Origin of the sequence: Paraglaciecola sp., assembly GCF_039943935.1 — a bacterium.
GTDB lineage: Bacteria > Pseudomonadota > Gammaproteobacteria > Enterobacterales > Alteromonadaceae > Paraglaciecola.
The window spans coordinates 173,015-288,357 of the sequence record NZ_JBDUZQ010000021.1 but is presented as its reverse complement, the minus strand read 5'-3'; the positions used below and the strand labels follow the sequence as shown (position 1 = coordinate 288,357).

108 protein-coding genes (2 of these 108 running past the window's edge) are annotated in these 115,343 nt (G+C 39.3%); 67 read left to right on the top strand and 41 right to left on the bottom strand.

Going from position 1 to position 115,343, the window contains the following annotated elements:
- The 3 genes from ABJD71_RS13350 to ABJD71_RS13340 form a co-directional block, all read left to right on the top strand.
- On the top strand, positions 1–174 hold the final stretch of the coding sequence (locus ABJD71_RS13350; RefSeq protein ID WP_348170154.1) for a GNAT family N-acetyltransferase. It extends 273 nt beyond the left edge of the window; 174 of the gene's 447 nt are visible here — the last part of the coding sequence; the start codon falls outside the window, past its left edge; its stop codon occupies positions 172–174.
- 281 nt (positions 175–455) lie between these two features.
- Positions 456–1,328, top strand: a complete 873-nt coding sequence (locus tag ABJD71_RS13345; protein ID WP_348170151.1) for an alpha/beta hydrolase — start codon at positions 456–458, stop codon at positions 1,326–1,328.
- Positions 1,329–1,533: 205 nt separating this feature from the next.
- Entirely contained in the window at positions 1,534–1,881 is a 348-nt protein-coding gene (locus ABJD71_RS13340) for a GFA family protein (protein WP_348170148.1), read from the top strand.
- Between the two features lie 219 nt (positions 1,882–2,100).
- On the opposite strand, the gene ABJD71_RS13335 is transcribed toward ABJD71_RS13340, so the two are convergent.
- From ABJD71_RS13335 to ABJD71_RS13325, 3 genes are read right to left on the bottom strand one after another with little or no spacing between them, the layout of a single operon-like run.
- Positions 2,101–3,252 (bottom strand): retropepsin-like aspartic protease, encoded by a 1,152-nt coding sequence (locus ABJD71_RS13335; RefSeq protein WP_348170145.1) that lies wholly within the window; start codon positions 3,250–3,252, stop codon positions 2,101–2,103.
- A complete protein-coding gene (locus tag ABJD71_RS13330) occupies positions 3,249–3,701 on the bottom strand; it encodes a thioesterase family protein (RefSeq protein ID WP_348170142.1) in 453 nt (150 codons plus the stop codon). Before ABJD71_RS13330 ends, ABJD71_RS13335 begins: the two co-directional genes overlap by 4 nt.
- A gap of 5 nt (positions 3,702–3,706) precedes the next feature.
- Positions 3,707–4,429, bottom strand: coding sequence for a sugar-binding protein (locus ABJD71_RS13325; RefSeq protein ID WP_348170139.1), 723 nt, complete (start codon positions 4,427–4,429; stop codon positions 3,707–3,709).
- Between the two features lie 165 nt (positions 4,430–4,594).
- Here ABJD71_RS13325 and ABJD71_RS13320 point away from each other — a divergent pair, with 165 nt between their 5' ends.
- The 3 genes from ABJD71_RS13320 to ABJD71_RS13310 are packed head-to-tail and all read left to right on the top strand — an operon-like array spanning position 4,595 to position 6,604.
- Complete coding sequence (locus ABJD71_RS13320) at positions 4,595–5,152, top strand: elongation factor P hydroxylase (RefSeq protein WP_348170497.1); 558 nt, start codon at positions 4,595–4,597, stop codon at positions 5,150–5,152.
- A complete protein-coding gene (locus ABJD71_RS13315; protein ID WP_348170136.1) occupies positions 5,142–6,314 on the top strand; it encodes an ATP-NAD kinase family protein in 1,173 nt (390 codons plus the stop codon). Before ABJD71_RS13320 ends, ABJD71_RS13315 begins: the two co-directional genes overlap by 11 nt.
- Positions 6,311–6,604: a YfcL family protein gene (locus tag ABJD71_RS13310; RefSeq protein WP_348144847.1), complete on the top strand. Its 294-nt coding sequence runs from the start codon at positions 6,311–6,313 to the stop codon at positions 6,602–6,604. Before ABJD71_RS13315 ends, ABJD71_RS13310 begins: the two co-directional genes overlap by 4 nt.
- 2 nt (positions 6,605–6,606) lie before the next feature.
- Here ABJD71_RS13310 and mnmC read toward each other — a convergent pair whose 3' ends face one another.
- A complete protein-coding gene (gene mnmC, locus ABJD71_RS13305) occupies positions 6,607–8,595 on the bottom strand; it encodes a bifunctional tRNA (5-methylaminomethyl-2-thiouridine)(34)-methyltransferase MnmD/FAD-dependent 5-carboxymethylaminomethyl-2-thiouridine(34) oxidoreductase MnmC (protein WP_348170133.1) in 1,989 nt (662 codons plus the stop codon).
- Between the two features lie 91 nt (positions 8,596–8,686).
- Positions 8,687–9,151, bottom strand: a complete 465-nt coding sequence (locus ABJD71_RS13300; protein WP_348170130.1) for an N-acetyltransferase — start codon at positions 9,149–9,151, stop codon at positions 8,687–8,689.
- A 224-nt stretch (positions 9,152–9,375) separates the two neighbouring features.
- Between ABJD71_RS13300 and fabB the strand changes: the two genes are divergently transcribed.
- Positions 9,376–10,590 carry a beta-ketoacyl-ACP synthase I gene (gene fabB / locus ABJD71_RS13295; protein ID WP_348170127.1) on the top strand — a complete coding sequence of 405 codons (1,215 nt, stop codon included), beginning with the start codon at positions 9,376–9,378 and terminating at the stop codon, positions 10,588–10,590.
- An 85-nt stretch (positions 10,591–10,675) separates the two neighbouring features.
- Positions 10,676–10,867, top strand: coding sequence for a DUF2970 domain-containing protein (locus ABJD71_RS13290; RefSeq protein ID WP_348170124.1), 192 nt, complete (start codon positions 10,676–10,678; stop codon positions 10,865–10,867).
- A 23-nt stretch (positions 10,868–10,890) separates the two neighbouring features.
- On the opposite strand, the gene ABJD71_RS13285 is transcribed toward ABJD71_RS13290, so the two are convergent.
- Positions 10,891–12,855 (bottom strand): methyl-accepting chemotaxis protein, encoded by a 1,965-nt coding sequence (locus ABJD71_RS13285; protein ID WP_348170121.1) that lies wholly within the window; start codon positions 12,853–12,855, stop codon positions 10,891–10,893.
- Between the two features lie 401 nt (positions 12,856–13,256).
- Here ABJD71_RS13285 and ABJD71_RS13280 point away from each other — a divergent pair, with 401 nt between their 5' ends.
- The 5 genes from ABJD71_RS13280 (at position 13,257) to ABJD71_RS13260 (ending at position 21,911) form a co-directional block, all read left to right on the top strand.
- Complete coding sequence (locus ABJD71_RS13280; RefSeq protein WP_348170119.1) at positions 13,257–14,384, top strand: 4-phosphoerythronate dehydrogenase; 1,128 nt, start codon at positions 13,257–13,259, stop codon at positions 14,382–14,384.
- Positions 14,385–14,441: 57 nt separating this feature from the next.
- Positions 14,442–15,458 carry an aspartate-semialdehyde dehydrogenase gene (locus ABJD71_RS13275; RefSeq protein ID WP_348170116.1) on the top strand — a complete coding sequence of 339 codons (1,017 nt, stop codon included), beginning with the start codon at positions 14,442–14,444 and terminating at the stop codon, positions 15,456–15,458.
- 423 nt (positions 15,459–15,881) lie between these two features.
- On the top strand, positions 15,882–19,865 hold the full coding sequence (locus ABJD71_RS13270; RefSeq protein ID WP_348170113.1) for a FimV/HubP family polar landmark protein: 3,984 nt from the start codon (positions 15,882–15,884) through the stop codon (positions 19,863–19,865).
- Positions 19,866–20,008: 143 nt separating this feature from the next.
- On the top strand, positions 20,009–20,650 hold the full coding sequence (locus ABJD71_RS13265; protein ID WP_348170111.1) for a methylamine utilization protein: 642 nt from the start codon (positions 20,009–20,011) through the stop codon (positions 20,648–20,650).
- A 76-nt stretch (positions 20,651–20,726) separates the two neighbouring features.
- Positions 20,727–21,911: a hypothetical protein gene (locus tag ABJD71_RS13260; RefSeq protein ID WP_348170108.1), complete on the top strand. Its 1,185-nt coding sequence runs from the start codon at positions 20,727–20,729 to the stop codon at positions 21,909–21,911.
- A gap of 24 nt (positions 21,912–21,935) precedes the next feature.
- Here the strand turns inward: ABJD71_RS13260 and ABJD71_RS13255 are convergent, their stop codons facing one another.
- The 4 genes from ABJD71_RS13255 to ABJD71_RS13240 are packed head-to-tail and all read right to left on the bottom strand — an operon-like array spanning position 21,936 to position 23,801.
- Positions 21,936–22,250, bottom strand: coding sequence for a cupin domain-containing protein (locus tag ABJD71_RS13255; protein WP_348170105.1), 315 nt, complete (start codon positions 22,248–22,250; stop codon positions 21,936–21,938).
- Positions 22,247–22,555, bottom strand: coding sequence for a DUF1272 domain-containing protein (locus ABJD71_RS13250; protein WP_348170102.1), 309 nt, complete (start codon positions 22,553–22,555; stop codon positions 22,247–22,249). The genes ABJD71_RS13255 and ABJD71_RS13250 overlap by 4 nt, the downstream gene beginning before the upstream one ends.
- On the bottom strand, positions 22,549–23,166 hold the full coding sequence (locus ABJD71_RS13245) for a DJ-1/PfpI family protein (RefSeq protein WP_348170099.1): 618 nt from the start codon (positions 23,164–23,166) through the stop codon (positions 22,549–22,551). Before ABJD71_RS13245 ends, ABJD71_RS13250 begins: the two co-directional genes overlap by 7 nt.
- Positions 23,166–23,801 (bottom strand): DJ-1/PfpI family protein, encoded by a 636-nt coding sequence (locus ABJD71_RS13240; RefSeq protein WP_348170096.1) that lies wholly within the window; start codon positions 23,799–23,801, stop codon positions 23,166–23,168. Before ABJD71_RS13240 ends, ABJD71_RS13245 begins: the two co-directional genes overlap by 1 nt.
- Positions 23,802–23,912: 111 nt before the next feature.
- On the opposite strand from ABJD71_RS13240, the gene ABJD71_RS13235 reads away from it, so the two are divergent.
- On the top strand, positions 23,913–24,899 hold the full coding sequence (locus ABJD71_RS13235; protein WP_348170093.1) for a DJ-1/PfpI family protein: 987 nt from the start codon (positions 23,913–23,915) through the stop codon (positions 24,897–24,899).
- Between the two features lie 52 nt (positions 24,900–24,951).
- Here the strand turns inward: ABJD71_RS13235 and ABJD71_RS13230 are convergent, their stop codons facing one another.
- The 3 genes from ABJD71_RS13230 to ABJD71_RS13220 form a co-directional block, all read right to left on the bottom strand.
- Positions 24,952–25,692, bottom strand: coding sequence for a DUF481 domain-containing protein (locus tag ABJD71_RS13230; RefSeq protein ID WP_348170090.1), 741 nt, complete (start codon positions 25,690–25,692; stop codon positions 24,952–24,954).
- Positions 25,693–25,790: 98 nt separating this feature from the next.
- Positions 25,791–26,510 (bottom strand): DUF481 domain-containing protein, encoded by a 720-nt coding sequence (locus ABJD71_RS13225; protein WP_348170087.1) that lies wholly within the window; start codon positions 26,508–26,510, stop codon positions 25,791–25,793.
- 195 nt (positions 26,511–26,705) lie between these two features.
- Positions 26,706–27,551, bottom strand: a complete 846-nt coding sequence (locus ABJD71_RS13220) for an HDOD domain-containing protein (protein ID WP_348170084.1) — start codon at positions 27,549–27,551, stop codon at positions 26,706–26,708.
- A gap of 301 nt (positions 27,552–27,852) precedes the next feature.
- Between ABJD71_RS13220 and ABJD71_RS13215 the strand changes: the two genes are divergently transcribed.
- Complete coding sequence (locus ABJD71_RS13215) at positions 27,853–28,758, top strand: alpha/beta hydrolase (protein ID WP_348170081.1); 906 nt, start codon at positions 27,853–27,855, stop codon at positions 28,756–28,758.
- A gap of 16 nt (positions 28,759–28,774) precedes the next feature.
- On the opposite strand, the gene ABJD71_RS13210 is transcribed toward ABJD71_RS13215, so the two are convergent.
- The 3 genes from ABJD71_RS13210 to ABJD71_RS13200 form a co-directional block, all read right to left on the bottom strand.
- Positions 28,775–29,038, bottom strand: coding sequence for a DUF1289 domain-containing protein (locus tag ABJD71_RS13210; RefSeq protein ID WP_348170078.1), 264 nt, complete (start codon positions 29,036–29,038; stop codon positions 28,775–28,777).
- A 21-nt stretch (positions 29,039–29,059) separates the two neighbouring features.
- Complete coding sequence (locus ABJD71_RS13205) at positions 29,060–29,758, bottom strand: hypothetical protein (RefSeq protein WP_348170075.1); 699 nt, start codon at positions 29,756–29,758, stop codon at positions 29,060–29,062.
- A gap of 67 nt (positions 29,759–29,825) precedes the next feature.
- Entirely contained in the window at positions 29,826–31,892 is a 2,067-nt protein-coding gene (locus tag ABJD71_RS13200; RefSeq protein WP_348170072.1) for a M13-type metalloendopeptidase, read from the bottom strand.
- Between the two features lie 720 nt (positions 31,893–32,612).
- On the opposite strand from ABJD71_RS13200, the gene ABJD71_RS13195 reads away from it, so the two are divergent.
- Complete coding sequence (locus tag ABJD71_RS13195; protein WP_348170069.1) at positions 32,613–33,209, top strand: hypothetical protein; 597 nt, start codon at positions 32,613–32,615, stop codon at positions 33,207–33,209.
- Between the two features lie 141 nt (positions 33,210–33,350).
- Here the strand turns inward: ABJD71_RS13195 and lpdA are convergent, their stop codons facing one another.
- The 6 genes from lpdA to ampD form a co-directional block, all read right to left on the bottom strand.
- Positions 33,351–34,781 carry a dihydrolipoyl dehydrogenase gene (gene lpdA / locus ABJD71_RS13190; RefSeq protein WP_348170066.1) on the bottom strand — a complete coding sequence of 477 codons (1,431 nt, stop codon included), beginning with the start codon at positions 34,779–34,781 and terminating at the stop codon, positions 33,351–33,353.
- Between the two features lie 160 nt (positions 34,782–34,941).
- Positions 34,942–36,891, bottom strand: a complete 1,950-nt coding sequence (gene aceF / locus ABJD71_RS13185; RefSeq protein ID WP_348170063.1) for a pyruvate dehydrogenase complex dihydrolipoyllysine-residue acetyltransferase — start codon at positions 36,889–36,891, stop codon at positions 34,942–34,944.
- A gap of 26 nt (positions 36,892–36,917) precedes the next feature.
- Positions 36,918–39,593 carry a pyruvate dehydrogenase (acetyl-transferring), homodimeric type gene (aceE, locus tag ABJD71_RS13180; RefSeq protein WP_348170060.1) on the bottom strand — a complete coding sequence of 892 codons (2,676 nt, stop codon included), beginning with the start codon at positions 39,591–39,593 and terminating at the stop codon, positions 36,918–36,920.
- 101 nt (positions 39,594–39,694) lie between these two features.
- A complete protein-coding gene (locus tag ABJD71_RS13175; protein ID WP_348170057.1) occupies positions 39,695–40,450 on the bottom strand; it encodes a GntR family transcriptional regulator in 756 nt (251 codons plus the stop codon).
- A gap of 189 nt (positions 40,451–40,639) precedes the next feature.
- Positions 40,640–41,464 (bottom strand): beta-lactamase regulator AmpE, encoded by an 825-nt coding sequence (ampE, locus tag ABJD71_RS13170; RefSeq protein ID WP_348170054.1) that lies wholly within the window; start codon positions 41,462–41,464, stop codon positions 40,640–40,642.
- 52 nt (positions 41,465–41,516) lie between these two features.
- A complete protein-coding gene (gene ampD, locus ABJD71_RS13165) occupies positions 41,517–42,062 on the bottom strand; it encodes a 1,6-anhydro-N-acetylmuramyl-L-alanine amidase AmpD (RefSeq protein WP_348170051.1) in 546 nt (181 codons plus the stop codon).
- Positions 42,063–42,180: 118 nt separating this feature from the next.
- Here ampD and ABJD71_RS13160 point away from each other — a divergent pair, with 118 nt between their 5' ends.
- The 13 genes from ABJD71_RS13160 (at position 42,181) to trxC (ending at position 52,634) form a co-directional block, all read left to right on the top strand.
- Positions 42,181–42,684 (top strand): TIGR02281 family clan AA aspartic protease, encoded by a 504-nt coding sequence (locus ABJD71_RS13160; RefSeq protein ID WP_348170048.1) that lies wholly within the window; start codon positions 42,181–42,183, stop codon positions 42,682–42,684.
- Positions 42,685–42,720: 36 nt separating this feature from the next.
- Positions 42,721–43,560, top strand: a complete 840-nt coding sequence (gene nadC, locus ABJD71_RS13155) for a carboxylating nicotinate-nucleotide diphosphorylase (RefSeq protein ID WP_348170045.1) — start codon at positions 42,721–42,723, stop codon at positions 43,558–43,560.
- A gap of 193 nt (positions 43,561–43,753) precedes the next feature.
- Positions 43,754–44,185, top strand: a complete 432-nt coding sequence (locus tag ABJD71_RS13150; protein ID WP_348170042.1) for a prepilin-type N-terminal cleavage/methylation domain-containing protein — start codon at positions 43,754–43,756, stop codon at positions 44,183–44,185.
- Between the two features lie 71 nt (positions 44,186–44,256).
- Positions 44,257–45,471 carry a type II secretion system F family protein gene (locus ABJD71_RS13145; protein WP_348170039.1) on the top strand — a complete coding sequence of 405 codons (1,215 nt, stop codon included), beginning with the start codon at positions 44,257–44,259 and terminating at the stop codon, positions 45,469–45,471.
- Positions 45,472–45,576: 105 nt separating this feature from the next.
- A complete protein-coding gene (locus tag ABJD71_RS13140; RefSeq protein WP_348170036.1) occupies positions 45,577–46,491 on the top strand; it encodes an A24 family peptidase in 915 nt (304 codons plus the stop codon).
- Complete coding sequence (gene coaE / locus ABJD71_RS13135) at positions 46,488–47,102, top strand: dephospho-CoA kinase (RefSeq protein ID WP_348170033.1); 615 nt, start codon at positions 46,488–46,490, stop codon at positions 47,100–47,102. The genes ABJD71_RS13140 and coaE overlap by 4 nt, the downstream gene beginning before the upstream one ends.
- A 90-nt stretch (positions 47,103–47,192) precedes the next feature.
- Entirely contained in the window at positions 47,193–47,945 is a 753-nt protein-coding gene (zapD, locus tag ABJD71_RS13130) for a cell division protein ZapD (RefSeq protein WP_348170030.1), read from the top strand.
- A 24-nt stretch (positions 47,946–47,969) separates the two neighbouring features.
- Positions 47,970–48,206 carry a DNA gyrase inhibitor YacG gene (gene yacG, locus ABJD71_RS13125; protein WP_348170027.1) on the top strand — a complete coding sequence of 79 codons (237 nt, stop codon included), beginning with the start codon at positions 47,970–47,972 and terminating at the stop codon, positions 48,204–48,206.
- A 143-nt stretch (positions 48,207–48,349) separates the two neighbouring features.
- Positions 48,350–49,090 carry a glutathione peroxidase gene (locus tag ABJD71_RS13120; RefSeq protein ID WP_348170024.1) on the top strand — a complete coding sequence of 247 codons (741 nt, stop codon included), beginning with the start codon at positions 48,350–48,352 and terminating at the stop codon, positions 49,088–49,090.
- A gap of 285 nt (positions 49,091–49,375) precedes the next feature.
- Positions 49,376–50,398 carry an alpha/beta fold hydrolase gene (locus ABJD71_RS13115; protein WP_348170021.1) on the top strand — a complete coding sequence of 341 codons (1,023 nt, stop codon included), beginning with the start codon at positions 49,376–49,378 and terminating at the stop codon, positions 50,396–50,398.
- A complete protein-coding gene (locus tag ABJD71_RS13110) occupies positions 50,398–50,937 on the top strand; it encodes a DUF1697 domain-containing protein (protein WP_348170018.1) in 540 nt (179 codons plus the stop codon). The genes ABJD71_RS13115 and ABJD71_RS13110 overlap by 1 nt, the downstream gene beginning before the upstream one ends.
- 140 nt (positions 50,938–51,077) lie before the next feature.
- The gene (locus ABJD71_RS13105) at positions 51,078–52,202 is read left to right on the top strand and encodes a glutathione S-transferase (RefSeq protein ID WP_348170015.1); all 1,125 of its coding nucleotides are present in this window, start codon (positions 51,078–51,080) and stop codon (positions 52,200–52,202) included.
- Complete coding sequence (gene trxC / locus ABJD71_RS13100; protein ID WP_348170012.1) at positions 52,203–52,634, top strand: thioredoxin TrxC; 432 nt, start codon at positions 52,203–52,205, stop codon at positions 52,632–52,634.
- 100 nt (positions 52,635–52,734) lie between these two features.
- Here the strand turns inward: trxC and ABJD71_RS13095 are convergent, their stop codons facing one another.
- Entirely contained in the window at positions 52,735–53,655 is a 921-nt protein-coding gene (locus tag ABJD71_RS13095) for a DUF480 domain-containing protein (RefSeq protein ID WP_348170495.1), read from the bottom strand.
- Positions 53,656–53,879: 224 nt separating this feature from the next.
- On the opposite strand from ABJD71_RS13095, the gene ABJD71_RS13090 reads away from it, so the two are divergent.
- Positions 53,880–54,764 (top strand): WYL domain-containing protein, encoded by an 885-nt coding sequence (locus ABJD71_RS13090; RefSeq protein ID WP_348170009.1) that lies wholly within the window; start codon positions 53,880–53,882, stop codon positions 54,762–54,764.
- 215 nt (positions 54,765–54,979) lie between these two features.
- Positions 54,980–56,209, top strand: a complete 1,230-nt coding sequence (gene serA / locus ABJD71_RS13085; RefSeq protein ID WP_348170006.1) for a phosphoglycerate dehydrogenase — start codon at positions 54,980–54,982, stop codon at positions 56,207–56,209.
- 94 nt (positions 56,210–56,303) lie between these two features.
- On the opposite strand, the gene ABJD71_RS13080 is transcribed toward serA, so the two are convergent.
- Positions 56,304–57,032, bottom strand: coding sequence for a 16S rRNA (uracil(1498)-N(3))-methyltransferase (locus tag ABJD71_RS13080; protein ID WP_348170003.1), 729 nt, complete (start codon positions 57,030–57,032; stop codon positions 56,304–56,306).
- Positions 57,033–57,597: 565 nt separating this feature from the next.
- Between ABJD71_RS13080 and ABJD71_RS13075 the strand changes: the two genes are divergently transcribed.
- Complete coding sequence (locus ABJD71_RS13075) at positions 57,598–58,422, top strand: mechanosensitive ion channel domain-containing protein (protein WP_348170000.1); 825 nt, start codon at positions 57,598–57,600, stop codon at positions 58,420–58,422.
- 68 nt (positions 58,423–58,490) lie between these two features.
- Here ABJD71_RS13075 and ABJD71_RS13070 read toward each other — a convergent pair whose 3' ends face one another.
- Both ABJD71_RS13070 and metK read right to left on the bottom strand, forming a co-directional pair.
- Positions 58,491–59,288 carry a M48 family metallopeptidase gene (locus ABJD71_RS13070; RefSeq protein ID WP_348169997.1) on the bottom strand — a complete coding sequence of 266 codons (798 nt, stop codon included), beginning with the start codon at positions 59,286–59,288 and terminating at the stop codon, positions 58,491–58,493.
- Positions 59,289–59,515: 227 nt separating this feature from the next.
- On the bottom strand, positions 59,516–60,661 hold the full coding sequence (gene metK, locus ABJD71_RS13065; protein ID WP_348169994.1) for a methionine adenosyltransferase: 1,146 nt from the start codon (positions 60,659–60,661) through the stop codon (positions 59,516–59,518).
- A gap of 273 nt (positions 60,662–60,934) precedes the next feature.
- Here metK and tkt point away from each other — a divergent pair, with 273 nt between their 5' ends.
- From tkt to ABJD71_RS13030, 7 genes are all read left to right on the top strand, one after another.
- Positions 60,935–62,926: a transketolase gene (tkt, locus tag ABJD71_RS13060; RefSeq protein ID WP_348169991.1), complete on the top strand. Its 1,992-nt coding sequence runs from the start codon at positions 60,935–60,937 to the stop codon at positions 62,924–62,926.
- A 92-nt stretch (positions 62,927–63,018) separates the two neighbouring features.
- The gene (epd, locus tag ABJD71_RS13055; protein WP_348169989.1) at positions 63,019–64,029 is read left to right on the top strand and encodes an erythrose-4-phosphate dehydrogenase; all 1,011 of its coding nucleotides are present in this window, start codon (positions 63,019–63,021) and stop codon (positions 64,027–64,029) included.
- 45 nt (positions 64,030–64,074) lie between these two features.
- Positions 64,075–65,235: a phosphoglycerate kinase gene (locus tag ABJD71_RS13050; RefSeq protein ID WP_348169986.1), complete on the top strand. Its 1,161-nt coding sequence runs from the start codon at positions 64,075–64,077 to the stop codon at positions 65,233–65,235.
- Positions 65,236–65,364: 129 nt separating this feature from the next.
- The gene (locus ABJD71_RS13045; RefSeq protein ID WP_348169983.1) at positions 65,365–66,264 is read left to right on the top strand and encodes a fructose bisphosphate aldolase; all 900 of its coding nucleotides are present in this window, start codon (positions 65,365–65,367) and stop codon (positions 66,262–66,264) included.
- Between the two features lie 109 nt (positions 66,265–66,373).
- Positions 66,374–66,712, top strand: coding sequence for a hypothetical protein (locus tag ABJD71_RS13040; protein ID WP_348169980.1), 339 nt, complete (start codon positions 66,374–66,376; stop codon positions 66,710–66,712).
- A gap of 196 nt (positions 66,713–66,908) precedes the next feature.
- On the top strand, positions 66,909–68,381 hold the full coding sequence (locus ABJD71_RS13035) for an ATP-binding protein (RefSeq protein ID WP_348169978.1): 1,473 nt from the start codon (positions 66,909–66,911) through the stop codon (positions 68,379–68,381).
- Between the two features lie 8 nt (positions 68,382–68,389).
- Positions 68,390–69,067, top strand: coding sequence for a response regulator (locus ABJD71_RS13030; protein WP_348169974.1), 678 nt, complete (start codon positions 68,390–68,392; stop codon positions 69,065–69,067).
- Between the two features lie 161 nt (positions 69,068–69,228).
- Here ABJD71_RS13030 and ppx read toward each other — a convergent pair whose 3' ends face one another.
- The 3 genes from ppx to ABJD71_RS13015 form a co-directional block, all read right to left on the bottom strand.
- Positions 69,229–70,758, bottom strand: a complete 1,530-nt coding sequence (gene ppx, locus ABJD71_RS13025) for an exopolyphosphatase (RefSeq protein ID WP_348169971.1) — start codon at positions 70,756–70,758, stop codon at positions 69,229–69,231.
- Positions 70,751–72,832: a polyphosphate kinase 1 gene (gene ppk1, locus ABJD71_RS13020; protein WP_348169968.1), complete on the bottom strand. Its 2,082-nt coding sequence runs from the start codon at positions 72,830–72,832 to the stop codon at positions 70,751–70,753. The genes ppx and ppk1 overlap by 8 nt, the downstream gene beginning before the upstream one ends.
- Positions 72,833–72,910: 78 nt before the next feature.
- Positions 72,911–73,414: an ACT domain-containing protein gene (locus ABJD71_RS13015; protein ID WP_348169965.1), complete on the bottom strand. Its 504-nt coding sequence runs from the start codon at positions 73,412–73,414 to the stop codon at positions 72,911–72,913.
- A gap of 263 nt (positions 73,415–73,677) precedes the next feature.
- Here ABJD71_RS13015 and ABJD71_RS13010 point away from each other — a divergent pair, with 263 nt between their 5' ends.
- The 5 genes from ABJD71_RS13010 to ABJD71_RS12990 all read left to right on the top strand — a co-directional run bounded on the left by ABJD71_RS13010 (position 73,678) and on the right by ABJD71_RS12990 (position 81,748).
- Positions 73,678–74,355, top strand: a complete 678-nt coding sequence (locus ABJD71_RS13010) for a TIGR00153 family protein (protein WP_348169962.1) — start codon at positions 73,678–73,680, stop codon at positions 74,353–74,355.
- A 12-nt stretch (positions 74,356–74,367) separates the two neighbouring features.
- Positions 74,368–75,636 carry an inorganic phosphate transporter gene (locus tag ABJD71_RS13005; protein ID WP_348169959.1) on the top strand — a complete coding sequence of 423 codons (1,269 nt, stop codon included), beginning with the start codon at positions 74,368–74,370 and terminating at the stop codon, positions 75,634–75,636.
- 214 nt (positions 75,637–75,850) lie between these two features.
- Positions 75,851–76,903: a porin gene (locus ABJD71_RS13000; RefSeq protein WP_348169956.1), complete on the top strand. Its 1,053-nt coding sequence runs from the start codon at positions 75,851–75,853 to the stop codon at positions 76,901–76,903.
- Between the two features lie 210 nt (positions 76,904–77,113).
- Complete coding sequence (locus tag ABJD71_RS12995) at positions 77,114–78,883, top strand: hypothetical protein (protein ID WP_348169953.1); 1,770 nt, start codon at positions 77,114–77,116, stop codon at positions 78,881–78,883.
- A 102-nt stretch (positions 78,884–78,985) separates the two neighbouring features.
- Positions 78,986–81,748 (top strand): TonB-dependent receptor, encoded by a 2,763-nt coding sequence (locus tag ABJD71_RS12990; RefSeq protein ID WP_348169950.1) that lies wholly within the window; start codon positions 78,986–78,988, stop codon positions 81,746–81,748.
- Positions 81,749–81,831: 83 nt separating this feature from the next.
- On the opposite strand, the gene ABJD71_RS12985 is transcribed toward ABJD71_RS12990, so the two are convergent.
- Positions 81,832–82,239 carry an energy transducer TonB gene (locus tag ABJD71_RS12985; RefSeq protein WP_348169947.1) on the bottom strand — a complete coding sequence of 136 codons (408 nt, stop codon included), beginning with the start codon at positions 82,237–82,239 and terminating at the stop codon, positions 81,832–81,834.
- A 231-nt stretch (positions 82,240–82,470) separates the two neighbouring features.
- Here ABJD71_RS12985 and ABJD71_RS12980 point away from each other — a divergent pair, with 231 nt between their 5' ends.
- Entirely contained in the window at positions 82,471–82,662 is a 192-nt protein-coding gene (locus ABJD71_RS12980; protein WP_348169944.1) for a hypothetical protein, read from the top strand.
- A gap of 186 nt (positions 82,663–82,848) precedes the next feature.
- Here ABJD71_RS12980 and ABJD71_RS12975 read toward each other — a convergent pair whose 3' ends face one another.
- Together ABJD71_RS12975 and ABJD71_RS12970 are read right to left on the bottom strand one after the other, a co-directional pair.
- Complete coding sequence (locus ABJD71_RS12975; protein WP_348169941.1) at positions 82,849–84,021, bottom strand: flagellar assembly protein T N-terminal domain-containing protein; 1,173 nt, start codon at positions 84,019–84,021, stop codon at positions 82,849–82,851.
- Between the two features lie 13 nt (positions 84,022–84,034).
- Positions 84,035–84,778, bottom strand: coding sequence for a flagellar basal body L-ring protein FlgH (locus tag ABJD71_RS12970; RefSeq protein ID WP_348169938.1), 744 nt, complete (start codon positions 84,776–84,778; stop codon positions 84,035–84,037).
- 267 nt (positions 84,779–85,045) lie between these two features.
- On the opposite strand from ABJD71_RS12970, the gene ABJD71_RS12965 reads away from it, so the two are divergent.
- From ABJD71_RS12965 to ABJD71_RS12920, 10 genes are all read left to right on the top strand, one after another.
- Positions 85,046–85,840, top strand: a complete 795-nt coding sequence (locus ABJD71_RS12965; protein WP_348169935.1) for a hypothetical protein — start codon at positions 85,046–85,048, stop codon at positions 85,838–85,840.
- 222 nt (positions 85,841–86,062) lie between these two features.
- Complete coding sequence (locus ABJD71_RS12960) at positions 86,063–86,395, top strand: sigma-70 family RNA polymerase sigma factor (protein ID WP_348169932.1); 333 nt, start codon at positions 86,063–86,065, stop codon at positions 86,393–86,395.
- Between the two features lie 222 nt (positions 86,396–86,617).
- On the top strand, positions 86,618–87,742 hold the full coding sequence (locus tag ABJD71_RS12955; protein WP_348169929.1) for a beta-ketoacyl-ACP synthase III: 1,125 nt from the start codon (positions 86,618–86,620) through the stop codon (positions 87,740–87,742).
- Between the two features lie 66 nt (positions 87,743–87,808).
- On the top strand, positions 87,809–89,827 hold the full coding sequence (gene prsK, locus ABJD71_RS12950; protein WP_348169926.1) for an XrtA/PEP-CTERM system histidine kinase PrsK: 2,019 nt from the start codon (positions 87,809–87,811) through the stop codon (positions 89,825–89,827).
- Positions 89,828–89,847: 20 nt separating this feature from the next.
- The gene (gene prsR, locus ABJD71_RS12945; RefSeq protein ID WP_348169923.1) at positions 89,848–91,209 is read left to right on the top strand and encodes a PEP-CTERM-box response regulator transcription factor; all 1,362 of its coding nucleotides are present in this window, start codon (positions 89,848–89,850) and stop codon (positions 91,207–91,209) included.
- Positions 91,210–91,228: 19 nt separating this feature from the next.
- The gene (locus tag ABJD71_RS12940; protein ID WP_348169920.1) at positions 91,229–91,636 is read left to right on the top strand and encodes a CidA/LrgA family protein; all 408 of its coding nucleotides are present in this window, start codon (positions 91,229–91,231) and stop codon (positions 91,634–91,636) included.
- A complete protein-coding gene (locus tag ABJD71_RS12935; protein WP_348169917.1) occupies positions 91,602–92,339 on the top strand; it encodes an LrgB family protein in 738 nt (245 codons plus the stop codon). Before ABJD71_RS12940 ends, ABJD71_RS12935 begins: the two co-directional genes overlap by 35 nt.
- Before the next feature lie 36 nt (positions 92,340–92,375).
- The gene (locus ABJD71_RS12930; RefSeq protein ID WP_348169914.1) at positions 92,376–94,136 is read left to right on the top strand and encodes a DUF1566 domain-containing protein; all 1,761 of its coding nucleotides are present in this window, start codon (positions 92,376–92,378) and stop codon (positions 94,134–94,136) included.
- A 1-nt stretch (position 94,137) separates the two neighbouring features.
- Positions 94,138–94,638: a DUF1566 domain-containing protein gene (locus ABJD71_RS12925; RefSeq protein ID WP_348169911.1), complete on the top strand. Its 501-nt coding sequence runs from the start codon at positions 94,138–94,140 to the stop codon at positions 94,636–94,638.
- 89 nt (positions 94,639–94,727) lie between these two features.
- On the top strand, positions 94,728–95,510 hold the full coding sequence (locus ABJD71_RS12920; protein WP_348169908.1) for a YggN family protein: 783 nt from the start codon (positions 94,728–94,730) through the stop codon (positions 95,508–95,510).
- A gap of 381 nt (positions 95,511–95,891) precedes the next feature.
- On the opposite strand, the gene ABJD71_RS12915 is transcribed toward ABJD71_RS12920, so the two are convergent.
- The 4 genes from ABJD71_RS12915 to srmB all read right to left on the bottom strand — a co-directional run bounded on the left by ABJD71_RS12915 (position 95,892) and on the right by srmB (position 100,004).
- The gene (locus ABJD71_RS12915) at positions 95,892–96,827 is read right to left on the bottom strand and encodes a hypothetical protein (RefSeq protein WP_348169905.1); all 936 of its coding nucleotides are present in this window, start codon (positions 96,825–96,827) and stop codon (positions 95,892–95,894) included.
- A gap of 133 nt (positions 96,828–96,960) precedes the next feature.
- A complete protein-coding gene (gene hemW / locus ABJD71_RS12910) occupies positions 96,961–98,121 on the bottom strand; it encodes a radical SAM family heme chaperone HemW (RefSeq protein WP_348169902.1) in 1,161 nt (386 codons plus the stop codon).
- Positions 98,122–98,125: 4 nt separating this feature from the next.
- A complete protein-coding gene (locus tag ABJD71_RS12905; protein WP_348169899.1) occupies positions 98,126–98,740 on the bottom strand; it encodes an XTP/dITP diphosphatase in 615 nt (204 codons plus the stop codon).
- A 4-nt stretch (positions 98,741–98,744) separates the two neighbouring features.
- Positions 98,745–100,004: an ATP-dependent RNA helicase SrmB gene (gene srmB, locus ABJD71_RS12900; RefSeq protein ID WP_348169896.1), complete on the bottom strand. Its 1,260-nt coding sequence runs from the start codon at positions 100,002–100,004 to the stop codon at positions 98,745–98,747.
- A 200-nt stretch (positions 100,005–100,204) separates the two neighbouring features.
- On the opposite strand from srmB, the gene ABJD71_RS12895 reads away from it, so the two are divergent.
- Both ABJD71_RS12895 and recA read left to right on the top strand, forming a co-directional pair.
- Positions 100,205–100,690: a nicotinamide-nucleotide amidohydrolase family protein gene (locus ABJD71_RS12895; RefSeq protein ID WP_348169893.1), complete on the top strand. Its 486-nt coding sequence runs from the start codon at positions 100,205–100,207 to the stop codon at positions 100,688–100,690.
- Positions 100,691–100,845: 155 nt separating this feature from the next.
- Positions 100,846–101,862, top strand: a complete 1,017-nt coding sequence (recA, locus tag ABJD71_RS12890) for a recombinase RecA (protein WP_348169890.1) — start codon at positions 100,846–100,848, stop codon at positions 101,860–101,862.
- Positions 101,863–101,943: 81 nt separating this feature from the next.
- Here recA and ABJD71_RS12885 read toward each other — a convergent pair whose 3' ends face one another.
- Both ABJD71_RS12885 and ABJD71_RS12880 read right to left on the bottom strand, forming a co-directional pair.
- The gene (locus ABJD71_RS12885; RefSeq protein ID WP_348169887.1) at positions 101,944–102,273 is read right to left on the bottom strand and encodes an EscU/YscU/HrcU family type III secretion system export apparatus switch protein; all 330 of its coding nucleotides are present in this window, start codon (positions 102,271–102,273) and stop codon (positions 101,944–101,946) included.
- Positions 102,274–102,286: 13 nt separating this feature from the next.
- Positions 102,287–104,644, bottom strand: a complete 2,358-nt coding sequence (locus ABJD71_RS12880) for a flagellar hook-length control protein FliK (protein ID WP_348169884.1) — start codon at positions 104,642–104,644, stop codon at positions 102,287–102,289.
- A gap of 194 nt (positions 104,645–104,838) precedes the next feature.
- Here ABJD71_RS12880 and ccmA point away from each other — a divergent pair, with 194 nt between their 5' ends.
- The 10 genes from ccmA to ABJD71_RS12830 are packed head-to-tail and all read left to right on the top strand — an operon-like array spanning position 104,839 to position 112,605.
- Positions 104,839–105,468 carry a cytochrome c biogenesis heme-transporting ATPase CcmA gene (gene ccmA / locus ABJD71_RS12875; protein ID WP_348169881.1) on the top strand — a complete coding sequence of 210 codons (630 nt, stop codon included), beginning with the start codon at positions 104,839–104,841 and terminating at the stop codon, positions 105,466–105,468.
- Positions 105,468–106,133, top strand: coding sequence for a heme exporter protein CcmB (gene ccmB, locus ABJD71_RS12870; protein ID WP_348169878.1), 666 nt, complete (start codon positions 105,468–105,470; stop codon positions 106,131–106,133). Before ccmA ends, ccmB begins: the two co-directional genes overlap by 1 nt.
- Entirely contained in the window at positions 106,133–106,891 is a 759-nt protein-coding gene (locus ABJD71_RS12865) for a heme ABC transporter permease (RefSeq protein WP_348169875.1), read from the top strand. The genes ccmB and ABJD71_RS12865 overlap by 1 nt, the downstream gene beginning before the upstream one ends.
- Entirely contained in the window at positions 106,891–107,109 is a 219-nt protein-coding gene (gene ccmD, locus ABJD71_RS12860) for a heme exporter protein CcmD (protein ID WP_348169872.1), read from the top strand. Before ABJD71_RS12865 ends, ccmD begins: the two co-directional genes overlap by 1 nt.
- Positions 107,106–107,588, top strand: coding sequence for a cytochrome c maturation protein CcmE (gene ccmE, locus ABJD71_RS12855; protein ID WP_348169869.1), 483 nt, complete (start codon positions 107,106–107,108; stop codon positions 107,586–107,588). Before ccmD ends, ccmE begins: the two co-directional genes overlap by 4 nt.
- Positions 107,589–107,593: 5 nt before the next feature.
- On the top strand, positions 107,594–109,600 hold the full coding sequence (locus ABJD71_RS12850; protein WP_348169866.1) for a heme lyase CcmF/NrfE family subunit: 2,007 nt from the start codon (positions 107,594–107,596) through the stop codon (positions 109,598–109,600).
- Positions 109,597–110,169: a DsbE family thiol:disulfide interchange protein gene (locus tag ABJD71_RS12845; RefSeq protein WP_348169864.1), complete on the top strand. Its 573-nt coding sequence runs from the start codon at positions 109,597–109,599 to the stop codon at positions 110,167–110,169. Before ABJD71_RS12850 ends, ABJD71_RS12845 begins: the two co-directional genes overlap by 4 nt.
- The gene (locus ABJD71_RS12840) at positions 110,169–110,618 is read left to right on the top strand and encodes a cytochrome c-type biogenesis protein (protein ID WP_348169861.1); all 450 of its coding nucleotides are present in this window, start codon (positions 110,169–110,171) and stop codon (positions 110,616–110,618) included. Before ABJD71_RS12845 ends, ABJD71_RS12840 begins: the two co-directional genes overlap by 1 nt.
- Positions 110,615–111,841 (top strand): c-type cytochrome biogenesis protein CcmI, encoded by a 1,227-nt coding sequence (gene ccmI, locus ABJD71_RS12835; RefSeq protein WP_348169858.1) that lies wholly within the window; start codon positions 110,615–110,617, stop codon positions 111,839–111,841. The genes ABJD71_RS12840 and ccmI overlap by 4 nt, the downstream gene beginning before the upstream one ends.
- Positions 111,838–112,605 carry a VacJ family lipoprotein gene (locus ABJD71_RS12830; RefSeq protein WP_348169855.1) on the top strand — a complete coding sequence of 256 codons (768 nt, stop codon included), beginning with the start codon at positions 111,838–111,840 and terminating at the stop codon, positions 112,603–112,605. The genes ccmI and ABJD71_RS12830 overlap by 4 nt, the downstream gene beginning before the upstream one ends.
- 73 nt (positions 112,606–112,678) lie before the next feature.
- Here the strand turns inward: ABJD71_RS12830 and galE are convergent, their stop codons facing one another.
- The 3 genes from galE to ABJD71_RS12815 all read right to left on the bottom strand — a co-directional run.
- Positions 112,679–113,692, bottom strand: a complete 1,014-nt coding sequence (gene galE, locus ABJD71_RS12825; RefSeq protein ID WP_348169852.1) for a UDP-glucose 4-epimerase GalE — start codon at positions 113,690–113,692, stop codon at positions 112,679–112,681.
- A gap of 1 nt (position 113,693) precedes the next feature.
- On the bottom strand, positions 113,694–113,993 hold the full coding sequence (locus ABJD71_RS12820) for a DUF6170 family protein (protein WP_348169849.1): 300 nt from the start codon (positions 113,991–113,993) through the stop codon (positions 113,694–113,696).
- Between the two features lie 96 nt (positions 113,994–114,089).
- On the bottom strand, positions 114,090–115,343 hold the 3' portion of the coding sequence (locus ABJD71_RS12815; protein WP_348169846.1) for a peptide MFS transporter. The gene runs 255 nt beyond the window's last position; the window shows 1,254 of its 1,509 coding nt (coding positions 256–1,509); its start codon lies off the right edge, out of view; its stop codon occupies positions 114,090–114,092.

The window sequence follows — 115,343 nt, the reverse complement described above, 5'->3', positions numbered from 1 at the left end:
GGTTTAAGTAAGTTGCTTATGCAAGTCATTGTTGCTCATCCAGACTTACAAGGTATTCGACGTATGGCACTTGCTACAAGTGATGCACATGGCCTTTACGAGCAATTTGGTTTTAAAGCTTTAAGCTCTCCAGAATCTTTTATGGAATTGCATCAACCAGATGTGTACAAATAAGTAGTAAAAAAAATTACATTTTTAAAGTTAGCTAAACCTTAGTTTTATTCCAATCCTCAAGGCATTCAAACACCCAAGGATTGTGTGTTGTGCCTCAGTCTCCTAAAGCCAAATTAGTCTTGTAGATACTCCTTATTAAGTTGTTATTTAGGGTGTCTATGTAATTATATTGAGGCTTGAGCTTGTCAGTTTTCATTAGATTAATGTCAGCTCAATTGCAACGGGGTTAGCCCTATATCTGCTCATAACTATTCAAACCTACAAAGGCAATTTCAAACCATATGAAAAAAATTTACGTAGCACTGATTGCCTTACCCTTTTTGGCCTTGGGCATTAGCTTGGTGCATGATTCAGCTGCGACTTGGCTTAGAATAATCAATAGCAGTATTGCGATTACTCGCTCATATGATGTAGAGCGGGATATATCTTACGGTATTAAACCATGGCAAAAATTGGATATATATAAGGCAACCAACGGGGACCAAAATGCACCTGTTATAGTGTTCTTTTTTGGCGGCGGTTGGAGCTGGGGAGACAAAGTATATTTTGAGTTTGTTGCCGATAGCTTTGTGCGAAAAGGCTACACGGTAGTCATTCCAAATTATGTGCTATTTCCAGAAGGAAGGTTTCCCGAATTTGTGCATGATGGCGCATCAACCATTAAATGGGTTGCAGACAACATACGTCAGCATGGTGGTGATGCTGAGCAAATTCATTTAGTCGGCCACTCTGCTGGAGCCTATATCAGTGTCATGTTGGCCACAGATGACCAATACCTAAATCAACTAGGGCTAACAACCGATGTTATCAAAGGCGTGGGCGGTGTGGCTGGGCCGTATAACTTCACCCCCAAAGAACAAGAGTATATTGATATTTTTGGTCCAGAAAACTTCGATACTATGCGTATTGCTAACCATGTAAATGGCAATGAGCCACCTATGATTATGCTATATGGCGCGGGCGACACAACTGTTGGTTTGTTTAATCTTGAAATAATGGCGCAAGGCTTAAAGCAATTTAATATTAAGCACAAAACTGTACTCTACGACCAAGCGATTAATCACACTAATATTTTGCTCAAGCTGCATCCTTGGTTTGCAGGAGACGTATCTGTTGCCGATGATATAGATAAATACTTTAAACAAAATAGTTAGATACACCATGAGTAGCAATTGGGGGCAGAGACATTGATTTTCTGATTTAGCCATCTACTCCTGCTTCAAGGTTGAAGTGCACTACCTTTGCTATGTTATTATTTGGGGGGTATGTAAGTTCTTCAAATTAGGCTAATTATTGATAATAAATTTCAAGGTGAGGGCTGTTTTACACCCTTGCTATGAGTAGTAAAATGGGGAGCAAATGAAAACATATAAAGGATCTTGTCACTGCAATGCCGTCCAATTCGAAATTGATAGTGACTTTCCCGAATTAACTACATGTGACTGTTCAATCTGCGTAAAGAAAAATGCGCTTATGGTTAAAGTTCATGAAAATTTCATGAGAATTATTTCTGGTGAAGAAAACCTAAGCACTTATCAGTTTCATACAAATACAGCTGAACACTATTTTTGTAAAACGTGCGGCATTTATCCATTTCACAGAAAACGAGTTACACCTGACTATTATGGTGTAAATGTGTTCTGCCTTGAAGGTTTTAACTCTGAAGGTATTCCGGTTCGGGCTACTGTTGGTACAGCGATGAAGTAATGAGCATAAAAACTCATAACAATCTAATTAATCCGACCTTAAATCGCTACAATTTTTTCGTCGGGTTTGCTGAAACGTATCATTTTTCACTAAGTCTAACGTTAAACTTGTTAAGTTATTTAGTCCGCTTTTGGGGGGAGATGAGGTTACAATTTAAGACCCGCAATGACCATTATTGGTACATCTAAGCCTGCTTGATACTGCTCTATTTGATTAGCGTTACTCAATAAACATTAGTGCATTTTTTTGATCAATTTTAAAATCAAACTCCCGCAGAAAATTCATTCCTAGTAAGCCGTCTGCATTGCTGATCCCTTCCATTGGCAATACTACTACGGGTAGGTTTTTGACTGTGACATGTTGTAGTGTCAATTCTCGAAATTCATAGATGCTTGCCATCACACTGCCCCCTGCGGTGCCAATGGTAAAACGCCCTAGATGATTGATTTTAATGCGATTACTTAGCTTGTCAAAGTACTGCTCAGAAATAGCCGTGATAGATGCTCCTGTGTCTATTAACAGGTTCACTGGGTTACCACTTAATGCGCCACTAACTAGGTATTGGTCTCTGACTTGTTTAAGGGGAATTGAAGGGGCAATTACTTCATTTTGTGGGGGTTGTGTTTGCTCTTCTGGTGTTGTCGCTTGCTCTGCAGGCAGCTGTGCTAATACTATTTGTCTGACTTTTTGTGCGTCTGGGTCGTAATAGTCTAATGCCCCTAAGACGTTTTCCATTAACCCGGCTTGTAGTTGCTGGGCATAGGCTGTGGCTAAAGACAAAATATATAATCTGCTGGTGGGTTCTAGTTGTAATAAAGGCTCAACAAACATGGCCAAAATATCCCAAGAGTAGTTGCGCTCTAACTGGGTGATGGTGGTTTGGGTGAGTTTAGTAATTTGTTGTTGTACTTCGGTTTGCTGTGCCGCCGTCATGGGGCTGCGTAGTAGGTCGTAATAGTGACTAATGGCGTCGCTGAGTAATTCGGTTTCTACTTTCATTTTGGCTTCAATCAGCAAAAACGCCATATCTTGAGGGTGGGCCTTTAAGTAATTCTGCAGAAAAGGAATAAGCGGCGCAAACTCTTTATTCTGTAGCCATTCATTGGCTTGCTCTAGTAATTGTTCTCTGTCTGTAATGTGGTCAGAGGTGGCCTGGTCATTTGCTTGGTTTTTAAAACGTTTAATAGAATGGCTTTGGTCTGCATCTGACTGCCTAACGATTGGCTGAGTGATGGGTTGCTGCTCGGTGTTTTCTGTTAGGCTGAGGGTAGAGCTTAAGGTTTTTTCAGTAAAAATAGAAAAGAATAGGTATACGTTTAAGCTAATGGATAGGGTTAGCAACAACACTAGTATGGTGTGCCACCGGTTCACTTCTTGAGCTCCGGCGCAGCAGAGATACAAGCAGGGCCATAAACAGATGAAAACGCTTTAGGCATTCTTTTGGGCAAGCCTGTAGATAATTCAATGCATACAAAGTCGGTTTGGGCTGTGAGTAAGGTAGCGTTGTCGCGACGTCTCATAAATTGAAATTGCCTCGACAACTTTATTTTACTATCACAAGACACTATCCAAGTTGCGCAGTCTATGACATCACCTTCATGGGCGGCCGCCAAATAGTTTATCTCGTGCCGACTTATGGCCATGCCTCTATCAATTTCTTGATATTGTTCTATGGTCAGGCCTAGTTGATTTGAATGTGACCATGAAGTGACCTCTAGCTGCTTTACATAGGCCACATTATTGACATGATGATAGTGATCAATGTGCTCTGGGCCAATTGCCCAGGTGTGCAAAAATGGATTAGGGTGCAGCCAATTCATCGGAGTTATTGGTTTTTGAGCGTATATTGGCCAAATACCCCAGCGTCTATCCAACCTCGGTTTTTGTCACCATTTACGGGTTTAATCCCGTGTGAACCCACAAAGTGCTCCCTGATATCGCTACCATCATTGTCACAATAGGCCAACATAAAGCCTATTTTTTGCCCGGCAACCAAAGGTATGGCTGGTAGTGGCTTGGCATCGGTAAAGTCATTGGGGTAAAGCCTAATCGCTACTTCCCAAATAATATGGTTAGGCTCGGTGCTACTGCGTTTCCATTGACTAATAAGGTGATCATTAAAATCTCGCGGGCTTTTGTCTTCAGCAATATCAATGGCTTGGTTGTCTAGGGCAATATGATAGGCCATGGCAGTATGGTTAAATTGGTGGTTTCCACCTGATGCGTCACTATCTATAAAAATTTCTAGGGCATCGTCATCCCAGTAACGGTCTAATGGATCGGCTATTTTATCTATTAGTACATCATCTACTAGCTCAGCTTGTAGGTATAAGTATTGGTTATCCCATAACACTTTGTAGCGGCCCGAAAAATCGTCACTAGTCGGTTTTTCGCCTTGAATTAGGTGTGACATGTTATGCCACTTGGCTTGATCCCAGGTTGACTCTGCTATGCCGTCTATTTCAATTTTAGTTGACGTAAAGGCGATCTCATTCGCGGCAAGGGGAGTACATATTAAACTGGTTAACAATAGATATTTACTAAGCAAGTTGGGCTCTCTAATTTTGGGGTATTTTTGCAATAGCTTGGCGTAAACCGCAAACGAAAACAATAGTAAAGTTGTACCGGCCCATTACACTTTGTTGGTATTTACGGGTAAAATGCCGGCCCTATGATGCAGAAAGCCCCCACACAGAAATATACACCTCAAACTATGCCTGATTTTAAGGATGGTCAAGCTAGGTGCCATCGTTACCAAGACTTGATTGAGCTTTTCCATAAGACTTTTTCTGAAAGTGAAAGAACCCTGTTAGTTAAAGGGGAAGACGAACCTATTTATATCCCAGCTAAAACCGCAGACAATAAGCATCAAATTGTTTTTGCCCATGGTTATTTTGCAAGTGCACTTCATGAAATCGCCCATTGGTGCATAGCTGGCAAGGCTAGGCGGTTATTAGAAGATTATGGATATTGGTATTGCCCAGATGGCCGTGATGCAGAGCAACAAGCTGAGTTTGAAAAGGTAGAAGTTAAACCTCAAGCCATTGAATGGGCATTTTCGCTGGCAGCGGGTAAGTCATTTAGAGTCAGTACAGACAATTTGAATGGTGCCCCAGTTAACGCTGAGAAATTTCAGGCTGCGGTAAAGCAACAATTGACACAATATATAGACCTTGGGTTTCCACCTCGAGCACAACAGTTTATCGAGGTGTTACAAACATTTTATGGTACGACTGATATTAAGCGCTTGGAGGTAGTGAATGCCATCTAGTCATATTGACAGTAATTTTAAGCTAGGACTTTTAATCAATCCTTTTGCGGGGATTGGTGGGGCTGTTGCTTTAAAAGGCAGTGATGGTAAAGATGTGCGCGATAAAGCACTCGCGCTAGGCGCTGAAAAAAAAGCCATGTATAAAACAAGCTTAGCTCTTGAATGTTTACTGCCACTAAAAGATAAGGTGACCTTATATGTTGCCGGTGGCGAAATGGGTGAGCAAGTCGTTAAGCAAATGGGGTTTCAATACATAGTCGTTTATGAACCCAAGCAAGCGCAAACAGAAGGCCAAGATACAGAAGCGGCAGCGGCGGTGCTGGTAGCAAACAAAGTGGATTTAATTTTGTTTGCTGGTGGTGATGGTACAGCACGTAATTTGTGCGCTGTGATTGGTAATAGGGTGCCTGTGCTTGGTGTGCCTGCTGGGTGCAAAATTCACTCGGCCGTATATGCAGTTACCCCACAAGCAGCAGGTAGAGTATTAAAGCAAGTGGTTGCTGGTGACCTAGTAAGTGTAAGTGACTCAGAAGTGATGGACATTGACGAAGAGCTCTTTCGAAAAGGCAGGGTAAACGCCCGTCAATATGGCGAGATGTTAGTACCCACTGAATTGCGCTATATTCAAGCCGTTAAAATGGGCGGTAAAGAGTCTGATGAGTTAGTGCTTGCTGATATTGGTGCACATTTAATTGAAGTAATGGATGACCACCCAGAACATCTTTTTGTGATGGGTTCTGGGTCGACCGTGAATGCTATTATGGAAGAACTGAATTTAGACAATACTCTGTTAGGGGTTGACCTTGTGCAAAATCAAAAGCTGCTTGCAAAAGATCTGACCGCACAACAGTTGTTAAGTCTGACCGCAAACAAACCCTGTAAATTGGTGATTACGTTAATTGGTGGCCAAGGACATATTATTGGGCGGGGTAATCAGCAACTCAGTGCAGATTTTTTACAAGCCTTAGGCAAAGAAAATATAATTTTAGTGGCAAGTAAAAGTAAATTGAATAACCTGTCGGGTCGTCCATTAATTGTGGATTCGGGTGAGCCTAGTTTAGATGAACAACTGGCAGGGTTAATACCCATAGTGACTGGGTATCATGACCAAGTGTTATATCCTGTGGCTAATTTTAAAGATGAAAATGAGGAACACGTGTGAGCCAAGTGACAACAAATTTTAGTTCGGATTTAGCAGAATTTACCCAGCAAGTTGAACATTATCTAGATAATGTTGTGCAGCATGGCACTGACGAGCAGCTTTTTACTGCCAGCTATCTGCAAGGACACTTTGCTGTTGTTGCGGGCCAAAGCTCACTAGAGGGGTTTGAAACCATAATGCAATTTAAAGAATTGATGGAGCAAAGCTTAAATAAAGCGTTTGCTGCCAATGAGCTAGAAGCGGATGACCAAAAGCAAGTGTGGTCACTTTGGAATACTTTTTTGCAATAAAGTTAATTTTGCCTACGTATTAAACTTCTGATTAAAAAGCGGTTTGGGTTAAGGGCATCTAATAAGTGATTGGCTAAAGGCAAAGGCTCTCCCAAAACTTGGCTGACCAGTATTTCCGCACATAAAGGCGCTGTGCTTAAACCTCTGGAGCCTAACCCACACAATATAAAACAATTGGGTTGCTCTGTTGCTACTGGGTAACGATTAACGGGTAAGGCTTTGTACAAATCTTGGTACTGCTCGCTTTGAGCCGCAATATTGGGAACCGCACCTACCATAGGTAAATGGTCGGGGGTACTGCAACGAACACCTGCTCTACCGTTTTGAGTTGCTGAAATTGAGTTTATCCAGTCACACTTTTGTAATGCTTTTTGTTGAGTATCAATGTTTTGTTGTTGTTCTGATAAGCGATGCTCACAGCTGGTATCTTCTTTTACATAGGTTGAGCCTATTGTGTTCATATTATCGAAGCTTGGGGTTAAGTAACCCTTATGGCATAACACAGTCGTTAACTCTGCTAGTTCATTTTCACTATTTAGATTTTCAACTTGGCCTCTAACTAACCTAAAAGGTAGTGGCTTTAATGGGTCTAGGTTTGGGCTGTCACTTCCAATGGCAAAAATAATAATATCAGCTTCGCTGTGAGTGCCATCTTGCCAATTAAGTTGCCATGTATCACCTTTTAGCTCGGTAGAAACTAGCTGATGATTCACTTTTACATCGGCTTTAGACTGCATTACAAGGGCTGCAATTAGTTCAGGTAAATGTAACCAACCACCTTGTTCAATGAAAAGTCCAGGGTAGGGGAGTGGCACGTTTGCTAAGTTGCTGGCGTCTTGTGAGTCTACCCAACGGATAAGTGACTCAGGCCACGTTTTGTTATGGACCAATTTTTGATAACGCTGGGTAACTTTGTCGTTAAATGCCACTTGTAAGGTACCGCACCATTGGTGAGTAAAGTTAGCTCCTGATCTTAGCAACTCTCTATACATACGACTGGCATAGGTAAAGGCTGTAGCATGTATTTGACTGGCATTGCCTGCATCTGCATTTAACTGAGGGTAAAAACCTCCCTGGATATTGCCTGATGCCCCTTGAGCGATACCTGCATCTTTACAATATAAGCTTGCGGTTATGCCTCTTTTACTTAAGGCATAAGCACAATTTGCCCCTGCTAAACCGCCACCAATAATTGCTACTCTAGGCGCAGGCGCAGTAGCTTTGGCTCTCTTAAAGTAAGGGATACGCAAAGGCTCATCAGCAGGGCGACTATAAATTCCTGCCAACATATCCCGCTTTCTACCATGACCGGGGCGTTTTTGTACGTCAAATCCAGCTTCTCGAAGGCCTCTTTTTACAAACCCTGCTGCCGTAAAGGTAGAAAAACTACATTCATTTTTAGCGAGCATCGCCATATGCTCAAATAGAAATTGGTCCCACATGTCTGGGTTTTTACTTGGCGCAAAGCCATCTAGATACCAAGCATCGATTAAGCCGGTTTGTGGCACTTCAATTTGTGGCAACACCTGTTTCACATCGCCAAACCATAAATCTAAGGTGGCCGCTCCATTTAAAAAAGACAACCTATGACAGCCTGCTATCAACAATGGATATTGTGCTAGTAACGCTTCTGAATACTGACTTAGTTGCGGATACAGAGATAAGGCTTGGGTTAAATCTTTAATATTGATGGGGTATTTTTCAATAGAGGTAAAGTTTAATTGAAACTGCTGGGCTGTTGATCTTTTTTGGAAAAGATCAAAATGCATTAAGGTCACTAAAAAATTCAGCCCCGTACCAAATCCTGTTTCAGCAATAACAAAATTTTGCTCCTGCCAACACTCCCAACGTTCTAATATTTGATTATTCTTTAAAAAAACATGCTCAGTTTCACCTAGACCTTTTGCATCAGAGAAATACAAATCATCAAATTGTTTGGCGTAAGGTGTGCCATTCTCATTAAAGTGAATATCGGCATGGTTAATGGTCAAAGTGATGAATGTCCTAAAGCTGCTACAAGGAAAATAAAGAAGTAGTTTAAGGTACTCGCATTAAAGCAACAATCATTGATATAGAATCTTTCTAAACGTTACAAGATAAAGGATTAATCGACATAGCTACTTTAGGAATACCATGTGATGGCGTCCATCGCTTGAATTCAATAAAGCCATGTTTCTTATAAAGATTTATCGCGGGCTGGTTTACTTCTGCCGTTTCGACTGTTGCAGTATTTATATCGAATAATTTTAAAACAAAACTAATCAACTTGTCTGCGATGCCTTTTCTAAAAAATGTTGGGTCTACCGTAAGACTATGAATGTCTAATTGTTTTTCTTTTATATCTATCTCAAGGATTGCTGCTAAAAAATGATTGTCAATAAAACCATAAAAATCTGTTGGTGCATTGACTATCTGCTTAATACTTCGTGCTAAAGGTGGAAAGTCACAAACACCGATTAGTTCAGCTTCAATTTTATATGAACGTTGAAAAACACGGCGGATTTGATTAGCAACTTCTTCATTTGAATTTTCAAGTTTTGTGATCATTTTATTAGTCATCTTGGTTTATAAATTGACTATACGTGATTGCTTCGACAATCAAAAATAAACAGAAATCGAATCTAAATGTAGTCATTTCTAGTGTCACAGGTTGATGGTTTGGCTAGCTAATTGAGTGATTTTTATTTAAGCTAACACTTGTACGCTGAAAGCAGACCACTTTGTTAGTGAAAATCATTAACATATACAAAAATTTCCTTGAAGGGTTAATCATGAGAAGAGCGGTAATTACTGGGCTTGGTATAGTCTCTAGTATTGGTAATAATGCAGAAGAAGTCACTGACTCACTTAGAGAAGGACGTTCGGGCATTACATTTTCAGAAGAATTTGAACAAGCGGGCATGCGTAGCCAAGTTTGGGGCAAAGTTGATTTAGACATAAAAGATCATATTGATCGTAAAACTTTGCGTTTCATGGGCGAGGCAGCAGGTTATGCTTACATCGCTATGGAACAAGCCATCACAGACTCTGGGCTAACAGAGGATATGGTGTCTAACTTAAGAACGGGTATTATTGCTGGTTCTGGTGGAGCATCGTCTAAAAACCAAGTTGAAGCAATAGATATTCTGCGTACTAAAGGTGTGAAGCGTATTGGCCCGTATATGGTTACTCGTTGTATGGGAAGTACAGTGTCAGCTTGTTTGGCAACCCCTTTTAAAATTAAAGGTGTGAATTATTCAATTAGTTCAGCATGTTCAACTAGTGCACACTGTATTGGCAATGCGTTAGAGCAAATTCAGCTAGGTAAGCAAGATATTATTTTTGCTGGTGGTGGTGAAGAGCTTCATTACACTTTGTCTGCTGAATTTGATGCTATGGGTGCTATGTCTACTAAATATAACGATGACCCCACTAAAGCGTCTCGCACTTATGATGCTGACCGTGATGGTTTTGTAGGTGCTGGTGGCGGTGGCATGGTTGTAGTTGAAGAGCTAGAACATGCTTTGGCTCGTGGCGCTAAAATCTATGCTGAAATTGTAGGTTATGGTGCGACATCAGATGGTGCCGATATGGTTGCTCCATCGGGTGAAGGGGCGGCGCGTTGTATGCAACAAGCTATGCAAGGTTTAGATAAGCCAATTGACTACATCAATACTCATGGTACTTCTACTCCGGTTGGTGATGTGAAAGAATTATGGGCAATCCGCGAAGTGTTCGGTGATACAACCCCACCATTGAGTGCAACTAAAGCGATGACAGGTCACGCTTTGGGTGCGGCGGGCGTCAACGAAGCCATCTATAGTATTTTAATGATGGAAAACGACTTTATCGCTCCGTCTATCAATGTAGAAAACTTAGATGAAAAAGCTGAAGGCATGGATGTTGTTACTGAGACCCGTGAAGGTGCTTTAACTACTGTAATGTCTAACAGTTTTGGTTTTGGTGGCACTAATGCCACATTAGTCATGCAAAAATACCAAAAATAATCGTTTATCAAACGTGCAAAATGACAAAAGCCAGCTTATGCTGGCTTTTTTATTGTTTGGGTTTTGTACTTTTAGGAATGGATAAATGTCTAAAAACAAAAGTAATTTATGGCAAGTATTTAAAGGTGTTGCAGCGAGTATGTTAGGGGTGCAAAGCCACTCCAACTATGAAAGTGACTTTGAACAACCATCTTTTATACCCTTTGCAATAGTGGGAATTTTATTTGTTTTAGGCTTGATAGCGACTTTGATCTTATTAGTAAATGTTATTACCTAACGAACCAAATTCAAAATAGGTCTTTACACTTTATACACCTCAATTCTTCTGCTCATATCTTGAGCTACAGAAGATAATTGTAAACTTGAAGCTGATAACTGTTCAGCGCCTACCACGTTTTCTCTGGCTTGAGTCTCAATACTAGAGATATTTTTATTAATACTCTGTATGACTATATTTTGCTCTTTTGTTGAAACGGAAATGGTCTGTGTAACTTTGTCCACCGATTGACAGTTTTCAACTATTTTTGCTAATACCGAAGATATTTGGTTAGCATTAGAGACTGCTTCCTTGGCTTGTTTATTACCACTCTCAATACTAGAAAATGCTTTTTCTGAACTTTGTTTAAGCACATCAACAACATCTGATATTTCTTGTGTGGATTGTTGGGTGCGTTTGGCTAAAGAGCGAACTTCGTCTGCGACTACAGCAAAGCCTCGGCCTTGCTCTCCAGCTCGAGCTGCCTCAATTGCAGCATTAAGGGCGAGTAAATTGGTTTGATCTGCTACTGATTTAATGACATCTACCATACCTAAAATATCATTTACTCGATTGTTGAGCTCTGTAATTGTTTCGCCAACGTTGGCAACTTCTTTAGCCGTGACTGTGATCCCACTTATGGATGTTTCTACTGCTTTTTCACCGTTGACTGTTTCTTTTGCTGCGTTTTCTGCACCCGTAGACGCAACGTGCATATTTTCCATTACTGACTTAACGCTGTCGCTCATTTCTTCAGTTGAGTTGGCAATGTCAGAGATCTCTCGTTGCAGCTGAGTCAAGTTGGTTTGGCTTTGATTGGTCGCTGCTGCGGCTTCATTTGTGGCTGATGTTATTTGATTAGCTGCTTCTTGAAAACTCATTAAATCTTGTTTTATTTCTAAAAAGGTTTGATTAATCAACGAGGCTATTGCTCCTAGTTCATCTTCAGAGATAACTTGTATTGAATCAGTTAAGTCTTTCTGACTATGAACTTTATTCATGATTCTATTGATTTCGTTTGACTGGGAGGCTCGCAGCTTTATAGTGCTAAATACTGCATAAGTTACTAAAAGCATTAATAATAGAATGACTAATTCAGCAATGATAAAAAAGCGCTCTCCTGCAATTTTTGATTTTGAATAGCTTGAAATTTCATCAAGTAATACCTGTTCAGAATTTCTCAAGGTGTTTAACCTAACAGTTGCGGTACTAAACCACTCTGTTGGATTTACACCAAAATTGTTTTGATTTTTTCTTGCAATTTCTCGATAGCGCTCAACATCTTTATTGGCTTTAGCATTGATAAACTGCTCTATTTCAATTTTAAAATCCGCAGTTGAAACTGCGTATGCTGATTGGATGTAGACGTCTTGTTTGCTTATAAGCTCTGCAAACTTTAAGAATAGTTGTGGTGTAAACGCGTCCTGCGAGAATACGTTACTAAGAACGGCACGTTCAATACCGGCTTGTTCTTTTGCATACGCGAGGTTATATAAGGTTAGAAAACGTTCTGCAGATTTAGTCTCTTCTAATTCAGCTGCCAAAATTCCATTTAGATCTAGAATTAGCTTATTATTGTTAGTATAAAAAGCTAGAGCATCAGGTAAAGATATAGTTAGCGAATTGATTTTGCTCCGAGTGTTTAGTAATTGGCTTAAATTGGTAATTAATTGACTAATGGTTTGGTTAGTTGATGTGTGGTAGTTGCCTTCTTGGTAAAAATTTTTCAAAGCTTGTAAGCTTTTGTCAGTCAATTGCCTTTGTTGCTGAAGCTCGGATTTAAAGTTACTTCCTTTAGAACCGATGTAACCCGCAGACATCCCCCTCTCTTTTTGTAATTCATGCACTAACTGACTTGTAAATTTGGTTAACTCGGCATCTGCTACGTTATCTTGTGCTTGCTCAAACTGGTGGTATTCTCTCGTTAATTCTAAGCTCATAAAAATGACCAGAACAAGTGATGGGATGAGTGTTAATTTTGATAAGTGTTTAGATAGCCAACGTTTCATGCCAAATTAGTCCTACAGTTAAAAGTGGTTGAGAAGTTATTTTTATAAGTGGGTCATTAAAGCTAAGTACTTAAAGTAAACTAACCCTGAATAGTGGATTGGAATGCTAGGTATATGCTGAAAATTCTTGCGATACTAGATACTAATAAACGCCCCTAATACCTTATCTTATATATTGCCCTAATACTTGAGGTTATTTTTCTAAATACTTTTTTTACCAATAAAAAAGGGTTAATCCAGGTTACGAACAATAATCGCCATACACGGGTTATTTAGCAAACTTGCATTAAATTACAGAGCCATAATTATAACTAATGCTCTCTTGGCTTTTTGAACGAAGGCCAGCCATGACATAATGCGTGTTTAGACGTTAACCTATTTTGATAAGAGTTAAATAAAACATGAAAATCTATTATGAAGACAGTATGCCTTATGCTAATGAGTTTTTTGCTGAGCTTGGCGAGTGTCAGGTGTTTTCTCATAAAACTGTTAATGCTGAAACCTTAAGTGACGCAGATGTTTTACTCACTCGCTCAACCACTAAGGTTAACCATGTCTTACTGGAAAAAAATGATCGGTTGAAGTTTGTCGGCACCGCTACTGCGGGAACTGATCATGTTGATAAAGCATACTTAACCGCAAAAGGTATTCCTTTTACTTCCGCTGGTGGTTGCAATGCTGTGGCGGTAGCTGAGTATGTGCTTAGCGCAATGTTTGTGATGGCGGAGCGCCTAGATTGGCAAGTTGCAGATAAAACGGTTGGTATTGTGGGGGCGGGTCATGTGGGCACTGTGCTTTCAAACGTTTTAGCTGTTTTGGGGATTAAACATATGTTGTGCGACCCGCCTCTTAAAGATGGCGGAGATAGCCGTGAAATGGTCGATATGAATGAGATTATGGGGTGTGATGTCATTACTTTACATGTACCTTTTGTTGCTGACGGACCTTACGCAACGCTGGATTTGTTTGGCACTACTCGATTGTCACAACTAAACGAAAATCAGTTGTTGATTAACGCGTGTCGCGGTGAAGTTGTAAATAATAAAGAAGCACTAACTTTGTTTAAACAGGGCAAACAGTTAAATTTAGTCTTAGATGTTTGGGACAATGAGCCAAATATCGAGTTAGAACTGGTTTCTTTTACGGCGCTGGCAACGGCCCATATTGCAGGACATACCATTGAAGGGAAAGCTCGTGGTACCGAAATGCTATATTTTGCATTGTGTAAGCAACTTGGCGTGAAGCCTACTAAAAAGTTGTCAGACTATTTACCTACTGCTGCAGATAGTCAAAAACCATTGCCAAAATCAGAAGGTTTTTGGGAAGTGATCAAAGATTTAGTGTTGGACGTGTATGATATATCTGTTGATGATAAGCAATTTAAACAGAAACATGATGGGGCTGAATCATTTAGATATATCCGAAAGCACTATCCTATAAGAAGAGAGTTTTCTGCAATGACCGTAAATGCTGGAAATTCTGTTCATTCAAAGGCAATCTACGGCCTTGGATTTTTAGCGCCACAATAAGTGCTAGAAAAACTGTATATAAACTATTTATTTTAATTTTTTAGGAGTATTAGAACCATGTCTCGGGCCTTTGATGTCGCAGTGTTGGGCGCTACTGGATTAGTAGGACAACATATGATCGAAATTCTTGAACAGAGAAACTTTCCGATCAACAAACTTTATCCATTAGCCAGCGCACGTTCAGCTGGTGGAAAGGTGACCTTCAAGGGAAAAGAGATTACCGTTCTAAATGCTGATGAGTTTGATTGGAGCCAAGTACAACTTGGGTTCTTTTCTGCTGGTGGTAGTGTTTCTGAAAAATTTGCACCGATAGCAGCAGAAGCTGGTTGTGTGGTGATTGATAATACCTCTCAATACCGTTATGAAGCTGATATTCCTTTAGTTGTGCCTGAGGTTAACGCCCATGCATTAGCTGATTTCCGTAATCGTAACATCATAGCTAACCCTAACTGTTCTACTATTCAAATGATGGTAGCACTTAAGCCAATTCATGATGCTGTTGGTATTGAGCGTATTAATGTGTCAACTTATCAATCTGTATCTGGCGGCGGTAAAGCAGCTATTGATGAGCTTGCTCATCAAACTGCAGCTTTATTAAGTGGTAAAGAAGCTAAGCCAGAAGCGTTTAGCCGTCAAATCGCTTTTAACGTTATTCCTCAGATTGATGTGTTTATGGATAATGACTACACCAAAGAAGAAATGAAAATGGTGTGGGAAACTAAAAAAATCATGGGTGACGATACTATTTTAGTAAACCCAACGGCTGTACGTGTACCGGTATTCTATGGTCATGGTGAAGCTATCCATATTGAAACGCGCTCTCCAATTGATGCAGAAGAAGTAAAGGATTTACTAGAAAATGCGCCTGGTATTGTTCTTCACAGAGAAAGAGAAGCGTTTCCTACTCAAGTAAGCAGTGCTAGTGGTAATGATGATACGCATGTGGGCCGTGTTAGAAATGACATTTCACATCCAAATGGAATTAATTTATGGGTTGTATCTGATAATGTGCGTAAAGGTGCTGCTACCAATAGTGTTCAGATTGCTGAGGCTTTAATTAAAGACTACATGTAGTTTTTTAAGTTAATAATTGTTTGTATTGAGGGCTAAACCTGTTCTGGTTGTTCTGGCCCTCATGATCCCTGAATTTTTGCCGATGTCTAATAAACCATAGCTTTTTTTAGAGGGGTGTAGTGTTTTATCTCGGATAATCAAAAGCTTGGCAATCTAGATCATATAGAGCATCTAGTTTATAGTTGTATAATATTTATGTTTATATTTCGAACTTGGAATATGAATTGCTAATCCCTGCTGTTATGCCTACTTAAAGCCAGTAAAATGACGCCGGGCGATACAATGTAAATTGTAAAACAATCAACGGTAGAACCTTAATTTAAAGGTTTTTAACAAACTAATTCGAGTTGTAAACATTGAGCGTTAATTTGTAGTGCAACATCTGATTAATAAAATAAATATCATTAAGCAAGAAGGAACCATATGAATTTGCGACTGAGTGCATTGCCACTTTTGATATTGCTGAACTTCATAACGGCTGTTTATGCTGCAGACTTCGAACAAGTAAAGCTCAGAGGCCCTAAGGACTCTACTGCACACCTTTCTGGTGTTGTTTATGGACCAATTGAATCAACCGATACCTTATGGCAAATCGCTACCCGTTCTAGAACTAATTCTGCGAATAGCATTTATCAAATCATGTTAGCTATATATGAGCTAAATGAAGGGGCCTTTGAAAACGAAAATATTAACCTAATGATGGACGGGGCAATGCTACAACTCCCGTCGCAACGATATATTTCAAGGATTGATAAGGAGCAAGCAAAGCAACGAGCAGAGTTGGACGCGAATAGATTACGAGAGCCATCTGAGTCAGAAGATCTTTCTACGAAACAAGAAACCCTTAGTGCTGAAGCTTTAGATGAAACAAAACAGTTATTAGAGAAAAAACTTGGCGCAATTGACGAGGAACAAACTCGCCAGTTTATGGCGATTAGGAAACAATTTGCCGAGTCAATCAGTAACGTTCAGAGCATATTGGATGAAAACCAAAAGCTATTTGAGCGTCTCGAAAAAGTTAACAGTGATATTGATGAGATAAAAAGTAAAGAAGAGCAAAAAGCCCAACAAATGGAAACTATGGGTGAGAGTATTGAAGAGCTATTAGCTAAAGCCCGTCAAGAAGAAGCTGAACGAGATGCTCAAATGAAGGCATCTAATACGTCATGGTTTGATGAACCTATCAACCTAATATTAAGCTCAGTGCTGTTTGTATTTATGTTGCTTGTAGGCGTTGCTGTTTGGCTGATTAAACGTAAGGGAAGCGAGCCTAAACCTGATGCAGAGGATGAACTAGAAAATCTTCCTTTAGATTTGCATGCTGCAGAAATGGATGATTTATCTGATGCTCTTAGTGCTGAATTGGAAGGTGATTCAGATGATGAGTTAGATGATGATAACTTGTTTGGCGATGATGATATTTTAGACGATGTTCTGGCTGAAGAGTTAGAAGAGTCTCTCGATGACTCCATAGATGAGCTTGGTGACGATACCTTAATTGATGATAGTTCAGATGTATTTGACGACTTAGGTGATGAAGTTTTAGATGATGATTTTGAGATTGGTTCTGACACCCTTGAACAAGAAGATTTAGATAGTTTATTTGATTCAGATGAAGATTTGTTAACTGAGGTTAGTGATGATGGCATTGGTGGAGATGACTTACTAGGTGAAATTGGTAGTACTGAAGAAACTGAAAGTTCAACCGATGTAGCTGAAAATACTAGTTCAAAAGATGAAATAGAAGATTTACTTGAAGACGAATTACTTTCCGATATTGAGGACGATTTGGGGGAAACTCCTTCAATTGAGCCTGTAGATGACGAAAATGAACAACCTGAGATAAGTATTGACGACTTATTGAACGAACCTTCAGCGGTAGATGAAGGGGGTTCTTTATTGGATGAGTCCGAAGAAATTAACGAAGATATCTTAGACAATTTAGATAAAGAAATTAATAGTCAAAATGAAGAGCTGGATGCAGTTACTAGTAGCTTGATGGACGACTTAGAGCAAGTCGAGCAGATGGATGATGCGTCAGGGGAAGATGGTCTTGATGGGAGCGAAGAAACACAACTTGGAATTAAGACCCTAGATGAGTTAGCTGTGAGCCTTGACGATGATATGTTGCTTGATTCTGATGATACAGAAATAGATATCGATGATATTTTAGATCAAAGCTCTAATCCTGAACCTGAACCTGAACTAGAGCCAGAACTTGAAGCTGAACTCGAACCAGAAGTTGAAGCTGAACTCGAACCAGAAGTTGAAGCTGAATTAGAGCCAGAAGTTGAGACTGAATTAGAGCCAGAACTTGAAGCTGAATTAGAGCCAGAGCTTGAAGCTGAACTAGAGCCAGAACTTGAAGCAGAATTAGAGCCAGAACTTGAAGCTGAACTAGAACCAGAAGTTGAAGCAGAATTAGAGCCAGAGCTTGAAGCTGAACTAGAGCCAGAACTTGAAGCTGAACTCGAACCAGAAGCTGAATTAGAGCCAGAAGTTGAGACTGAATTAGAGCCAGAAGTTGAGACTGAATTAGAGCCAGAAGTTGAAGCTGAATTAGAGCCAGAAGTTGAAGCTGAATTAGAGCCAGAGCTTGAATCTGAACTAGAGCCAGAAGCTGAAGCTGAACTAGAACCAGAAGTTGAACTTGAGCCAGAAGTTGAATCTGAACTAGAGCCAGAACTTGAAGCAGAATTAGAGCCAGAACTTGAAGCTGAACTAGAACCAGAAGTTGAAGCTGAACTAGAGCCAGAACTTGAAGCAGAATTAGAGCCAGAACTTGAAGCTGAACTAGAACCAGACGTTGAAGCTGAACTCGAACCAGAACTTGAAGCTGAACTAGAACCAGAAGTTGAAGCTGAATTTGAGCCAGAACTTGAAGCTGAATTAGAGCCAGAAGTTGAAGCTGAATTAGAACCAGAAGTTGAGACTGAACTCGAACCAGAACTTGAAGCAGAATTAGAGCCAGAAGTTGAAGCTGAACTCGAACCAGAAGTTGAAGCTGAACTCGAACCAGAAGTTGAAGCTGAATTAGAGCCAGAAGCTGAAGCTGAACTAGAACCAGACGTTGAACTTGAGCCAGAAGTTAAATCTGAACTAGAGCCAGAACTTGAAGCAGAACTAGAGCCAGAAGTTGAGACTGAATTAGAACCAGAAGTTGAAGCTGAATTAGAGCAAGAAGTTCAAGCTGAACTAGAGCAAGAAGTTGAGACTGAATTAGAGCCAGAACTTGAAGCTGAACTAGAGCCAGAAGTTGAATCTGAACTTGAACCAGAGCTTGAAGCTGAATTAGAGCAAGAAGTTGAAGCTGAACTAGAACCAGAGCTTGAAGCTGAACTAGAGCCAGAACTTGAAGCAGAATTAGAGCCAGAACTTGAAGCAGAATTAGAGCCAGAAGTTGAATCTGAACTAGAACCAGAGCTTGAAGCTGAATTAGAGCCAGAACTTGAAGCTGAATTAGAACCAGAACCAGAACTTGAGGCTGAATTAGAGCCTGATCTGGATACGGACTTGGAGTTCGATTCCACATTCGAACAAGAACTTGGCGACCACAATACCTTAAATGAGGACCAGCTTGAAAAGGCGTTAGAAGATTTTGAGAATGAAGAGCTAGATGAGGTTTTAGAAGATCTGACATCCAATGAAAACTCTTCAATCAGTTCTCTTGATGACCTAGAGTTTTCCATGGCTTCTGATGACTTTTTAGGTGGTGATGAAAAGTCTATTGATAAAGTATTGCAAGATTCTCTTAATGAATTACCTGACTTGAATGATATTGCGTCAAATCCGGACTTTGATGATTCGATACTTGAAGACGCGTTAGAAGATGATGCTCAATTGTCTCCTGTTGAGGATAATAGCGAACTTGAAGATATGCCTGGTTTAGGTGATTGGTTAACAGAGGATGAACAGCCTCAGGCAGATAATAAAGATGGTACTCAAGCTATTGACGAGCTTGAAGAATCAAGTTTTGATGAGATGCTTGAAGCTATTGATTTAGATAAAGATGATGATTTAGGGTTCGATATCCCTGCTTTGTTAGATGAAAATACAAGTGACAGTAAAGCAGAAGAGTCTATAACTCTGTTAGACGAAGAAAATGATGATGACTTTTTAGATGTTGAGTCGTTACTAAGTGATAGTGTAAATGCTGAGGCTGACGAGCTTACTGAAAATGATTTTGATCTCGATGTAGATCTTGAGCCATTTGTTTCTGAACAAGATAGTTTAGAAATGATCGACGTTGATGCTGATGATGGTTTAGGTGCTAAGTTAGATTTGGTGCAAGCATATATTGAGATTGGAGAGAATGACTCTGCCAAAGAATTGATAGATGATGTTGTTGCTAACGGAACACCAAAACAAGTTGCCGAAGCTAAAAAATTACTAGAAGACCTAGATTAAAGTTCTTTTAAGCTGAAATTAGTACTGATTGAATGAATTTTGGTATTTTATCTGTCTCTTTAATTCATAGGAACGAATGTCAACTAGACTTCTATCAAGTTAGAGTTGATTACCATTAATGTTTAGTCAAATTGGATGCTTAAGTGAAATTTTATTATATTGTTTTTAGTGTGCTTTTGAGTGGTAGTGTTTTTTCTGCAGAAACGTCTATTTCAGTCGTAAGTAATAATAACGAGGCCATATCGAATGTAGTCGTTACGCTTACGTCTAAAGAGATTAAAACATATGAGGCTCCAAAAGTCCTAGCGGTTATGGATCAAGTTGATACTCAATTTCTCCCTCATGTTTTGATTGTTCAGCAAGATAGTAAGGTAATTTTTCCTAATTCAGATTCTATTAAACATCATGTGTACTCTTTTTCATCAGCTAAAACATTTGAATTACAACTCTACAAAGACCTAGAAGCAGAACCTTTACTGTTCTCTAATCCTGGTATCGTTGAGTTAGGTTGTAATATTCATGACTGGATGTTGGGGTATATCTTTGTTGCTGATACACCTTATTTTGCAAAAACCGGAATTCAAGGAAAGGTTAACCTAGATGTACCGGAAGGCGATTACCTTGTTAGAGTCTGGAATCCAAGGTTTCAAGAAGAAGAAGACGTTTTATCTTTCCAATTATCGATTCCCAGTCAGAACTCTCTTACCGTTAAATTGGTGAATTCTTTATTACCGGATTTGAGTGACTATGAAGAAGGTAACGACGAATTTTCTGAATATGAATAGATCAAGGTTAAAACAGATTCAAGTTTTAATCTTGGTTAAAAGTCTGTTCTATTCTTGTAAGGGCCTTTGTCTATTAATGCTTTTAGTGTGTTCTTCGAAGGCTTTAGCTTTAGAAGTTAAGGGTGTCATTCAGGCCAATTTTGTTGTTGCTGATGGTCATGCTTCTTGGTTTGAACATGGTACTGGTATTTTGGCGTACTCTGAGAACGGTTTTAATATACAACAAGCGCTGGTTAAGGTTTCTGATAGTTACTCAAACGGATTCGGTTTTGATTTAGTCGCAAATTATTACCAATTAGGATCTCAAAACCTAGGTATATCTCAAGCACAACTCGCATATAAACCGTTAAGTAACAGTAAACTTAGATGGCGAGCAAGAGCTGGTTTTTTCTATCCTAAGATGTCTCTGGAAAATGTAGATACTGGATGGTTATCACCATTTACCTATACCCAATCAGCAATCAATAGTTGGATTGGTGAAGAGTTAAGAGTAGCTGGAGCTGAATTCACGTTATTTAGCCCAGGTCGTAGTAGAAAAAGCCCATTGTCTTGGGAGTTGCATGGGGCTGTATTTAAAGGGAATGATCCATTAGGGACTGCAATCAGTTGGAGAGGCTTTACTCTTCATGATAGACAAAGTCTGAATAACGATAAGGTTCCTTTTGCGGCCTATCCATCGGTCGTTCAGGAAGATCGGATATTCCACCCCAATTACGTTGAGCCTTACCACGAACTAGATGGTAGGTTGGGGTTTTACTTAGGTGCTCATCTGGATTATTTTAAACAATCAAGTTTGCGGTACTATTTTTATGATAATCAAGCCGATCCATTGGTTGTTAACTCTCAGAGACTATACGCTTGGCGTACTAAGTTCCATTCTTTGTCAATACAACATAAATTTACGTCCAATACACGAGTAATCGCTCAATGGATGTCTGGAAGCTCGAACATGGGGCAAAGATTTGTTTATATTAACTTTGATGCTTGGTATATCATGTTTAGCCATAAACTAAAGAAACATAGATTCACAGCTAGGTTAGATGATTTTCAGGTTAGGGAAGATGATATTTTTCTATGGGATCCTAACAATAGCGATGGTAAGGCTATTACACTAGCGTGGCGTTATGATTTAAACAAGCATTGGCAAGTGGGAATTGAACAGCACTTTAATGAAAACTCTTCTGACATAAGGGCTACAGTTGGTCAAGATGTAAGTATTGATCAACAACAGAGCTTAGCCGTGATTCAGTATCGTTGGTGAGCCACAGTTAATATTGGAATAGAGTCAAATACTTCCTTGCTTTTCGATTACTAATATTCTGGCTTCACCCTTTGGGACGGCACTATGTTTGGTTCCTTTAGCTCCATAAAATATGTCACCTGGTGTTAAAAGTGCTGACGTTTTCACTTCGGCTTTTTCATAATGCATAGTCACTTCGCCATCTAGAACTACAAACACCTCTTGACCATCATTCACGTGCCATTGATAAGCCTTTTCAGTCCAATGCAAACGTGTGGTGATGCCATTCATATTAGCAATCGTTTTTGCTGCCCATGATTTTTCTGCCGTAAAGGACTTTCCTCTAATGATTTCATTCATCTTTTTTCCGGTGCTATATCTTTGATGTTCAGGCTAAAGTCACATAATTCAGTTCTCGAATATTCGGTATGGACACGCTGAGTTGATGCTGGGTGATGTTGTAAACTAACTCCCGGTCTGTAAGCAGTCGATGGGCGTATGGGCCTTGGTGTAAAACCACCCCCACAATTTGGGCAAACATTTTCAAGTAGGGTGCTGACACAGTCGAGACAGAAGGTACATTCGTAAGAGCAAATATATGCTTGTTCTGAGTGAGCTGGTAAATCACAATCACAGCACTCGCAATTAGGTTTAATATCTAACATTTTGTTTCTCTTTTATTACACCAGTGATATTCCATTTGCGTGGCTGTTTTTAGTACAAGGGAAGCGCCGAACAACTTTTCGACTATATGTAAACTCATATCTATACCAGCAGAAATACCGGCGGAGGTGATAACTTGAACGTGATCAACCCAAGGTACATTCTCAATAATGGGACTATTTGGAAAAGCATCTTTAAATTCATCTATATTCTCCCAGTGTGTAGTGCATGTAAGGCCTTGCAAAACTCCAGCTTTCGCTAGTAGAAATGCACCTGTACACACAGAAGCAATAATAGTGACTGTTTTTGCCTGCCGGGAGATCCATTCTATGACATGTGGCTTAGTTAATTCATTGGCGTGAATACCGCCAGATATAATCAGTACATTGAGCTGAGGATGATTATGAATAGTAAATTTAGGTAAAACCTTAAATCCTGCTCTAGCGTTAATACATCTTACTGTTTCACCTATCAGAAAAACGTTGCTAATTTCTGATTGCGTTTGCAAATGAGCGGCCGTAGAGAAAACTTCAAAAGGCCCTGAAAAGTCTAATACTTCGGCATTATCGTAAAGATAAATTCCTATATTTATTGAGCGGCTTGATAACTGCATTATATTATTTCTGCTTTTGAGAATATCTTTAATACTTGCTCTGTTAGCTTTGCTCCTGCTAGTTCTGGTGAGCCTGATGTAAAAGGCGGAGCTGGATTGTACTCTAGCCCTAATTGAATCATTTTCGCTAGGTTCTCGCCAAAGAGCTGTGCCACCACCGTTAGTCCAAAATCAAGACCAGCGGTTGCTCCTCCTCCCGTTATACGATTACCGTCAATGACGACTCTTTTCTTAGTAGGTGTTACATTGAACCTCTTTAATATGCTCAAGGTTGCCCAGTGGCTCGTCGCCTTAAATCCATCAAGCAGCCCAGCTTTAGCAAGAATGAGTGAGCCTGAGCAGACTGATGTTACATAACTTGCATGGTTACCTTGTCGCGAAATAAAGCTCATGAAGACTGGGTCATCAGATACTACTTTTTGTCCAAGGCCGCCAGGTATACATAGCAGGTCCATTTGTGGCGCGTCTTGAATGGTGCAAGTTGGGTTTACTGAAAAACCTGCATCGGTTTTTACGGCATCATAAGTTGCACCAATTAAGTGAACTTCAGCGTTAGGAAGCTGGCTGAATACCTGAGCTGGAGCAGTAAAATCAATTGCTGTGACCTGTCCATAGACGATAAAACCAAATTTCATGGATTGCCCTTATGAGTAATAATGCAGGTAAGATTAACCATTAAGTTAATTGACATAAATGACATAAAAATATATTTTTATGCCATTATTGTGTTTGTGATAGAGAAAATAATGAAAAGTAACACTCTCGAAACTGTAAGTCGTCGGGTGCTATTTGTGATATTTGAGCAATTCGAACTATTAGACTTATCAGGTCCATCTTCAGTATTTAATGGCGCTCAAGGATTGTTGAAAAGCCCTTCATATAAAGTGTTACCCGTATCTTCATCTGGTGGGCTTATAAAGTCTCGCTCTGGTATTGAAGTGAATAGTCAAAAGTTAGCATCTATTACAGTTAGTGATCATGACACTGTTATAGTGGTGGGAGGGAGCCGTGATGCTATCAAAAAAGTAATATCTGATACCTTGTTACAAGATTGGCTAATAAATAATAAGCCCAAGGCTGAACGTATCGGTTCAATTTGCTCTGGAGCACTAGTGTTAGCGGCATTTGGCTTTTTAGATAATAAAAGAGCAACCACCCATTGGGCTGATGTCGCTCAAATGGCTGATGAGTTTCCCGCTGTTAATGTTGAGCCAGATGCTTTGTATTGTATCGATCATAATATTTGGACTTCAGCTGGAGTAACAACAGGAATTGACATGGCCTTGGCAATGGTGGGCCAAGATCATCATCATAAAATAATGCACGAGATTGCCAAATGGTTGGTGGTTTATGTGCACCGTCCTGGACATCAATCGCAATTTAGTGAGTTACTTGCAGTGCAAAATAACCATAAATTTTCTGATGTTTTATTATGGTTAGAAGATAACTTATCTAAGCCTATAAAAGTCTACGATATGGCTGCAAAAGCGTGCTTGACAGAGAGAACTTTCTATCGGAAATTTACTGATGAGATAGGGACTAGTCCTTCTAAATTTTTAGAGAAAAGGCGTTTAAATAGAGCTAAGTTGTTATTGGAGCAAGGGGAGGTTGTAAAAGTCATTCATCAAAAAGTGGGTTATCAATCTGAGTTGGGTTTTCGGAAGAGTTTTGTTGCAATGTTTGGCGTGTCACCTGCTATGTATAAAAAAATGCATTGCAAGTCGTGTAGCTAAAAGAGTAAGCATGCTAGCAGGCATAAGTATTATGCCTGCTAGCAGCTTGTATTTAGAAGAAGCTATAAACTAATGTAAGTGAAGTTTGTGTATCTAGCTTTTCGGTTCCTTCAGTCACGTCAGTGTTGTGGTCCATAATCAAAGATACTTTCATAGACAGTGCACCGCTAACTTGTGCTGAAACTGAAGTCTCTGACTTCGATTTAGTGTTATCACTACCAACTTCCGTACTAAATATTTGCTTGAATGTAGAGGTATCAGAAATTTTCCATTGGTAATCAAAAGCCCCCCTAACGATCAAGCTATTTTGTTCAACATCTTCAATCGTTTCATTAAATGAGTAACCAGGACCAATACTGTAATTGAATTGGCTGCTGTCATTTTCCCATACTTTTTGAGACCAACCAGCTGCTAACGTTGATTGATAGTTATAACTACTGAACCTATTGTCTGAATATGAAGCAAAGGCAAACAATCTGTGGTCAGGGTTTTCTAGTTTGTAATTCCCTTGTCCTGATAAGAAAAACTGCTGTGCGGTGGTTTCAGAAGGTTGAAGTACTCCCTCTTCGTCTTCTAATTTGTCTTTCTTATATAAAGCCTCAAGTACAAAGTCGTTGCTCCACATTGTTAGCTCTTGGTGTGCAGATAGCTTACCTTTAATTGTGCTAGTTTCGGTGTTTCCAGTAGTAGCGATATAACCAAATTCACCATCCATAGTAAATGGCTTAACTTCATCCGCTGCGTAGGCATTACCCGCTGCACTAAGTGCTAATAAAAAAAGATGTTTTTTCATTGTTATGTCCTGTTGTATATATCGGTATTAGTAAAGCCTGTATTTTCATAACTTTACGGGCCCAACAAAACTTGTTGAACTGGTTAATACCATTGATTTTAAAGAAATTGGTAAACTAAGGTGACGGCAGCTTCAGTATCGAGCTCTTCATCCTGATCGTTAATCCCAGAGTCATGATTGAGTATTATACTGAGTTTCATCGCTAACGCACCTGAAAGGCGTGCAGATAAAGAACTTTCTGATTTAGTTTTAGTATATTCAGCATCAGCTTCGGTACTGAGAAATTGTCTAAAGGTTGCTTGAGGAGATATTTTACATTTATATTCCATTGCCGCTCTTACTATAAAACCATTTTGGTTTTCAGTAATAGTGTCTGGTATTTCGTCAGAAATACTGTAGCCAGGTCCTATGCTATATCTTAGTTCGCTTTGTTCGTTGTTCCATAACCTAGAGGACCAGCCTGCAGCTATAGCAGCTTGATAGTTGTAATCATTAAAACGATCTTTTTCAAAATCACCATAAACAAAAAAACGGTTATTAGGATCTGTTAACTTGTAATCGAATTGACTTGATAAAAATAGCTTTTGAGCACTTGCGACATCTTTGGTTTTTCCATCCACTTTAGATTCACTCTGGGTATATAAAAAGTCCCCCACGAGTTGATAACTCCAAGCTTTTAGTTCTTGGCTAATATTTAATTTGGCTATAGTGGTTGAGGTATTGGTATTGCCATTGATGAGTAAAAAACCGAGTTCACTGACGACTGATAACTCTTCTTCATTAAGATTTGGTCTTTCAGTCAAGTACATTGACTTCATGATATCTGGCCTAGCGTAACTGCATTGAGAAGCTAGTAATAATAAAAAAATTAAAAACTGTCGCATTGATTAATTGGGTATTGTGTTTAATGTAAATAGTTTGTGAAAAGTATATCGAAAAGAAAGGCTTAAGTAGATAGTCAGTATTATAATAAACTATAACTATTTTTATCAAGCACTCACTTTATTTTCACCCTAGGACAGTGATGGTTTCATAATGTTCAATATATTTTCAGATTCCATAAGGGCAAATTTGATTGCATCTTCTAAATCTTCTGTATCGACATTTAAATAATTGAGTATTTCTGGGGTGACTAAATCGCTTGTAGAGTAATAGTCGTCATTTGTCATAGCTACAGCAGCTCTAGCTGATGTGTAGATAACAGCTACATCTATATCTTCTAAAGCTTTATCTTCATTATGGGCATGCATCACTGGCAAATAAAGTTGAGGAGGTATCTGCCATAACTCCAGTAGGTTAGAACTACAGTTTGCATAATTAAATCCCAATATTTTTTGTTGTAAATTCCAAGGGGAAGTTTGCTTATCATAACTACCGCACTGAATTGCTAGGTTAGGCGCGTGCATGGCAACTAACAGTTCTCCAATGTTATGAAGTAATCCTAATAAGAAGAAGCGTTCACTTCCTCTAATTTTTACTATTTTTGCTAGATGTTTAGCAACTAATGCAGCATAAATGCTTTGTAACCAAAACCTTTTTAAATCAATGACATCACTGCTAAAGTGTTTAAATGCGGAGCTGGCTGTTTCAGCCATCACCAGGTTGTACAAAGCTTCACCACCAATCACATTAATTGCTTTTGATAAAGAGTCGATTTGAGATTCAAACCTAAACAATGGGCTATTTGCAAGCTTGAGTAATTTTGATGAGAGCAGGGGGTCTAATGCTATTAAGCTTCCTAGGTCATTTAATGAGGATTGCTTGTCATCTAACATGGCCCTTAGTCGCAAACAAACATCCGGCAGCGCAAATGATTGACTCGCTACTTTCGCAATATCGGTTGGTTGAATGGGGGGCATGTTTTATCCTTCTGCATTTAATATGAATCTATATTAAACCAGTGCTTGAGAAATCAGCGTCTCTTCTTAGCGTAATAGGTATGAGTAAAGATATATAAAACGTAAATATCGTGGCAATGTGATGAATCTCATAAAAATCATAATCTAGCGTCTAAAAACGTGTCTGCAAACATAGTGATAGAAGGTTGTTTCAGCATTTTTGTATTGTGATTTTGATAGAAATTAAGAATTTAATTGAAAATAATAGCTCACTAACTTTATAGTCAGTTGCCTTAACTCTTTAGAAATTAGAATTTACGTAATGACGCCCAAACACATACCTGAATGCCTTATCAATACAAATGGAATTAATGTGAACTTTGATAGTTTTGGTAATGAGGACGCGCCTGTAATAATATTAATAATGGGGCTAGCCACACAAATGATTTTTTGGGAAACCAAGTTTTGTGAACTTTTGGCCTCAAAAGGATTTCGCGTGATTCGATTTGATAATCGAGATGTGGGTAAAAGCACCTGGTGTGATGATCTGAATGTTCCTTCTCATTTAGCGTTGTTGGCAAATATTTTATTAAAACGAACGTTAAAAGCGCCTTACAGTTTAAATGATATGGCTAAAGACACGTTAGGCTTAATGGATGGACTTCAGATAGATCAAGCTCATGTAGTTGGGGCTTCAATGGGAGGAATGATCGCTCAAGCTTTAGCGATACGGTCACCAGAGAGAGTTAAATCTTTAACGTCTATTATGTCTACCACAGGAAATAGACAACTTCCTAAACCTAAGATTACTTTTCTTTCTAATTTGTTTAAACGGCCCCCTAAACAAGCTGATCAATTTGTGGCATTTGGGTTGTCTTTATGGAAAGCCTTGCATGGCAACACTTATGGATTTCAAAAAGAAAAGGTGTCAGAGTTACTTAGGTTGTCGGTACATCGAGGGCTTAACCCTAAAAGTAATGTTCGTCAGCTTGCTGCCATATTAAGCTCAAAGGATAGAACGGAGGCATTAAAAGCAGTCAAAATCCCAAGCTTAATTCTACATGGAGATAGCGACCCGCTGATACCTGTCGCGTGTGGACATGCCACAGCCCAGGCTATTCCCCATTCAAAAATAAAGGTTTACTCGGGAATGGGGCATACATTGCCCGATGAGTTACTGCCAGAGATAGCGAACGATATTCTGGAACTAATAGGGGGTACTAGTTAATAAGATCAATAACAACTTATATATCTTCTGACGCATCACCTAGTAAGTTTAGTTGTGGTGAAGGGGTTTCCCCTGATTTTTTACGCCTTGTGTTTTGTCGAGCGCGTTTTTTTCGAATGCCACAGGCTTTGACGATTTTACTTTGCACGTCTTGTTCTAGTTTTGTCCAGTGTAAACGTTCGTCTCTGGAGCGATAGCAACCTAAACAAAATCCCTTTGGCCCTGATTGGCAAACGCCAATACATGGGCTAGTAATTTCAAAGATTTCAATCTGCTTCACGATGGCCTCAGGTGTTATCGGTCAAAAACGTTTACGGTATTTGAGTCTAGCATACCAAGGTTTTAAGACTGAAAAATACACAAGTATTAAACCAGTAAAGGTAAACAGCAGAGATAAGCCTGCTGCTCCAATCAACAAGGGATGATTAAAGTCTTCACGGTCTTGGTAATCCATAATGTGTAACATCCAGAAAAAATCATACAGGCGCCATATGTCACTGCGTACCGAGGCTATTTTTCCTGATTGTGGGTTGATATAAAAACTTGTGTGTATCCAGTCATCAAAATTGACTTGATACATTGGCAGATTTAAATGTCTAACCTCAAAAGGAATGGTTTCTAGGTTCTCAACCGTTAGAGCATTAGCTCTGTTGGCATGGCGGTATTCAGCTAACTTTAGAGTGGCTGAGGGCGTTAAAAGCTTGACCTCTGCCCCTGTTGAAGGGTGTAACCAGTAGGTTTGCTGGTGAGAATTTTGAGCTTTAATTAACCAGTCTGTTCCTCTTTGAACCCAACTTAGTTGCTGCCAGTTTGTAAGGGTAATATCGTTTGATAGTGAAGGCTTTATAATTTGGTCTATCTTGGGAGGCAATACAAGGTGCTTACCTCGTACTTTTTCTATGGGAAATGCGCTCATCACCAGTCCGCCACTTATCCATAATAAAATCTGTATAGCGACTAAATAGGCTATCCATTTATGTACTTTGCGCCAAAATTTCATTTGTTTCCTAGAAAGAAAAGGCTGCACTATGCAGCCTTTATTATTTACAAAAAATACAGGAGTTAAATTACCAAATTTTCACTCTGTCTTCTGACTTAATGTACATAGCGTCACCTTCTTTGACATCAAAAGCCCTATAAAAAGCATCAACATTGCTGGCGATGCCGTTTACACGATATTCGCCAGGTGAGTGGGGGTCACTCAACAATCTTGCTCTTAATGCATCTTCGCGGTATTTGCTACGCCATACTTGGGCATAACCCATGAAGAAACGCTGGTCACCGGTTAATCCGTCGATAACAGGCGCCTCTTGGTTCTGAAGCGACATCTGATAGGCTTTGTATCCTATAGTAACACCTGATAAATCGCCTATGTTTTCACCTAATGTTAGCGAGCCATTTACGTGCTGTCCTTCGATTGGCTCAAACTTGTCAAACTGGGCTACTAGGTTTTTACCTAATGCATCAAAAGCTTCTCTGTCTTGGTCTGTCCACCAACTACGTAGATTACCGTCGCCATCATATTTTGAGCCTTGGTCATCAAAACCATGCCCCATTTCATGACCAATTACGGCACCAATGGCACCATAATTAACGGCATCATCGGCGTCCATGTTAAAGAAGGGCGGTTGTAAAATACCGGCTGGGAATACAATTTCATTCCGTATTGGGTGATAATAAGCATTAATGGTTTGGGGCGTCATGCCCCATTCTGATGTATCAACAGCTTTGCCAATTTTGTTTACTTCATGAAAGTGATCAAAGCGTGAGTAGCGTAAATAGTTGCCTACTAAGTCATCTGCGCGTATTTCTAGTTCAGAATAATCGCGCCATTTGTCTGGGTAGCCAATTTTAGGAGTAAAGGCTTCTAATTTTTGCAGCGCCGCTTTTTTTGTTTCTGCGGTCATCCAATCTAGTTGTTGAATGCTTTCTCCATATGCTTTCGTTAGGTTAGTAACTAACGCATCCATTTTGGCTTTTGCCTCAGGCGTGAAATGCTTGTCTACATATTGTTGCCCTAATACTTCACCAAGTACACTACTAGTAGAGGCTACTGCACGTTTCCAGCGAGGTTGTTGTTCTGGAATGCCATTTAGAGTGGTGGAGTGAAAAGCAAAATGTAAATCCACAAAATCTTGACTTAAACGAGGGGCGTAAGTATCCACTAAATTGTAGGTTAGGTAGTCTTTCCAGGTTTGTAGACTATGAGAAGCAAAGATATTGGCTACTTTTTCGAAATAAGGCATGTTTCTGACAATTACGTCTTGTACTTGCCCTATACCACCGACCTCTGCGTATGCGTTCCAATCAAAGCTGCCAAGTAAAGCATTAACTTGAGTCGCAGTTTGCTTGTTGTAATTTTTTTCTGCGTCACGGCGTTCAACACTAGAAATATGGCTGGCTGCTATGTCTTTTTCTAACGCCATTAGTTGACTGGCTGCATCAGTAGCAGACGAGAGCCCTGTTTTTGCTAATAAGTCAGCCATGTAGGTTTGTGTTGCCGCTCGGAAATTAACAAACTTTTCATCTTCTTTACTGTAATAGTCTCTATCAGGCAGAGTTAAACCACTTTGATATAAATACAGTGCCTCGATAGTAGGATTTTTGGCGTCTGGGGTATTGTAGTAGCCAAATGGGCCAGCTACTCCTAAAACATAAAGCTCCCCAAAAATTTTAGATAACTGTTCCATGTTTTCTATAGCATTTATGTCATCTAATATCGGTTGCAATGGTGTTAGTCCCAAGATATTTGCCAACTCAACACCCATGTAGCTGTTGTACATGTCTCCTAATTTTTGAGGGTTTGAGCCTTTCTCTGCATTACTTTTTGCTGCGTTTTGGATCAGGGTTTTAAGATTTTCTTGTGTGTCGTCATAAAGAACATTGAAGACACCGTATCCTGATTTATCTGATGGGATCTCTGTTGTCTTTAGCCAGGTACCGTTTACATGTCTGAACAGATCATCTTGAATACGAACTGTGTTATCAATAGCCGTTAAATCAATACCTGAGGTGAGTGGCGTTTGCACTTCTGTTACGCTTGGTACTGACTCTTTTTTGGTTTCTGGGGGAGTGCATGCACTCAGTCCTAACGCGAAGCTGATACCTAACGCTAATATATTAAATTTATTCATTTACCTGCCTTATTTGAAACACACTGGAATGTGGAGCAATCTTCGCTGCTCTCATTTTTTATTTGAATAATCAGCTTCTTAGTCTACTAATAGTAATCACTAACTGCAAAGTAAGCAGAAGATTATGTGTGTGGAATTGTTTCTATACCATTTAAATGCCGATCAAGTGTTGTATTAGTTTCTGATTTTGCATTATCAGATACTAAAACATGGTGCTAGTTATTTGTGTTGGTACGACTGGCCTTTATTATCATTTTATTTGTTTTTTCAATTCATTCCATACTTTGTGGGCATGATAGATGCGATTGAAAACGTTAGAAGTATTTCCAGTAGTTACTACCGATAACGTTTGCTGTAATTGGTAAATCGTTTTTTGTAAAAATAAAAAAGGACCATAAGGTCCTTTTCAAAACAAGTAACTCAAAGGTTATTTCTTTTCATTAGCCACTCTATGCTTAGATCAATTTGAAGTTGAACCTTCATTGTTACTTAGTCATTAAGTTCAATCTTTACTTTAATATACTCTGACCTCCAAATGATTTTGGGATTAGGAACTGACTATGCGGCAGCCTCAGAGGGCACGATTCAGTGGCCGTACTGCCTCGGATGTTTTATTAATCTAATAATAATGACTGATTTAGTTAATCTAACTTAGAGTCTTTTATTTTTCGAAGTGCTGTGTTAGAAACAACCAACTTAATATAGCTAATAGGTATTCACATGGACCGTTCAATTTTACTTCCTTTGTTATTTGTTTTTGGACCCGTTTCGGCAACACCCTCAATTACAGAGGCTTCCCCGGCCATATTTATTATGCAAGTTACCAGCAATTTAAGCTGTGAAACCTTAGACATAGAACTTATTTCACGAGCCGATAATACCCACGAAAATATTAGATTTGAGTCTAGTGCTTATTCTGCCGTTGAGCTGCCTTCTGGAGCTTATGAGTTTGGCGATGTCATTTGCATGAATAAAGAAAATGCACAAACACTCGACTTGCTAAACGACAAGATTGCACCTATAAACTTGACGGCTGGACAAGCCTATTATGCTGGACGACTTATTTTTCAAGAGGTTGTTGAAGTAGAAGCTAATGGCTCTCCCAATGTCTTAAGCAATTGCCCTAGAATTATTAGCCGAGCTCGCGGTGAGAGCAGTAATGCATGCCACGATGGAATAGGTGTCGATACTTTAGCCCAAACCTCCAAGGCGGTTAATGTTTATCTCCCTGAAGTTAAAGATGAAGATATTGCACTAGTGCGTGAAGCGTTATTTGCCACAGAAAGTCAATTACTTTACTTACCATTAAAACTATAAGAAAAATCATTGAATTGTTTGGGCTTAGTTATTTTTGCAAAGTGAATGAATTCTACCTTTAGCTATGTCTGTTTAAGGCTATCAGTAAAAAACAAAAAAGGACCGCAAGGTCCTTTTTTAATTTTCAAAAACGGTAGGAAATTATTTCTTCTTTTTTACCGCTTTTGCATTCGGTAAGTCTGTAATTGACCCTTCATAAATCTCAGCCGCTAAGCCTATAGATTCATTAAGTGTTGGGTGAGCATGAATAGTTAAACCTACATCTTCTGCATCAGCGCCCATCTCTACTGCTAGGCAAACTTCACCTAACATTTCGCCAGCGTTGATACCCACAATAGCGCCACCTAACACTCGGCCAGTTTCTTTGTCGAAGATCATTTTGGTTTTACCTTCAGTACGCGCAGATGCAATTGCACGACCAGATGCAGCCCATGGGAAGTTAGCCACTTCAATTTTTAAACCTTGCTCTTTAGCTTCACGCTCTGTAACGCCTACCCAAGCCATTTCTGGATCAGTATAAGCGATAGATGGAATACAACGAGGGTCGAACACGTGTTTCTTACCAGAGATAACTTCAGCTGCACAATGTGCTTCGTGTACTGCTTTGTGAGCAAGCATAGGTTGACCTACAACATCACCGATAGCAAAGATATGATTAACGTTAGTACGTAACTCGTTAGTTACGTTGATGAAGCCACGCTCATCTACTGCAACGCCAGCTTTATCGGCATCAATAAGTTTACCATTTGGCTTACGACCAACAGCAACTAGGATTTTGTCGTAACGAACTTGTCCTTCAGGTGCATTTTTACCTTCAAAAGTAACGTATAAGCCGTCATCTTTAGCATCTACAGCCACAACTTTAGTAGACAACATAATGTTGAATTTTTTCTTGTTGTAGTTGGTGTACACTTTAACTATATCTGCATCAGCCGCAGGCACTAATTGGTCTGCAAATTCAACAACAGAAACATTAGAGCCAAGGGCGTTATATACTGTACCCATTTCTAGGCCGATAATACCGCCACCTAGTACTAACATTTGTTCTGGAACATCTTTAAGTTCTAAAGCGCCAGTAGAGTCGATAACGCGAGGGTCGTCAGTTGGGATAAATGGTAAGTCAACAACAGATGAACCTGCCGCAATAATAGCGTTGTCAAATGTAACTGTGGTCTCTTTACCGTCGTTACCTGCTACTACAATTGTTTTGTCAGAGGTAAATTTACCTAATCCATATACAGTAGTAACTTTACGGGCTTTTGCCATACCGCCTAAACCGCCAGTTAACTGACCGATTACGCTTTCTTTCCAACCACGAATTTTATCTAGGTCGATTTCTGGCTTACCAAATGTCACACCGTGAGAAGCCATAGCTTTTGCATCGTCAATGACTTTAGCTACATGTAACAAAGCTTTAGATGGGATACAGCCAACATTTAGACAAACACCACCTAGTGTTTCACGGCTTTCTATTAATACTACATCTAAACCTAAATCTGCTGCACGGAACGCTGCTGAATAACCACCAGGGCCTGCACCTAATACCACTACTTGAGTTTTAATTTCGCTCATTTGAACCTCAAATTATCCTGTTATGACAGTATGTCTGGTTACATTTATAAATTGTGTAAACCATACACTGTGAATAAATATTTTTAACCCCAATTTTGGGGTTAATTAAAAATCGATAACAATTTAATGCTATCGATTTATATTTTTTAACGCATCTAACTTAAAGTACTAGGCGGCGCAAGTCTGTTAGGTTGTTAGCAATCTCAGTAGAGAATGCAGCACCTTCAGCGCCATCAATTACTCTATGGTCGTAAGATAAACTTAACGGCACCATTAAGCGTGGAACAAACTCTTTACCGTTCCACTTAGGTTTCATATCTGACTTAGATACCCCTAATATACCCACTTCTGGTGCATTTACGATTGGTGTAAATGCTGTGCCACCAATGCCCCCTAAGCTAGATATAGTAAATGTACCACCTTGCATATCTGCAGCTTTAAGCTTGCCGTCACGTGCTTTGCCAGAAATAACGATGAGTTCTTTAGATAGCTCTTCGATGCCTTTTTTGTTCACGTCTTTAATAACTGGAACAACTAAGCCGCCAGGTGTTGCTACTGCAATACCTATGTTGACGAATTTCTTAAGGATTAAACTTGCACCGTCGTCAGACAATGTAGAGTTCATATTTGGGAACTTCTCTAACGCACGAGCTACTGCTTTCATAACGAACACAAGAGGCGTAATTTTTAAGCCAGTCTTTTTCTTTGCATGGTATGCATTTTGTTCTTTACGGAAGTCTTCGATATCGGTGATATCCGCTTCATCGAACTGAGTAACGTGTGGGATAGTTGCCCAGTTACGGTGTAAGAATGGACCAGAGATTTTCTGAATACGACCAAGAGCCACTTCTTCAATTTCACCAAACTTACTGTGATCCACAGGTTTAACAGGGACGATTTGTAATACATTGTCGCCTACTATGGCACTGCCGCCAGTAGCCGCTTTAGGTGCAGCAAGGGCTGCTTTTACATAGGCTTGAACGTCTTCTTTTAAGATACGTCCTTTACGGCCTGTACCTTTAACTAAGCTTAAATCAACACCAAATTCACGACCTAAACGACGAATAGCTGGAGAAGTATAAACAGAACCTGATGACTTGAAGTCACTTGGCGCAGCTGCAACAGGTGCTGGTTTTGCTTGAGGTGCCGGAGCTACTGGAGCAGCTGGAGCAGGTGCCGGAGCGGCCACAGGAGCTGGAGCTGCTGCACCGCCTTTAGTTTCAAGTTTAATTACAACTGAGCCTTGCTTAACTTTGTCACCGGTTTTGATAAATACTTCTTTCACTGTTCCTGCGTGAGTTGAAGGGACATCCATAGTCGCTTTATCAGTTTCTAAGGTGATTAAACCGTCTTCTTCTTCGATTTCATCGCCTACAGCAACGAGTACGTCAATAACATCAACTTCACCGTCTTCGCCAATATCTGGTACAGCTACTTCAAGTGTTTCACTTGCAGTTGGAGCCGCTGCCGGCGCTGCAGCTGTAACAGGAGCTGATTCAGCTGCTGGTGCTTCAGACGCTGACCCTGCCGTTTCTAGCGTAATCACAAGAGTACCTTGCTTTACTTTATCGCCGTTTTTGATAAATACTTCTTTAACTGTACCAGCATGCGTAGATGGCACATCCATAGTGGCTTTGTCAGTTTCTAGTGTGATTAGGCCATCTTCTTCTTCAATGACATCACCAACCGCGACAAGTACGTCGATTACATCAACTTCACCGTCTTCGCCAATATCTGGTACGACAACTTCAATGACTTCGCTTGCGCCTGATGTTGCAGGTGCCGGAGCTTCTGCTGGTGCAGGTGCCGCTTCTGGAGCAGGAGCTTCAGCTATCGGTGCTGCTGGCTCTTCAGCTGCTGGAGCATCTGCTCCGGCGGCTTTGATTTCGCCAATTACGTCACCTTCTTTAATTTTGTCACCAACGGCAACAGCTAGGCTCGCTAATTCACCTGCAAACGGTGCAGGGATATCCATTGAAGCTTTATCAGTTTCAACGGTAACTATACCTTCATCAGCTTCTAGCGCATCACCAACGGCAACACAAATTTCAATGATTTCAACTTCTTCGCCGCCTACATCAGGGACTAGAATTTTTTGAATATCAGACATATATAAGATTCCTTATCTAGTCGCTATTAAGCGTAAAGTGGATTAAGTTTATCTGTGTTGATATCGAAACGTTTAATGGCTTCGGTTACAACACTCTTTTCTACTTCGCCACGTTTAGATAGTTCGTACAACGAAGCGACTACTACGTAAGCTGCATTGACTTCAAAGTGAGTACGTAAGTTTTCACGGCTATCACTGCGTCCAAAACCGTCAGTACCTAAACAACGATAATCAGTTTCAATGAATGCACGAACTTGATCAGAATAACCTTTAACATAATCCGTTGCCGCAATTGCAGGGCCTGCTTCTTTCGTAATAACCTGACCAATGTGAGCGGTAAGAGGTTCTGCTTCTGGGTTAAGCATATTCCAGCGCACAACGTCTTGGCCTTCACGGGCTAATTCATTGAAAGAGGTTACTGAGTAAACATCAGAAGATACATTGTAATCAGCACTTAAGATTTGAGCTGCTTTACGTACTTCATTTAAGATAGTACCTGAGCCCATTAGCTGAACGTTAGATTTAGCTTTTTTCGCTTCAACACGCTCTAACTTATAAATACCTTTGATGATATCTGCCGCAACATCTTCACCTTCAGGCATCGCAGGATGCTGATAGTTTTCATTCATCAATGTTAGGTAATAGAAAACATTTTCGTTTTCACCGTACATGCGGCGTAAACCGTCTTGAACGATCACTGCTACTTCGTAGCCATAAGTTGGGTCGTAAGTTACGCAGTTAGGAATTAAGTTAGCTTGAACATGTGAATGTCCATCTTGGTGTTGTAAGCCTTCACCATTTAGAGTTGTACGGCCTGCCGTAGCACCTAGTAAGAAACCACGTGCTTGGCTATCTCCCGCTGCCCATGCTAAATCACCCACACGTTGGAATCCAAACATTGAGTAGTAAATATAGAATGGAATAGTCGTAGCATTACAGGTTGAGTAAGACGTACCAGAAGCAACCCAAGACGCCATTGCGCCTAGTTCATTAATACCTTCTTGTAAAACTTGACCTTTTTTATCTTCACGATAATAAGCAACTTGGTCAGCATCTTGAGGAACATATTTCTGTCCTTCGCTTGCATAGATACCAACTTGACGGAATAAGCCTTCCATACCAAAAGTACGGGCTTCGTCAGGAATGATAGGCACGATACGCTTACCGATTTTCTTGTCTTTCAATAGGCTGTTTAGTACACGAACGAATGTCATAGTTGATGACACTTGACGGTCACCAGAGCCTTTCAGTATCGCATCAAAAATGGATAGCTCTGGCATTTCAAGCTGTTCTTCAGCTTGCATACGACGTTGAGGTAAAGTGCCTCCTAGTGCTTCACGGCGCTCCTTCATGTATTTGTATTCAACGCTGTCTTCAGCAAACTTGAAGTAAGGTAAGTCTGGAATCGTTTCGTCAGCAACTGGAATGTTAAAGCGGTCACGGAATTGCTTAATTGAATCAACGTCCATTTTCTTAACGTTATGAGCAATGTTTAATGCTTCACCTGATGCACCTAAACCAAATCCTTTTACTGTTTTAGCAAGAATAACAGTAGGACGGCCTTTGGTATCCATTGCTTTTTGGTAAGCTGCAAATACCTTAACTGGATCATGTCCTCCACGATTTAACCGGAAAATATCTTCATCAGACATATTGGCAACAAGCGCTGCAGTTTCTGGGTACTTGTTGAAGAAGTTCTCGCGAGTGTATTTACCGCCTTTAGCTTTACAGTTTTGGTATTCACCATCAACCGTTTCGCTCATAAGTTGTAAAAGTTTACCTGATGTATCACGGGCGATTAATGCATCCCAGTAACTACCCCAGATAACTTTTACTACTTCCCAGCCAGCGCCACGGAATGTACCTTCAAGCTCTTGGATAATTTTACCGTTACCACGTACAGGACCATCTAAGCGCTGCAAGTTACAGTTAATCACAAACGTTAAGTTATCTAGGCCTTCGCGAGTCGCTAAACCAATTGCACCTAATGATTCTGGCTCATCACATTCACCGTCACCCATGTAGCAATATACACGTTGGCCTGAACAGTCTTTGATACCACGGTCAGTCAAATATTTTAAGAAACGAGCAGTATAAATAGCCTGTAATGGACCCAAGCCCATAGATACAGTAGGGAACTGCCAGTAGTCTTTCATCAAGTGTGGGTGAGGATAAGACGATAAGCCTTCGCCATCACATTCTTGACGGAAGTTATTTAATTGCTCTTCGGTTAACGCACCTTCAACGAAAGAGCGTGCATAAATACCTGGAGAAATATGACCTTGTGAGAAGATAAAGTCGCCGCTATCTTTTTCATTAGGCGCTTTAAAGAAGTGGTTAAAGCCCACATCGTACAACATTGCAGATGAAGCAAAACTACCTATATGTCCGCCTAGCTCTAAGTCTTTCTTAGAAGCTCGTAAAACAATCATTAAGGCGTTCCAACGAATTGCAGCACGTATACGGGCTTCAATCGTTTGGTCACCAGGCATTTTTGGCTCTTGTGATGGTGGAATAGTATTTACGTAAGCTGTTTTCGCATCAAATGGTAAGTGAGTACCACTGCGGCGAGCTTGATCTATTAACTTCTCTAAAAGGAAGTGAGCACGCTCTGGACCTTCATTTTCCAAAACGGCTTCCAATGATTCAAGCCATTCTTGCGTTTCAGCTGAATCTAAATCGATGTTAGGGAGCTCAGACATAGTATTTACTTAGTCTCCAATGTTGTAGGGTAAAAATAAATAAATGACTAAAATATAAAAATTAGCCAAGGTGTATTTTACTAATGCACAAGTTAAATTACTTATGCGTATCGTTGCATGCCACTTCTTGAACGCCTTATAGCGCTCTGTTCTTGTGTCTGTAACAATAATTCTTTTTCAACAAATGTTAAGTGGGTGTGACTTTCATTCCACGCCTTTTGTGGCTTACCACTCAATATCGCTGCTAATAATTTTTTATGATAATTACGCATTCTTTCAAACATATCAGGGCTTCGGGTAAGCATAATGATATGTCGCTCTAAGTTATCAGTGATGAGGCTCGCCATACTTCTAACTAAATGTAAAAAGATGCTATTTTGTGATGCCACGCAAATAGCAATAAAAAAATCAAATACGGCCTCTGCTTCTAAACGAGGGTCGTTTTCAATTTGTGCGAGCCCGATGCCTTCAAATTTGTTTTGTATTTTTTTCAAGTCGCTAGGGGTGCCGCGCATTGCAGCGTAATATGCAGCCATGCCTTCAACACCTAATCTGAATTCTAATAAGTCAAACTGTGTGCTTGGAGTTTTCGACATTAGGTCGAATAATGGGTCAGCTAACCCTTTCAATTGGTTGTCGCATACAAAAGTTCCTCCCCCTTGTTTTCGTGTTACAAGGCCTTTTGCTTCTAGTTTTTGTATCGCTTCTCGTACTGATGGTCGTGATACTTCAAACTGTTCTGTTAGTGTTCTTTCTGGAGGAAGTTTTTGGCCCGCTGCTAATCTACCATCGAGCATCATGGACTCTAATTGTTCCATAATGTCATCTGATATTTTTCTTGATTGCACTCGGCGCATTTAATATTTCCATTTAACCCAAAGCTTAAGTCTTTGGTAAATTGGTAAGACCATTTGGTGCAATAGCTTAGTAAACATTTGCGCTGGGGTAAATGTTAATTTTAATTTAACTAATACCAAGATGTGAGAAACGCCCTTAACACCATGTATATTAAGGGGTAGGAGGTATTGAGTATGTGGTCAGACCTGTTAGTTGATCCAACCGGAAATTGACAAAATTGCAATAACTACCAACAAAAACATCACATTTCGTTTGGCTAATTTAACTAACGTACAAGGCTCTTCAGTACAATCTTTTTGGTCAGCTTCTATTTCTTCCGCCTTTTTTGATACATTTAGCAGTAATGTTTTAGCTGAGATTGAGGGGTCTGGTAAATAGCTAAGCCATGTTGGTAGTGCACGAGAGAAATGCCCTACCACTAAAAAGCCTAATGCAGTAATTCTTACTGGTATCCAATCTAAAATGTTTAACAACCGGTTAGCTTGGGCCGCCGCTTGTTGATTATCAACTTCGAGTTTAGAAGCTAACTCTCTTATTAATATATATAAAACAGCGCCAGCTGCACCTAATGCCACAAACCATAAAATAACAGCAGCGTAGTGGCGGTAGTTTTGCCAAATTAAGGTTTGACCAATTGATAAATCATCGGTGGTATTGTTCTTTATTTGTTGTTCGTACATGCTACATGCTTGCATATCGCCTCTGCTTGCCGCTTGTAAAAAGCATTTATATGTTGCGCGAATAACTGGGCAGCCCACACACACCATAAGAATGGCTGTACTTAGTACGAGCTCTATTAACCCACCTGTGAATTGTTGTACTAATAAGTAGGTACATAATACAGGTAAACAAATAATGGTGGCTAACACCCAAGACTTTGATGAGGAATTTAACCAATCTTTTGATTTGATGACTTCTAGGTATTTATTAGAATAGAATTCGGCTTGCCAGTATTTAGATTGAGTCGTCACTCTTTCTATTAATAGAACCAGTAATAAACTGATTAGTGTCATGTCGATAGCCTTTTTTAATGGTTGGATAATAGCAGATAAATTATATCACTCTCTATTTGCAAATTAATAGTTGCCTGTATCGTGTCCAATCAAAAGAAATACCTGGATCGGTTTTTCTGCCGGGAGCAATATCATTATGACCCACAATCCGGGCTAAATTAATTGCTGGGTAATTTTCCTGCAATGCAAGGGTAAGTTGTTGCAAGCTTTTATATTGCAGATCGGTATAAGGGATATGATCAGCTCCCTCAAGTTCAACACCAATACTATAGTCATTACACCTATTTTGACCTTGAAAGCTAGATATACCTGCGTGCCATGCTCTTTTACTAAAAGGAACAAATTGCACTATATGCCCATCTCTTTGTATTAGGCAGTGTGCAGATACGCGCATTTGGTAAATACTAGTAAAATAGGGGTGCAATTCAGGGTTAAGCTGACCAGTAAAAAAGTACTTGATATAGTCGCCACCAAATTCATTTGGAGGCAATGAGATATTGTGAATGACCAGTAATGAAATATCAGCGTTTTCTGGCCGTTCGTCGCAGTGTGTACTTGGGTAATATTCAGCTTGTGTTAAAATTGCTTGTTTAATCAATGTATTGGCTGTTTTGATTGTTCTGTTGTTATTATCATAACAAAGTGAAAGGCCGCTATCGCATTATTTTAATGGCCAAAAATGTAGCTGTGCCGCTAATCAAAATCAAGAGGTTGTTATGCAGCAAAGTAAATTAGGCAAAGGTATGTTGATTGTCGCTTGGGTGATTGGCTTAGCTTTATTGACATTTATGTTTGAAGAACAACTTGAAAAGCAATTTAATCCAAATTCTGAGCCTATCTCGTCGACTCTAAACAATGGTACTGAGGTTAGGCTAAAACAAAACAGGTCAGGGCATTATGTGACTGGTGGTGCTATAAATGGTCAGCCAGTGGTATTTCTACTTGATACTGGAGCTACTCAAGTATCTATTCCTATGCATTTAGCTCAGCAACTAAGCTTACGAAAAGGCAGGGGAGCTAGGGTGCAAACTGCGAATGGTAGTGTACAAGTGGCGCAGACAAATATAGAGCGTTTGTCTATTGGTGATATTCAATTGTTAAATGTAGCTGCACATTTGAACCCTGCTGTTAGCTCTAACGAAATTTTGCTAGGTATGAGTGCCCTGAAGCAATTAGAATTTACTCAAAAAGGTGAATGGCTTACCTTGAAACACCTTTAAGCTGTTTACATTTTCTACTTAATATACAGAGACATTATGCATAATATTGATATTCCATTAGCCGTGAAATTGGCTCTATCAGAAGACTTAGATGGTCAAAATGCAGATTTAGGTGATATTACCGCAAACCTAATTCCTGCTGAGCAACAAATAACTGCAGAGGTTATAACCCGAGAGAGTTGTATTTTAGCCGGAGCTGCTTGGGTAACAGAAACCTTTGCACAATTAAATGTGGGTATAAAACTGCAATGGTATGCAAAAGACGGTGATCAGTTGGCTGCTAATCAAACCATTGTAAAGCTTACAGGTAATGCAAGGCATATATTAACGGGCGAACGTACAGCGTTAAACTTTTTACAAACGTTATCGGGTACCGCAACGGCTGTTGCTGATTGTGTGGCAGAGCTTGTTGGTACTAATACTAAATTATTAGATACCCGCAAAACGTTACCAGGAATGCGTTTGGCACAGAAGTACGCAGTGCGCTGTGGCGGCGGCATTAATCACCGTATTGGGTTGTATGATGCATACCTAATAAAAGAAAATCACATTTTAGCCTGTGGGTCGATAGAGAACGCAGTAAAACAAGCTCGTCAAGCTAATTCTCAGTTAAATGTAGAAGTAGAAGTAGAAAATATTGAAGAGTTAAATCAGGCTATTTTAGCTAAGGCTGATATTATAATGTTGGATAATTTTGACAACCAAATGATTCAACAAGCTGTCGCAATTAATGCTGGAAAGTGTAAGTTAGAAGTATCTGGAAATATCACTAAATCTAGGCTGAAAGCCCTTTCACAGTTAGGGGTAGACTATATTTCGTCTGGTGCCCTAACTAAAGATGTTAAGGCAATTGACCTTTCATTACGTGTAATTTGATAAGTTAGTTAAGGAGTTCGTTAAAAGTAAATAGTTAGAGTTATTTTGTAACCGTTTTAAAGCCAAGACTTAAGTATGTTTTTGGATACTTGCTAGAAAGGGATCCGGATCTATACTGAATAGGAATTCAAAAACAACGCTGTAAAACTTAAACAGAAAACAACTTACTTTACTTTTATATTGGAGATACACCATGAACATGACTCAAACTACTACTATGAAAAAACAAAACGGCTTCACACTTATCGAATTGATGATTGTTGTTGCTATTATCGGTATTTTGGCTGCTATCGCTTTGCCTGCTTATCAGTCTTATACAGAAAAAGCGCGTTTTACCGAAGTAACTAATGCAACATCAGCTGCTAAAACAGCTGTAGAAATATGTGTGCAAATGGGAACAGCTATTGCAAGTTGCACTGGTAACACTAATGGTATCCCAGCAGATATTACAGCTGCTGCTGGTGTTACTGGTGTAACAACAGCCGCTAGTGGTGTTATTACTGCTACCAAAGCGACTGATTCAGAAATCACTGGTGCAGGTACTTACACATTGACTCCAACTCAGAATGCAACGACTAAAGCTATATCATGGGCAGCGGTATGTGACCCAACTACTCTTTGCTAAGTTATTCATTTCATAAAGTGAGCCCGGAATATCCGGGCTTTTTTGATTTTACAACCTAGAGTTTAATAATTATGGCATCTACGACCCCAACGACTTTTACTTATCAAGGTAACAACAAAAATGGTCACGCTGTAAAAGGCGAAATTTCGGCCATGACTGTACTAGAGGCTAAAAATCAGCTTCGCAGGCAAGGCATTGCAGCTAAGCGAGTCAAAAAGCTAGCTAAGCCTTTATTTGGTAAGGGTGGTGAAAAAATTACACCAGCTGATATAGCCATGTTATCTCGTCAAATTGCTACTATGTTAACCGCTGGAGTGAGCTTAATTCAAACTCTAGAGATGATTGCCACAGGTCATGCCAACGTGAGCATGCGCAAGCTCTTGGTAGAAATTACTGCTGAGGTAAGTGCTGGTAATCCGTTATCGAGTACCTTACGTAAGCACCCTAAATATTTTGATGATTTGTATTGTGACTTAGTTGAAACCGGTGAACAATCTGGGGCTTTAGAGACCATTTACGACCGAATTGCGCTTTATAAAGAAAAGGCCGAAGCATTAAAGTCAAAAATTAAGAAAGCTATGTTTTACCCCATTGCAGTTATTGTTGTGGCAGTGATTGTAACTACTATATTACTCATTTTTGTAGTGCCACAATTTGAAGAGATATTCTCAAGTTTTGGCGCCGAGCTGCCGGCCTTTACCCAGTTTGTATTAGGTATATCTAGGTTTATGCAAGACTATGGTGTGTTTGTTGGTGCAGGGGTGTTTGCCGCAGGTTATTTGTTTAAAAAGGCCCATAGTAAATCGCGAAATTTGCGGGACTCGGTAGATAAGAAGATTTTAAAAATACCTGTTATTGGTGAAATACTTAAAAAAGCATCGGTGGCCCGCTTTACCCGAACCTTATCTACCACCTTTGCGGCAGGTGTACCCTTAATTGGTGCCTTAGACTCTGCAGCGGGGGCCGCTGGTAATGCGGTATTTAGAGATGCCATTTTATTTGTAAAAAAAGAAGTGGCGGGCGGGATTCAAATGAATGCAGCCATGCGCTCAACCGGTACCTTTCCTGAAATGGTGATACAAATGATTGCCATAGGTGAGGAGTCGGGTTCGGTGGATGAAATGTTAGGTAAAGTCGCAAACATTTATGAGGCAGAAGTAGATGATATGGTTGATGGCCTTACCAGTTTGCTAGAGCCTATGATTATGGCGGTATTAGGTGTAGTGATTGGTGGCTTAATTGTTGCCATGTATTTACCAATATTTGAAATGGGTAATGTTGTTTAAATATCCCTTAATCAATAAGCTATTTTATAAGATTTTTCTGTTCTGATAGCTTGCCTATTTAATTTCTGGCAAGCTATCCCATAACTCTACTTATTAAGTTTTTCTATGTACTCATCCTTACAACTTATGGCGGATTATCCTGCTGTTTTTATCTCTGTAGTTTTCGTTATTAGTTTACTGGTCGGAAGTTTTTTAAATGTGGTGATTTATCGCTTGCCAGTTATGATGGAAAAGGGTTGGAAAGCAGAAATTGATGAGTACCTTTTGTCTCAAAATGAGACTAATCAAGCTAATGCCTCTCAAGCAGTCGATGCTAACACAAGTACCCCAGAAACATTTAACTTAGTAAAGCCTGATTCTACTTGTCCTAAATGCCAACATAAAATTAGAGCGTGGGAAAACATCCCCGTTATTAGTTGGTTGGCTTTAGGTGGTAAATGTAGTCAATGTAAATCACCTATACCGATTCGTTATCCCTTAGTTGAACTAGCAACGGGTTTGTTATCTGCCCTTGTTGCTTGGCACTTTGGGTGTGGTTTAGCGGCTGTAGCTGCAGTCGTTGCTACTTGGTTGTTAGTGGCTATGACCTTTATTGACCTAGATACTATGTTGTTACCCGACCAATTAACTTTACCATTGCTTTGGATGGGATTACTGCTCAGTATTAATACAACGTTTGTGACGCCCGCTGATGCCATAATAGGAGGGGCTGTTGGTTATTTGAGTTTGTGGTCGATTTATTGGGCGTTTAAGTTGCTGACCGGTAAAGAAGGTATGGGATATGGTGATTTTAAATTATTAGCTGCCATTGGCGCTTGGGTGGGATGGCAACATCTACCTGTTGTTATTCTGTTATCTTCACTTGTGGGGGCATTAGTGGGGATAAGTTTATTGTCGTTACAAGGTAAAGACAAAAGCCAGCCTATTCCTTTTGGTCCTTATTTAGCGGCTGCTGGCTGGTTAACACTTATCTTTGGCGATGGATTAGTCGCACAGTATTGGGCTTGGATGTTGCCATGAGTCAATATGTAGTTGGCGTAAGTGGAGGGATTGGTAGTGGTAAAACTACAGTAACGGATTGTTTTAAACAATTTGATGTTGACGTGGTTGATGCTGACATTGTTGCCAGGCAGGTGGTTGAGCACGGTACTGAAGGGTTAAAGGCAATAGTTGAAAAGTTTGGGATTAATATCTTAGATGATAAAGGCAAGTTAAACAGAGGAAAATTAAGACAGTTAGTTTTTAATGAACCAGATAACAAAATATGGCTGAATCAATTACTACACCCAGTGATAAGAGCTGAAATGCACGCTCAGGTACAACAAACCAAGTCAGACTATTGTTTGTTGAGTGTGCCATTACTGGTAGAAAATAAATTGTTTGAGATGGTTGATCGAGTATTAATAGTTGATGTTAGCGAAACCAACCAGTTAAAGCGTACCTTACTTAGAGACAAAACTAATACTCAACAAATTCAAGCGATTATGGACTCTCAAGCCAGCAGAGAACAGCGTTTAGCGGTTGCAGATGACGTAATTGACAATAATGATAGCCCTGAAAAGCTGTTAATTCAGGTAGAATTACTCCATCAGACCTTTTTGCAGTTAGCCAAAAATAAAAAGAGGAGATAATTTTAGCCTATTGATTTGACTAAAAATTCTTTACAATGGTAAGTATTACTCAAAGTCGTGATTTACCGCGTAGCTAATTTAAAGGTCAAAATGTCTCAAGCAATTTATGAATTTCCACTCAATGAAAAGGTACGAATTTACCTCAGACTTGAGCAGTTATTTAAGCAGCTTGAACAGGGCAAAGACGCGGTTGAAGATTGGGAATATATTAACTTTCTAGACTGTTTGTTTACCTTACTAGACCTAACCGACCGCATAGATTTACGCAATGATGTACTCAAAGATATTGAGATACATGAGAAAAACTTAGTCATTTGGTCAAAACATCCCAATATTGACAATGATGCATTGCAGTTTGCACTCCAAAAAATATTACGTCTGCGTGAATCCTTAAGAACTAATAAAAAAATAGGTTCGGAGCTTAAGGAAGATCGTTTGTTGTCCTCTATCCGGCAGCGGTTTTCAATACCAGGTGGTACATGTAGTTTCGACCTACCAAATTTACACTACTGGTTACAACAGCCTATAGCCTTTAAGAAGCAACATGTTTCTGCTTGGTTGAATGAATTAATGCCTATTCAACAGTCAATGGAGGTGACTTTATCTTTTTTAAGAGAAAGAGGGCGGTTTACAAACGTTGAGGCAGAAAAAGGTTTTTACCAAGGAATAGCCGAAGATAAAAATGAATTAATACGAGTGTTGGCCTCTACCGATCAAGGGTATTACCCTATGTTATCGGGCAATAAATATCGATATGCCATTCGTTTTACTTTGTTTATATCTAATATGAATGGTAGTTCGGCTGTAGATTCTACAGTCAATTTTAAATTAGCTTGTTGTTAACGGCTTTTAAAGAGCAATATTATTATGTCTACAATTGTTAATTGCCCCCACTGTAAAGCTAAGGTCAAATGGACAACACTTAGTAAATTTCGTCCTTTTTGTAGTAAACAATGTCAATTAATTGATTTAGGTGAATGGGCTGATGAAGGAAAGTCGATCCCTTGTGGTGGTGGTAAAGATGCTGAAATTACAGAGCTTCCTGATATTGAGGATATCGAAGCTATGTTAAGCCAACAAGACAGGGGCTTTTTCAAAGACTAAATAGGTAATGAGCAATCTTTAATCTATTAAATTGATTATAACTATCTATTTTAATCATTTTTAATATGCACGTTATCTCGCTATTATAATTTCACTTTGAGGCAGTCACCCCATTCAAACTAAACATGTAAGGATAATATATTATGTCTAACCCAAATTTTGAAAACAAAGAAGGCCAAGCCGTTCCTAGTTGTACTTTTCCAGCTCGTGTTAATGATGAGTGGGTAAACTTAACGACTGATGAATTATTTAAAGGTAAAACCGTTGCTGTATTTTCTTTGCCTGGTGCATTTACACCAACATGCTCTTCTACTCATTTACCACGTTACAACGAATTAGCGAATGTATTTAAAGCTAATGGCGTAGATGAAATCGTATGTATGTCTGTAAATGACACATTTGTAATGAACGCATGGGCTGAAGATCAAGAGTCAGAAAACGTAACCCTTATTCCTGATGGTAACGGAGAGTTCACAGAAGGAATGGGCTTACTAGTAGATAAGGCTGACCTTGGTTTTGGAAAGCGTAGTTGGCGCTATTCAATGCTGGTTAAAGATGGCGTAGTAGACAAAATGTTTATTGAACCAGACTTACCAGGCGACCCGTTTGAAGTATCAGACGCTGACACTATGCTTGACTATGTTGCACCAAGTGCAGTTAAGCCTGAGCCAGTGGCTGTGTTAACTAAGCCAGGTTGCCCTTTTTGTGCAAAAGCTAAAAACTTACTAGACGAAAAAGGTTTGGCTTACGAAGAGTTTGTTATGGGACGAGACATTTCGTTTACTGGTCTGAAAGCGTTGTCGGGTAATGAGTCATGGCCTCAGGTATTTATTGGTGGCAAGCTGATTGGTGGTTCAGACGATTTAGAAGCTTACTTTTCATAGTCTTATGTAACGTAAAAAATGGCGCTTTAATAGCGCCATTTTTGTATCTGGAATTTATGGTACTTAAGGGCTAAATAACTACTCATTTTGGTTGGGAAATTACTATTACACCTTCACAACTATTCAAAGGGCGAGAGTTCACTCCTTTAACCGAAGTCTCATCTTCATGTCTGAGACCTTTGATTAATCACTTGAGAAAAAGCTAATTATATTCCTAGGTTAAGGTTGAATCTTTGTAGTGACAAGGATTAGTATGATCTCAATTTAAAACAAGAAATACTTGCAATGAAATCTTTTATTTTCGTGCTGTTTGTTACCACTACTTTTACTAACTTTGTTTTTGCGCAAGGTATTGAGCCGGTTTTGGATAGATTTGATGACATTTATCAGACCGAGCTTGGATCGACCCAAGGCTGCTTAAGTCCTGAGGTAAATGTATTTAGAGTTTGCTCGAGTGTATTAAGGAATGACAAAAATGCACCTTATATTTTGCATCATGGTGCTAAAACTGAAAAAGTGATGGTGTTGTTCCATGGGTTAAGTGACTCGCCTTTTTATTTTCGTTCTATTGCTAAATCTATCCACAAACAAGGCTTTAACGTAGTAGTGGCCTTGTTACCTGGGCATGGAAAAAAAGCTCCTGATGCTGATATGGAAGATTCTGCGCTTGCAGATAGGTGGCGAGCACATATTACTGACGTTACTAATGTGTCTGAAAAGTTGGGTGAAAAAATTTATTTGGGAGGCTTCTCTACGGGAGGGGCATTAGCTTCGGAGCATATTTTACAAAACCCAGAAAAGATTAGTGGGTTAGTGTTATTTTCAGGGGCTTTAGCATTAGATCCAAACGTGGAGTTTATGGCTAAAATATGGGGAATACAGTTATTTGCAAAATTCTTAGATGGTGATTATCAATCCGAAAATGCCAATCTATATAAATACCCCTATGTGGCCCGTTTTGCTGCGTTTGAGTTGGTTGAAGTGATTTTTTCGGTTAGAGAGTTAATAGAGCGGGGGGGAACAGTTGACTTACCTATTTTTGCGGCTCACTCTGTTGCCGATAGAACGACACCAATTGTTGGCGTTAAAAATTTGATAGAGCAGAATCAAGCTAATAGTGTTTTGTATGAGTTACCGAAAGAGCTAGATGTTTGTCATGCTGATGTGGTTATTAACTCACAACAAGTATCTGAAATCGATGTTGATGGCTCACTACTTGAAGAAGTTATGCCCTGTGATGTACCTCAAGCTAACCCTAAGCATACTGAAATGCTAGATAGTTTAATGGTCTTTTTGGCAACGAATTAATGAGCCACTTCGTCGTTTTATTAAGAGGTGTAAATGTTGGCGGCAACAACGTTTTGCCTATGAAGCAGTTATCAGAACTTCTAGTGTCGATGGGCTGTAGTGCTGTTAACACCTATATTCAAAGTGGCAATGTGTCGTTGTTTCATCCGAGTAAGTCTGCAGCTAAGCTGGCTGCAGATATTGCTACCAATATTATGTCAAAATTTGGCTTTACCATTTCTGTGATGGCTTTTACGTTTGAAACCTTTGAACAGCTGGTTAATGCCAACCCTTTTAAGCATTCTGAGCGTGAGCCAAAAACTCTGCATCTATACTTTCTAGAAAAAACTGCGTCTTCTCCAGATTTACAAAGTTTAGAAGCTGTAAAGGCTGAAAGTGAGTCCTTCGCGTTACTTGGAACTGTGCTGTATTTACATGCTCCTGATGGAATTGGCCGCTCTAAGCTTACTGCTAAAATTGAACGCTGCCTTGGGGTGGCTACCACCGCTCGAAATTGGAATACAGTAAGTAAACTATTAAGTTTTGTAGAGACCCAATAACCTTCTGTTTTTAGAAGCGCCTTTAGTCAGTAAGGTGATTTATTGTTATGTATTCGTAAAATAAATGGCGTTTGTTTGAAAGGTATTTAGGCTAAAGGCGGTTTAAGAAACTGTCCTTTAAGTAACGTTGAGCAAATATAATGTCTAATGAATACACCCTCTATGGTGCGCCTATGTCTTTATATACTGGTAAAGCCAGAGCATATTTAAATTATAAGCAGTTACCTTATCAAGAGGTTTTTTCATCTTTAAACGTTTATAAAAATATCATTGTACCCAATACTGGGGTGCGTTTTGTTCCTGTATTAAAAACCCCTTCAGACGAATATTTACAAGACACCGCTTACATTATCGATACACTTGAAAAGGCGCATCCCGGCCGTTCTGTGATCCCTGTTACGGCCCGGCAAAAACTTGTATCCTATTTGTTTGAAACCTGGGGGGATGAATGGTTAGTGATACCAGCTATGCATTATCGATGGAATAAAGAAAATTTCCCCTTCATCTACGAAGAGTTTGGTAAGGTGGTTTTACCTAATATGCCAAGCTTTATTCGCGCGTTTGTTGGTAAAAAAATAGGGGCTAAATTTAAAGGTTTTGTACCTATGTTGGGAATTACGGATAAAACTATTCCTGCTATCGAAGATTGGTATGAAAATCATGTACTGAAACTGCTAAATGAACATTTTGCTGAACATGATTATTTACTTGGGGGTAAGCCTTGCATTGGTGACTTTTCATTAATGGGGCCTTTTTATGCGCATTTATTCCGCGACCCAGCTTCGGGTAAAATTATGAAAGCTATAGCGCCCAATGTTGCTAAATGGGTGCTGAGAATGAACCAAAAAGATGTTTCAGAAGGAGCATATTTAAGTAATGATGAGATACCTACAACTTTAATCCCCTTATTAGAAAGAATGTTTAAAGAGCAATGGCCTGTGTTACAAAGCACAGTTGAACATCTTGAAAAGTGGGACCAGGATAACCCTCAAAGTACGAGCATACCTAGGACCATTGGTGAGCATACCTTTACTATAGGTAATACCACCGAAAAGCGTGCTATTGCTACGTTTCATCAGTGGAAAGTACAGCGGGTGTTGAAATGTTATTATCAATTTAATGGAGCTGAGAAGCCTTCAGTAGATGACTTTTTGACAAATATTGGAGGTTTAGAGTGTATGCAGCTACATATTAAAAATTGGATAATCAGGAAAAACAATCAGCTCACTTTTTCTAACACAGATATTTCATCAATAGGATTATAAATGCATTTAGTTTGCTCTCATTGTTTTGCTATTAATCGCATACCAGAAGACAAAGATCACGCTTTAGCAAAGTGTGGAAAGTGCAAAAGTCTAGCAGTGCCCATTACGACTGTTGAATTAACGGATCTTAATTTTTATCGTTATATCGAAAAGAATGACTTACCTGTTATTGTTGATTTTTGGGCAAGCTGGTGTGGACCTTGTAAAGCAATGGCTCCCGCTTTTGAAAATGTAGCTAAGCAGTCTGATTCAATTTTATTTGCAAAGGTTAACACTGAATTAGCTCAACAGGTTTCTACAGCGGCTACCATAAGAAGTATTCCGACTTTAATATTTTTTCATCATGGAAAAGAGATTGATAGGCTCTCTGGTGGCTTGAGTGAACAACAGTTAAAAGCATGGGTTATGAAATGTGTGCAAAAACTTAATTAACGGTAATGACTGCAGAAAAATAAATCGTCCATTTTACTATTGCTGCCAAGGTTTTATTTGTCGGCAGCAACTTAACTATGTAAAAACTCTATGTAAGTAGTTATTTCAGCGCTGCTATAACTGATATTTCTACCAATAGTTCAGGTCTTGCCATCGAAGCTTGTACACAGGCTCTAGCGGGAGCGTATCCTTCTGGAACCCAGTTGTCCCAAACTTGATTCATGACGGCGAAGTCCTGCATATCTTTAATGTAGAGGGTGGCACTGAGCATATGCTCCTTATCACTTCCTGCGTCTACTAATAATTGCTCTACTTTACCAAGCATAGTTTGAGTTTGCTGTTCGATTCCTTGAGTTGCATCTGCACAAACTTGTCCACATAAGTAAACGGTACCTTGGTGAATAACGATACGACTCATTCGTTGCTTAGTTTCTTTGCGAATTATAGCGTCATTGCTTTTCTCTGATGCTGGCAATGAGGTTGATGATTGTATCGAAATATTAATTGAGGTTTCAACCGGTCCGCAGAATAAATGCGCATAACGAGATTCTCGTTTACCTGGCTCTCGTTCTAGCTTGGTAACCAGTTGTAAATCATTTAATGCTTGTAACGTATTAAGCGAGGTTTCAACCTCATCCACATTAGCGAATTCTGCTAATCGGTTTGTGCGAGTTCTTAATTCACCTGGAGTTTGTGGCCCGCGCAATAACATCACGCATATAATGGCGAGCTGTTGGCGACTAAATTTAAGGTCACTAAATTCGGTATTGCAAAACCTGTGTTTATACTTAGTCACCCTGCTGCCAGAGCTGGTTTGCTCAAAAATTAACTTCTTAACACGAAGTTCATCTAAGGTATTTTGAACCTCAGACTCAGTTAAATGCATAACGGGGTCACGGTTACTTTTTTGGTTACAGCCTAACGTTAGGCCGTTCAAAGACAAAGGATATTGATCTGGTGTGGTGATTTCTTTTTCGAGTAACACACCAATAATCCGAGCTTGAAGAGGCGTTAGTTGCATAAGCATTTTATAATTCCTTTGGTACGACTAGTTGCCTGTATTATACGGGGTAAGTGGATTTAGATTACATACGCAGACTTAAATAGACTTATAGAAATTTGAATAATCCATAGTGAAAAAAGTCTAATGAATTTAGATGTAATCAAAATGATTGCATTTTCTGATGTGGTGATTTAATCTCTAGATATCGACTCATAATGAGTCTTACTATGAAGGTGTGAGAAATGACCGAGAATACTGAAACTAAACAAACTTTAGCTGATCTGCCCCATGCACAACGTGACCGTTTAGCTTTTATCGACTTTAGTTTACAGTTTTTTGGGCATGTTGCGCGTACCGATCTTATACAACGCTTTAAAACTGGATTGGCGGCGAGTACTCGAGATTTTAGTACCTATAAAGCATTAGCTACAGACAATCTTGTGCTACAACATCAGACTAAAAGCTATCACCGGACTGAAAAGTTCCAAGCTCTCTTTAAACATGATCCCGAAGTTATACTGTCATCCTTAAGCCGTGGTTTTGGTAATGGTATATCTACAGGTGTTCAGCCGACAGAACAATGCTTTGATGCTGTGCGCTTGATCCACCCCAGTACTCAGATCATCAGTGGTTTGATGCGAGCCATACACAACAAGAAAGCAATCAAGTGTGGTTACGTATCGGTAAGTTCTGGAGAAACAATAAGAGCAATTGTTCCTCATTCGTTAGTTAACAATGGGCATAGATGGCATGTTCGTGCATATGATAGAAAAAACAATAAATTTAGAGATTTTGTTTGTACTCGTTTTACTTTTGTTGACGTGATGGAAGACTCTCTGCATGTTCATGAAGCCAGTCCTTATGATGAACAATGGAACCAATTAATAGAGCTAGTACTTATTCCTCATCCCAACCTGAAACAATCTACAGCAATTGAAATGGATTATAGTATGAGTGAAGGGGTCTTAAAGGTTCAACAACGTGCTGCTGTTGCGGCTTATGTCTTACGTCAATGGCAGGTTGATTGCTCCCAAGATTATGCACTTTACGACAGTGGCTGCCAATTGGCTCTCGATAATTTGGATGCCTTAAAGTTTATTGAGAATGTCGCTTTAGTTCTTAGTTAAGTGAGGGGACTCCTATTGTAAATTAGGCTTTTTTTAACGTTGGCTAGTTGTTTATTCAAGTTCTCAGGTTAAAGGGCTTTTAGAAGAATATCTAATGAATAAATTGGTCTAACTAATCCTATCTTTTACCTTTCTAAATGCGTAAGTTTCTGTTATTTTCTCATCCAAATAGACGTCCAGATGTCTTTAATTGCCATTCTTAAGTGGGAACCCTTATGAGCAAAGTGTCATTACCTAAAGAAAAAATTAAAATATTGTTATTAGAAGGCTTACATCAGAGCGCGGTTGATACTCTGCATGCTAACGGCTACGAAAACATTGAGTACCTAAAAACGTCGCTTCCTGAAGATGAATTAATTGAAAAAATTAAAGATGTTCACTTTATTGGTATTCGCTCTCGTACTCAGTTAACCGAAGCGGTTATTAATGCTGCTAATAAGTTAGTGGCAGTGGGCTGCTTTTGTATAGGTACTAACCAAGTAGATTTAAATGCCACACAAAAGCGCGGTATTCCTGTGTTTAATGCTCCATTTTCAAATACTCGCTCTGTGGCTGAGTTGGCTTTAGGGCAAATGATCCTTTTACTGCGAGATATCCCAGCGAAGAATGCTAAAGCCCATCGTGGCGTGTGGGACAAGAGTGCTGTTGGCTCTTATGAAGCAAGAAGTAAAACCCTAGGCATTATTGGTTATGGTCACATTGGTACCCAGTTAAGTATTTTGGCTGAGCACTTAGGTATGCGAGTACAATTTTTTGATATTGAAAGTAAACTGGTTTTAGGTAATTCGACTCAGGTTAAAACCTTAGAAGATTTATTAAATACATCAGATGTGGTGAGCCTACATGTACCGGAAACTGTGCAAACTCAAAATATGTTTGGTTCCAAAGAGTTTGCCATGATGAAAGACGGCGCAATTTTGATGAATGCAGCTCGAGGTACCATTATTGACATTGAAGCGTTAGTTGCTGCGTTAGAGAGTGGCAAGCTTTCAGGAGCTGCTATCGACGTTTTTCCTGTTGAGCCAAAATCAAACAAAGAGCTTTTTGAATCGCCACTGACTAAATTTGAAAATGTTATTTTAACACCACATGTGGGTGGTAGCACTCAGGAAGCCCAGCAAAATATCGGCATTGAAGTTGCCGGTAAACTGGCTAAATATAGTGATAATGGCTCTACATTGTCAGCTGTTAATTTTCCAGAAGCATCATTACCGGAGCACACTGGTCGCTCTCGTTTATTGCATATTCATAAGAATGCACCGGGTGTTTTGACACAAATAAACCAAGCGTTTGCTGAAAAAGGCTTAAATATCGCCGCGCAATACTTACAAACTAATGAAAATATTGGTTATGTGGTCATTGATGTTGAAGCGGATGATGCCGGCGAGGCGTTTGAGCAGTTATTAAAAATTGACGGCACTATTAAAACTAGAATATTGCATTAATTAAATAGTTTTGATGACAGCTGAGTCTTGGCTGTCATCAAACATCTTCAAGTGACATCACTGAACTTAGTTTAATATTTAATCTCAATGGTTTCTATAAGTCGCCGTGAATTGCTTGTAACGCTGATATGGACGTTAATGCAGCTGTTTCTGTACGTAAAACTCTAGGACCCAACTGCACAGTTTGAAAGCCGTTCTGTTCGGTCTTATAAATTTCTTGATCAGTAAAGCCACCTTCAGGTCCAATTAGTAACCTTACTCCTGCTGTAGGCATTGAAATATGTCTGAAAGCTTGCTCTGCTCTTGGGTGTAATGTCAGCCTTAATTGGTTGGTTGACATAGTTACCCAATCTGAAAAAAGTGTTGGAGGGTTGAGTATAGGCAGAACATTTCTGCCACTTTGTTCACATGCTCCAATCGCCACTTTCATCCATTGCTCATGCTTTTTCATCCAACGTTGTTGGTTAAGTTTAACACCGCAACGTTCTGTAATTAGTGGAGTGATTTCTTTAACGCCTAACTCGACAGATTTTTGAATAACCCACTCCATACGATCCCCGCGGGATACTCCTTGGGCTAAATGAATATCTAATGACGATTCAATACTAATTGATAACTTAGAGTCAATACAGGCAACTACTTTACGCTTGGTAACTTCTACAAGGTGTGCGCAATATTCATTACCATCACCGTTAAATAAAACTACGGCTTGACCCTCTTTGGCTCTAAGTACATTGCATAAATGATTTGTTGCATCGTCTGTGAGTATTATTTGACTTTCTACTGACAATTGATTGGGATAAAAAACTCTGATGATACGCATGGGGGATACTCAATTTTTTACAAATGTTATCAAGTAGTAGTGTAAAGCAAAACTGAGTATTAAAAATAATAATGTTAAACAAGCTTTTGTTTGACCTACGTGGTGGTTGGCTTTAGTTTATTTCAATCGCATAATGACTAGAAAACGATTGTTTTGGCCCTTCTTTTGAGGTTATCACAGATGCGTTTTTTCGAGCATATTTAGTATGCTTGCCTTTATCCCTTGAGAAGGAAAAAACGAAAAGTGACATCAAACATATAGCTAATATATAAATTAATAACATTCTCAATTCCTTTAAAAATATTAAGAGCATCTAATAATACATCTTTTGATAGTGTAACATTATTTTTTTGTGTTTAAAAAGTATTCAATGACTTGGCTTACTCCAGTTAAATTTTAAGTGTTGAAATTTCACAGGGTTGTCAAATCAAGTTTATAAAATTAGTATTTTAGTATAATAAATCACTATTCTTCTGGCTTTTGCATTGTTGAATATTTATGCTTGCGGCAGTTTTTGAGCTTGGCTTTAAACAAGTTCTGATTATTATAAAAAATGGAGAAACATATGTTTGATTTTGAAGCGGATAAAATTTCCCAAATGGTTGATACCTATATCATTCCATGGGGTATTAATATCGTTTTTGCTTTACTTATTTATATTATAGGTAAGATGGTTGTTGGCGTATTAATTGGCGTCTTTGGTAAAGTGATGGCTCGTTCTAAATATGACGACATGCTTATCGATTTTATTAAAGCAATCCTCAGAGCGATATTAATGCTATTTGTAATAGTTGCGTCATTAGACCGACTAGGTGTTGATACAACTTCGCTTGTTGCCATTTTAGGTGCTGCAGGTTTAGCTATTGGTTTGTCTTTACAGGGATCTTTGCAAAACTTTGCTGCCGGTGTAATGCTACTTGTATTCCGACCATTTAAAGCGGGAGATTTTATCGAAGCTGGCGGTGCTGTAGGTGTGGTTAAAAGTATCAGTATCTTCACTACTGTTATGACCACTGGTGATAATAAAGAAATTATCGTTCCTAATGGTTCAATTTATGGTGGCAACATTACTAACTACTCTGCAAAAGAAACTCGTCGAGTAGACATGGTTGTTGGTATTGGTTATGACAGCGATTTAAAGAAAGCTAAAGCAATTCTTAATGAAATGGTTGCTGCTGACGATCGTATATTAAAAGATCCTGCACCAACAGTTGCAGTTGCAGAATTAGCTGATAGTAGTGTTAATTTTGTGGTTCGTCCTTGGGTTGCCTCAGGTGACTTCTGGCCAGTGAAGTTTGACTTTACAGAAGCTGTTAAATTACGTTTTGATGAAGAAGGTATTTCTATCCCATTCCCTCAAATGGATGTACATGTGCACAAAGACGACTAATTTTTAGTTGGATTAAAAAAGCCGCTTTTTTTAGCGGCTTTTTTGTACCTAAGCTTTACCTGATAATTTTAACTACACTTGGGTTTAGTTGTGGCGGCATTGTAAAATAGCATTGCATTAGCCATGTTTTTGCTTAGGTTACTGATGCGCGTAGTGGGTAATGGATGGGTTGATAAGAGCTCTGGTTGTCTGTTATCGCCACTCGCTTTTGCCATATTTTCCCAAAGCGTAATTGACTCTTTAGGATCAAATCCGGCTCTGGCCATAAGTTCTAACCCTATTAAATCTGCCTCTGTTTCGTGAGTTCTACCAAAAGGTAATTGCACCCCAACTTGTACACCAAGGCCTAAGCCTGCCATGATGACATTACTACTGGCAATTTTGTTTGTCTGCAATAACTGATTGGTCACTTCTAAGCCAACACCTATTAAGGCACTGCTAGACATTCTTTCATTACCATGTTCTGCGATAACATGACCGACTTCGTGCCCTATGACTGCGGCTAGTTGATCTTGGTTTGTTGCCACTCCCATTAAACCTGTATAAACCCCTATCTTTCCACCTGGTAAAGCAAAAGCATTGATTTGTGGCTCATCAAATACGACTAACTCCCACTCTCCTGCAAACACTGAGTTTGGTACATGCTGCGTAATGGCGTCTGCAATACATTGGACATATTGGTTAGACACTATTTGGTTTGAAACGTTTTGCTCGGATTTCATGCTGTCAAAAGCTTGTTCTCCCATCCCTGCTAGTTGAGAGCTCGAGTAAAGTTTCAACTGGTTTCTACCAGTAGGGGATTTGGCGCAGGCAGTGCTTAAAATTAAACAGGTTAAAATACAAAGTTTGTTATAGGTGCGTAACATGACAAGGTCGCTCCTTTGGTGCTTTAGATGAATAAAATAAGATCATACATTGATTTTCACTGCATGTTACCTGTCTATTTAGAATGCTAGTGAATACGGGATGTCAAAGAGGTTACTTTGCTATTAATGCCAGAGGCAAAATTCTTGCTTTTGATGGCTATGAGAAAGTAATTAAAAGCCCCCAGTAAAAGCTGAGGCAGTTACGGGAGGCTTTAATGAGTCGCTGATTAGATGCTAGCTTTAAGCTTTTCAGCCAAATCTGTTTGTTCCCAAGGAAACTCATCTCGGCCAAAGTGGCCATAAGCGGCTGTCGCTTGGTAGATAGGGCGTTCTAGGTCTAACATTTGAATAAGACCATGAGGTCTTAATTCAAAATGGTCACGGATTAACTTAGCGAGCAAAGTATCTGATACCTTCCCTGTACCAAAAGTTTCAATATTAATTGAAGTGGGTTCGGCAACACCGATTGCATAAGAAATTTGAATTTCGCACTTATCAGCTAAACCCGCTGCAACTATGTTTTTAGCAACATAACGACCGGCGTATGCGGCAGATCTATCTACTTTTGATGGATCTTTTCCTGAAAACGCTCCGCCACCATGCCTTGCCATACCTCCATAGGTATCAACAATAATTTTACGACCTGTTAAGCCACAATCGCCCATTGGTCCGCCAATCACAAAGCGACCTGTGGGATTGATAAAGAACTTGGTATCTTTTGATAGCCACTTTTCTGGCAGAACTGGTTTGATTATTTCTTCCATAACCGCTTCTCTAAGATCTGCAGTGCTTATACTCTCATCATGTTGAGTGGATAACACCACGGCATCAATACCAACCGGTTTGTTATTTTCATATACAAAAGTAACTTGGCTTTTAGCATCTGGGCGTAACCAGGCCAAAGTGCCATTTTTACGAACTTCAGCTTGGCGTTTTACCAAGCGGTGAGAATAAGTAATCGGCGCAGGCATGAGTACATCTGTTTCGTTGCTTGCATAGCCGAACATCAGACCTTGGTCACCTGCACCTTGTTCTTCAGGTGACGTGCGGTCAACTCCTTGGTTGATATCTGGAGATTGTTTACCGATTGCATTAAGAATGGCACACGAATCGGCATCAAAGCCCATATCAGAGTGAACATAGCCAATCTCTCTTACTGTCTTTCTGGTAATTTCTTCGATGTCTACCCAAGCTGAAGTCGTGACTTCGCCACCGACTAAAACCATACCTGTCTTAACGAAGGTTTCACAAGCAACTCTAGCTTTTGGATCTTGGGTTAAGATAGCATCGAGTACTGCATCGGATATTTGATCTGCAATTTTATCCGGGTGTCCTTCAGAAACAGACTCTGAAGTAAAAAGGTGTGATGTCATAGAACTGCCTCGTTTGATCAGTGTTAAAGCCTTTATTTGATTTTGCTATTCTAACAATATTTTTAACAAATACCAGTCTTTACATCTAGACGTCCAAACGTCCATGAATTTTATTCTACTAAGGTGTAAATAAAATTCATATATAAATGACGATTCATACACGATTTGCCGTTGCAGTTAATGTCAGCCTAATACAAAATGGATTATTATATTTGGAATAAGCTTTAGTTTTAAATTATTCCCCCTACATCAAAACGTTAGTCAGGAGACAACATGTCAACACGCCAAAATCTTGCCAATGCCATTCGTGCTTTAAGTATGGATGCTGTACAACAAGCCAACTCAGGTCATCCTGGGGCGCCATTAGGTATGGCTGATATTGCAGAAGTGCTTTGGGGTGACTATTTGCAACATAACCCTAGCAATCCAGATTGGGCAAATAGAGACAGGTTTGTGCTTTCAAATGGCCATGGTTCGATGTTGATTTACTCGCTGTTACATCTATCAGGTTACGCTCTTCCGATTGAAGAGCTAAAGAACTTTCGCCAATTACACTCAAAAACCCCTGGTCATCCAGAATATGGTTATGCTCCCGGTGTAGAAACTACTACGGGCCCATTGGGGCAAGGGATCAGTAATGCTGTAGGTATGGCTATTGCTGAAAAAACCTTAGCGGCTCAATTTAATAAACCTGATTTCGATATTGTTGACCATTTCACATATTGCTTCTTAGGCGATGGGTGTTTAATGGAAGGTATTTCTCATGAAGCGTGTTCATTGGCAGGTACCCTTGGCTTGGGCAAGTTAGTCGCGTTTTGGGATGACAACGGAATTTCTATAGATGGTCATGTTGAAGGTTGGTTTACAGATAATACGCCTGCTCGTTTTGAATCTTACGGATGGCACGTTATTGCAGGTGTTGATGGTCATGATCCAGACGCAATCGCCGCTGCAATTGATGCTGCAAAAGCAGAAACGACCAAACCTACTTTGATTTGTTGTAAAACTATTATTGGTTTTGGCTCACCTAATAAGTCAGGTAGTCACGATTGTCATGGTGCACCACTAGGTGATGATGAAATCAAAGCTGCTCGCGAATTCTTAAAGTGGCCACATGCGCCTTTCGAAATTCCTGCTGATGTTTACGAAGGCTGGGATGCAAAAGCGTCTGGCGCAGAGAAAGAACAGGCTTGGAACGAGAGTTTCAGCGCCTATGAAAGTGCTCATCCTGAGCTAGCTGCGGAGCTAACTCGTCGTTTGGCGGGTGACTTACCAGCAGATTTTGCTGAAAAAGCGGATGCATTTATTCAGGCATCTCAAGACAAAGCTGAAAATGTTGCAAGTCGTAAAGCATCTCAAAACTCTATTGAAGCCTTCGCTACCTTGTTACCTGAAGTACTAGGGGGGTCTGCTGATTTAGCTGGTTCAAATTTAACAATATGGTCTGGTACCAAAGGGATCTCTGCAGATGATGCTAGCGGTAATTATCTATATTACGGGGTTCGTGAATTTGGTATGAGCGGTATCATGAATGGTATCGGCCTACATGGTGGGTTTAGACCCTTTGGCGCGACCTTTTTAATGTTTATGGAATACGCCAGAAATGCTGTACGTATGGCGTCTTTGATGGGCATTCCTAATATTTTTGTTTATACCCATGATTCTATTGGTCAAGGTGAAGATGGTCCTACACACCAGCCTATTGAGCAGGTAGCTAACCTGCGTTTAACACCTAACCTCAATACTTGGCGTCCATGTGATGGTGCTGAAACAGCTGTGGCTTGGAAGTCATCACTTGAGCGTAAAGATGGCCCGTCAGCATTGGTGTTTAGTCGTCAAGGTTTACCCGCTCAAGCACGTGATGCAGCGCAGTTAGCTAATATTGCTAAAGGTGGATATGTCTTAAAAGATTGCGAAGGCTCACCAGATGTTATCTTGATTGCTACTGGCTCTGAAGTAGGTATTACTGTTGAAGCTGCTGAACAATTAACTGCAACAGGTAAAGCTGTACGTGTAGTCTCTATGCCATCAACAAGTGTCTTCGATAAGCAGGATGCTGAGTATAAAGAGTCTGTATTACCGCGTGCTGTGACAAAACGTGTGGCAGTTGAAGCGGCACATGTTGATTTTTGGTATAAATATGTTGGCTTTGATGGCGCAGTGGTGGGTATGTCTACGTTCGGTGAGTCTGCGCCGGGTGCAGCTTTATTAAAATTGTTTGGTATAACTACTGAGGCAGTCGTTAAAGCTGCCCAAGAACTTTAATATAAGCTCTTGTTTTATTTGCTAAGTATTTAAACTTTAAGGCGCATTTATGCGCCTTTGTTGTTGGTTTAAGTCTATTTTAAAAGGGTGTTATGTTACGTATCGCAATAAATGGTTTTGGACGAATTGGCCGCAATGTAGTGCGTGCACTTTATGAAACTAAACGTAATCAAAGTATTCAAGTTGTTGCGATTAATGAAATCGCTGAGCCTGAAGGTATAGCTCACTTACTTAAGTATGATACTTCCCATGGTAGATTTGGATTTCCTGTTACCTTAGATGGTGAAGTATTGAAAGTGGGGAATGACAGCATCCAATTATTACAGTATGAAAATATTAAAGATTTACCTTGGGAACAACTAGGTATTGATTTGGTACTTGAGTGCACAGGTATTCATAATGACCGCACAGATGGCCAAGCCCATCTAAATCAAGGGGCCAAAAAGGTTTTGTTTTCTCAACCCTGTGGTCCAGATATGGATGCCACTGTAATTTTTGGTGTTAATGATGTTGAATTGACTGATAATGATAGTATTGTTTCATGCGGCTCTTGTACCACTAACTGTATCGTACCTGTTATTCAGGTATTAGATGATGCATTTGGAGTACAAAGTGGCACAGTGACTACAATCCATTCATCTATGCATGATCAACAGGTTATAGATGCTTATCATACTGATTTGCGTAGAACCCGAGCTGCCAGTCAATCGATTATACCGGTTGATACTAAATTGGCGGTAGGTATAGAACGTATTCTTCCAAAGTTCGCGGGTAAATTCGAAGCCATAGCTGTGCGAGTACCTACTATCAATGTTAGTGCAATGGATTTAAGTGTTACTGTTGAAAAGTGTTTAAACGTTAAGGATGTAAATCAGGCGTTTAAAGCAGCTAAAAATAGGCATTTAAAAGGAATTTTAGATTATACGGAAGAGCCACTCGTATCTGTTGATTTCAATCACGACCCCCATTCTTGTATAGTGGATGGAAGTCAGACTCGAGTCAGCCATAAACAGTTAGTCAAAACCCTAGTTTGGTGTGATAACGAATGGGGGTTTGCGAATAGAATGATAGACACCGCGGAGGCTATGTTCAAAAAAGCTTAGGGTTTATTAATACAGTAATTCAATTTTGTAAATTAAAGGTAAAGTATGTCCATATTAAAAATGTCTGAGCTAGATTTAGCTGGTAAAAGAGTTCTTATTCGTCAAGATTTAAATGTGCCCATCAAAGATGGTGTAGTTACGTCTGATGCACGTATTCGCGCGTCATTACCTACGATAAAAGCAGCTGTTGCCGCCGGTGCGAAAGTTATGGTTATGTCTCATCTAGGACGTCCAACAGAAGGCGAATACGCTGATGAGTTTTCTCTGCTACCCGTTGTTAATTATTTACAAGCCAAGACTGACCTAAAAGTGAGTTTGGAAAAAGATTACCTTAGCGGTGTAGAGCTTGATGCGGGTGAAGTTGTTGTTTTAGAAAATGTGCGTTTTAATTCAGGTGAGAAGAAAGACGATGAAGCCTTGGCAAAACAATATGCTGCACTTTGTGATGTATATGTGATGGATGCATTTGGAACCGCTCACCGAGCCCAAGCTTCTACACATGGTGTTGGTTTGTTTGCTCCCATCGCGTGTGCCGGCCCCTTATTAGATGGTGAGTTAACAGCATTAGGCAAAGCTTTACATAACCCAGAGCGTCCTTTGGTGGCGATTGTTGGTGGCTCTAAAGTGTCAACTAAGCTTACGGTATTAGATGCCTTATCTAAAATAGCGGATCAACTAGTTGTAGGCGGAGGTATTTCTAACACGTTTGTTGCCGCAAGGGGAAACAACGTAGGTTTGTCACTTTATGAGAAAGACCTGATCCCTGAAGCGAAACGACTAATGGAGTCGTTAGATATACCTGAAACAGTAGACGTTAGAGTGGGTAAAAACTTTTCTGACACCGAACCCGCTGTTATAAAAGATGTGGGTCAAGTTCAAGATGATGAAGAAATCATGGATTACGGCCCTCAAACAGCTGCTAATGTTGCTGCTGTATTAGCTGGCGCAAAAACGATATTATGGAATGGCCCATGTGGTGTATTTGAGTTTGATAATTTCGCCAAAGGGACAGAAGTTGTCGCTAATGCAATCGCTGAAAGTCAGGCATTTTCAATCGCTGGTGGTGGTGACACACTAGCGGCAATTGATAAATGGGACCTAAGTGATAAAATTTCTTATATTTCTACTGGTGGTGGTGCGTTCCTTGAGTTTGTTGAAGGTAAAGTTTTACCAGCGGTAGCTATGTTAGAATCAAGAGCCTCTTAAAATAGGCCTATAAATAAGAACAAATAGAAAAGCAATAAAGCTTTCAGTTCAGGGCAATGATGCCCAGTAATATAAACCCTACAAATCAACTAAATGTTGGTTAAAACAGTACTAAAAGGAGTGTCACATATGGCATCACAAGTTCAATTAGACATGCTTGCAAAGATTGACGCAGAAACAGGATTTATTGCAGCTTTGGATCAAAGTGGTGGTAGTACGCCAAAAGCCTTAGCTATTTATGGTGTAGAGCCATCAGAATACGAAGGTGACGAAGAGATGTTTACTAAGGTGCATGAAATGCGCACTCGAATAATTACATCTAGCGTTTTTAATGGAGAAAGAGTATTAGGTGCTATTTTGTTTGAAAATACACTTGATAGAGAAATTGAAAGCCAAAGTACTGCTAGTTACCTATGGAATGTCAAACAAGTTGTTCCATTCTTGAAAGTTGATAAAGGACTCGAAGCTGAAGTTAATGGTGCTCAACTTTTAAAACCTATTGCTGATTTAGATAACTTACTTACTAAAGCCAATGCTCAAAATGTATTTGGTACAAAGATGCGTTCAGTTGTTAAGCTAGCTAATGAAGAAGGCATTGAAGCCGTTATTGCACAGCAATTTGATGTAGCTAAACAAATTTTGGCTGCTGGCCTTATGCCAATTATTGAGCCAGAAGTTGATATTCATAGTCCTGAAAAAACAGAAGCAGAAGCTCTGTTAAAGGCGTCTATATTATCTCACTTAGATAAATTAGATGCTGATCAACAAGTGATGTTAAAACTGACCTTGCCAAATGAAGCAAACTTCTATGAAGATCTTGTGAAACACCCTAAAGTACTGAAAGTTGTTGCTTTATCTGGTGGTTACTCGAGAGAAGATGCGAATGACAAGCTAACTGGTAATATTGGTATGATTGCTAGTTTCTCTCGTGCATTATCTGAAGGGCTAAGTGCAAAACAAAGTGATGCTGATTTTGACGCGACTATGGACGCTTCAATTGAAAGCATTTATCAAGCTTCTAAAAGTTAAGCTGTTTTGATAGCATAATTTAAATTAAAGGTCGGTTTTTACCGGCCTTTTTTGTAGCTAAGCACTCGGGAATTTGTTAAGTTTTTAGTGTAATTAAAGGACCCTTGTTATGAGTTTAGATTTACCTTTACCTTTGTATAAAAAACTAACTGTCACGTTTCGGGTTGAACCCGGTTGTTTAGGCCCTGATGGGATTGACCATATAGAGAAATTTTGTAAGTTTGCAAAAAAAGAAGTAGCTGAGCTTGATTCTGATTTTGTTCGTTGGGTTATTACTCCTCGCTATGACAAGTCATTGCCTGAAACAGAATACAAAACCAATAATAAGCGCTTAGACTATGACAAAGCAGAAAAATATTTAACCATTTTTGGCAAAGAACTCGATGATTTTGAAGAGCATTTGCAAGACAAGTTGTCGATTCTTATTGATGAGTTTCATGGCAGGTAACTTAACCATCTATCAACACGTGTTTGTTATGGAACACCATATCTATTAATTATTTAATCGGCATGGGTATTACTTTCCCCTCATTGTGCAAATAAAAAGGATTCATGTGTTTGCAGGTGACTCAAGATATTTTACGGGATATCGTCATTCGTTAATCGAGTGTTTTTTATGTATTTTTTAGGGGTAGTCCAGCTGTATGCGTATCCAGAATAAACTTTTTGCGATATTTTTTGTGACTAGTGCGGTGTTAGTTGCTGCGCAAGTATTGGTCATGCAATGGAGTATTGGAAAGGGGATGATCGATTATGTAAATAAAAAGGAGTTGGATGCGCTTGATAGTTTAGTTTTCGCTTTACAAGATTTATATGACGAAGATAAAGAATGGGAGCACATAAAAGGACGTAATCGTTTTTTTAAAAATATTGTTGACCAACATATTCAAGTAGATGAAGCCCCTTTTTCTTTGGGAAGGCCTGATATACCGAGGTCTCAAGATAGAAGACCTCCAGATATGGGTGCTAGAGGAGGCGGCCCTCGATCTTTTAGGCGTGACTTTGACCGCCCCCCAGAAGGTAGTATCCCCGATGTTACATACGCGATATTAGATAAGAACAAAGAGCTGATTGCTGGTATCTATAGTAAGAAGTCAAAGTTTGGATATCTTGATATTGTTATGAATAAAGAAATTGTAGGGTATTTAGCTGTGTCTCGTCATAACGAATTGACTGCTGGCTACGAACTCAACTTTGTAGAGCAGCAGCAACGATACATACTTCTTATCGCGTTGGGTTTGATTATCATTGCAATACTCGTTGCTTTACCTTTGGCGAATCATTTTGTTAGCCCTATAAAAACGCTTACCTCGGCAATGAGTACATTAACATCTGGGCAATACGATCAGCGTATTAACCTGAAGCGTAAGGATGAATTTGCACAGTTAACTAGAGACTTTAACGATCTTGCCGCGACTCTTGAGCAAAACGAGCAAGCACGTAAACGTTGGCTGGCAGATATTTCTCATGAGCTACGTACACCTGTTGCTGTGCTTAAAGGCGAGATGGAATCAATGGTTGATGGCGTAAGGCCTTTATCTATGGAGCGGATTCAATCATCTCTTGAAGAGGTGAATCAGCTAGAGCAGTTGCTTAATGACCTTCATGAACTTACTAGAAGTGACCTCGGCACTTTACACTACCGTAAAAATTGGGTGAAATTGACACCATTAATTGAAGAAGTTGTGAATCAGTTTAAAACGATATTGTCTGAGAAAGGCATCCAAGTTGACTTAGCTGTTAGTGCCTCTGTTCTTGATGTCTATGCGGACGTGACTCGCTTGAAACAACTGTTCAGTAACCTGCTAAGCAATGTAGGAAAATATGCTGTTGACGGTGACCTTTTAAAAATAACGATTAGCAATGTGGAGAACACGACTCCAAAAGAAGTGCACATTCTGTTTGAAGATAATGGGCAAGGGGTAACAGATTCAGATTTACCACAACTATTTGAACACCTATTTAGAGTAGAAAACTCAAGAAATAGAGAAACCGGTGGAAGTGGTTTAGGTTTGTCAATCTGTAAAAAAATTGTCGAAGCACATCATGGCAAAGTTAAGGCTTTTTCATCCAAGTTAGGCGGACTAGGCATTCAAATTATTTTACCATTGGAGTAATACAACTCATGGAAACACAACCCCATGTACTTATCGTTGAGGATGAAAAAAAGTTAGCATCCCTTCTAGCAGACTACTTGACTTTATCTAATTTTCAAACGACTTGTTTGCATGATGGCTCTTCTGTGGAGCCTTGGCTAGAAGAAAATGACATAGACGTGATTTTATTGGATCTGATGTTGCCAGGTAAAAGCGGGGTAGACATTTGCAAAGCCATTCGCACTAACAGTCAAGTGCCAATTCTAATGGTCACAGCCAAAGTTGAAGAAGTGGATCGACTAATAGGGTTAGAAATTGGGGCTGATGATTATATTTGTAAGCCCTTTAGCCCTAAAGAGGTCGTTGCTAGAGTAAAGGCTGTGTTAAGGCGAACTAACCCTCACACTGCAAGTGCATTACCTTTTAAGCTTGATAACCACCGCTTAGTGATGTCAATTGGACAACAATCAATCGCATTAACAACTGTTGAATTTGAAATGATGGCATTACTCAGTTCTGAGCCTGGCAGGATATTTTCAAGGGATCAGCTGATGACAACCTGCTATAGCGATCATCGTATCGTCAGCGATAGAACGATTGATAGTCACATTAAAAAGTTAAGAAAGAAAATTGCGGTGATTGGTAACCAAGATTGGATTCAATCGGTTTACGGAGTTGGATATAAGCTTGATATCGAGCGAGTATAAATTTAATAAATAGATTAGATATAATGCCCACGCTACCATAGCCTCTTTAATTTCAGCGATTGTCAATAACTTGTGAATGTAAACAAGAATTCCCTACAAACTTTTTTATGGTGCTAGAAACAAGGCGATACACATCTTATCCAGATTTAAACTTGATAGGCTCAATTGTATTCAAAAGTGAAATTGAGCTCTTGTAGATAGTCACGTTCTCGTTCGATATCGGCACTAAATACAGGTTTGGTTTGCAGCCAGTTCTCAGGAAGACCTAAGGTGATGTTTTGTCCTTTAGCGATAATGCTATAGTCCGGTAAAATATCATCTTGGCGTTTGATGTTTAGTAAAACACCAAGTCTTAGCAACACCATAAGTTTGTGTACATGTTCGTGACCAATAATGGAGAATTCTGGAATTTCAGCAACTCTAATTTTTTTACGATGAAACCTAACCAGCGTTGCTAATAAGCTTTGTTGCTCTTGTCCAAAACCTGGTAGTTCTATGTTTTGTAAAATGTAGGCGGAATGTCGCTGAATACCCCGCGTGTTGATTTGCAATCCGACCTCATGAAGTAACGCTGACCATTCAAGTAAGCTTTTTAGTTCTTTGCTTTCAATTTTCCACGTTTTTTTACTTTGCTGATATAAGTTCATCGTTGTAGCGAGCACACGTTTAGCGTGATCTACGTCTACATCGTAACGTGTCGCTAAGCTTTGTGCACTGCGCTCACGGATGTCAAGTTGTTGTAGGTTGTCTTCCATTTCATAGAGTACACCTTCTCTTAAAGCAGCGGTTGAAAACTCCATTGCATCAATCTTCAAGCTGTTAAAGATACCTATTAAAATAGATAAGCCTGCTGCTAAAACAGGTTGCCTATCAATTGAAAGCCCGTCTAGCTTTAAATTATCGCTGTTTCCTGCTTTGCAACATAGTTCCATTAATATGTATAAATCTTCTTTAGATACAGTATTTTCAGCTCTAGTACCTTCTAACTTTGATGCTAGTTCGATGATCACTTTAATCGTGCCTGATGTGCCTATGCAGGTTTTCCAACCTATATGTCGATATTGTTTATCGATCATTTCTAGCTCTTGCTGAGCACTGGTGATGGCTTTTTCAAAGTTCTTAGGTTTTAGCTCGCCATGTTTAAAGTAGCGATTGGTGTAACTAACACAACCCATTTGTAAACTACGTAGAATGTTAGGTTCAAATGCCTCGCCAATAATGAACTCAGTTGAGCCGCCGCCTATGTCGACAATTAAACGTTGCCCTTGTTGATGGTTGGTATGGGCCACCCCTTGGTAAATTAATCTTGCTTCTTCAACCCCTGATATGACTTCAATAGGAAACGGAAATACAGCTTTAGCAGCCTTTAAAAAGTCTTTGGCATTATTGGCTTTTCTCAACGTATAGGTTGCTACCACTCGAACCTTGTCTGGCTCGAATCCTTGTAGACTTTCTGCGATTACCTCTAGCGTACTCAGCCCTCTTTGTATGGCTTCATCAGATAAAGTGCCATCTTTACCGAGGCCATCAGCTAAGCGGACTTTTTGCTTAACTTTATGAAGAATTTGAACTGAGCCTGCAACAATACGAGCCACAACCAAATGAAAGCTATTTGAGCCTATGTCTAATGCGGCTACTTTGCTGCTGTCACGAACTTCTACACTGTCGAAAGCTGAATTTACGTTAGGCATTGTCACCCTTTTCAATGTTTTTTAAGAATTTATATGTTTCTATTTGTGAGCGTAGTTTTTTGCGATTACCACGGGCTACATAAGGGTTAGTCTGTTTTTCATTTATTATCCGTGCTTTTAATGTATCTTTGAGTTGTAAGTTTAGAATATTCATAATCTTAGATTTCAAATCTGGGTCGTAAATAGGGCAACCCACTTCAATCCTAAAGTCCATGTTACGAGTCATCCAATCTGCCGAAGAGATAAACATTTTAGGATCTCCACCATTTTCAAACAACATCACTCTTGGATGTTCTAAAAAACGATCTACTACACTTATAATACTTATATTTTCACTCACACCTTTAATGCCAGGCACTAATGAACACATGCCCCTGATAATGGCTTTAATTTTTACACCAGCTTGGCTGGCTTTATACAAATCATCAATCAATAATCTATCATCTAAATTATTAATCTTGAGGATTATCCCCGATTTTAGCCCTTCATTCGCATTTTGAATTTCTTGACGCACTAACAATTGAATTTTTGTTCGAGCGTTGAGGGGAGACACTTGTAAATGCTGAAATTTTTGTCTTCTATATGGCTGTTCAATAAAGGTAAATACCGCTCTAGCTTCATTTGCTAACTCTTGATTACGAGTGAATAAACTAAAATCAGTATAGATTTTTGCCGTCTTTTCGTTGAAGTTGCCGGTACCAAAGTGAGTGTAATTCACTAACTCACCTTTTTCTTCGCGAGTAACCACACACAATTTACTATGAATTTTAAGTGATGGCACCCCAAATACCACCTTAACACCCGAATCTGTAAGGGTCTTCGCCCATTCAATGTTGTTTTCTTCATCGAATCGAGCACGCAGTTCAATCACTACCGTAACTTTCTTGCCGTTATCTACCGCATCGATTAAGGAACTAATCACTCGTGATTTACTTGCTACTCTATAAATATTTAAGCGTATGTGTTTCACATTTGGATCAAAAGCAGCTTGTCTTAAAAACTCAGTCACATGTAGAAAGCGATAGTATGGGTAGTAAAGTAGGATGTCTTTGGCTGTAATAGCATCAAAAACAGTATCATACTCAGAAAAATCTTTAGAAGTTAGTGCTGGTAATTTGGGGTTTTCGAGGTAGTCTCGGCCAATATTTGGAAAACTAATAAAGTCTTTAAAGTTACGATAAGCTCCACTGGGAATTAAACTATCGTAAGAGGATATTTTGAGTCGTTTTTTTAAATCTTTAAGCATTTCCATCGGCATTCTAGCATCATGTACTACTCGGACAGGTTCAGCTATGAGTCTTTGTTTCATGCTATCTGACATTTTATCAACATAGCTCTCATCAATTTCATCGTTGATTGAGTATTCAGAATCTCGAGTCATTTTAAATGAATAGGCTTCTAGGTGGTCAAACTCAATAAACCCTTTAAATATACTTTCTAAATTTAAACGAATGATGTCATCTAATAAAATGATGTATTTCTTTTTACGACTTTTCTCTGGTGGAATAACCACAAATCGAGACATATTTTGACTTGGAACTTCAATGATAGAATAAGCAATGGCCCTATCATTTTTATGGATGCTGACGTATAAATACGTGGCAGAGTCATTTAAACGAGAAACCAACTTTACTTTTTTGTTCAAAAGAACCGGGGCGATATGACGAAGAATTTTATTTTTAAAGTAATTGGTTAGCCACCCTGTGTGATAGTCATTTAAATCTTCTTCACCCAATAAAAATATATTGTATCTGGCTAATCCTTTTACTATATCTAGATGAACTCGGTCAAAGTCTTCCGTCATTCCTAGTACTTTCTCTTGAATCCCTTCCATCAACTCCTTAGTTTGATCTGCTTGTTCAGATTCATCTTCGTTCATGTGAATAAAAATTTTACGCTTTACATCAGCTACCCGAACTCGGTAAAACTCATCCATGTTGTTTGAGTAAATCCCAAGAAAGCGGATACGCTCAATAATTGGATTAGTTTTGTCTGCAGCTTCTTGAAGAACTCGTTGATTGAAAGCTAACCAACTTAACTCGCGGGGATAATAATTATTTTTATTGTCGGGCATCTTAATTCTTATTGATTATTTTATTGTCGTCATCGTCTAATGAGATTGTGACAATTAGATGACAATTATCGTTAAATTTTATTCAATCTCTATATCTACCGTTAAATCATTGGCAACAGCTTCTAAGGTTTCCCGAAAACTGTCTAAATCAAAATTTTCTGCGATTGTAACGGTCGCTTGAGCTTTGAAAAGCAAACCTCCCCAATTTGGCGCGCTTTCTAAGTTTGAGTCGAACTTTATGATGTTTAAATTAAACTGACTCAGAACCTGAGTTAGCTCCTGAACAATACCAGCTTTATCGTTCCCCATAATTTCAATTTTAGCTGTTTTTAGCTGGGTGGTTGACTCTACTTCTCCAGCCAATAAGTGGATCTTTAGATCGGGATGTTGTGAAAAACGCTCAATTAAAATTAAGTGTTTATCTTGAGGTAAATTAACCTCAACAAATCCAGCAAAATGTCCAGCCATATGAGAAAAGTTACTTCCTAACCAATTCCCCCCCATTTCAAACACTGTTTTTGCTAAGTCGCTTATTAAGCCGGGTTTATCTTGCCCAACTAAAGTAAATATCATCGGTTTCATAAAACTGTCACATATCTGTAATAAAGTGCTGGCGATAGAGTAACACGCTCTGTAATTTACCTTAATTAATATCAGATATTAGTGGGTAAATGAAATAAAAGCGAAAATAGTATCGGTCAAATTGAGTGGGTGTTTTAAAGTTTAATGTCACCCAAATGTCACATTCAATTGCTATTTTGTTTGTGGTTTCATGATAAATGTAAATTCTTTGGTTTGCCTAGATTGTTTATCATTAATGATGTTTTAAATTGAAGAGAAATGTTATGCCTATGAATTCATTTTTAGGGGTGTTCGCTAAGTCACCTCTTAAGCCCCTTGAAGATCATATCAATCTTGTATACAAATGTGGTCAAGGGTTATTGCCTTTTTTTGAAGCGGTATATGCTGAAGATTGGAAGGAAGCGCAAGATACTCAGCAGATTATCTCCAAGCTAGAGAAAGATGCGGATGTTATTAAACGAGAACTTCGTGTGAGTCTTCCAACCGGAATATTCATGCCTATTCAAAGACAGGATGTTCTCGATCTTCTTACTCAACAAGATAAAATTGCTAATAAGGCAAAAGATATATCGGGTCGTGTTTTAGGTCGTCAATTGACGATCCCTCAAGCGCTTCGCAGTAGCTTTATGGATTATCTTAAGCGCTGTCTAGATGCGACAGATCAAGCTAAAAAAGTTATCAATGAGTTAGACGACTTGTTAGAGACTGGTTTTAAAGGTCGTGAACTACGTTTAGTTGAAGATATGATTGAGCGCTTAGACGCTATAGAAGATGACACCGATACCTTACAAGTTAGTCTGCGTAGAAATTTATTAGCATTGGAAAAGGATCTAAATCCAGTGGATGTAATGTTTTTGTATAGCATTATTGAATGGGTCGGCGAGTTGGCTGATATTTCCGAACGAGTCGGTTCTCGCCTCGAATTGATGTTAGCTAATTAAGAGATTTTGACAATGGATATAATTACTAGTTACGGTTTTATTTTGATCGTAGTTGCCGCTGCGGTTGGTTTTTTAATGGCTTGGGGTATTGGGGCTAACGATGTTGCTAATGCGATGGGAACGTCAGTCGGTTCGAAAGCATTAACGATTAAACAAGCTATTTTTATTGCAATGATTTTTGAGTTTGCTGGTGCTTATTTGGCTGGTGGTGAAGTAACCTCTACTATTCGCAAAGGTATTATTGATTCAGCTTACTTTATTGATACACCAGAGTTATTGGTGTTTGGTATGATTTCAGCTCTATTGGCAGCGGGAATTTGGCTAGCTTTTGCTTCTTATTTGGGGTGGCCTGTATCAACAACTCACTCTATTGTGGGGGCCATTGTTGGTTTTGCTGCTGTAGGTGTGAGTGCCGATGCAGTAGAGTGGGGTAAAGTTGGAGGTATCGTTGGGAGTTGGATTATAACGCCTGCTATTTCGGGTTTTATTGCATATCTAATTTTTCAGTCGGCACAAAAGTTAATTTTTGATACCGATAATCCTTTTGCAAACGCTAAAAAATATGTGCCTTTTTATATGGCTGCAGCCGGCTTTGTTATGGCATTGGTAACTATCAAAAAAGGACTTAAGCATGTTGGATTAGATATTCCTGCTGATCAGGGCTACTTTATGGCTTTAGGCCTCGCTGTTTTGGTTGGTATAGCAGGAAAGCTCTTCATTAACCGTATTAAAATTGACCCTAAAGCTCAGAAAGAAGCGCAGTTTGCTAATGTTGAAAAAGTATTTGCTGTTCTTATGGTCGTTACTGCTTGCTGTATGGCGTTTGCACATGGCTCTAACGATGTCGCGAATGCAATTGGTCCTTTAGCTGCGGTGGTTAGTATTGTGGAAAGTGGGGGTGAGATAGGTAAAAAAGCAGCATTGGTATGGTGGATACTTCCTTTGGGTGGGATTGGTATTGTTGCTGGTCTTGCATTGTTCGGCCACCGAGTGATTAAGACTATTGGTAAAGGGATAACGCATTTGACGCCAAGTAGAGGTTTTGCTGCTGAGTTAGCTGCCGCTACTACGGTTGTTATTGCATCAGGAACTGGATTGCCCATTTCTACTACTCAGACTTTAGTTGGTGCTGTACTAGGTGTTGGCATGGCAAGAGGGATAGCAGCACTTAACCTTGGTGTAGTAAGAAACATTGTGGTTTCTTGGGTGATTACATTGCCGGCCGGCGCAGGTTTATCAATCGTATTCTTCTTCATGATTAAAGGTATTTTTGCGCCTTAGCAATTATATAAGTGATCGGTATTAATACGAATTTATCCAAAGCCAGCTAGTTTATTTAGCTGGCTTTTTTATGTCCAAATGAAATAAATAATTCATATAACATTCATATTAAAGACATAAAAATGTCACACTGTCATATAACTGTAATAAAAACGTCATAATGTATCGCCCAATGAAATAGACACTTTAAATCTACTTTTTGATGGTAAATATTATGCTTATTCGTCCAACATTATTACTTTTTGTTTTGTCCATTATCCCTAGTTGTGTATTGGCAGAGTCTGTGTCAACGGAACCTTCTGGTCTAAAGTTAACGCTTAATGGCCCAATTGAATTAATAACGTCAGACTTGAAATACTCTGCAAAATTGGGGGGAAGATTGCAATGGGATTATAACTATGCCGAATTGAATGGTGAAGCTGACGAAGATGATTTTAGTATTCGTCGTGCAAGGTTATATTTTTCTGGAGAGGTGAATGATTGGTCTTATAAGTTACAATTCAATGTTGGTGACAGCAATGGTGGCACCCCGGAAGACGTTTTTATTCGTTATAATGGTTGGGGTAAAAAAGCAGTTCTTACAGTAGGAAATCAAAAAGAACCCTTTGGTTTTGAATCTTTAACTTCTTCAAAAGACATAACATTTTTAGAGCGTTCAGCGATTACAGAAGCCTATGCAGCAGGGCGTAATGAAGGTATTCAGTTTAGTGGTATTCAAGGAAAGTTTACGTATGCTATCGGTGTGTTTGAAGATGATACTGTTGGTGATGGTTCAGCCATTACTGGTCGTGTTACCTATTCTCCAATACACTCTAAAGAGCAAGTATTACATGTAGGTTTAGCCCATAGCAATCGTGCGGCTGATGTTGATATGACAGGTGTTGAGCTTGCGTATTCACATGGCCCAATTCACCTTCAGTCTGAATTTGTTTCATCAGAAAATGGCATGATAAGTCGAGATGGGTTATACCTGCAAGCTGGTTGGATCATTACTGGCGAATCGCGCCCTTATAAAAATGGTGTGTTTAAACGTGTAAAACCCGGAAGTTCATCTGGGGCATGGGAGGTAGTATTGCGTTTTGAAGATGGTGATGGAGCATATTCTGATGAAGAGCTAGGAAATACTGACGCTACTTCATATGGAATGGGTGTTAATTACTATTTAAGTAAGTTTATTCGTGTAGGTGTATCCTATACAGAGGCACAAGATAATGTAAGTGAAGACGATGGGAGTGAGTTTCGAGCTCGTTTGCAAATCGCACTTTAATCATCAAAGGTTTATTTTCTTAACGTTGCTGTTTTATTGGTGGCTCCTTGTCACCAGCTTTCTTTGTTTTTCAATCCTCAATTTATTTTGGCCTCTCCCCAACATTAAACTTTTGTGACATTAATTTTATGTAACAAAACTGTCATGATCCTTGGTTACTCTGCTCGCGTTTTTTAATTCTAACAATTTTACTCGCATTCGGAGAACACAATGGAATTCAATAATACTTTCAAAGTTAGTGCACTTGTTTTAGCAATGGCGCTGGCTGGCTGTGGTGGCGGTGATATCATTTTAGATGCTAGTGATAATAGTGTTTACACAGATAACAGTGACAACAGCGTAACTGGTGGTCTTGATGGTAGCGGCGACGCCAATGTTTGTGCTTCTTACACTGATGAGTCTGGTGTAACTCAACAGGGAACCGAAGAAGATGATAACTGCCGTTACACTTCTCAGTTTGTTAGCTCTTCAAATCCAATTCTTACAAACATCACTTTTTCAGCGTTAGAAAATGGCGGCGCTCATATTTTCAACGAAAGCTTATATATAGGTCAAAATTACAGTAGCTTAAGTGAAGCTGCAGACGCAGGCATTACAAGTGGTGGTGACGGTGCGAGTTTATTTATTGAAGCGGGTGCAACTCTAGCATTTCAATCAGGTACGGCTGTTGTTATTAATCGTGGCTCACAAATTCGAGCTGAAGGTACCTCAGATGCTCCTATTACTTTTACGTCTGAAACTGACATAGACGGCAATATCACACCAGAAGAGACTGGCGCTTGGGGTGGCATGGTAATAAATGGTTTTGGCTTTACCAACGGCTGTGAATATGAATCTGGTTGGGAGTTTGAGCCGAATTCTGCGTTAGATGAAGGTAGTGCATTAGCGCTGGTTACTGATGCTGACTGTTCAATCGCTGTTGAAGGGTTAATCGGTAATGACGAAACAACTTATGGTGGCGAACTACCTGAAGATAACTCAGGAGAGCTTAGCTATGTAATCGTTAAACATGCAGGTTCAGCACTTTCTCCTGGTAATGAATTAAATGGTATTACTTTTGGTGCGGTAGGCAGTGAGACAACAGTTTCTAATTTAGAGATTTACGCTAACATCGATGATGGAATAGAGTTTTTCGGTGGTGGTGTAGATGTTGAAAACTATGTTGCACTTTATATACAAGACGATTCAATCGATATTGATGATGGCTATTATGGAACTATCACCAACGCTTTAGTTATTCAAGGTGGCGGCATAGATGCAGCTATCGGTACTCGTACTGGTGCTCACTGTGTAGAATCTGATGGTGCTTCAACTCGAAATGAAGATACTGTATTTGATGAAGATTATTTAAGCCGTGGCACTATCACTAACCTAACTTGCATTAGTTCTGCCAAAAATGAAGATACAGCAGGTAATGGTGACCCAGGCGCAGGTATTAACTTCGAAGAAGGTCATATCTTAACCGTAACTAACTCTATCATTACAACTGCCTATGCAGGTGATGATGAAGCTGCAAATGATAACTATTGTTTTCAAGCAGAAGATGACATCGACGCTATTCAATTAGCTGCTGGTTTACTTACGTTCTCTGAAAACATCTTTGCTTGTCCTGACATGGTAGCAGATGATTTAGATCTGGGAACAGTTGACACAACGAGTGCACAGTACACTACTTCTGTTTCTCGTCGTTCAGATGAATCTGCTGGTCCATTCTCTGGAACAGTTGACGCCTTTCTGGATGATACTGGGAATTTAACCTCTGAAGTGACTGTTCGTGCCGATGAAGGGGTAACGACTAATATCCTAGATGGTTTTTACACCATCACTCAAACTGAAATGTTAGTAGACGGCACCTCCGTTAGTTTCGCAGCAGGTTCTACTTTTACTGCTAGTGACTTAGGTTGGACTTACGGTCTTATTGATGGTGCTCGCGGTCAAGCACTTTGGTTTGAAGACGGCCAAACTCCTGGCGATCGTTAGTACCGAAGGCGCTGATTTATTGGCGTAGCCTTTGTGATAGGGCGCTTTACGGCGCCCTTTCTCGTAAATGGCATTGTAACGATTAATTAAGAGTGAACACCGATGACAATCAATAAAACTTTTTCGAAGGCAGGTTTAGCAGCATTCCCGCTATGCTTACTTTCAGCATTAATATCTTCATCAGTTATAGCCCAGACTGAGAATGAATCTGAATTGAACAAGCAAATAGGGCAAGAGATTGAAAGAGTATTAGTAAGAGGTAGATTACAAACTGCTGCTGAGTCCATTGTCGCCGAGCGTATTGAAGCAGACAAAGTAGTAGATATTCTTGGTATAGACCAAATATCGCGGGCTGGTGACTCTAATATTGCCGACGCTTTACGCCGTGTACCTGGTCTAACCTTAGTCGATGGTAAGTTTATTTATATCCGCGGCTTAGGCGAAAGGTATCAAAATGTGACTCTAAATGGAGCGGCAGTACCTTCTCCAGATTTGACTCGCAATGTAATCCCACTAGATATATTTCCAACTTCTATCGTTGCAGACATTGCCGTACAGAAAGGATACTCGGCAGACAAAAGTGCCGTCTTTGGCGGTGGTGCTATTGATATCAGAACGAATTCTATTCCTGATAGTTTCATGGCTTACATTGGTGCGAGTGGCGGTATTAATAACTTATCTGATACCTATTTGGACTACCCCGGTGGAAACGATTTTGGTGAAGAAGATGGGTCTCGTGCATTCCCTTCGATTGTAAGTTCTACCTTAGGTAGTTCTTTTATTGACGATGGTGATTTAGATATTAGCCCAACGGCTATTCAGGCAACTGCAAATAGAAATGGTACTAATATTACCTTCGAAGAAGCAGAGGCTTTAAATAGAGAGTTGGCATTGAGTTTTAACCGAGATCTAGACCTATCTGAAAAAGATAGAGTTGTTCAGGATCTTGGTTTCGAAGTCGGGATTGGCGATACTTACGATATAGGTGGTGAATTTACTATTGGTGGCTTGCTGACTCTTAATTATGATGAGTCAGTGCGTACCCAAGACCGTATTAGTCGCAGACTAGAAGAGCCTGAAGAAGAGTTTACTGAGACCACAAAAAGTACTCAAGATACGAGTGTTACCATTACCGCTGGCATTGCCCTAAAGTGGGGATATGACCATGCAATCGAATCTAAGAATTTCTTTATTCGTAATACAGATGATGAAACCTTTTTGTCTAATGAGTATAACGATACTTCTGGGTATAGCAGTGGTGGTGGCTTCCGTATTTTTGAAGGTATTTTTGAGCAAAGAGAATTACAAATAAATCAAATGTCTGGAAGACATATCTTAGGTGAAGACAGCCGTGATCTAATAGGGTTAGGTAGCACTTTTTTGGATGACTTAGAGCTAACTTGGTTCTTCTCTGATTCAAATGCAACTACTCAAATACCGAATGCTTTTACGTCTGTTGCAACGTTTAGCCGTGATACGGCAACCAATGAGTTTAGTAATGTAAACATCTCTCTTGGTGGAATAGTCAGTAACGGTTTGCAACTTGATAACTTAGATCTTGACGATCAGCTTGAAAGCTCTGGCTTTGAAATGAAACTGCCTCTGTACGCAGGTGATTGGGCGTTTGAGTTGTCTGGTGGTGCCCGAATTGACAAACGAGGACGCATTTCTGATCAATTAACCCTAACTATAGATGGTAGCTCAGTGGTTAATTCGAATGTAACAGATTCAATATCTACACGTTTTTCAGATGAGGCGATTTCAAATCCTGACAATGGTTTTGAATTATCACTAGAAACATCTGAATTTAGTCCTAGTCTCGCTGCAACTAAGGTTGAAGCGATTTTTGGTCAGGTGAATATTGATTGGAATGACGAACTAACAGTGGTGGTTGGCAGTCGTTTTGAGGACTACCGCCAACTAAGTGCTATATTTGATCCACTTGCGGTGTCTAGTCCTATATTACCTAACCTAGATTCAAGTAGTTTTGTTGAAGGTGAGCTAGCAGACGGTGTTTTCCAAGACGATGGCATTTATCCATCAGCTTCTGTAGTTTACAAGATGTATGATTTTTGGGCAGAAACTTTCAAGTTAAATCTCATGTGGAGTGAGAACGTTATTCGTCCTGATATGCGTGAAATCGTTGACACTTCGTTCCGTGATCCTGTGACTGACTTTATCATTTCAGGTAACTCTAGTGTTACGCCATCAGATATTACTAATATTGATTTACGTGCAGAATGGTTCTTCGAATCAGGCAACAATTTTACTGTTAGTGTGTTCCATAAAGATATTGAAAACCCAATTGAGCTATTTTCACAAACAGCAACTGGTAATGAACTGCGAGCAGAAGTATTGAACGCCGGCTCGGCAGAAATTAGTGGTTTAGAAGTAGAGTGGATGGTGAATTTAGAATTTCTTGGTGACATTGGCTCGTTATTTTTTGTACAGGGTAATATTACTAATTTGTTTAGTAATGAAATTGACGCTTCTGGTGTAGAAAGTGATGTAACGAATGCTGTGCGCCCTTTGACACAAGCTTCTGACTTCATCGCAAACGTTATGGTAGGTTTCGACTCAGAAGATGGAAACCATTCTGCCGGACTAGCGTTTAATACATTCTCAGAGCGTTTATATGTTTCTGGTGCAAGTGGTTTTGCAGATTCTTATGAGCAACCTTTTGACTCATTAGATTTCACTTATACTTATTACGTTCAAGAGGACTTATCTGTTAAGTTTAAAGCAAAGAACTTACTTGATGCTAAGAATCAGATTACCCAAAAAGATAATGATGGTATTGATGTCACGCGCTTTGAGCAAGCAGTAGGCCAAGGTTATAGTGTGAGCGTTAAGTACAAGTTCTAACTTTACACTTTTACGTTACGTTACGTTTAAATAAAAAACCTGCACTAAGCAGGTTTTTTTTCAATTACAGCTTGTTTAACTGGCTATCTACTAAGTGCGATTAGATCAGTTATCGAAGTGTCAGTATCAGATTCGAAATTATAATCATATTGCAATAACAGACCTTGAACAGCTACTGTTTCAGAATCTAGTTGTATAGGTTGAAAGCGCGACTTTTTAAGAGCTTTCATTGATGTATGAACAAATTGCTTAGGCCCGCTGTTTTCAACTACGCTAATATTTATTGGTTCACCCTGTTTGTTTAAGTCATAAGCTAGGGTGACATTACCTGAGCGTTTATCAAGTAATTGCGCATTTGGGTAATTTGGTACGACTTGGTCGACGGCAACAATTTGTGTATCCGAAGCGGCTAAATCAGAAGCATTTATGGTGGTAGCATTGATACTCCAAGAAACTGACATAATGGATACTAGCGATAAAAATTTTTTCATACTTCCTCCGGAATTGTTATAAATTACCAAGGAAAATTAAAACGTAGTAACAATGTATTTCCTAGGTATATTCAAAGTATATACATTTGTTGTTTTTCGTCAACTATATTTCGAAAATGTCATAAAACTGTAATATATATCCGGTATAAGATGGGGTTTATGTATATACAAATAACATACATTATATAGCGAGTTCTTTGAAAAACTCCCCTACCTAAAAGCAGTTTGTTCATGACTAAATCAATAGATAAAAAAGCATCAAGTAAGAAAGACCAAGAAAATAAAAAGAATAGTCAGTTGATTATTCGTATTAAAAAAGAAGAGCGGGATGCATTTGTTGAGTTATGTGATGAGCTAGATACCAGTGCGGCCAGAGAGATCCGTATGTTTATTCGTGACTTTTTACGTAAACAGGGTGATTAAGGTTTTGAGTTATAGTTAAGCTTGGAAGGAACAGAGCGACAATTTCCATAAACCAAGCATAATTAAAAGAGCTGGTTTCTCCTTTTACGAAGCTTTAGTGTTCGGTCTTAAAATATGTTGGTAAGTTGACAAGAACTACACGCTTTTTTGTAAAAGCAATGATGCATAATCCCAGTTTATTTTGTATTAAAGAACAGGGCTAACCAAATCTAATAATTCAGCATTAATAAATTGGTTAGGGTTATATATATTTAAGACAGCACTGCTGCTATCTACTTGCTTTACTACTAGTTTGACTTCTGGATAGCCCCTAAGTGTTGAGTGACTCATACCATTTACGCCAATAGGTAAACGTTTTTTATATAAGGTAAACTCGTCGCCTTTTTTAATGCCGTTTTCACTACCCATATTAATTGTAAGTTGCTCTAGTTCTGTATTAATAATTTGTGCAAAGCTGCGCTCGCATTGCAGAAGGTTGGAAACATCAGAAACCGCGGTATTAATAGTGTTTAAAACAACTCGGCCATAGTCACTTCGCCAAAACAAACTGTTATTAGTATCGACACTATAATCACTACTGTAATCCCAGTTTGCTTCACTATGGTAGGTTTCTTTGTAGATGATATTGTGTCTGTAAGCATCGAGTAGATACACGTGAATAGTAAAGTTACGACGCAGTGCCACATCATCTGACAACACCTCTTCTGTTACTTGTTCAAATAAGCTGATGTCGCGAATAAACCCAAAAAGCACAAATTGTCGACCATATTCTCTAGTCATAAAAATTGCTTTCTTGGTGATTTCTTGTAAGTCAATTTTGTCATATGAGTGTACGTCGGTGAAGGCTTTATCTATTAGTAAAACCTTTGGACTATTTTGTTCAACACTGAGTTGTCGCTCAAAGCGTTTACTAATTTGCTTGCCTAGGTCAAAAATACCTCCGTATTTAGCTTGTTGAGGCTTTAAAACTTGAAATTGCGCTACCAACATAGATCGGTTGTAACCATCATGAGCACAATCAAATAAAGGAGTGAAGTTAACTTTTACGTTTACAGTTAACGTGTCATTTGTGACTGTTTCACTTATCACTTCAACTCGTTGGATTTGGCCTTGGGTAGTAATCACCGATTTACTGCTTATCAGTAAACCATCTAACACCATATCTTCGGCCGCGATAAAACTACCATTCTTAAATGATGCATCGGCTACTGCATTTTTAATCGCTTGAATACGAACATCGGTTAAGTCGGCACCCTTAATAGCGATACTGGCTTCACCTTGCTGCCAATTTGCTAAGGTAAATTGGCTGATAGAAAAGCATAAAATGGCAATTAGCGCCTTTGAAAATATAGATAACATTTTTAGCAGAGCCTTATTTGAATACAGTGAATAGCTTGTCTAACACCGAGTCTTCTTGATTCTTATGGAGCTTTCCCTTACCACTGTATTCAATACGAGCATTGCCAACCTTGGAAGAAATGATAGTGTTTGATGCATCAATATCCGTGGTTCGAATTTCTCCGGAAAAGCGCACAAATTCTTCACCTGAGTTGAGAGTGATCCATTTTTCACCTCCTACTATAAGGTTACGGTTCGGCAGGATCTCCATTACGTAAACAGTGATATCGCCATTTAATGAATTAGATTGCTTAGACTCAGATGACGAATCAAAGTCACTACCTTGACTATGCTCAATAGCTATATCACCTTCATTGATATTGATAGGCCCTGCATTCACACTGAGTGGCCCTAAATCAAAATTGCTACTTTTATCTGATGAATAATCGAGTGACTTCTTAGATGTCGTAGACTCACTAAGCTGCACTAAAATCATATCGCCTACGCGATAATTCTTATGGAGCTTGTACAGACTGGAGGCGTTTTCAGAGTGAAATAATGAGCCATTGGGAACATGAATCGAATCAACTTGTTCTGTTCGCACCGGTCGAAATCCTGGTTCATTAGGTTTTATCTCTGCATTTTTTGTTGAAATCGCTCGTTGGCTAACTTCAGGGTTGGTATAGATCTCTTTTACTACTTCTTGCTCTACACTTGGTGTTTGTGTGCAAGCACCTAAAGCTATCATCAAAACTGGCAGAACAACTTGGTTTCTCATATGGCAATTTTACCTTTGTGTTATCTTTCGATAATCACTTAAATTAATTTTAGAATCGCCTCTCACAACCAAATTCTCGGCTCAAACTACTCAAGAAATTTTTGTATTTCAAGTGGATTTCAGGCATCCACATTTCTTCCTTGTTTCTTCCTTGTTTCTTCCTTATTTTTTCCTTATTTCAAAGAGTAACTTGGTCCATATTTCGCTTAGTAAGTTTAAATTTATATCCTGCAATATCGACAGGTGATGTAAGAGGCCTATTTTTCTATGACTATTATTGATAACTTACAAAGCTTATGGGACACAGGTTCGTCTAGCCAAACTGAAGAAACAGTAGCCGCTGAGACAAGTGAGAATGAAGCGCTAAATCAAGGCTTTAGCGGACTATTCTCAATGCTTCAAGGAGAAAACAGTGATGGTGAGTCTGGTGACGCACAGCTAGGTACGGAGGCTGTCATTGATAGCATTCAACAAAGTTTGATGTCGGCCATGGGGTTTACTAATGCCGTAGGAGATGGAGTGTCGAAACTTTCGTCACTATCTTCTATCGCTAATATGCAGTCATCTTTATTAAGTAGCCTTCAAGCTAGCTTATTTAGTAGCGCAACTGAAAGTGCATCGTCATTTGTTGGTGAAACTACAAGCATAGTTAAAGGTGTCGAGGAGTTTGATTCTTTTAGTAATACTTGGAATGCTATTGATGACGTTTCTGATTATCTAACCGGTGCAGATGGGCTCGCCTTTGCAGATGTATTTGATTCAGTCAATATATTGAATCATGTACCGCTTATTTCAGATGTTTACCAAAACGAAATCGAGCATGAAATCTCACCTATTTCAGAGTTGGTGGGGGGGTACGCCTTTGGCGGGCCTGTAGGTCTTGCTTATTCAGCTGCAGACTTAGCAATTGAGTCAATATCTGGAAAGTCTATTTATGAAAATATCAGTGATTTTTTGTTTAGTGATGCAGAGCAAGAAAGTATAGAAAATACAGTAACCCAAGTGACCGATACCATATTGCAAACCAACCAAGCTTATAGTTTTGTTCGACGTAATTTTTGAGATATTTAATATGGGGCAATTTTATGCCTCTTTTTCATATAGCGGCTAGTTTCAGTACTTAAAGGTGCAAGCTGTTTGCAGTGTTAGGGAAGGTTGAGTGATATTCATAGTAAAACTATTATTCATTGAACAGTCAATAGCAAGGGCTTTGCAGGGTAATAAAAAAGCTTGATTAACTTTGTTGAAGCGTTATGAAAAAGAATTTATCACTATAGTATGCGTATGATGGGTAAAACTGAAGATACCTTGGACTTAATGCATGAGGTGTTTGTTTCAGTATTCCGAAATTTATCAAATTATCTAAATGAAGGGAGCTTCAAGAGTTGGTTATACCGTATTGCCCATTTTAGATGTATTGAGGGTTGTCGACGTAAAAATCCAATGCAAGGCTTAGATGATGTGCCAGATGTGGAAAGTGAAGAAATCAGTGCGGCTGATGCAATACATTGCCATCAAGAAAATAGACAGCTCATTAATACAATGCAGCAATTATCATTGATGAAAACATCACATTTTTATTATCTGACTTTATACAAGCTGAAGATAATAATGTGATTGATATTCGCAATAAAGTGTATGTATTTAAGCATGAAGATGTGAAGTCTTGTGTAAAGGGCACCATAAGTAAGGAGCAACTATTAACTGTTGTGAATACTTCTCTATTTTAATAGAGAAGTATTCAGCTAGGGTAATTTCATGACATTTAGCTAACAAACCGCTAAGCTAACAGGATCTTAGCCAACAATGGCTTAAATTGGTTTTCTGTTAGGATCTTGCATGAAATCTTCAGTAGTAATTAGCGGTTCTGGTTTATGGAAACCTGATCATAGTATTTCAAACGAAGAACTGGTTACGGCATATAATGCTTATGCAACTCAGTTCAACGAACAGAATTTGGACGCGATAGGGAAGGGGGAAATGACCGCAAAACCTTTTTCAAGCGCCGAGTTTATCGAAAAAGCATCGGGTATTCGCAGTCGTTATGTTTATGTAAAGGACGGTGTGTTAGACATTAATCGGATGCGACCTAATATTCCAGAAAGGGCTGACGGTGAACTTTCTAATCAAGCTGAAATTGCCATTTACGCCGCTAAAGATGCTTTAAAATCTGCTAATAAAACGGCTGAAGATATTGATGCTGTAATTGTTTCTTGTGCTTATACTCAACGCTCTTATCCAGCTGTGGCCATTGAGGTACAAGATGCGTTAGGTATTAAAGGGTTTGGGTTTGATATGTTAGTTGCATGCTCAGCAGCGACATTTGCGTTACATCGAGCCTATGAAATGATTGCTGCAGGAACAGCTAAGTCAGTTTTATTGATAAACCCGGAGATGATATCCCCTCAAATCAACTATTGCGATCGTGACAGCCACTTTATTTTCGGAGATGTAGCAACAGCTATGGTTGTAGAAAGTGCTGAGACAGCAACTTCAGATCATGTTTATGACATTCTAAGCACCAAAGCAGTAACCCAATTTTCTAACAATATCCGCTCTAACTTCGGTTATATTAGTAGAGTAAATGATGTTGATCCTTTTGCGGCAGATAAGCTCTTTCATCAAGAAGGGCGTAAAGTGTTTAAAGATGTATGTCCTATGGCCGTAGAACATATCTCTGAGCATTTGCAGCGACATGATTTAAGTTCGACCCAGGTATCTAGGTGGTGGTTACATCAAGCTAATATTAATATGAATACTTTTATAACCCGAAAATTATTAGACAGGCAGCCTTCCCCAGAAGAAGCGCCTATTGTTTTAGATACATTTGCCAACGCAGCTTCGGCTGGGTCGATAATTGCATTTCACTTACATCACCAAGATCTTCAATCTGGAGATGTAGGCTTGTTATGTTCTTTTGGGGCAGGATATTCCATTGGTAGCCTAGTATTGCGCAAAAAATAGTAAGAATTGGCAAGTTTTTATTATCAGAGTATGCACCGCTCAGCTGAAATAAGAGAGAGAATTTAGATGTTAGCAACAATTGGATACGCGTTAAGTGCTACAGGTTACGCGTTTTTATTATTGTTGTTATTGACTGTAAGAAAGTCGGGTTTGGCTAAATACTTATTGATTTTAGCGACGCTTACGACTTTTTTGTGGTCTGTAACGCCTTTTGTCACCTCACCTATGTCTCTGGAAAGCTTGTTATTTTTTGACAATATAAAAAATATTATTTGGTTGTTGTTTTTAGCATCTTGTTTAAAAGATAATTTTATCAATATAGGAGAAATTTTATCTCGTAAAGAAACTTGGTTTATTTTATTCCTACCTATACTCGCATTATGCCTTCCTTATTTCGGGTTAGAAAATTCCACTTGGCAATTTTTATTGCAAACCATGATCCCGCTACAGTTTTTAATACTGCTAGAGGTGATTTTTCGCCAATCTGGTGATAATGGGTGGGCGATTAAGCCATTGATATTGTACTTAGCGGTTATAAGTGTGTTTGACTTTGTTACCTTCGCTAATGCACTAATGGTAGAGAAAATACATATTAATTACATTGCTGCACGCGGATACATTCATGTGGCTCTAATTCCATTTTTGATTTTAGCTATAAGGCGGGTGAAAAACTGGGGAGTTGAAATATATATTTCCCGTGAAGTGGTCATGCATAGCACTTTGTTAATGGTAGCTGGTGGCTACCTGTTTGTGATGGCACTGATTGGTTACATAGTAAAATATATGGGAATTGAGTGGGGCTCAACTATACAAATTATTCTAATCGCCTTATCACTTGGGCTATTAGTGACTCTGTTTTTATCGCTCAGATTTAAAACACGTATCAAAGTCTTTATTACTAAACATTTTTTCGCAAACCAATTCGATTATCGACAAGAATGGTTAGAACTCACCCATTCTCTTAGCGGAGATAGTGCCGATGGCAACATCCATGCAACTGCACTTAAAGGCTTAATTGAAGCAATTGATTATGATAGTGGCTGTTTTATTCAGGTAAAACATACCAACTTAAAATTACTCGCTAACATAAACCACCCCAGTTTGACGCTTGAAGAAGAGCAAGTCTTAGATATATTTTGTACGTTTTTCAAATCTAAAAACTGGATCATTGATATAGAAGAATTAAGAACCAAACCTTTTGTATACGAAGGTCTTAGAATTAATCATGCATTGTTAAATGAAGTGTCTTTTCAGCTTGTAATTCCTATTTATAATGGAGACGAGTTATGGGGAATGGCGACGCTTTTAGGTTCTGCTGAAACTTCAATAAAGCTGAACTGGGAACTTAGAGACTATTTAAAAGCTGTGACTGCTCAGGTTTCAAATTACTTGTTTCATCATCAAGCGGCGGAAGAGCTCGCTGAAAATGCACAGTTTGCAGCTTTCAGTCGAATGTCAGCATTTGTGGTTCACGATTTAAAAAATGTATTGGCGCAAATTGATTTAATTCTCTGTAACGCCGAACAACATAAAGATAATCCAGAGTTTATTGATGACACCTTTGAGACATTGCACCATACCAAAGCCAGAATGGATAAAATGTTAAGGCAACTGACCGAAAAAAATACCGCAAAAGAAAGCGGTGATAGTTTAATTTTTTTATCAGAGTCTATTGGTGAGGTTATTGAAAATAGATGTGCATCATATTTTCCTACACCTAGCATGGACGTTGGTAATGAAAAGCCTGTAGTGTTAGATAACGACAAATTTAGTAATGTAATGTATCACTTGATTAGTAACGCTCAGCAAGCAACTGACGATGATGGTACCGTAGATGTAGTAATTGAAATCTCCGTAGATGAACGCTACATGTTGATTAAAATTATTGATACTGGTTCAGGGATGAGTGAAGATTTCATTCGAACTAGGTTGTTTAAACCGTTTGATACAACCAAAGGAAATGCTGGTATGGGCATCGGTGCGTTTGATGCTAAGGCTTACCTGGATAAATTAGGCGGGCAGTTACTCGTAGACAGTGAGCTAAATATAGGCACTACATTTACGCTACGTATTCCAACGAATTAAGACTAAAAAGGGTAAGACTCATGGATAAGATACTTGTGGTGGATGACGACTTAGGTATTCAAAAGCAATTAAAATGGAGCTTTTCTGGCTATGATGTAGTGTTTGCAGAAGACCGAACTTCAGCCATTGCACAATTGAGGCGATTTGAACCTAAGGTTGTCACATTAGATTTAGGCTTACCCCCTGACCCGAGCAATGCCAGTGAAGGGTTAGCGACGCTTGAAGAAATTTTAGCTTTAGCGCCCTATACCAAAGTCATAGTTGTTACCGGAAATAATGACAAGACAAATGCTTTAAAAGCAATTAGTTTAGGGGCTTATGACTTCTATCAAAAGCCCATAGATTCTGACACAATTCAAATTTTAGTGGGCCGAGCCTTAAACCTTTTCAATCTAGAAATGGAAAATAAGCACCTAGCGCAAGTTGCGCCAGCTATGGACCGAATCATTGGTCAGAGTGAAGGTATTTTAGCCGCCAGTAAAAAAGCAGAACGTATTGCACAAACAGATATCAGTACCCTGCTGTTAGGTGAAAGTGGCACAGGTAAAGAGGTCTTTGCTCGCAGTATTCATGAGCATAGCCTACGAAAAGATAAACCTTTTATTGCCATTAACTGTGCCTCGATTCCTGAAAATTTGTTAGAAAGCGAGTTGTTTGGATATGAAAAAGGTGCCTTTACTGGAGCTAATAAAACCACACCAGGTAAAATTGAGTCTGCACAAAACGGTACTTTATTTTTAGACGAGATTGGTGATATGCCCATTGGCTTACAAGCAAAAATGTTACGCTTTTTACAAGAGCGAGTCATTGAGCGAGTAGGTGGAAGGTCAGAAATTCCTGTTAATATTCGGGTGATATGTGCCACTCATAGAGATGTGCAAACCATGGTTGCTGAGGAAACTTTCCGGGAAGATTTGTTTTATAGAGTAGGTGAAATTAGCATACTTATTCCTCCACTTAGAGAGCGAGACAACGACGTGATCTTGCTGGCTAAAACATTTTTAACGCAATATAACGAAGAGTTCAAAACTAAATTGAAAGGTTTCAGTGACTCAGCTATTAAAGCAATGAAACAACATAAGTGGCCAGGAAACATTCGTGAATTGCAAAATAAATTAAAGTCGTCGGTTATTATGGCTGAGGGCACGCATATTCAAGCAGATGATCTAAGTTTATTTGTCAAAGATGATGAACCGACTATCAACTCATTAAATTTACGTGAAGTCAGAGAGCACGCTGAAAGCCGTGCCATTCGAAATGCTTATCAAGTTGCAGAGCATAACATGTCGAAAACAGCTGAATTGTTAGGAGTGACACGTCCAACCTTATATTCCTTAATTGATAAGTATCATATGGAAGATATTAAAACTTCTGCTAAATAGTTAATTAAGGTTTACCGAGTTGATTAAATCGAGGACAGCGGCAGTTTTCAAGTTAACATTATCTTGTGCGGCTTTAATACTGATCTGGCTATTGGGGGCTAGACTAAGTGTATATATTGCATTACCTCCTGCATTGTTAGGTTTGTTTATACTATTCGTTGTACTTGCATTTTTAGGCCGTGTCCCCAAAGCCTTATTTGAGCTGAGTCATTACTTACTCGGCCATTTCTCTTTATTTTTTATTCCTCCTATCATCGCTGCTTGGGTATATATCAAAACCTTACAACAAAACTTATGGTTGTTTTTATTGGCGATTTTATTCAGTACATTTTTAAGTATGTTAATAACGTCTTGGCTTGCTAGGTGTTTGTTACCTGCAGATGGTACTAAAAATGACGCAAACAAAGAGACGAATAATGATAATTGATGGTCATACCTGGGAATATATTAACTCTGGTTTATGGATCTTTTTCACATTGGTAGCTTATATTAGCGCCTTGTTTATTTTTCGTTTTTCTAGATATAATTTAGTGTTTCACCCTGTAGTTACTGGGTCCATAATGGTGTTTGGTGTTTGCTTAATCAGCCAAACGAGTCTTTCAGACTATGTTGTGTATTCTAGTCCATTGATTTGGTTGTTAGGCCCTATTACTGTGGCATTAGCGGTGCCCGTATATCAGCAACTACGGTATTTAGTTGATACCGGGTGGCGAGGTTTTTTGGTGGTGGTATGCGGTGGAATGTTAGCCCCAGTATGTGCGATTCTAATTATGAGCTTTGGAGATTTCACAGATGAAGTTAAACTTTCGAGCCTTACCAAGTCCATTACCACTCCACTAGCTATTGATACCGCCAACCTTATAGGTGGTGTTACTGAATTGGCAGCTGCGATAGTGATAATGACTGGGCTATTGGGTGTATTACTCAGTAAATTGGTATTTAAAATAACCAAAAACCAAGATGAAAGAGGACAAGGATTAACACTAGGTACTATTGCTCATGCAATAGGTACCTCCCATGCTTTACGATTAAGTCAGAAAACTGGTGCGTACTCTAGCATGGCTTTGTGTGTCAACGGCGTAGTGACAGCCATTGTTTTACCTTTGTTTTTTTATTTATTTGGCACTTAAAGTAAGCTTAGATATTTGACTTTAGTTTAGATTCTTATGGCTGGTATATTTAGTGCATACGCGGTATTTATGAATATTTTAAAAGTGTTAAATGTCTTTATGAAACATGCTCGTGTTCATTTGCTATTACTAACTGGCATAATTGTTCTACAAGGCTGCTCTGGCAGTTCTGACGGTGACAGTGTGGCAGATGATACTGTACTCGTAAATGCCGGAGCTAAGCAGTCGGTAAGTGAACAAACTGACGTCACCTTAAGTGGCCAAGCCTCGGGTAAAACTGATGATTTAACGTATTCTTGGAGTGTGGTACCCAGCCTATCTATCATTCATGATGACACTAGTGTGGCTATCGCTACTTTTACGGCACCAGTAACAACCGAAATAGTGACTTATACCTTCACTTTAACTGCCACTGACGGTGAAGGTAACACAGGTTCTGATATTGTTTTGTATCAAGTCAACCCTATCAATGTTTTGCCAACAGCACATATAGACATTGTGACCACAGACGACTTCAGCACTAGTTTGTATCCTGCAGGTTACAACATAGTATTAGATGGCTCTAAAAGTGGTGATCCTGATAGTGCGGATGAATCACACCCTATCGCGGCATATTCGTGGCAACAAACTGCCGGAGAGTCAGTGATTGATAACATTAGTACCTTAGGTGACACCTTAACTTTTAATACCCCTATTTTATCGAGTGCGAACACTATTACCTTCGTTTTAACCGTGACAGATGAGGAAGGGGCTACCGATACTGAAAGCATTTCATTAAATATTCAAAGTATTCAGCAAACTCTACCTACAGCTAATGCAGGGGTTGACCATGAAGTGTTTTCGGGCGAAACCATTTTATTAAATGGTATAGCAGGTACCACAGTAGACTCGTCAAACCCCTTAATCATAAATTGGGTTAGCGATAGCTTAAACACTGTGCATATAGATAACGCTAGTTCTTTACAAACGTTTGCTGTAGCACCCTTAGTAAACAGTAATCTAACCCTAACTTTTACTATGGAAGTAGAAGATGCAGTTGCCAATCAAGTTGAAGACAGCATGACTGTAAATGTTTTACCTCTTCCTATTCAACCAATAAACGATACAGGTGTAATTTTACAAGGCTCCAGTTCCACCATAGGTACAGACCATCAAGGCGAATACCCTGGACAAGATGGGCAAAGGGGACAAGACATAATTAACAGTAACGATGTTTCGACGAAAGCAGGGCGAGGTCAACAGGGGTTTGATTTTACTGCGTTAGATGAAATTGGTGACGAGGTGGATGACATCAGTTTGGGATGGCGCTGCGTTAGAGATAATATTACAGGATTAATATGGGAAGTAAAAACCACTGTCTCCGAGACCGACTTGCACAGCAGTAACCATAGTTATAGCTGGTATCAGCTTGAAGGTGATGGAACGTTTTCTGGAGAAGAATCTGTAGGCGAAACTAGTTGCTCAAGCACAAATTGTAATACCACGGAATTCGTAGAGGACGTTAATGAAGCGGGATTATGTAACTTCAAAGATTGGCGCTTACCTACCCATGATGAATTGTTATCTATTGTACATTATGGGAAAGGTGATGGTTTGATGGTCGATGGCGAGTATTTTCCTAACGCTACAGACTCCCTAGGCACAGAGGTGTGGTATTGGACCACAGAATCAAGTGCTGATGGCATGTCTGACAATGTCGCCCATGCATCATGGGCAATAGACTTTGCTTCAGGAAACGATAACTTTTTACCTAAATCGACAGCTGCACGTATTCGTCTTGTCAGAGCGGGAAGATAATATGAAAACCCTAATAATATTGAGCTTCTTAATTCCTTGTTGGGCCATGGCGCAAACTTGTTTGAGTGATTTTGATAGCAGCATTCAAGAAACTGAATTTACCGATAATAGTGACGGTACGGCAACAGATAAAGGCTTAGGTTTGATCTGGATGCGTTGTAGTATCGGACAAACGTGGGAGAATGAAACCTGCACTGGTGACGGCTTAGAGCTCACTTGGCAAGAGGCTTTACTTATTGCACATGGTTACGAGTATGCCGATTCCCTAGGGTGGCGTTTGCCCAATATGAAAGAGTTAGCGAGTTTAACTGAACGTAGTTGTGTTCGCCCTGCTATTAACGAGTTGTTTTTCCCCAATACTTATTCAGATGATTATTGGACGTCAACCCCCTCAGTTATTGATCCTCAAAGGGCTTGGGTTATCGCATTTTTTAATAGCAGTAATGCCTTAAAAGATAAAAACTTAACGGTGTTCACGCGCCTAGTGCGAACTGCAGATTAACCTATGTTTTATCTGTCTTATCTTATCCCTCCTTGCATTTTATCCACATAAAGGCACACTTAACCCGTGCTAATTGTTATTGGAATAGAATGCGTTTTCTTGTCTTTATATTACTACTTATTTTAAGTATTGACTCACATGCTGGAGATAGTTGCGAGGTGTCTCTCAACTATGGAGTGGTAGTAACTGATGAACAAATAAGAGTATTAGGCGAGCACGGTAGAGTGGTTTACCAGGTTAATGAGCCGGCACAACTTTTTGTGCGTGGCGAATGGATTGATCTCACACCAGAGCAGGAAGCAGATTTAGCTAACCTTTCACATGGTATTCACAAAGTTGTGCCAAAGATGATTTTGCTAGCCAATGAAGGGGTTGAGTTAGCCATAGAAACCATAGAACAAGTTTATGGCGGCTTAGTAAAAGATGATAAAAGTCAGAAAAAACTACAAAAGTCCCTAGAACGAGTTCAATCTAGTGTTAAAGAAAAATTTATTCGCTCTAATGACACGTTTTATATGGGACCTGGTAAGTTAGAACAAGTAAACGATTTGGTTGATAGGGAGTTAGAAGAACAGATAGAGAATGCCATTAGCACTTCCGTTGGGGGGATCTTGTCTGCTATTGGTGGTTTGGTTGCTAGTGATCAAACCTCTGAAGAAAAAATTGAAGAAATTGTGCGTAATCTTGAAGGTGTTGGAGCTGATATCGAACAAAGTGTTGGCCCAAAAGTTGAGACGTTAAAACTAAAGGCTAAATGGTTTTGTCATAAGTTTAAAAAACTAGATAATTTAGAAGACCGTTTAAGGGCGTCTATTCCAGAGCTGCAACCTTATGATGTTTTAATTACAGGGAATGCGGTGTACGATAAGTAGTTGCTTTTCTTGAATCCTTTACGTTGAGGCGGGAGGGCTTTGCTAACAGCTTATTACTAAACGACATTGCCTGCACTTGGTCCACCCTTATCTTCTGTTATCCTTGGCGGTCGCATATAGATTATGACTTAGTCGCTTTAATACACTTTGCTTATATAGCCCCTACTTTTCAAACGAAATTCATTTAATCCAACTGACTTTTATATAACATCTAAGCCCGCTGATATATTAGTAATTTGTAATCGAAGTAAATACAGAAAACTTACGGTAAAAATATTTTAATAACCCTGTTAGTTAAACACATGTTTGCCGGTTATTCATTGAGTTAAGTTTAATTTAGTTGGGTTTATCCACTCGGCTTTTGTTAAAGCATATTCATCATTAGAAAAACTTAACGAGTGACAAGTCTCCAAAAGAAGTATCAATATGCCTACCTTTTTGTTGCCATGCTCTCAGTACGAGTAATAACTTTTTATCATCTGATGTCCAAGAGATCCCAGCACCGATAGCTTCTGTTTTTTCATCGCCCGAGTCTTTTAATCCAAGTCGCGGGTCTTCGTTGCGAATATGCCCTTTGCCTAATTTGTATTCAGCAAAGCCGTGAATGTTGTAAGGAAAATGAAAAGAAATAAATGGACCTATATTTACGCCGATAGAATTAGACGTTAGCTTTGTGACTTTAGGCGCTGGTGACCTTAAAAATTCGGCTTGAAAGACGATGCTTTCTTCACTTTCTAGAGTTAAATGCTTAAACGACCATCCCCCTACTAAACTTAATGACAAATCAAATTGATTACTGAGTTGAGGTTTATTGAGAAAAAAGTGTTGGAACAAAGAAGTCTTATTCTTGAATGTGTATAAGTTGTGTTGTCCAAACAATTCTATTTTAGTAGACTTAGTTAGTGAGCCAAAAATTTCATTTGTATGGTTACCATTAAGCTCTTTAGCTGTTTTTTGCAGTCCTTCAAGGGTTTGATAGTTTAAGGTAATTTTTGAATGTTTAAATTTACGATACGAAAACAATAAATCTTGTGTTTTTGTTTCTGTTGATTGGTCGAAAGCATCTACTGCATATCCTATTTCTATGCCATTAACATCAAAATACACCCCTATTCGTTCATTATGCAAAGGTGATAATGTAAAAAGTGTTTTCTGATCGTTAGTTAATAGGTCATCAAATATAAGAGAGTGACTGGTTTTAGGAATAGACAATGTGGTGCGGACTGACTTGAGATCAAGCTCTATTCCTTTTGATGTTGAGGAGTAAACTAAAATAATAAAAAAGATAGATAAAAAAGCACTACATTTGTACATCATTAAATAAAACTCTACTAACTCTGATGGGTATCAGATTACCCTTTTTAATGCATAAAAAAAATCACAAATTTCTAACAAATGAGCTTTTTAATTTTTTGGTGAATGAGTTGTGTTGGAAGGTTTAATGCTGTCATTAAACCATTGTCTCTAGAAGAGTATTGAGATAACGCCTACCTAGCGTCGTTACTTGCCAGTGAGCAGGTGTATCTTTAAGTAACCCTTTGTAAATTGCTTTTTGTAGGTTACCAGCGGTTGCTTTATCTAAGTTTTGCCCTGTAAAGTCTATAAAGTCTTGTTTAGGGCATGGCTCTATTAAGCGAAATCGGTTCATAAAAAACTCAAAGGGTAAGTCTTCTTTGGTGACTTCTTTTGACTCGTAGGTGTAGCTGCGGGTCAAGTCCATATAGCCTTTCGGATGTTTGACTTTTACTGTTCGAATGATGTGATTGTTATCAAGCTGCGTTATTTTACCATGAGCGCCACAGCCAATACCAAGGTAATCACCAAAGCGCCAATAGTTAAGGTTGTGCTGGCATTGTTGGCCAGCTTGGCTATAAGCGGATATTTCATATTGTTGAAACCCTGCTGCTTGTAACAGTGCATCCCCTTTTTCTTGAATATCCCATAGTAGCTCATCTTCTGGCAGTTTAGGGGGCTTGGAATGAAACTGAGTGTTGGGTTCAATGGTGAGTTGATACCATGAAAGGTGTGGTGGCTTTTGTTCAATGGCGGTGCTTAGGTCGAATAAGGCGTCATCTAAAGATTGCTTGGGTAAGCCGTGCATTAAGTCTAAATTAAAGCTATTAAGTCCTATCTGTTTTGACATTACTGCAGCATTTTGCGCTTGTTTTTCATCGTGAATTCGCCCTAGCGCTTTGAGCTTACTCGGTTGAAAGCTCTGTATACCAATAGAAATACGGTTTACACCTGCAGATACATAATCTGCGAATCGCTGCGCTTCGATGGTGCCGGGGTTGGCTTCCATTGTGACTTCAGCATCCGGGAGTAGGTTAACTCTCTCTTTCACGCCTTTGAGTAATATGCCTATTCCTTTTGCAGAAAATAAACTCGGAGTACCGCCACCGATAAAAATACTATGAATCGGCCGTTTACCCACTAGTACTGCATCTTCGGCTAAATCATCTAGTAAATGACTGATGTACTCAGTTTCTGGCAATACTTGCCCTTTTTGTCCATGTGAATTGAAGTCACAATAAGGGCATTTTTGCACGCACCAAGGAATATGAATATATAAAGAAAGTGGGGGGTATTTTAATACCGGTATCGAACTCAATACTCTAGCCTACTTTTTGCTGTAACTGTGCCAATAACTGTTTTAGTGCTTTGCCTCTATGACTAAGTGCATTTTTTTGTTCTGGGGTAAGCTCTGCAGAGGTGCAGTTTTGCTCTTGCACCCAAAAAATAGGGTCATAGCCAAAGCCGTTTTTACCACCTTGCTCGGTGGTGATGTGACCGCTCCATTCTCCTTGGCAAATAATAGGAGTTGGATCTTCAGCATGGCGCATAAATACCAATACACATAAGAATTTGGCTTGGCGTTTTTCTTTTGGTGTATCGTTTAAGTTGTCAAGCAACTTGATAATATTGCTTTGGTCTGTGGCATTGTCGCCAGAGTAACGAGCTGAGTATACACCTGGTGCGCCGCCAAGTGCGTCTACCGCTAAACCAGAGTCATCTGCTATTGCAGGTAAGCCTGTTACTTTGGCTGCATGGCGCGCTTTAATTATGGCGTTTTCTACAAATGTAGTGCCGGTTTCGGCCACGTCATTTACAGCAAATTCACTTTGAGGCAACACCTTAATATTCAAGCCAGACAACATATTGGCTAGCTCTTTGACTTTGCCTTGGTTGCCTGTGGCAAGTACCACGTTTTCAATATCTGGATAGTTCATAACGTTAGCTTCTTGGTCCTCTGCCTTTGGCCTTTTTCTTTTTACCTTTTGCTACACGTTTAGCTTTTAATAATGCTTTTTTTGTTTTGGTGCTGACCTTTTTCTTAGTGGGTGGTCTGGCTTCTTTATTTTGCGGTCTTAGTTTTGCAATGACTCTACGCTTTAGCTTCTGTTCTGTATAGCGCTCAATTTTAGGCACTATGGCTATATCATGTGCTTCTACTAAAGATATGGCAGTGCCTTTATTTCCGGCGCGGCCAGTACGGCCAATTCTGTGTACGTAAACATCTGCGGTACGTGGCATATCGTAATTTATGACATGGCTAATGTTGTCTACGTCTATACCGCGGGCGGCTACATCTGTGGCAACCAAAATTTTAACTTCGCCACTTCTAAATCTTTCCATGGCGGCGTTACGTTTGTCTTGTGGCATTTCACCTTGTAACCAGCAACAATCAATATCTACAGATTGCAGTTGCCCTACTAGTGTGGCTAAACGCTCTCTAGTTTTTACAAATACAATCGCTGTTTCGACTTGATTACTTAAAATGTGTGTCAGTAATGCTAATTTATGATGAGCGTTATCAGCTAGGTGGATCCATTGATGGATCACGCCTTTTTCTTTACGGCTAGAGTCGGCCTCTAATTCAACTGGGTCGTCTAGTAAATCTCCTGCAAAGCGAGCAATGCCAGCGCCTTCTAACGTTGCTGAAAACAACATACTTTGCTTACGCCAGCGTGCCTCTGCAGCTATTTGATTGACGACTGCCGAGAATCCCATGTCTAACATGCGGTCAGCTTCATCTAAAATTAGGCATTCGATATCACGGCAATCAAAGCTTTCTTTTTCGATGTGTTCGAATAAGCGCCCCGGTGTGGCAACAAGAATATCTAAGTTCTTTTCTAATAAGTCACGGTCGGTACCATAGTTAATGCCGCCGGTAATCACGCCACAATTTATATGGGGTAGGTATTTACAAATGGCTTTAGCTTGTTCAAATATTTGTAACGCCAGCTCACGGGTTGGCGTTAATATAAGAATACGGGTAGAGCCAGGATTTCGTCTCGGATAGTCTAGTAAAAATTGACAGGCAGGTAATAAAAACGCTGCAGTTTTACCTGTACCTGTTGGCGCTGATGCTAATATATCTTTGCCATTCATGGCCTCGGGTATAACTAACTTTTGGATGCTAGTGGGTTCTTTATACCCTAAATCTACCACTGCGTGGATGAGGTCATCGTCTAATTCTAATTGTTCAAACATGTATGTTTAAGCCTTGTTTTTCCGTGGGCTTGGGAATTGCTGCAGATTATAAAGGACTAGTGACAGAATTGCTTATGCATTTTAAGTTTAAGATGATTAATCGTAGGGGGCTTTTTGTTTTGTTGCCCTTAAAATTTATTAGATGTCATAATTGATGTTCTTGATATTTGTTTAATCTTACTACAGAGCAGGTTGTAGATATGCCCGATGAAACCCTTGAACTAGCCGCACTAATAGGGAAAACACTTTTAGACAGAGGATGGCAGATAACATGTGCTGAATCTTGTACTGGCGGAGGAGTAGGGTATGCCATCACTAGTACCCCTGGTAGCTCTGCTTGGTTTAGAAAAGGTTTTATTACCTATTCGAATGACGCAAAGCAAGAGATGTTAAATGTAAGCTCAAAAACGTTAACTGCATATGGGGCAGTGTCTGCTGAGACTGTAAAAGAAATGGCATTAGGTGCCGCTATCGCAGCTAATGCAGAACTGGCTATAAGTGTGAGTGGTATAGCCGGGCCAGACGGTGGTTCGCCTGAAAAACCAGTTGGTACTGTGTGGTTTGGTTTTGGTGTGTGTGGTGAGGTGGTCACCCACAAGCTAAAATTCAGTGGTGATAGGCAAACTATTAGAATGAAAGCCGTTGAGTTTGCTCTATCTACTATTTTAAAGATGGTGACAAAATAAACAATTCTATGTGTGCTTAAAAATAAATTGTTATTTTTACTTGTAACTGTATAACCATACAGTATACTTTGCCCATAACTACTGTATAACAAATTACATTGTGAATGACTCATTGTTAAGTCATACCAATGCTGACAATTACGAAGGACATTCTGATGGATGACAATAAAAACAGAGCGTTAAGTGCTGCTCTTGGCCAGATTGAAAAACAATTTGGTAAGGGCTCTATCATGAAACTAGGCGATAACAAAACCATGGACGTTGAAACTATTTCAACGGGCTCATTAGGTTTAGATGTTGCTTTGGGTGCTGGTGGTTTACCGCTAGGTCGAATTGTTGAAATATATGGTCCAGAGTCGAGTGGTAAAACAACATTAACACTAGAAGTAATAGCTGAAGCGCAACGTAACGGTAAGGTTTGTGCCTTTATAGATGCTGAGCATGCACTTGATCCTATTTATGCAGAAAAGCTGGGCGTAGATGTTAACGAACTTTTAGTCTCTCAGCCTGATACCGGTGAGCAAGCCTTGGAAATTTGTGACATGTTGACACGTTCTGGCGCGGTTGATGTGATTGTTGTGGATTCTGTAGCAGCCCTTACGCCTAAAGCTGAAATCGAAGGGGATATTGGTGATTCGCATATGGGGTTAGCCGCTCGAATGATGAGCCAAGCCATGCGTAAGCTAACTGGTAATCTTAAGCAGTCCAATACTATGCTGATTTTCATTAACCAAATTCGTATGAAAATTGGTGTGATGTTTGGGTCGCCAGAAACAACCACTGGCGGTAACGCTTTGAAATTCTATGCATCTGTACGTTTAGATATTCGTCGTATTGGCTCTGTTAAAGCCGGTGATGAAATTGTAGGTAACGAAACGCGAGTTAAAGTCGTTAAAAACAAAATTTCTCCTCCTTTCAAACAAGCTGAATTCCAAATTACCTATGGTGAAGGGATCAACAGTCATGGTGAGCTAATCGACCTTGGTGTGGCCCATAAAATGGTTGAAAAAGCAGGTGCTTGGTACAGTTACAATGGCGAGCGTATTGGACAAGGTAAGGCTAACTCTATTAAGTATTTAAAAGAGCATCCAGAAATGGCAAAAGACATAGATACTCGTTTACGTGCTTTGTTGTTATCTAAGCCTGTTCCTGCAGAAGAAGCTGAAAGCTAGTCGTATTCTTTAGCTTTTCGTAAATGTTCTTATTAAGCTCTATCTATTAGGGCTTTTTTGTTTTTGAATCACCAGAAATCGTTATACCTTTTTAGAAACCTTACCGTGCGATTTGGCCCAACTATCTGGAAATTTACCTTGTAGAACATATGAGAATGCAATGAGTTCAGCTATGACATGATAAAGTTGATCAGGAATTTCTTGACCTAAATCTAAGGTGCCTAAAAAGTCACTAAGGTATGGATCTTCATGAACTAGCACGCCATTGTCTCGCGCTAGAGCGATTATTTCTTCTGCTAAGTCTCCAAACCCTTTAGCCACCACTGTAGGTGTAGATTTAGCATTCTCTTGGTTGTATTTTAGCCCAACTGCACTTTTTTGCTTTTTGTTAGATGTAGAGGTGTCTTTCATCTTTACTACTCCATCAGGCTTGGGTTTGAAATACATGGTATGGGCGCTGCGCCAAGGTGTCAGGGATTTTTCCTAGCTGGCATTCAGATTTATTTACTTTTATCCCTAAAGAGTCAAGCTTACGTTTAAGTAAAGGTAGGTAATTCATAACTTGAATTTTAACTTCGTCATTTGAAACGTAAAAATTTAAGTCTATATTGTCAGGTCGTAATTTAGCTTTGGTTAGCAACTCGCCCATTTCACCTACTGATAACTTCATTGTAAGTTGCCAAGTTTTATTATCGCTTTGTTCTTTTTCATTACCTTCTTGTTGCTCACTCTCTCTTTTAATTAATAACTCTACATCTCTCATGGTGCCTCCCATAATTGAAGGAAGGTTATAATAAAAGGTTTCTTGGCCTTGTATTGATTGTTCTGCGCTAGATAGTTTATTGGCTTGATGCCCTGACATTAACCGGGTTATATTGCGTATTAATTGGTGTTTTTGTTCAAGTTGAGAAAACTCTTGTAACCCTTTATGAGTAGTTGAACCGGTTTTTCCGGAAGCGCGTATTACTTTGTTTAATGTTTCAGCTACAAATTCAGAGCGTTGGGCTTGGCCTCTCGCTAATCTAGCGCTTAAAGATATTTGTAGCATAGTAACCAAACCGCTAAACAACCCTTGGCTAGCAGCAGGGTTTGTTAATTGTGTGCTTGATAAATTTAATATTGGTGCGGTTAGTAGTTGTTTTATATTCTGATGGTCTAGTTCTTTACCTTGGGGTAAGGCCTGCTTTACTTGGTTAAGTAGTTGTTCAAGAACTTGTTTAGTTGATGTTTCTGTTGGAGCTTTTAAGAACTCGGTATCTACCAGAGCTTTGTCTAATCCTTGTAAACTGGCTGCGGGCGCGTCAGCTTTAGCTTGTACTATTCGCAGTAAGCTTTGCAATAAATTAGCCTGTTGTGGCTTGTTGTTTAATAATTGCGGTGTAATAACACTGCTGGCAATGGGCTTTTCTTGCACTTCTTTTGCAAGGTTTAGTGCCGCATCTTTCAAAGATACCTTAATTTCTGGATTCGATTCAGGTTTGTTGGTATTGCTCACCACAGGTTTTGAATCAATCGGTTTAGTAACAACTACAGCTTCCATGTTTGTCTTGGCAATAGATGGTTCTTTATTTAATTTGGTTGGGCTAGCTGTTTCACCGCTAGTTACAATAGATTGGCTCACAGTTTTTAAGGTTGCTTCTTGTCCGGGAATTTTAAGGGGCATTATGCTTTTGGCTATTTCAGGGCTAACAGGAATACTAACTACGGGCTTTTGGCTTTGTATGCTGAGCTTTGCATCTCCTGATGGAGTCAATTGTAAGTTTATATTTTGTATAGGTGATGTTTTAATTTTTTGAATAATCGCGAGGCTTTCAGGCTGATTAGATTTAACTAATTGCTGCAATACCTGTTTTATAGGCAAACTGACTTCAACAAGTTTGTTAGTAGTGTTGAGACTGTCTTGTTGCAAGGCTTGCTTAATGATGTCCTGTGCTTTTGATGCTGGGATAATAGTTTGTAGATTGGTTTGCTCAAGTTTAGGGGATGCTTGTAACGGCTGAGACAAATGCTGGTTTGCTGGTTGTTTTTCTAAATGCTTTAGACTTAATTGAACAGAATCATTCACACCATTACTCGTCAATTTTGCTAGGGTCACCTGCCAGTTATTCCCTTTGGGGGTAAGGGTAATCGTGACTTTTTCACCACTTTGAAATGGATTCGTTTGTTTTAGCGATAACGATATTTCGCTTTGAGTGCCGTGACTACTAATTCGCAAAGGTAAAATGTTTGCTTGTTTATTATTCGCTGTTGTTACGACTGATCCGTTTTCAGCTGTGTTTGCCGTTTGCTGAGTATGCTTAAATGCATCATTTAACTGCCCCTGGTTTTTAGTGGATAACACAGTGGCTTGTAATTGTAGAGAGCTAACAGCGTTTTCTATTTTATGTAAATTAAGTCCCGAGAGAAGTTGTTTTGCAGGTAACTTAAGTAAATTATTGATTTGTTGTTCAGTTAGTAAAAAACTACTTTTTGATACTTCTGGAGATGTTTTTGATTGGGTCGTATTCGCTGAGTAAAACTCAAGGGTTAAAGGGGATTTAGAAGATAATCTTAATTGGTATTTTTGCCCGTCAGCTAAAGCTGTTTTAACGTTATCGGCGGTTAGGGTGACGGTTTTGCTAAAAAAGTTGGTGTCTTTGTTGAGTGATACTAGGTTATCACCTAAATGCTTTACAAGAACCTCAACACCTTGTTTGGCTATGTCAGAACTAGCTGATAGCTGACTAAGCTGCATTAATGCTTGTGAAGCGGCCACTTGAGAGGGGAGAGGGATATCTGACATATTTACTGTATCGGCACCTAGCGTAAAGGTTTAATAAAAATGAGTTTACCGCAAATTTAGGTTTTACTAATGGTTCGTTACGTAGTTTTATAATTATTAAGACGATTGCTGCAATTTTAACGACTATTTTCTGTCGTAGTTGATATCCGCTATGATATTATTCCCAACTATTTTGTGATCTAAATGGGATAGCTTTGTCAGTACTTTCAGTTAATAATTTGTCGATAGTTAAAAGAGATAGGTTATTATTTTCTAAGGTGAAATTTAACGTTGTTGCTGGCAGTTTGACGTATTTGAGAGGCGTTAACGGTGCCGGTAAAACAAGCATGCTTAGGGTATTGGCTGGTTTAGTTGAGCCTGAGTCTGGTGAGGTTTTGTTTCAAGGTGAAAAAATTCAAGATTGTCGCAATGACTATGCTTTAAGCTTGGTCTACTTTGGGCATAAATTAGGTGTTAACCAAACCCTAACTGCCGTAGAAAATATATTGTTTTGGTGTGATCTTCATCAGGTTATTACTACTACTGAACAGGTTTATAAAATTTTGGCACAATTAAACTTGGTTGGATTAGAAGATATCCCTGTTGCTAATTTATCCGCAGGACAGCAGCGAAGGGTGGCGCTTGCAAGGTTTTGGTTTAAAAAAAATGCCAAACTATGGATTTTGGATGAGCCTTTTACTGCATTAGATGTACAAGGAATCGCATTACTCAATCAACAGATTATAAGTTTTTTGGAAAAAGGTGGCGCAGTTGTGATGACCTCTCATCAGTCTTTACAAATAGAATACCCTACTACTGAAGTCACTTTGGAATACAATATTTAATGCAGGCACTGGTTTCCCTTTTAAAAAGAGATTTGTCTTTAGCCTATCGGCAAAGGGCCGAATTGATGCAGCCATTATTGTTTTTTGTATTGGTTATCAGCTTGTTTCCATTAGGTGTAGGGCCAGAGCCTAAAACTCTGCAGTTAATAGGGCCTGGTGTTATTTGGGTTGCTGCAATTTTGTCATCTTTATTAGGCTTAGAAAGAATGTTTAGAGATGATTTTAGTGACGGCTCCCTAGAGCAATTGATATTGTCGGGGGCTTCTTTATCCGGTGCTGCGCTGGTAAAAGTGTATGCCCATTGGATAACGAGTATTTTTCCACTTATTATTTTATCCCCTCTCTTGGCATTGTTTTTACATTTGACTGAACCTATGTATTGGGCATTGCTCAAAACTCTGCTGTTAGGTACACCTCTATTGAGCCTTATTGGTGCTATTGCCGTAGGATTGACTGTAGGGTTAAACAAAGGTGGAATGTTACTTGCCCTTTTATTATTACCGGTATTTGTTCCCTTGTTAATTTTTGCAACTTCTGCGGTTGAAGCTGCATCAATGGGGTTACAGTATAACGCGCAACTGGCCATTATAGGTGCCATGTTACTTTTTTCTCTTGCTTTGGCACCCTTTGCCATTGCTTATGCACTTAGAGTGAGCCAAAACTGATGTGGAAATGGTTACATCCTTACGCTAAGACCGAACGCACCTACCAACTTTGCCAACTTTTGTTGCCTTGGTTTTCTGTATTTGGCTTATTTATTATAATCTTGGCAGCAGTGTGGGGCTTAGCTTTTGCGCCCACTGATTACCAGCAGAGTGATGCTTATAGAATTATTTACGTACATGTACCAACTGCTGTTCTCTCAAAGAGTTTGTATATTGCTATGGCTGTTGCAGCTTTTGTGGGCTTGGTGTGGCAGGTGAAAACTTCTTTTATGGCTATGATGGCATTCGCGCCAGTTGGTGCTACCGTCACTTTTGTCTCGCTCGTGACAGGTGCTGCTTGGGGTAAACCTATGTGGGGTACTTGGTGGGAGTGGGACGCAAGACTGACATCGCAGCTTATTCTGTTGTTTTTGTTTCTTGGTGTGATTTCTCTATATAAAGCCTTCGATGATAAACAACAAGCAGGCAAGGCGGCTGGGGTAATGGCTGTGGTAGGTATCATTAACTTGCCAATAATTCATTACTCCGTTGAGTGGTGGAATACCCTCCATCAAGGCGCAACTATCATGAAACTAGATAAGCCTTCTATGCCTCCTGAAATGCTATGGCCTTTATTGTTAAGTATTTTAGGGTGGATATTGGTTTGTGGTGCAATATCTATTCAGCGCTTACAAAATGAAATTTTACAAAGAGATTTGAAGCGCCCTTGGGTGGTGAAATTGGCTATGAATGAGCATGTTTCGGGTGATAAAGAATAATGTATTTTGATGATTTTAAGAGTTTTTGGGATATGGGCGGTTATGGCCTATATGTTTGGTTGTCTTTTGGAGTGAGCTTTTTAAGCCTAGCTTGGTTATGGCTGGATTCTTTTTTTAGCAAAAGAGCCTTGTTTAAAAATGTTCATGTAGAACAAGCTCGATTAGCAAGAATTAGAGTCGCTTCTAAAAACTCAGAAAATAATGGGGTACAAGTATGAATCCAAGACGCCAAAAACGTTTGATGGTGGTATCTGCCATCGTATTAGTCATTTCTGCTGCAGTTGGCTTGATGCTATATGCCCTAAATCAAAATATTGATTTGTTTTATACTCCATCTGAAGTGATTCAGGGAAAGGAAGGAAACATTCCAGAAGTGGGTCAACGTTTAAGGATCGGTGGCATGGTAGTCGAAGGTTCAGTGAAGCGTGATCAAGAAACCTTAGCAGTAAGTTTTGATCTGATGGATACCGGACCAGTTGTGACAGTTAGCTATCAAGGTATTTTGCCCGATTTATTTAGAGAGGGACAGGGCATAGTCGCTACTGGAATTTTAACCAGCCCAAATCATATTGACGCTCATGAGGTGTTAGCTAAACACGATGAAGAATATATGCCTCCTGAGCTTGCTGAAAAAATGAAAGGTATTAAGCATGTTAAACCTTCTGAAAGTTCTGATTACGAAAGTGGGGCCTACTAAATATTATGTTGGCTGAACTAGGTAATTTCTCATTAATTATGGCTCTTATGGTAGCCATATTGTTGTCTGTTTATCCCATGTGGGGGGCCTATAAAGGTCATCAAAAAATGATGGCCATGGCAAAGCCTCTGGCCATTGGTATGTTTTTATTTACTGCATTCGCTTATTTTTGTCTAACTTATGCGTTTGTACATGATGACTTTAGTGTGGCTTATGTTGCTAATACTTCTAATAGCACCTTGCCTATTCATTATAAATACACTGCTGTATGGGGAGGTCATGAAGGCTCTTTTTTACTATGGACTTTGATCCTTTGTGTATGGACTTTAGCCGTCGCGCTTTTTAGTAAAGCGATTCCGGTAAAAGTATTGGCAAGGGTATTAGCTATTTTAGGAATGGTTGGCATTGGTTTTTACCTATTTATGTTACTTACTTCTAACCCCTTTGATCGCCTGCTACCATTTTACCCAATCGACGGCAAAGACTTAAACCCTTTACTGCAAGACTTTGGGATGATCATTCATCCGCCCATGTTGTACATGGGGTATGTGGGGTTTTCTGTCGCGTTTGCATTTGCTATTGCGGCTCTTATTTCTGGGCAACTCGACTCAACATGGGCTCGCTGGTCTCGCCCTTGGACATTAGCTGCCTGGTCATTTTTGACTGTTGGTGTGGCATTGGGAAGTTGGTGGGCCTACTACGAGCTTGGTTGGGGCGGATGGTGGTTCTGGGATCCATCAGAAAATGCCGCCTTTATGCCTTGGATTATTGGTACTGCATTAGTGCATAGCCTTGCGGTAACTGAAAAACGTAAAGTATTTAAGTCCTGGACGGTGTTTTTAGCTATTGCTGCTTTTTCTTTAAGCTTGTTAGGGACCTTTTTAATTCGTTCTGGTGTCTTGGTATCTGTGCATTCATTTGCAAGCGACCCTAGCAGAGGCCTATTTATTCTAGGTTTGTTGGTAGTGATTATTGGTGGGTCTTTGTTTTTGTATGCTCTTAGGGCGTCACAAATCAAAAGTAATGGCCGTTATGGCTTAGTGTCGAGAGAAGTATTCCTAATGGGAAATAATATCTTTTTGACAGCCGCAACCTTGGTTGTCTTGCTAGGGACGTTATTTCCATTGGTTCACAAAGAATTGGGGATGGGATCTATCTCTATCGGGGCTCCATTTTTTGACCAGATGTTTACTTATTTGATTGTGCCTTTTGTTTTATTGCTGGGAATTGGTCCTTTATCTAGGTGGAAAAATCAGTCTTTACAAGCTCTTTCAAAACAAATAATGATAGCTCTTGGTTTAAGTCTGTCTGCCGGCTTATTAGTCAACGCTGGTTTTGAGCAATCCACTTATATGGCAGACCTTGGATTGGTAATGAGTTTTTGGGTCATAATTACTACTGTTATGGAGGTGCGGCAGCGTATTGAGCAACAAGTCACAGCGGGTAAATATTCCACATGGCAAAGTTTACAAAAGCTAACGGCAAGTCATTGGGGCATGGTATTAGGTCACCTAGGTTTTGCTGTAACATTAATTGGTATTACATTGGTGAGTGCTTATAACACTGAGCGTAACGTTAGAATGGCAGAAGGTGATAGCGTTAATTTGCAGGGTTATGAATTTGTGTTTAAAGGCATATCTCAATTACAGGGCCCTAATTATTCAGCTGACGTTGCTCACGTTGATGTGTACCAAAATTCACAATTGGTTAGTACGCTTAAAGCTGAAAAACGTTTTTACCCTGTGCAAAGAAATGTGATGACAGAAGCTGGAATTGATTCAGGTTTCAGTCGAGATTTGTTCGTTGCATTAGGGGAGCAGCTTAAAAATGGCGACTGGTCATTACGGATTTATGTGAAACCTTTTATTAATTGGATATGGGCTGGCGCATTTATTATGGCGATAGGTGGGGTATTCTCGATTTCTGACAAACGTTATCGAATGGGAAATCTTGCACGTACTGCTAGCTCTGCTAAAGAAAATCCTAAGAACTTGATGGAGCAAGCCTCATGAAAAAATTTATGATCTTTCTTTTACCTTTAGTTGTGTTTTTGGGGGTGCTGGCATTTTTATACCAGGGGTTATTTTCAGATCCTAGAGAACACGAATCAACTTTGCTTGAACAATCAATGCCAGAGTTTGTGTTGCCTGATTTAATGGAGACACAGAAATCGTATAGTCAGACAATTTTCGAGGGTAAGGTTACGCTTTTAAATGTTTGGGGAGTTTGGTGCGTAACTTGCGCCGTTGAATTACCTTATCTACAGCAGCTAAAGCAAGATGGAAAACATATTGTTGGTTTGTATTACGACCAAGATATTGATCCTGATTTTGGTATTAAAACCGTTGCAAGAGTGCAACAAGAAGTAAAAGACAAACTTGCTCAGTTGGGGAATCCCTATGCGTTTAATATTTTTGATGTAAAGCGGGATTTGTCACTTGATTTAGGGGTGACCGGAGCGCCTGAGACGTTCTTAATTGACCAGACAGGGAAGATTAGGCTACACCACATTGGGGATATTAATCCTAGAGTCTGGAATTCTAAGTTTGCCCCTATTTACAACAAGTTGGTGGCTAACTAATGAAAGGTTTTAGATTTTTTCTTTTTAGTTTTTTATTTGGGCTGAGTTTGTCGGTATTCGCAACTGAAGATAAATTTTACTTTGAGGCTCCCGAACAACAAGCGTTATTTTTTGAATTAACTAAAGAGTTACGCTGTCCTAAATGTCAAAACCAAAATATTGCTGATTCGGATGCTATGATCGCTATTGACTTAAAGCGGAAGGTTTACCAGTTATTACAACAGGGTCAAACTAAAGAAGAAGTCATTGATTTTATGAAGCAGCGTTACGGTGACTTTGTTTATTATCAGCCCCCTGTCAACTCAATGACAATTTGGTTATGGTTATTACCACTATTTTTTATATGTATCGCTATTGCAGGTATTGTATTGGGCCGTAAAAGACAAGTGTCTCATTTAGATGATGAAAAATTGAAGAAAGCGAAAGCCCTACTGGAGTCTGACGAGTGAGTATTTTTTATATATGGGGAGCATGTTTTATTTTCTTTGCTGCAGTGCTGTGTTGCCTTCCATGGATTAGAGTACAAAAGCCTAAAACCAATGTCATTAATAACAAGGTATTGATTAAACAGAGATTAAACGAGCTTGATAGTGAGCAAGAACAAGGTTTGTTGGATAGTACAGATACCGAGGAGTCTAAAGAAGAGCTTACCCTTGCTATGCTTGATGAGGTATCGGCTCAGTATCAGCAATCACCAAAAGTAACATCTATTATTTTGCTAGGTGCATTGTTAAGTATTGGCGTTGGGGTGGCTGTTTATTGGCAGGCTAATCAGATTTCACAAATTGAATACTGGCAAAATGTAAAACAAAAAACAAGCGACCTTGGGCAAAGAATGATCCAAGGGGATGCTAGTTTGCAGTTAGATGATTTGAAAGACTTTTCGTTAGGCTTACGTACTAAGTTAATTGATAACCCCGATGATCCAGTTGGTTGGATGTTATTAGGACGTGTTTATGGAGCTATGAACAGTATAGATAATGCCATTCAATCATTTGAAAAGTCGCTAGAGCTTGACGCTACGAATACCAGTACTATGGCAAGTTACGCTCAGGCGTTGTTGATGACTGGACAAGAAGGGCAAGTGTTAAGGTCCAAACAGGTTTTATTGCATTTGTTGTCTATAGAGCCCAAGAATACCAACGCCATGGGGGTACTGGCTGTTGTGGCTACACAACTTAACGATAAACAGCTAGCTCTAGAAAACTGGCAAAGCTTGTTAGCTTTTATTCCAAATACAGATTCGAATTATAAGTTAATTGAGCAACGTATTAATCAATTGAAGTTTGAGTTGTCAGCAACTGATGATACTCAGTCTGAGCAATTAATCCCGAGTGTAGCGATTACTGTAGATTTAAATAGTGACATAGAGTTACCCAAAAAAGGCTTTTTATTTGTTTTTGCACAAGAAAACAATGGCACCATGAAAATGCCTGCGGCGGTTGTCAAAATACCTTTAGGGGAGTTCCCAGTGACTATTGAATTATCGAATGAAAATGCCATGTTGCCTAACTATACTTTATCTCAACTTAACGACGTAAAAATAGTTGCTCGTATATCGGCTGATGAAGATGTCACTCAGTCTCAAGGAGATCTTCAGGGAGAACGTCTCATCACTTTGAGTAATGAAAAACAAACTAACGAAACTATACAGATAGACAGAATCTTATGACAAATAACAAAGCAATACTAAGCCTGATATCTCTTTTTTTATTATTGGGAGGCTGTACATCGACCCAAGGTTTTGATGCGAAGGCGCAACAATATAACGATCCCAAAGATCCTATTGAGCCATTTAACCGTGCTATGTGGGACTTTAACTACGATGTATTAGATGCTTATCTTTTACGACCAGCAGCTGTTGCTTACGTTGGGGTTATGCCACAGTTTGCACGTACAGGGTTGTTAAATATGGCGGAAAACTTGGAGGAACCATCTAATTCTTTAAATAATTTACTGCAAGGAAAAATCGAAGGTACTTTCATTAGTTTAGGGCGTTTTGTACTTAACTCTACGGTCGGGCTGCTCGGTTTGATTGATGTAGCAAGTGAGCTAGGCATAGAAGCTGAAGAAGAGGAGTTTGGTGAAGTGCTTGGTAAATGGGGGGTTGGTACTGGCCCATATCTTATGATCCCAGCGTGGGGGCCAACTGATATTCGTTCGGGAGTAGGAGATGTTGTGGATTCTTCTTATTCACCATTAGATAGTTTGAATTTTTATGTTTCATTCTTTAGAACAGGAATCAAAGTGTTGGAAAGCAGAGCCGCGGTTATCTCACAAGAGCAACAACTAAACTCTTCTGCAGATCCTTATAGCTTTGTTAAAAGTGCCTATTTCCAAAACCTAGAATACAAGGTACTAGACGGAAAAGTTTTAGTATCAGAAGAGGAAGAGGCTCTGGATGACGATATTGATGCGTTTTTAGATGACTTCTAATATTCATATTTAAAAATAAAGCCCCGCTTGTCTTTGTAAACGGGGATTTATTGCTTCAATCCTGAAGTACTTGTTAATAACCTTCAGGGTTATCAGCCTGCCATTTCCATGAATCTCTGCACATATCTGCTAAACCTCTCGTTGCTTCCCACCCTAATGCGTCAAATGCGGTTTTAGGATCTGCATAGCATGATGCAACGTCACCGCTGCGACGAGGTACAAATTGATAAGGGATATTTTGACCGCTTTGTTTTTCAAACTCTTTAACCATGTCTAGTACGCTATAACCTTGCCCTGTTCCTAAATTATAAGTCACTATTCCCACATTAGTTTGTAGCTTTTCTAAGGCTTTTAGATGGCCTGCAGCTAAATCTTCTACATGTATATAGTCTCTTACACCTGTACCGTCTGGTGTATCGTAGTCATTGCCATAGATAGATAATTGTTCCCGCTTGCCGGTTGCCACTTGCGTTATAAATGGCATTAGGTTGTTAGGGATCCCATTTGGATCTTCGCCAATACGTCCTGATGGGTGAGCTCCTGCTGGATTGAAATACCGTAGCAGGGCAATATTCCAGTCGTTATCTGATTTATATAAATCTTTTAATACCAGCTCAACCATAAGCTTAGACATGCCGTAAGGGTTTGTTGGTTGACCCGTTGGCATGTCTTCGCGTAATGGAAGCTCCACTGGGTCTCCGTAAACAGTTGCCGACGAACTAAATACTAGATTTTTGACACCAAACTTTTTCATGGCTTCGCATAAGGTTAACGTACCGTAGACATTATTGTTATAGTAGTTAAGAGGCTTTTCGACAGACTCACCAACAGCTTTTAAACCTGCAAAATGGATGACCGCATTAATTTTATGCTTGGAAAATAGTAATTCTAAAATAGTATGGTCACGGATATCACCCTGAACAAATATCGTTTTTTTGCCTGTTAACTCTTCAACTCGTTTGAGTGACTCTTCTGAAGAGTTACATAAATTATCCAGCACAATAACTTGATTTCCAGCTTCTAATAGCTGTAAGACAGTATGGCTACCAATATAACCGGCTCCACCGGTTACTAAAATTGTTTGCATTTTATTCTCCTTGAAATTTATGTGATGGAATATATTTAGCACATAACCCATATTGAAATGGTTTAATGAATAAAGGGTAAAGTAAGGTTAATAATAATGCCCAAATTATTGATACCCAGTTTGTTGATGTCTGCAATATCAACACAAATATGGGTATCACTACTATTAGTTTTAAAATATTGAGTAGTAATTTTTCTGGGCCAATTAATTTCTTTTGGGCAGCTTGTATTACTTCTAAACGTTTAGTTAGAGGTAAGTGCTGTAATTTCGGGATGCTTTTTGTCGAGAAATATAACTTCATAATGATATTTAACTCTAAATAGACATAAAAGCCCAACTAAATATCTAAATTAGTTGGGCATTGCTTACATGTTACGTTTTAATGCTTCGCTATAAATTAGCTAGCGGACTTATCTACTAATAACTCCCACTTTTTAGTTTTGAGAGTGAGTATCGCCACCACCACGCCAACAGCAATTGTTATGAGACAAATATGCATAAACAGCTCAGGCATTTCGTTCAGGTTATTTGGATCAAGATTACCAGCGAGTAGGCCCGCAACAACATTACCAATAGAGTAGGTTAATACAAATACGCCCATCATTTGTCCTGCAAACCTTTTAGGTGATAATTTACTTACAGCACTTAATGCAACAGGGCTTAAGCATAGCTCCCCTACCGTATGTAGAAAGTAAGTAGACACTAACCAATAAGGTGCAACTTTCATCCCAGAAGCGGCGTACTGAGCAGCAAAAAACATTACTAGGAAGCCTAAGGCCATAATAATAAGACCTATCGCACATTTTATACCGTAAGAAGGCGTGATCATTTTTTTAGCTAGGTTAATCCATAGTGCTGCTATAAACGGGGCTAAGATAATAATAAAAGCTGAGTTTGATAGTTGAAACCAAATTGTAGGAATTTCAAAAGAACCCATAATACGATTCGTATAATCTTGGGCAAACAAATTTAGAGATGAGCCAGCTTGTTCAAATCCAGCCCAAAAACAAGCTGATGCTACACATACTAAAAATAAAGCAGCTAGACCACGTTTTTCATTGCCATCAAGGTTGCCTAGAAAAAATATACCTATGAAATATAGAATAAATATAGCCGTTATAATAACTGCAGCTGACTCTGCTATTGATACAGGATCAATAACCAACGACCCAGCCATTATTGCAGTAATAACTAAAGTTAAGCCAATAAGGAAAGCAGTAATTATTGACCAACTAACTTTAATCATTTTGGGGCTACTTTCTACAGTAGGTTCTGCCCCTGCGCCATTTAATTTGTAAAGTGTTTTCCTGTATTGAATCAAGCCTGCTGCCATACCAATTGCCGCTAAACCAAAGGCTAAATGCCACCAACCCTGTTCCTTTAAAGGGCCAACTGTTAGATAAGCTAAGAAAGAACCTATATTAATACCCATATAATACAGGGTATAGCCTGCATCTCTACGTTTGTCGTCTTTACTATACAACTGACCGACCATAGCGCCAATGTTGGGTTTAAGAAGACCTGTTCCAAGTACAACTAACACCAGTCCAATAAAAAATGTTTTATCAGATGGAATAGCCAACACGACGTGACCCGCGAATATGATAATTCCGCCATACCATACTGTTTTTTGACACCCCAAGAGCCTATC

Coding starts and splice junctions, on each gene's coding strand:
- ABJD71_RS13345 (WP_348170151.1), top strand. CDS start 456: ATGAAAAAAATTTACGTAGCACTGATTGCCTTACCCTTTTTGGCCTTG.
- ABJD71_RS13340 (WP_348170148.1), top strand. CDS start 1,534: ATGAAAACATATAAAGGATCTTGTCACTGCAATGCCGTCCAATTCGAA.
- ABJD71_RS13330 (WP_348170142.1), bottom strand. CDS start 3,701: ATGAATTGGCTGCACCCTAATCCATTTTTGCACACCTGGGCAATTGGC.
- ABJD71_RS13320 (WP_348170497.1), top strand. CDS start 4,595: ATGCCTGATTTTAAGGATGGTCAAGCTAGGTGCCATCGTTACCAAGAC.
- ABJD71_RS13315 (WP_348170136.1), top strand. CDS start 5,142: ATGCCATCTAGTCATATTGACAGTAATTTTAAGCTAGGACTTTTAATC.
- ABJD71_RS13300 (WP_348170130.1), bottom strand. CDS start 9,151: ATGATCACAAAACTTGAAAATTCAAATGAAGAAGTTGCTAATCAAATC.
- fabB (WP_348170127.1), top strand. CDS start 9,376: ATGAGAAGAGCGGTAATTACTGGGCTTGGTATAGTCTCTAGTATTGGT.
- ABJD71_RS13290 (WP_348170124.1), top strand. CDS start 10,676: ATGTCTAAAAACAAAAGTAATTTATGGCAAGTATTTAAAGGTGTTGCA.
- ABJD71_RS13285 (WP_348170121.1), bottom strand. CDS start 12,855: ATGAAACGTTGGCTATCTAAACACTTATCAAAATTAACACTCATCCCA.
- ABJD71_RS13280 (WP_348170119.1), top strand. CDS start 13,257: ATGAAAATCTATTATGAAGACAGTATGCCTTATGCTAATGAGTTTTTT.
- ABJD71_RS13275 (WP_348170116.1), top strand. CDS start 14,442: ATGTCTCGGGCCTTTGATGTCGCAGTGTTGGGCGCTACTGGATTAGTA.
- ABJD71_RS13270 (WP_348170113.1), top strand. CDS start 15,882: ATGAATTTGCGACTGAGTGCATTGCCACTTTTGATATTGCTGAACTTC.
- ABJD71_RS13260 (WP_348170108.1), top strand. CDS start 20,727: ATGCTTTTAGTGTGTTCTTCGAAGGCTTTAGCTTTAGAAGTTAAGGGT.
- ABJD71_RS13255 (WP_348170105.1), bottom strand. CDS start 22,250: ATGAATGAAATCATTAGAGGAAAGTCCTTTACGGCAGAAAAATCATGG.
- ABJD71_RS13250 (WP_348170102.1), bottom strand. CDS start 22,555: ATGTTAGATATTAAACCTAATTGCGAGTGCTGTGATTGTGATTTACCA.
- ABJD71_RS13245 (WP_348170099.1), bottom strand. CDS start 23,166: ATGCAGTTATCAAGCCGCTCAATAAATATAGGAATTTATCTTTACGAT.
- ABJD71_RS13240 (WP_348170096.1), bottom strand. CDS start 23,801: ATGAAATTTGGTTTTATCGTCTATGGACAGGTCACAGCAATTGATTTT.
- ABJD71_RS13235 (WP_348170093.1), top strand. CDS start 23,913: ATGAAAAGTAACACTCTCGAAACTGTAAGTCGTCGGGTGCTATTTGTG.
- ABJD71_RS13230 (WP_348170090.1), bottom strand. CDS start 25,692: ATGAAAAAACATCTTTTTTTATTAGCACTTAGTGCAGCGGGTAATGCC.
- ABJD71_RS13225 (WP_348170087.1), bottom strand. CDS start 26,510: ATGAAGTCAATGTACTTGACTGAAAGACCAAATCTTAATGAAGAAGAG.
- ABJD71_RS13220 (WP_348170084.1), bottom strand. CDS start 27,551: ATGCCCCCCATTCAACCAACCGATATTGCGAAAGTAGCGAGTCAATCA.
- ABJD71_RS13215 (WP_348170081.1), top strand. CDS start 27,853: ATGACGCCCAAACACATACCTGAATGCCTTATCAATACAAATGGAATT.
- ABJD71_RS13205 (WP_348170075.1), bottom strand. CDS start 29,758: ATGAAATTTTGGCGCAAAGTACATAAATGGATAGCCTATTTAGTCGCT.
- ABJD71_RS13200 (WP_348170072.1), bottom strand. CDS start 31,892: ATGAATAAATTTAATATATTAGCGTTAGGTATCAGCTTCGCGTTAGGA.
- ABJD71_RS13195 (WP_348170069.1), top strand. CDS start 32,613: ATGGACCGTTCAATTTTACTTCCTTTGTTATTTGTTTTTGGACCCGTT.
- lpdA (WP_348170066.1), bottom strand. CDS start 34,781: ATGAGCGAAATTAAAACTCAAGTAGTGGTATTAGGTGCAGGCCCTGGT.
- aceF (WP_348170063.1), bottom strand. CDS start 36,891: ATGTCTGATATTCAAAAAATTCTAGTCCCTGATGTAGGCGGCGAAGAA.
- aceE (WP_348170060.1), bottom strand. CDS start 39,593: ATGTCTGAGCTCCCTAACATCGATTTAGATTCAGCTGAAACGCAAGAA.
- ABJD71_RS13175 (WP_348170057.1), bottom strand. CDS start 40,450: ATGCGCCGAGTGCAATCAAGAAAAATATCAGATGACATTATGGAACAA.
- ampE (WP_348170054.1), bottom strand. CDS start 41,464: ATGACACTAATCAGTTTATTACTGGTTCTATTAATAGAAAGAGTGACG.
- ABJD71_RS13160 (WP_348170048.1), top strand. CDS start 42,181: ATGCAGCAAAGTAAATTAGGCAAAGGTATGTTGATTGTCGCTTGGGTG.
- nadC (WP_348170045.1), top strand. CDS start 42,721: ATGCATAATATTGATATTCCATTAGCCGTGAAATTGGCTCTATCAGAA.
- ABJD71_RS13150 (WP_348170042.1), top strand. CDS start 43,754: ATGAACATGACTCAAACTACTACTATGAAAAAACAAAACGGCTTCACA.
- ABJD71_RS13145 (WP_348170039.1), top strand. CDS start 44,257: ATGGCATCTACGACCCCAACGACTTTTACTTATCAAGGTAACAACAAA.
- ABJD71_RS13140 (WP_348170036.1), top strand. CDS start 45,577: ATGTACTCATCCTTACAACTTATGGCGGATTATCCTGCTGTTTTTATC.
- coaE (WP_348170033.1), top strand. CDS start 46,488: ATGAGTCAATATGTAGTTGGCGTAAGTGGAGGGATTGGTAGTGGTAAA.
- zapD (WP_348170030.1), top strand. CDS start 47,193: ATGTCTCAAGCAATTTATGAATTTCCACTCAATGAAAAGGTACGAATT.
- yacG (WP_348170027.1), top strand. CDS start 47,970: ATGTCTACAATTGTTAATTGCCCCCACTGTAAAGCTAAGGTCAAATGG.
- ABJD71_RS13120 (WP_348170024.1), top strand. CDS start 48,350: ATGTCTAACCCAAATTTTGAAAACAAAGAAGGCCAAGCCGTTCCTAGT.
- ABJD71_RS13115 (WP_348170021.1), top strand. CDS start 49,376: ATGAAATCTTTTATTTTCGTGCTGTTTGTTACCACTACTTTTACTAAC.
- ABJD71_RS13110 (WP_348170018.1), top strand. CDS start 50,398: ATGAGCCACTTCGTCGTTTTATTAAGAGGTGTAAATGTTGGCGGCAAC.
- ABJD71_RS13105 (WP_348170015.1), top strand. CDS start 51,078: ATGTCTAATGAATACACCCTCTATGGTGCGCCTATGTCTTTATATACT.
- trxC (WP_348170012.1), top strand. CDS start 52,203: ATGCATTTAGTTTGCTCTCATTGTTTTGCTATTAATCGCATACCAGAA.
- ABJD71_RS13095 (WP_348170495.1), bottom strand. CDS start 53,655: ATGCAACTAACGCCTCTTCAAGCTCGGATTATTGGTGTGTTACTCGAA.
- ABJD71_RS13090 (WP_348170009.1), top strand. CDS start 53,880: ATGACCGAGAATACTGAAACTAAACAAACTTTAGCTGATCTGCCCCAT.
- serA (WP_348170006.1), top strand. CDS start 54,980: ATGAGCAAAGTGTCATTACCTAAAGAAAAAATTAAAATATTGTTATTA.
- ABJD71_RS13080 (WP_348170003.1), bottom strand. CDS start 57,032: ATGCGTATCATCAGAGTTTTTTATCCCAATCAATTGTCAGTAGAAAGT.
- ABJD71_RS13075 (WP_348170000.1), top strand. CDS start 57,598: ATGTTTGATTTTGAAGCGGATAAAATTTCCCAAATGGTTGATACCTAT.
- ABJD71_RS13070 (WP_348169997.1), bottom strand. CDS start 59,288: ATGTTACGCACCTATAACAAACTTTGTATTTTAACCTGTTTAATTTTA.
- metK (WP_348169994.1), bottom strand. CDS start 60,661: ATGACATCACACCTTTTTACTTCAGAGTCTGTTTCTGAAGGACACCCG.
- tkt (WP_348169991.1), top strand. CDS start 60,935: ATGTCAACACGCCAAAATCTTGCCAATGCCATTCGTGCTTTAAGTATG.
- epd (WP_348169989.1), top strand. CDS start 63,019: ATGTTACGTATCGCAATAAATGGTTTTGGACGAATTGGCCGCAATGTA.
- ABJD71_RS13050 (WP_348169986.1), top strand. CDS start 64,075: ATGTCCATATTAAAAATGTCTGAGCTAGATTTAGCTGGTAAAAGAGTT.
- ABJD71_RS13045 (WP_348169983.1), top strand. CDS start 65,365: ATGGCATCACAAGTTCAATTAGACATGCTTGCAAAGATTGACGCAGAA.
- ABJD71_RS13040 (WP_348169980.1), top strand. CDS start 66,374: ATGAGTTTAGATTTACCTTTACCTTTGTATAAAAAACTAACTGTCACG.
- ABJD71_RS13035 (WP_348169978.1), top strand. CDS start 66,909: ATGCGTATCCAGAATAAACTTTTTGCGATATTTTTTGTGACTAGTGCG.
- ABJD71_RS13030 (WP_348169974.1), top strand. CDS start 68,390: ATGGAAACACAACCCCATGTACTTATCGTTGAGGATGAAAAAAAGTTA.
- ppx (WP_348169971.1), bottom strand. CDS start 70,758: ATGCCTAACGTAAATTCAGCTTTCGACAGTGTAGAAGTTCGTGACAGC.
- ppk1 (WP_348169968.1), bottom strand. CDS start 72,832: ATGCCCGACAATAAAAATAATTATTATCCCCGCGAGTTAAGTTGGTTA.
- ABJD71_RS13015 (WP_348169965.1), bottom strand. CDS start 73,414: ATGAAACCGATGATATTTACTTTAGTTGGGCAAGATAAACCCGGCTTA.
- ABJD71_RS13010 (WP_348169962.1), top strand. CDS start 73,678: ATGCCTATGAATTCATTTTTAGGGGTGTTCGCTAAGTCACCTCTTAAG.
- ABJD71_RS13005 (WP_348169959.1), top strand. CDS start 74,368: ATGGATATAATTACTAGTTACGGTTTTATTTTGATCGTAGTTGCCGCT.
- ABJD71_RS13000 (WP_348169956.1), top strand. CDS start 75,851: ATGCTTATTCGTCCAACATTATTACTTTTTGTTTTGTCCATTATCCCT.
- ABJD71_RS12995 (WP_348169953.1), top strand. CDS start 77,114: ATGGAATTCAATAATACTTTCAAAGTTAGTGCACTTGTTTTAGCAATG.
- ABJD71_RS12990 (WP_348169950.1), top strand. CDS start 78,986: ATGACAATCAATAAAACTTTTTCGAAGGCAGGTTTAGCAGCATTCCCG.
- ABJD71_RS12985 (WP_348169947.1), bottom strand. CDS start 82,239: ATGAAAAAATTTTTATCGCTAGTATCCATTATGTCAGTTTCTTGGAGT.
- ABJD71_RS12980 (WP_348169944.1), top strand. CDS start 82,471: ATGACTAAATCAATAGATAAAAAAGCATCAAGTAAGAAAGACCAAGAA.
- ABJD71_RS12975 (WP_348169941.1), bottom strand. CDS start 84,021: ATGTTATCTATATTTTCAAAGGCGCTAATTGCCATTTTATGCTTTTCT.
- ABJD71_RS12970 (WP_348169938.1), bottom strand. CDS start 84,778: ATGAGAAACCAAGTTGTTCTGCCAGTTTTGATGATAGCTTTAGGTGCT.
- ABJD71_RS12965 (WP_348169935.1), top strand. CDS start 85,046: ATGACTATTATTGATAACTTACAAAGCTTATGGGACACAGGTTCGTCT.
- ABJD71_RS12960 (WP_348169932.1), top strand. CDS start 86,063: ATGATGGGTAAAACTGAAGATACCTTGGACTTAATGCATGAGGTGTTT.
- ABJD71_RS12955 (WP_348169929.1), top strand. CDS start 86,618: ATGAAATCTTCAGTAGTAATTAGCGGTTCTGGTTTATGGAAACCTGAT.
- prsK (WP_348169926.1), top strand. CDS start 87,809: ATGTTAGCAACAATTGGATACGCGTTAAGTGCTACAGGTTACGCGTTT.
- prsR (WP_348169923.1), top strand. CDS start 89,848: ATGGATAAGATACTTGTGGTGGATGACGACTTAGGTATTCAAAAGCAA.
- ABJD71_RS12935 (WP_348169917.1), top strand. CDS start 91,602: ATGACGCAAACAAAGAGACGAATAATGATAATTGATGGTCATACCTGG.
- ABJD71_RS12930 (WP_348169914.1), top strand. CDS start 92,376: ATGGCTGGTATATTTAGTGCATACGCGGTATTTATGAATATTTTAAAA.
- ABJD71_RS12925 (WP_348169911.1), top strand. CDS start 94,138: ATGAAAACCCTAATAATATTGAGCTTCTTAATTCCTTGTTGGGCCATG.
- ABJD71_RS12920 (WP_348169908.1), top strand. CDS start 94,728: ATGCGTTTTCTTGTCTTTATATTACTACTTATTTTAAGTATTGACTCA.
- ABJD71_RS12915 (WP_348169905.1), bottom strand. CDS start 96,827: ATGATGTACAAATGTAGTGCTTTTTTATCTATCTTTTTTATTATTTTA.
- ABJD71_RS12905 (WP_348169899.1), bottom strand. CDS start 98,740: ATGAACTATCCAGATATTGAAAACGTGGTACTTGCCACAGGCAACCAA.
- srmB (WP_348169896.1), bottom strand. CDS start 100,004: ATGTTTGAACAATTAGAATTAGACGATGACCTCATCCACGCAGTGGTA.
- ABJD71_RS12895 (WP_348169893.1), top strand. CDS start 100,205: ATGCCCGATGAAACCCTTGAACTAGCCGCACTAATAGGGAAAACACTT.
- recA (WP_348169890.1), top strand. CDS start 100,846: ATGGATGACAATAAAAACAGAGCGTTAAGTGCTGCTCTTGGCCAGATT.
- ABJD71_RS12885 (WP_348169887.1), bottom strand. CDS start 102,273: ATGAAAGACACCTCTACATCTAACAAAAAGCAAAAAAGTGCAGTTGGG.
- ABJD71_RS12880 (WP_348169884.1), bottom strand. CDS start 104,644: ATGTCAGATATCCCTCTCCCCTCTCAAGTGGCCGCTTCACAAGCATTA.
- ccmB (WP_348169878.1), top strand. CDS start 105,468: ATGCAGGCACTGGTTTCCCTTTTAAAAAGAGATTTGTCTTTAGCCTAT.
- ABJD71_RS12865 (WP_348169875.1), top strand. CDS start 106,133: ATGTGGAAATGGTTACATCCTTACGCTAAGACCGAACGCACCTACCAA.
- ccmD (WP_348169872.1), top strand. CDS start 106,891: ATGTATTTTGATGATTTTAAGAGTTTTTGGGATATGGGCGGTTATGGC.
- ccmE (WP_348169869.1), top strand. CDS start 107,106: ATGAATCCAAGACGCCAAAAACGTTTGATGGTGGTATCTGCCATCGTA.
- ABJD71_RS12850 (WP_348169866.1), top strand. CDS start 107,594: ATGTTGGCTGAACTAGGTAATTTCTCATTAATTATGGCTCTTATGGTA.
- ABJD71_RS12845 (WP_348169864.1), top strand. CDS start 109,597: ATGAAAAAATTTATGATCTTTCTTTTACCTTTAGTTGTGTTTTTGGGG.
- ABJD71_RS12840 (WP_348169861.1), top strand. CDS start 110,169: ATGAAAGGTTTTAGATTTTTTCTTTTTAGTTTTTTATTTGGGCTGAGT.
- ABJD71_RS12830 (WP_348169855.1), top strand. CDS start 111,838: ATGACAAATAACAAAGCAATACTAAGCCTGATATCTCTTTTTTTATTA.
- galE (WP_348169852.1), bottom strand. CDS start 113,692: ATGCAAACAATTTTAGTAACCGGTGGAGCCGGTTATATTGGTAGCCAT.
- ABJD71_RS12820 (WP_348169849.1), bottom strand. CDS start 113,993: ATGAAGTTATATTTCTCGACAAAAAGCATCCCGAAATTACAGCACTTA.